Annotated in this window: 109 protein-coding genes, 1 tRNA gene and 1 riboswitch (2 of these 111 running past the window's edge); of the genes, 71 read left to right on the forward strand and 39 right to left on the reverse strand. The window is 62.7% G+C overall.

The window, feature by feature from the left end:
* The 8 genes from CLU92_RS21000 to CLU92_RS21035 all read left to right on the forward strand — a co-directional run.
* A protein-coding gene (locus tag CLU92_RS21000) for a hypothetical protein (RefSeq protein WP_101483467.1) crosses the window boundary here: on the forward strand, positions 1-339 show its 3' portion. It extends 249 nt beyond the left edge of the window; only the last 339 of its 588 coding nucleotides appear in the window; the start codon falls outside the window, past its left edge; its stop codon occupies positions 337-339.
* Between the two features lie 137 nt (positions 340-476).
* Positions 477-1,502 (forward strand): LacI family DNA-binding transcriptional regulator, encoded by a 1,026-nt coding sequence (locus CLU92_RS21005; RefSeq protein WP_180338552.1) that lies wholly within the window; start codon positions 477-479, stop codon positions 1,500-1,502.
* Positions 1,502-2,989, forward strand: a complete 1,488-nt coding sequence (locus CLU92_RS21010; RefSeq protein ID WP_101483469.1) for a sugar ABC transporter ATP-binding protein — start codon at positions 1,502-1,504, stop codon at positions 2,987-2,989. Before CLU92_RS21005 ends, CLU92_RS21010 begins: the two co-directional genes overlap by 1 nt.
* Entirely contained in the window at positions 2,970-3,989 is a 1,020-nt protein-coding gene (locus tag CLU92_RS21015; RefSeq protein ID WP_101483470.1) for an ABC transporter permease, read from the forward strand. Before CLU92_RS21010 ends, CLU92_RS21015 begins: the two co-directional genes overlap by 20 nt.
* Positions 3,990-4,077: 88 nt before the next feature.
* Entirely contained in the window at positions 4,078-5,013 is a 936-nt protein-coding gene (locus CLU92_RS21020; RefSeq protein WP_257562652.1) for a substrate-binding domain-containing protein, read from the forward strand.
* 93 nt (positions 5,014-5,106) lie between these two features.
* A complete protein-coding gene (locus CLU92_RS21025; protein ID WP_101483472.1) occupies positions 5,107-6,159 on the forward strand; it encodes a sugar phosphate isomerase/epimerase in 1,053 nt (350 codons plus the stop codon).
* 9 nt (positions 6,160-6,168) lie between these two features.
* Entirely contained in the window at positions 6,169-7,320 is a 1,152-nt protein-coding gene (locus CLU92_RS21030) for a Gfo/Idh/MocA family protein (protein WP_257561138.1), read from the forward strand.
* 9 nt (positions 7,321-7,329) lie between these two features.
* Positions 7,330-7,623 carry a 2Fe-2S iron-sulfur cluster-binding protein gene (locus CLU92_RS21035; RefSeq protein WP_101483474.1) on the forward strand — a complete coding sequence of 98 codons (294 nt, stop codon included), beginning with the start codon at positions 7,330-7,332 and terminating at the stop codon, positions 7,621-7,623.
* Positions 7,624-7,786: 163 nt separating this feature from the next.
* Here the strand turns inward: CLU92_RS21035 and CLU92_RS21040 are convergent, their stop codons facing one another.
* Entirely contained in the window at positions 7,787-8,098 is a 312-nt protein-coding gene (locus tag CLU92_RS21040; protein ID WP_070258491.1) for a hypothetical protein, read from the reverse strand.
* Between the two features lie 102 nt (positions 8,099-8,200).
* On the opposite strand from CLU92_RS21040, the gene CLU92_RS21045 reads away from it, so the two are divergent.
* Positions 8,201-8,470: a MoaD/ThiS family protein gene (locus CLU92_RS21045; RefSeq protein ID WP_101483475.1), complete on the forward strand. Its 270-nt coding sequence runs from the start codon at positions 8,201-8,203 to the stop codon at positions 8,468-8,470.
* Positions 8,471-8,484: 14 nt separating this feature from the next.
* Complete coding sequence (locus CLU92_RS21050) at positions 8,485-9,582, forward strand: sialidase (RefSeq protein ID WP_101484807.1); 1,098 nt, start codon at positions 8,485-8,487, stop codon at positions 9,580-9,582.
* Here CLU92_RS21050 and CLU92_RS21055 read toward each other — a convergent pair.
* Positions 9,555-10,178 (reverse strand): TetR/AcrR family transcriptional regulator, encoded by a 624-nt coding sequence (locus CLU92_RS21055; protein WP_101483476.1) that lies wholly within the window; start codon positions 10,176-10,178, stop codon positions 9,555-9,557. The two genes, CLU92_RS21050 and CLU92_RS21055, sit on opposite strands and share 28 nt — an antisense overlap.
* A 169-nt stretch (positions 10,179-10,347) precedes the next feature.
* Here CLU92_RS21055 and CLU92_RS21060 point away from each other — a divergent pair, with 169 nt between their 5' ends.
* Positions 10,348-11,394, forward strand: coding sequence for an MBL fold metallo-hydrolase (locus CLU92_RS21060; RefSeq protein ID WP_101483477.1), 1,047 nt, complete (start codon positions 10,348-10,350; stop codon positions 11,392-11,394).
* Between the two features lie 7 nt (positions 11,395-11,401).
* On the opposite strand, the gene CLU92_RS21065 is transcribed toward CLU92_RS21060, so the two are convergent.
* Complete coding sequence (locus CLU92_RS21065) at positions 11,402-11,734, reverse strand: hypothetical protein (RefSeq protein WP_133988893.1); 333 nt, start codon at positions 11,732-11,734, stop codon at positions 11,402-11,404.
* 435 nt (positions 11,735-12,169) lie between these two features.
* On the opposite strand from CLU92_RS21065, the gene CLU92_RS21070 reads away from it, so the two are divergent.
* Positions 12,170-13,180: a substrate-binding domain-containing protein gene (locus CLU92_RS21070; RefSeq protein ID WP_101483479.1), complete on the forward strand. Its 1,011-nt coding sequence runs from the start codon at positions 12,170-12,172 to the stop codon at positions 13,178-13,180.
* A gap of 49 nt (positions 13,181-13,229) precedes the next feature.
* On the opposite strand, the gene CLU92_RS21075 is transcribed toward CLU92_RS21070, so the two are convergent.
* Both CLU92_RS21075 and CLU92_RS21080 read right to left on the reverse strand, forming a co-directional pair.
* Positions 13,230-16,826: an indolepyruvate ferredoxin oxidoreductase family protein gene (locus CLU92_RS21075; RefSeq protein WP_101483480.1), complete on the reverse strand. Its 3,597-nt coding sequence runs from the start codon at positions 16,824-16,826 to the stop codon at positions 13,230-13,232.
* Positions 16,827-17,020: 194 nt separating this feature from the next.
* Complete coding sequence (locus CLU92_RS21080) at positions 17,021-17,962, reverse strand: LysR substrate-binding domain-containing protein (protein ID WP_101484808.1); 942 nt, start codon at positions 17,960-17,962, stop codon at positions 17,021-17,023.
* A 138-nt stretch (positions 17,963-18,100) separates the two neighbouring features.
* Between CLU92_RS21080 and CLU92_RS21085 the strand changes: the two genes are divergently transcribed.
* Positions 18,101-19,327 carry an HD-GYP domain-containing protein gene (locus CLU92_RS21085; RefSeq protein WP_101483481.1) on the forward strand — a complete coding sequence of 409 codons (1,227 nt, stop codon included), beginning with the start codon at positions 18,101-18,103 and terminating at the stop codon, positions 19,325-19,327.
* Here CLU92_RS21085 and CLU92_RS21090 read toward each other — a convergent pair.
* On the reverse strand, positions 19,324-20,370 hold the full coding sequence (locus CLU92_RS21090; RefSeq protein WP_101483482.1) for a GGDEF domain-containing protein: 1,047 nt from the start codon (positions 20,368-20,370) through the stop codon (positions 19,324-19,326). The two genes, CLU92_RS21085 and CLU92_RS21090, sit on opposite strands and share 4 nt — an antisense overlap.
* 481 nt (positions 20,371-20,851) lie before the next feature.
* Between CLU92_RS21090 and CLU92_RS21095 the strand changes: the two genes are divergently transcribed.
* The 14 genes from CLU92_RS21095 (at position 20,852) to CLU92_RS21155 (ending at position 33,847) form a co-directional block, all read left to right on the forward strand.
* Complete coding sequence (locus tag CLU92_RS21095) at positions 20,852-21,034, forward strand: Flp family type IVb pilin (RefSeq protein ID WP_101484809.1); 183 nt, start codon at positions 20,852-20,854, stop codon at positions 21,032-21,034.
* 53 nt (positions 21,035-21,087) lie between these two features.
* Entirely contained in the window at positions 21,088-21,621 is a 534-nt protein-coding gene (locus tag CLU92_RS21100) for a prepilin peptidase (RefSeq protein ID WP_101483483.1), read from the forward strand.
* Between the two features lie 93 nt (positions 21,622-21,714).
* A complete protein-coding gene (locus CLU92_RS21105; RefSeq protein ID WP_101483484.1) occupies positions 21,715-23,079 on the forward strand; it encodes an ATP-binding protein in 1,365 nt (454 codons plus the stop codon).
* Entirely contained in the window at positions 23,076-23,930 is an 855-nt protein-coding gene (cpaB, locus tag CLU92_RS21110; protein ID WP_101483485.1) for a Flp pilus assembly protein CpaB, read from the forward strand. Before CLU92_RS21105 ends, cpaB begins: the two co-directional genes overlap by 4 nt.
* Positions 23,931-23,948: 18 nt before the next feature.
* On the forward strand, positions 23,949-25,385 hold the full coding sequence (locus tag CLU92_RS21115; RefSeq protein ID WP_101483486.1) for a type II and III secretion system protein family protein: 1,437 nt from the start codon (positions 23,949-23,951) through the stop codon (positions 25,383-25,385).
* A 16-nt stretch (positions 25,386-25,401) separates the two neighbouring features.
* A complete protein-coding gene (locus CLU92_RS27865) occupies positions 25,402-25,704 on the forward strand; it encodes a hypothetical protein (RefSeq protein ID WP_180338553.1) in 303 nt (100 codons plus the stop codon).
* Entirely contained in the window at positions 25,694-27,124 is a 1,431-nt protein-coding gene (locus tag CLU92_RS21120) for a pilus assembly protein TadG-related protein (RefSeq protein WP_180338554.1), read from the forward strand. The genes CLU92_RS27865 and CLU92_RS21120 overlap by 11 nt, the downstream gene beginning before the upstream one ends.
* Positions 27,121-27,603 (forward strand): TadE/TadG family type IV pilus assembly protein, encoded by a 483-nt coding sequence (locus CLU92_RS21125; RefSeq protein ID WP_101483488.1) that lies wholly within the window; start codon positions 27,121-27,123, stop codon positions 27,601-27,603. The genes CLU92_RS21120 and CLU92_RS21125 overlap by 4 nt, the downstream gene beginning before the upstream one ends.
* A complete protein-coding gene (locus CLU92_RS21130) occupies positions 27,593-28,201 on the forward strand; it encodes a TadE/TadG family type IV pilus assembly protein (protein ID WP_180338555.1) in 609 nt (202 codons plus the stop codon). The genes CLU92_RS21125 and CLU92_RS21130 overlap by 11 nt, the downstream gene beginning before the upstream one ends.
* A gap of 56 nt (positions 28,202-28,257) precedes the next feature.
* The gene (locus tag CLU92_RS21135) at positions 28,258-29,427 is read left to right on the forward strand and encodes an AAA family ATPase (protein ID WP_101483490.1); all 1,170 of its coding nucleotides are present in this window, start codon (positions 28,258-28,260) and stop codon (positions 29,425-29,427) included.
* A gap of 50 nt (positions 29,428-29,477) precedes the next feature.
* Positions 29,478-30,824, forward strand: coding sequence for a CpaF family protein (locus tag CLU92_RS21140; protein ID WP_101484810.1), 1,347 nt, complete (start codon positions 29,478-29,480; stop codon positions 30,822-30,824).
* Between the two features lie 13 nt (positions 30,825-30,837).
* Positions 30,838-31,815 carry a type II secretion system F family protein gene (locus tag CLU92_RS21145; protein WP_101483491.1) on the forward strand — a complete coding sequence of 326 codons (978 nt, stop codon included), beginning with the start codon at positions 30,838-30,840 and terminating at the stop codon, positions 31,813-31,815.
* Between the two features lie 14 nt (positions 31,816-31,829).
* Positions 31,830-32,768, forward strand: a complete 939-nt coding sequence (locus CLU92_RS21150) for a type II secretion system F family protein (RefSeq protein ID WP_101483492.1) — start codon at positions 31,830-31,832, stop codon at positions 32,766-32,768.
* Between the two features lie 11 nt (positions 32,769-32,779).
* Positions 32,780-33,847 carry a LytR C-terminal domain-containing protein gene (locus CLU92_RS21155; protein WP_101483493.1) on the forward strand — a complete coding sequence of 356 codons (1,068 nt, stop codon included), beginning with the start codon at positions 32,780-32,782 and terminating at the stop codon, positions 33,845-33,847.
* Here the strand turns inward: CLU92_RS21155 and CLU92_RS27870 are convergent.
* Positions 33,844-34,020 carry a hypothetical protein gene (locus CLU92_RS27870; protein ID WP_180338556.1) on the reverse strand — a complete coding sequence of 59 codons (177 nt, stop codon included), beginning with the start codon at positions 34,018-34,020 and terminating at the stop codon, positions 33,844-33,846. The two genes, CLU92_RS21155 and CLU92_RS27870, sit on opposite strands and share 4 nt — an antisense overlap.
* 23 nt (positions 34,021-34,043) lie before the next feature.
* On the reverse strand, positions 34,044-34,340 hold the full coding sequence (locus CLU92_RS21160) for a hypothetical protein (RefSeq protein WP_101483494.1): 297 nt from the start codon (positions 34,338-34,340) through the stop codon (positions 34,044-34,046).
* A 114-nt stretch (positions 34,341-34,454) separates the two neighbouring features.
* On the opposite strand from CLU92_RS21160, the gene CLU92_RS21165 reads away from it, so the two are divergent.
* Positions 34,455-34,766, forward strand: coding sequence for a hypothetical protein (locus tag CLU92_RS21165; RefSeq protein ID WP_101483495.1), 312 nt, complete (start codon positions 34,455-34,457; stop codon positions 34,764-34,766).
* 15 nt (positions 34,767-34,781) lie between these two features.
* Here the strand turns inward: CLU92_RS21165 and CLU92_RS21170 are convergent, their stop codons facing one another.
* From CLU92_RS21170 to petA, 7 genes are all read right to left on the reverse strand, one after another.
* On the reverse strand, positions 34,782-34,988 hold the full coding sequence (locus tag CLU92_RS21170; RefSeq protein ID WP_034753599.1) for a dodecin: 207 nt from the start codon (positions 34,986-34,988) through the stop codon (positions 34,782-34,784).
* A gap of 190 nt (positions 34,989-35,178) precedes the next feature.
* Positions 35,179-35,254, reverse strand: a tRNA-Thr gene (locus CLU92_RS21175).
* A gap of 26 nt (positions 35,255-35,280) precedes the next feature.
* The gene (locus tag CLU92_RS21180; RefSeq protein ID WP_101483496.1) at positions 35,281-35,793 is read right to left on the reverse strand and encodes a ClpXP protease specificity-enhancing factor; all 513 of its coding nucleotides are present in this window, start codon (positions 35,791-35,793) and stop codon (positions 35,281-35,283) included.
* A gap of 152 nt (positions 35,794-35,945) precedes the next feature.
* The gene (locus CLU92_RS21185) at positions 35,946-36,557 is read right to left on the reverse strand and encodes a glutathione S-transferase N-terminal domain-containing protein (RefSeq protein ID WP_010394154.1); all 612 of its coding nucleotides are present in this window, start codon (positions 36,555-36,557) and stop codon (positions 35,946-35,948) included.
* 120 nt (positions 36,558-36,677) lie between these two features.
* Complete coding sequence (locus CLU92_RS21190) at positions 36,678-37,442, reverse strand: cytochrome c1 (RefSeq protein ID WP_101483497.1); 765 nt, start codon at positions 37,440-37,442, stop codon at positions 36,678-36,680.
* Positions 37,443-37,478: 36 nt separating this feature from the next.
* Positions 37,479-38,891, reverse strand: a complete 1,413-nt coding sequence (locus tag CLU92_RS21195) for a cytochrome bc complex cytochrome b subunit (protein WP_101483498.1) — start codon at positions 38,889-38,891, stop codon at positions 37,479-37,481.
* A 2-nt stretch (positions 38,892-38,893) separates the two neighbouring features.
* Positions 38,894-39,502: a ubiquinol-cytochrome c reductase iron-sulfur subunit gene (gene petA, locus CLU92_RS21200; RefSeq protein WP_034753009.1), complete on the reverse strand. Its 609-nt coding sequence runs from the start codon at positions 39,500-39,502 to the stop codon at positions 38,894-38,896.
* Between the two features lie 413 nt (positions 39,503-39,915).
* On the opposite strand from petA, the gene mscL reads away from it, so the two are divergent.
* Genes mscL through CLU92_RS21220 form a run of 4 tightly spaced genes read left to right on the forward strand, consistent with a single transcriptional unit; the run spans position 39,916 to position 42,641 of the window.
* On the forward strand, positions 39,916-40,365 hold the full coding sequence (mscL, locus tag CLU92_RS21205) for a large conductance mechanosensitive channel protein MscL (RefSeq protein ID WP_092609314.1): 450 nt from the start codon (positions 39,916-39,918) through the stop codon (positions 40,363-40,365).
* 41 nt (positions 40,366-40,406) lie between these two features.
* Entirely contained in the window at positions 40,407-41,567 is a 1,161-nt protein-coding gene (locus tag CLU92_RS21210) for a Do family serine endopeptidase (RefSeq protein WP_101483499.1), read from the forward strand.
* Positions 41,568-41,588: 21 nt separating this feature from the next.
* A complete protein-coding gene (locus CLU92_RS21215; protein WP_101483500.1) occupies positions 41,589-42,281 on the forward strand; it encodes a DUF2461 domain-containing protein in 693 nt (230 codons plus the stop codon).
* A gap of 18 nt (positions 42,282-42,299) precedes the next feature.
* Positions 42,300-42,641, forward strand: coding sequence for a cupin domain-containing protein (locus tag CLU92_RS21220; RefSeq protein WP_101483501.1), 342 nt, complete (start codon positions 42,300-42,302; stop codon positions 42,639-42,641).
* A 15-nt stretch (positions 42,642-42,656) separates the two neighbouring features.
* On the opposite strand, the gene CLU92_RS21225 is transcribed toward CLU92_RS21220, so the two are convergent.
* The 5 genes from CLU92_RS21225 to CLU92_RS21245 all read right to left on the reverse strand — a co-directional run bounded on the left by CLU92_RS21225 (position 42,657) and on the right by CLU92_RS21245 (position 45,783).
* Positions 42,657-43,703, reverse strand: coding sequence for an NAD(P)H-dependent glycerol-3-phosphate dehydrogenase (locus tag CLU92_RS21225; protein WP_101483502.1), 1,047 nt, complete (start codon positions 43,701-43,703; stop codon positions 42,657-42,659).
* Between the two features lie 68 nt (positions 43,704-43,771).
* Complete coding sequence (locus tag CLU92_RS21230) at positions 43,772-44,233, reverse strand: SH3 domain-containing protein (protein ID WP_101483503.1); 462 nt, start codon at positions 44,231-44,233, stop codon at positions 43,772-43,774.
* Positions 44,234-44,316: 83 nt separating this feature from the next.
* Complete coding sequence (gene secB, locus CLU92_RS21235; protein ID WP_010394167.1) at positions 44,317-44,790, reverse strand: protein-export chaperone SecB; 474 nt, start codon at positions 44,788-44,790, stop codon at positions 44,317-44,319.
* A 159-nt stretch (positions 44,791-44,949) separates the two neighbouring features.
* Positions 44,950-45,216 carry a glutaredoxin 3 gene (gene grxC / locus CLU92_RS21240; RefSeq protein ID WP_034783579.1) on the reverse strand — a complete coding sequence of 89 codons (267 nt, stop codon included), beginning with the start codon at positions 45,214-45,216 and terminating at the stop codon, positions 44,950-44,952.
* Between the two features lie 150 nt (positions 45,217-45,366).
* Positions 45,367-45,783, reverse strand: coding sequence for a rhodanese-like domain-containing protein (locus tag CLU92_RS21245; RefSeq protein ID WP_101483504.1), 417 nt, complete (start codon positions 45,781-45,783; stop codon positions 45,367-45,369).
* 106 nt (positions 45,784-45,889) lie between these two features.
* On the opposite strand from CLU92_RS21245, the gene gpmA reads away from it, so the two are divergent.
* From gpmA to CLU92_RS21330, 17 genes are all read left to right on the forward strand, one after another.
* Positions 45,890-46,636: a 2,3-diphosphoglycerate-dependent phosphoglycerate mutase gene (gene gpmA, locus CLU92_RS21250; RefSeq protein ID WP_101483505.1), complete on the forward strand. Its 747-nt coding sequence runs from the start codon at positions 45,890-45,892 to the stop codon at positions 46,634-46,636.
* 76 nt (positions 46,637-46,712) lie between these two features.
* Positions 46,713-48,173 carry a murein hydrolase activator EnvC gene (locus tag CLU92_RS21255; RefSeq protein WP_101484811.1) on the forward strand — a complete coding sequence of 487 codons (1,461 nt, stop codon included), beginning with the start codon at positions 46,713-46,715 and terminating at the stop codon, positions 48,171-48,173.
* 47 nt (positions 48,174-48,220) lie between these two features.
* Positions 48,221-49,714 (forward strand): S41 family peptidase, encoded by a 1,494-nt coding sequence (locus CLU92_RS21260; protein ID WP_101483506.1) that lies wholly within the window; start codon positions 48,221-48,223, stop codon positions 49,712-49,714.
* An 8-nt stretch (positions 49,715-49,722) separates the two neighbouring features.
* Entirely contained in the window at positions 49,723-50,484 is a 762-nt protein-coding gene (locus CLU92_RS21265) for a molybdopterin-synthase adenylyltransferase MoeB (protein ID WP_101483507.1), read from the forward strand.
* Positions 50,485-50,577: 93 nt separating this feature from the next.
* Positions 50,578-51,030 carry a type II secretion system major pseudopilin GspG gene (gene gspG, locus CLU92_RS21270; RefSeq protein WP_035823835.1) on the forward strand — a complete coding sequence of 151 codons (453 nt, stop codon included), beginning with the start codon at positions 50,578-50,580 and terminating at the stop codon, positions 51,028-51,030.
* A gap of 12 nt (positions 51,031-51,042) precedes the next feature.
* A complete protein-coding gene (locus tag CLU92_RS21275) occupies positions 51,043-51,537 on the forward strand; it encodes a GspH/FimT family pseudopilin (RefSeq protein ID WP_101483508.1) in 495 nt (164 codons plus the stop codon).
* Positions 51,537-51,917: a type II secretion system minor pseudopilin GspI gene (gspI, locus tag CLU92_RS21280; protein WP_257561141.1), complete on the forward strand. Its 381-nt coding sequence runs from the start codon at positions 51,537-51,539 to the stop codon at positions 51,915-51,917. Before CLU92_RS21275 ends, gspI begins: the two co-directional genes overlap by 1 nt.
* Entirely contained in the window at positions 51,917-52,540 is a 624-nt protein-coding gene (locus CLU92_RS21285; protein ID WP_101483510.1) for a type II secretion system protein J, read from the forward strand. The genes gspI and CLU92_RS21285 overlap by 1 nt, the downstream gene beginning before the upstream one ends.
* Positions 52,537-53,514, forward strand: a complete 978-nt coding sequence (gene gspK / locus CLU92_RS21290) for a type II secretion system minor pseudopilin GspK (RefSeq protein ID WP_101483511.1) — start codon at positions 52,537-52,539, stop codon at positions 53,512-53,514. The genes CLU92_RS21285 and gspK overlap by 4 nt, the downstream gene beginning before the upstream one ends.
* 19 nt (positions 53,515-53,533) lie before the next feature.
* Positions 53,534-54,763: a type II secretion system protein GspL gene (gene gspL, locus CLU92_RS21295; protein WP_257561145.1), complete on the forward strand. Its 1,230-nt coding sequence runs from the start codon at positions 53,534-53,536 to the stop codon at positions 54,761-54,763.
* Complete coding sequence (gene gspM, locus CLU92_RS21300; protein ID WP_101483513.1) at positions 54,760-55,293, forward strand: type II secretion system protein GspM; 534 nt, start codon at positions 54,760-54,762, stop codon at positions 55,291-55,293. Before gspL ends, gspM begins: the two co-directional genes overlap by 4 nt.
* Positions 55,290-56,066 (forward strand): type II secretion system protein N, encoded by a 777-nt coding sequence (locus CLU92_RS21305; RefSeq protein ID WP_101483514.1) that lies wholly within the window; start codon positions 55,290-55,292, stop codon positions 56,064-56,066. The genes gspM and CLU92_RS21305 overlap by 4 nt, the downstream gene beginning before the upstream one ends.
* Entirely contained in the window at positions 56,063-58,309 is a 2,247-nt protein-coding gene (gene gspD / locus CLU92_RS21310) for a type II secretion system secretin GspD (protein ID WP_101483515.1), read from the forward strand. The genes CLU92_RS21305 and gspD overlap by 4 nt, the downstream gene beginning before the upstream one ends.
* A gap of 10 nt (positions 58,310-58,319) precedes the next feature.
* Entirely contained in the window at positions 58,320-59,741 is a 1,422-nt protein-coding gene (gene gspE / locus CLU92_RS21315; protein ID WP_101483516.1) for a type II secretion system ATPase GspE, read from the forward strand.
* A gap of 10 nt (positions 59,742-59,751) precedes the next feature.
* A complete protein-coding gene (gspF, locus tag CLU92_RS21320; RefSeq protein ID WP_101483517.1) occupies positions 59,752-60,972 on the forward strand; it encodes a type II secretion system inner membrane protein GspF in 1,221 nt (406 codons plus the stop codon).
* A gap of 19 nt (positions 60,973-60,991) precedes the next feature.
* Positions 60,992-61,552: a type II secretion system protein N gene (locus CLU92_RS21325; protein WP_101483518.1), complete on the forward strand. Its 561-nt coding sequence runs from the start codon at positions 60,992-60,994 to the stop codon at positions 61,550-61,552.
* Positions 61,553-61,622: 70 nt separating this feature from the next.
* A complete protein-coding gene (locus CLU92_RS21330; RefSeq protein ID WP_101483519.1) occupies positions 61,623-63,893 on the forward strand; it encodes a patatin-like phospholipase family protein in 2,271 nt (756 codons plus the stop codon).
* Here CLU92_RS21330 and CLU92_RS21335 read toward each other — a convergent pair.
* A complete protein-coding gene (locus CLU92_RS21335) occupies positions 63,866-64,648 on the reverse strand; it encodes a helix-turn-helix transcriptional regulator (protein WP_243857882.1) in 783 nt (260 codons plus the stop codon). The genes CLU92_RS21330 and CLU92_RS21335 overlap by 28 nt on opposite strands.
* A 168-nt stretch (positions 64,649-64,816) precedes the next feature.
* On the opposite strand from CLU92_RS21335, the gene CLU92_RS21340 reads away from it, so the two are divergent.
* Positions 64,817-65,431: an outer membrane protein gene (locus tag CLU92_RS21340; protein ID WP_101483520.1), complete on the forward strand. Its 615-nt coding sequence runs from the start codon at positions 64,817-64,819 to the stop codon at positions 65,429-65,431.
* A 67-nt stretch (positions 65,432-65,498) separates the two neighbouring features.
* On the opposite strand, the gene CLU92_RS21345 is transcribed toward CLU92_RS21340, so the two are convergent.
* From CLU92_RS21345 to CLU92_RS21380, 8 genes are all read right to left on the reverse strand, one after another.
* Positions 65,499-65,693, reverse strand: a complete 195-nt coding sequence (locus tag CLU92_RS21345; protein WP_101483521.1) for a hypothetical protein — start codon at positions 65,691-65,693, stop codon at positions 65,499-65,501.
* Positions 65,694-65,709: 16 nt separating this feature from the next.
* Positions 65,710-67,062, reverse strand: a complete 1,353-nt coding sequence (gene hslU, locus CLU92_RS21350) for an ATP-dependent protease ATPase subunit HslU (protein ID WP_101484813.1) — start codon at positions 67,060-67,062, stop codon at positions 65,710-65,712.
* Between the two features lie 39 nt (positions 67,063-67,101).
* Entirely contained in the window at positions 67,102-67,638 is a 537-nt protein-coding gene (gene hslV / locus CLU92_RS21355) for an ATP-dependent protease subunit HslV (RefSeq protein ID WP_096233303.1), read from the reverse strand.
* A gap of 219 nt (positions 67,639-67,857) precedes the next feature.
* Entirely contained in the window at positions 67,858-68,310 is a 453-nt protein-coding gene (gene dksA, locus CLU92_RS21360; protein WP_034753066.1) for an RNA polymerase-binding protein DksA, read from the reverse strand.
* A 482-nt stretch (positions 68,311-68,792) separates the two neighbouring features.
* The gene (locus CLU92_RS21365) at positions 68,793-69,893 is read right to left on the reverse strand and encodes a GTP-binding protein (protein WP_101483522.1); all 1,101 of its coding nucleotides are present in this window, start codon (positions 69,891-69,893) and stop codon (positions 68,793-68,795) included.
* A 139-nt stretch (positions 69,894-70,032) separates the two neighbouring features.
* Positions 70,033-70,980 (reverse strand): tyrosine recombinase XerC, encoded by a 948-nt coding sequence (locus tag CLU92_RS21370; protein ID WP_101483523.1) that lies wholly within the window; start codon positions 70,978-70,980, stop codon positions 70,033-70,035.
* A gap of 7 nt (positions 70,981-70,987) precedes the next feature.
* On the reverse strand, positions 70,988-71,665 hold the full coding sequence (locus CLU92_RS21375) for a DUF484 family protein (RefSeq protein ID WP_101483524.1): 678 nt from the start codon (positions 71,663-71,665) through the stop codon (positions 70,988-70,990).
* A gap of 179 nt (positions 71,666-71,844) precedes the next feature.
* Positions 71,845-72,924 (reverse strand): porin, encoded by a 1,080-nt coding sequence (locus CLU92_RS21380; RefSeq protein WP_101483525.1) that lies wholly within the window; start codon positions 72,922-72,924, stop codon positions 71,845-71,847.
* 414 nt (positions 72,925-73,338) lie between these two features.
* Here CLU92_RS21380 and CLU92_RS21385 point away from each other — a divergent pair, with 414 nt between their 5' ends.
* Positions 73,339-74,841 (forward strand): SEL1-like repeat protein, encoded by a 1,503-nt coding sequence (locus tag CLU92_RS21385; protein ID WP_101483526.1) that lies wholly within the window; start codon positions 73,339-73,341, stop codon positions 74,839-74,841.
* Between the two features lie 35 nt (positions 74,842-74,876).
* On the opposite strand, the gene dapF is transcribed toward CLU92_RS21385, so the two are convergent.
* The 3 genes from dapF to CLU92_RS21400 are packed head-to-tail and all read right to left on the reverse strand — an operon-like array spanning position 74,877 to position 77,493.
* The gene (gene dapF / locus CLU92_RS21390) at positions 74,877-75,740 is read right to left on the reverse strand and encodes a diaminopimelate epimerase (protein ID WP_101483527.1); all 864 of its coding nucleotides are present in this window, start codon (positions 75,738-75,740) and stop codon (positions 74,877-74,879) included.
* Positions 75,741-75,751: 11 nt separating this feature from the next.
* The gene (locus CLU92_RS21395; protein WP_101483528.1) at positions 75,752-76,627 is read right to left on the reverse strand and encodes a lipid A biosynthesis acyltransferase; all 876 of its coding nucleotides are present in this window, start codon (positions 76,625-76,627) and stop codon (positions 75,752-75,754) included.
* Complete coding sequence (locus tag CLU92_RS21400) at positions 76,624-77,493, reverse strand: lysophospholipid acyltransferase family protein (RefSeq protein WP_101483529.1); 870 nt, start codon at positions 77,491-77,493, stop codon at positions 76,624-76,626. The genes CLU92_RS21395 and CLU92_RS21400 overlap by 4 nt, the downstream gene beginning before the upstream one ends.
* Positions 77,494-77,681: 188 nt before the next feature.
* On the opposite strand from CLU92_RS21400, the gene metK reads away from it, so the two are divergent.
* From metK to metF, 5 genes are all read left to right on the forward strand, one after another.
* On the forward strand, positions 77,682-78,848 hold the full coding sequence (metK, locus tag CLU92_RS21405) for a methionine adenosyltransferase (protein WP_101483530.1): 1,167 nt from the start codon (positions 77,682-77,684) through the stop codon (positions 78,846-78,848).
* A 143-nt stretch (positions 78,849-78,991) separates the two neighbouring features.
* On the forward strand, positions 78,992-79,504 hold the full coding sequence (locus CLU92_RS21410) for a hypothetical protein (protein ID WP_101483531.1): 513 nt from the start codon (positions 78,992-78,994) through the stop codon (positions 79,502-79,504).
* A gap of 86 nt (positions 79,505-79,590) precedes the next feature.
* Positions 79,591-79,659: riboswitch (S-adenosyl-L-homocysteine riboswitch) on the forward strand.
* Between the two features lie 24 nt (positions 79,660-79,683).
* Positions 79,684-81,108, forward strand: coding sequence for an adenosylhomocysteinase (gene ahcY / locus CLU92_RS21415; RefSeq protein WP_101483532.1), 1,425 nt, complete (start codon positions 79,684-79,686; stop codon positions 81,106-81,108).
* Positions 81,109-81,221: 113 nt separating this feature from the next.
* Positions 81,222-81,578: a phage holin family protein gene (locus tag CLU92_RS21420; protein WP_034783534.1), complete on the forward strand. Its 357-nt coding sequence runs from the start codon at positions 81,222-81,224 to the stop codon at positions 81,576-81,578.
* Positions 81,565-82,395 (forward strand): methylenetetrahydrofolate reductase [NAD(P)H], encoded by an 831-nt coding sequence (gene metF / locus CLU92_RS21425; protein WP_101483533.1) that lies wholly within the window; start codon positions 81,565-81,567, stop codon positions 82,393-82,395. Before CLU92_RS21420 ends, metF begins: the two co-directional genes overlap by 14 nt.
* Before the next feature lie 135 nt (positions 82,396-82,530).
* Here the strand turns inward: metF and CLU92_RS21430 are convergent, their stop codons facing one another.
* Positions 82,531-83,130, reverse strand: a complete 600-nt coding sequence (locus tag CLU92_RS21430) for a 5-formyltetrahydrofolate cyclo-ligase (RefSeq protein WP_180338558.1) — start codon at positions 83,128-83,130, stop codon at positions 82,531-82,533.
* 65 nt (positions 83,131-83,195) lie between these two features.
* Between CLU92_RS21430 and CLU92_RS21435 the strand changes: the two genes are divergently transcribed.
* The 4 genes from CLU92_RS21435 (at position 83,196) to CLU92_RS21450 (ending at position 87,782) form a co-directional block, all read left to right on the forward strand.
* Positions 83,196-85,142 (forward strand): lytic transglycosylase domain-containing protein, encoded by a 1,947-nt coding sequence (locus CLU92_RS21435; protein WP_257561170.1) that lies wholly within the window; start codon positions 83,196-83,198, stop codon positions 85,140-85,142.
* Positions 85,143-85,164: 22 nt separating this feature from the next.
* Entirely contained in the window at positions 85,165-85,881 is a 717-nt protein-coding gene (locus CLU92_RS21440; RefSeq protein WP_101483536.1) for a glutathione S-transferase family protein, read from the forward strand.
* Between the two features lie 12 nt (positions 85,882-85,893).
* A complete protein-coding gene (locus CLU92_RS21445) occupies positions 85,894-86,991 on the forward strand; it encodes a multifunctional CCA tRNA nucleotidyl transferase/2'3'-cyclic phosphodiesterase/2'nucleotidase/phosphatase (protein WP_101483537.1) in 1,098 nt (365 codons plus the stop codon).
* An 86-nt stretch (positions 86,992-87,077) separates the two neighbouring features.
* Entirely contained in the window at positions 87,078-87,782 is a 705-nt protein-coding gene (locus CLU92_RS21450) for a GNAT family N-acetyltransferase (RefSeq protein WP_101483538.1), read from the forward strand.
* On the opposite strand, the gene CLU92_RS21455 is transcribed toward CLU92_RS21450, so the two are convergent.
* On the reverse strand, positions 87,774-88,298 hold the full coding sequence (locus CLU92_RS21455) for an Lrp/AsnC family transcriptional regulator (protein WP_070220829.1): 525 nt from the start codon (positions 88,296-88,298) through the stop codon (positions 87,774-87,776). The genes CLU92_RS21450 and CLU92_RS21455 overlap by 9 nt on opposite strands.
* Positions 88,299-88,423: 125 nt before the next feature.
* Between CLU92_RS21455 and hppD the strand changes: the two genes are divergently transcribed.
* The 7 genes from hppD (at position 88,424) to kefC (ending at position 103,034) form a co-directional block, all read left to right on the forward strand.
* Positions 88,424-89,551 (forward strand): 4-hydroxyphenylpyruvate dioxygenase, encoded by a 1,128-nt coding sequence (gene hppD / locus CLU92_RS21460; RefSeq protein WP_101483539.1) that lies wholly within the window; start codon positions 88,424-88,426, stop codon positions 89,549-89,551.
* Between the two features lie 207 nt (positions 89,552-89,758).
* On the forward strand, positions 89,759-93,355 hold the full coding sequence (locus tag CLU92_RS21465) for an indolepyruvate ferredoxin oxidoreductase family protein (protein ID WP_101483540.1): 3,597 nt from the start codon (positions 89,759-89,761) through the stop codon (positions 93,353-93,355).
* Between the two features lie 201 nt (positions 93,356-93,556).
* A complete protein-coding gene (locus CLU92_RS21470; RefSeq protein WP_257561176.1) occupies positions 93,557-95,005 on the forward strand; it encodes a S41 family peptidase in 1,449 nt (482 codons plus the stop codon).
* Between the two features lie 163 nt (positions 95,006-95,168).
* The gene (locus CLU92_RS21475; RefSeq protein WP_101483542.1) at positions 95,169-97,889 is read left to right on the forward strand and encodes a TonB-dependent siderophore receptor; all 2,721 of its coding nucleotides are present in this window, start codon (positions 95,169-95,171) and stop codon (positions 97,887-97,889) included.
* 124 nt (positions 97,890-98,013) lie between these two features.
* A complete protein-coding gene (locus CLU92_RS21480) occupies positions 98,014-99,810 on the forward strand; it encodes a M14 family metallopeptidase (RefSeq protein WP_101483543.1) in 1,797 nt (598 codons plus the stop codon).
* Between the two features lie 85 nt (positions 99,811-99,895).
* On the forward strand, positions 99,896-101,062 hold the full coding sequence (locus CLU92_RS21485) for a glycosyltransferase (protein ID WP_257561177.1): 1,167 nt from the start codon (positions 99,896-99,898) through the stop codon (positions 101,060-101,062).
* A gap of 145 nt (positions 101,063-101,207) precedes the next feature.
* Positions 101,208-103,034: a glutathione-regulated potassium-efflux system protein KefC gene (gene kefC, locus CLU92_RS21490; RefSeq protein ID WP_101483544.1), complete on the forward strand. Its 1,827-nt coding sequence runs from the start codon at positions 101,208-101,210 to the stop codon at positions 103,032-103,034.
* 56 nt (positions 103,035-103,090) lie between these two features.
* Here kefC and pepF read toward each other — a convergent pair whose 3' ends face one another.
* Both pepF and CLU92_RS21500 read right to left on the reverse strand, forming a co-directional pair.
* Complete coding sequence (gene pepF / locus CLU92_RS21495) at positions 103,091-104,977, reverse strand: oligoendopeptidase F (RefSeq protein ID WP_257561178.1); 1,887 nt, start codon at positions 104,975-104,977, stop codon at positions 103,091-103,093.
* A 148-nt stretch (positions 104,978-105,125) separates the two neighbouring features.
* Entirely contained in the window at positions 105,126-106,454 is a 1,329-nt protein-coding gene (locus tag CLU92_RS21500; RefSeq protein ID WP_101483545.1) for an amidohydrolase, read from the reverse strand.
* 196 nt (positions 106,455-106,650) lie between these two features.
* On the opposite strand from CLU92_RS21500, the gene CLU92_RS21505 reads away from it, so the two are divergent.
* A complete protein-coding gene (locus CLU92_RS21505; protein WP_101483546.1) occupies positions 106,651-108,348 on the forward strand; it encodes a methyl-accepting chemotaxis protein in 1,698 nt (565 codons plus the stop codon).
* Positions 108,349-108,397: 49 nt separating this feature from the next.
* Here the strand turns inward: CLU92_RS21505 and ttcA are convergent, their stop codons facing one another.
* The 3 genes from ttcA to CLU92_RS21520 are packed head-to-tail and all read right to left on the reverse strand — an operon-like array spanning position 108,398 to position 110,603.
* Entirely contained in the window at positions 108,398-109,360 is a 963-nt protein-coding gene (ttcA, locus tag CLU92_RS21510; RefSeq protein WP_373918505.1) for a tRNA 2-thiocytidine(32) synthetase TtcA, read from the reverse strand.
* Positions 109,361-109,365: 5 nt separating this feature from the next.
* Entirely contained in the window at positions 109,366-109,764 is a 399-nt protein-coding gene (locus CLU92_RS21515; RefSeq protein ID WP_101483547.1) for a dihydroneopterin aldolase, read from the reverse strand.
* A gap of 53 nt (positions 109,765-109,817) precedes the next feature.
* A complete protein-coding gene (locus CLU92_RS21520) occupies positions 109,818-110,603 on the reverse strand; it encodes an SDR family oxidoreductase (protein WP_101483548.1) in 786 nt (261 codons plus the stop codon).
* 90 nt (positions 110,604-110,693) lie between these two features.
* On the opposite strand from CLU92_RS21520, the gene CLU92_RS21525 reads away from it, so the two are divergent.
* The 3 genes from CLU92_RS21525 to CLU92_RS21535 all read left to right on the forward strand — a co-directional run.
* On the forward strand, positions 110,694-111,845 hold the full coding sequence (locus CLU92_RS21525; RefSeq protein ID WP_101483549.1) for a class I SAM-dependent methyltransferase: 1,152 nt from the start codon (positions 110,694-110,696) through the stop codon (positions 111,843-111,845).
* 148 nt (positions 111,846-111,993) lie between these two features.
* Positions 111,994-113,064 (forward strand): J domain-containing protein, encoded by a 1,071-nt coding sequence (locus CLU92_RS21530; protein WP_101483550.1) that lies wholly within the window; start codon positions 111,994-111,996, stop codon positions 113,062-113,064.
* Between the two features lie 63 nt (positions 113,065-113,127).
* On the forward strand, positions 113,128-113,895 hold the 5' portion of the coding sequence (locus CLU92_RS21535) for a DUF3369 domain-containing protein (protein ID WP_101483551.1). Its footprint extends 828 nt past the window's final position; the window shows 768 of its 1,596 coding nt (coding positions 1-768); its start codon is at positions 113,128-113,130; the stop codon falls past the right edge of the window.

Below are 113,895 nucleotides of genomic sequence, written 5' to 3' on the forward strand. Positions count from 1 at the left end.
CGGCTGTTCCATATCGTGAATGCGGGGCAGTGGATTGCCATCTTCATCGTCGGCAACGTCTTGAAAAACCTGGGGCTGCAGGCGTGGTTCATTCCCGCCGTCATTTTGATCGTGGGTCTGCATTTCTTCCCGCTGGCCTGGCTGTTCAAGGCACGCCGCCACCTGGCGATCGGCATGGCGCTGTGCGTGTGGGCCATCGGCTATCCGCTCACCTTGCGCCACGGCCCCATCCATCCCGTCGGCTGCCTGGGCGCCGGCCTGATCCTGTGGGTGGCGGCTCTTTCTGCCGTGCGTGCCGGTTTTGCCGTGCAGCAGAGCGCGGGGCAAGCCCAGAAATAGCAGCTTGCGACGGCCCGCGCAGGGCCGTTTTTGTAGACTTTCCTGCCTGTTTTTTGCGCATTGCAGCATCGATAATGTTTGCATCAGGCGGCGTGCTGGCATATAAATGTAATCGATTACATTTATTTGAAAACCCCATGCCGCCAGTCGCTCCATCCCCTTTGCCGACAGAAACCGTCTCCATCAGCGCCGTTGCCGCGCATGCCGGGGTGTCGGTGGCCACCGTTTCGCGCGTGATGAACGAGCAGGCCGGAGTGCGGGCGCCCACGCGCGACAAGGTGCTCGCTTCCGTGGCCGCGCTGGGCTACCGCATGAACCATCTGGCGCGCAGCCTGCGCACGGCCGAGAGCCGCATGTTGCTGACCATGGTGCCCGACGTGGGCAATCCCTTCTATGCGCAGATCGTGCGCGGCATCGACACGGTGGCGCGCGAACACGGCTACTTCGTGCTGCTGTGCGACACGGGCGCCGATGCGGGCCGCGAGCGCTCGTATTTCGACTTGCTGCGCATGCACCGCGCCGATGGCGCCATCTGCCTGGATCCGGACACGGTGCAGCATGCCCTGTCGCATGAATCCATCAGCCTGCCCTGGGTGGCGTGTTGTGAGTTCGACCCTGCCGTGGCCGTGCCCTATGTCGGCATCGATAACCACCGGGCCGCGTCGGACGCCGTCGCGCATTTGCTGGCGCGCGGCCACACGCGCATCGGCCTGATCAACTCCGATGAACGCTATCTGTACGCCCGGCAACGCCAGCAAGGCTACCTGGACACTCTGGCGGCCGCCAGCCTGACCGTGCAGCCGGACTGGGTGCACACGGTGCAAAGCCTCGATTACGAAGCGGGCACGGCCGCCACCTTGCGGATGATGGCGCAGCCCGACGCGCCCACGGCCATCTTTGCCGTCTCCGACACCCTGGCCATTGGTGTCTTGAGCGCACTGCGCCAGTTGAACAAGCGGGTGCCGGAAGACGTGGCCGTCATCGGCTTCGACGATATTGCCATCGCCGCGCAGATAGCTCCCGGTCTCACCACCATCGCGCAGCCGATGCGCGAACTGGGCGAGACGGCGGCCCGATTATTGCTGCAGCGCCTGGCCAACCCTGTGGCCAGCGTGCCGGGCGTGCTGCTGCAACACCGATTAATTCTGCGAGGGAGTGCATAGTGAGCGTTGCCGTCGGTTTCGAGGGGGTGTGCAAGGATTTCGGCCCCGTGCGCGTCTTGCATGGCGTCAGTTTTACCTTGTCGCCCGGGCGCGTGTATGGCTTGCTGGGCGAAAACGGCGCAGGCAAGTCGACCCTGATGAAAATCCTCGCCGGCTACGAGAGCGTGAGCGAGGGGCAACTGCTGATCGATGGCCAGCCCCGGCGCTTCGCCAGCTCGCGCGCGGCGGAGAGCGCCGGCATCGTGCTGATCCATCAGGAATTCAACCTGGCCGAGCACCTGACGGTGGCGCAAAACATGTTCCTGGGCCACGAAAAGACGCGCGGCTGGTTGCTCGACGAGGCCGCCATGCGCGAAGAAGCGTCGCGCTATCTGAAGCAGGTGGGCCTGGACGTGTCGCCCGACACGAAAATCCGCGACCTGATCGTGGCTGAAAAGCAGCTGGTGGAAATCGCCAAGGCCCTGTCGCGCCGCGCCCGCTTCCTGATCATGGACGAGCCGACCGCCACCCTGACGTCGTCCGAGACGCAGCGCCTGTTCGCCGTGATGGCCCAGCTGAAAGCGGATGGTGTCACGATTTTGTATATTTCCCACAAGCTCGACGAAGTGGAGCGCAACACGGACGAGGTCATCGTCATGCGCGACGGGCGTTTCGTCACGCGCGAGCCGACGGCCAGCCTGACGCGCCAGCAGATGGCGAACCTGATGGTGGGACGCGAATTGTCCGACATGTTCCCCGCCAAGGTGGCGCTGGCGAAAGAAGCTCCTGTGCTCCTGAAAGTGGACGGCCTGTGCGTTCCCGGCTGGTCGAAAGACCTGTCGTTCGAGGTGCGCGCCGGTGAAGTGCTGGGCTTTGCGGGCCTGGTGGGCGCGGGGCGCACGGAATCGTTCGAGGCACTGCTGGGCTTGCGCCCGCGCAGCGCGGGCAAGATCTTTCTCAATGGCCAGCCCGTGGACATCCGCACGCCCAGGCAAGCCATGCAGCATGGTATGACCTACCTGAGCGAAGATCGCAAGGGCAAGGGCTTGCATGTGAACCTGGGTTTGCGCGAAAACCTCACCATGATGACGATGGAGCGCTATGCGCGGCCCTGGCTCGATGTCAAGGCGGAGAAGCAGGCACTGGCCACGGCCGTCGGGGATTTCAATATCCGCACGGGCGACCTCGACAGCCGAGCGCGCATGCTGTCCGGGGGCAACCAGCAAAAGCTGGCACTGGCCAAATACCTGCATTCGGACCCCAGGGTCGTGGTTTTGGACGAGCCGAGCCGTGGCGTGGACGTGGGCGCCAAGCGCGACATTTACTTTCTGATCCACCGCCTGGCCGCCGAAGGGCGCGCCGTGATCGTGATCTCGTCCGAACTGATTGAATTGATCGGCTTGTGCCACCGTGTGGCGGTGATGCGCGCCGGCACCCTGCAAGCCACCCTGGCTGCTGACCACCTGACTGAAGAGGAGTTGATTGCCCATGCAACCGGCACGCACTGACACCACCGTATCCCCGATTGCCGCCGCCGTTGCCAGCTTTGGCGCGCGCATCAAGGGCTTTGGCCCCGTGCTGGGCCTGCTGGCCCTGTGCATCGCGGGCACCCTGCTCAATGGCGACTTCGCCACCCTGGACAACCTGATGAACGTGCTGACGCGCACGGCCTTCATCGGCATCATCGCCGTGGGCATGACCTTTGTCATCATTTCCGGCGGCATCGACCTGTCCGTGGGCTCCATGGCCGCCCTGATCGCCGGCTGCATGATTTATTTCATGAATGCGCTGGCGCAAGGTGCGGGCGGCAACCTGGCGCCCATCACCATGCTGGTGCTGGGCATCGCCATGGCCCTGGTGCTGGGCGCGGGATTCGGCCTGATGCATGGCTTGTTGATCAGCAAGGGCAATATCGAGCCCTTCATCGTCACCTTGGGAACGCTGGGCATTTTCCGCGCCGTGCTCACTTATCTGGCCGATGGCGGCGCGCTGACCCTGGACGCGACCCTGTCCGAGCTGTACAGCCCCGTCTATTACACGAGCGTGCTGGGCGCGCCGATACCGATCTGGATTTTCCTGTTCGTCGCGGCGGCGGGCGCCATGATCCTCAACCGCACGACGTTTGGCCGCCACGTGCAGGCGATTGGTTCCAACGAGCAAGTGGCGCGCTATGCGGCCATCAATGTCGACAGGGTCAAGGTCGCCACCTACATGCTGCTGGGCGTCTGCGTGGGCATCGCCACGGTGCTGTACGTACCGCGCCTGGGCTCGGCCACGCCCACCACGGGCTTGCTGTGGGAACTGGAAGCGATTGCCGCCGTCGTCGTGGGCGGCACGGCCCTGAAAGGGGGAGAAGGGCGCATCGTCGGCACCGTCATCGGCGCCATCCTTTTGTCTGTGATCAGCAATATCCTGAATTTGACCAGCATCATCAGTGTCTACCTGAATGCCGCAGTGCAAGGCGTGGTGATCATCGCCGTCGCCTTCCTGCAGCGAGGCCGCAAATAAAAACACAGCGGCGTTCTGAAAGGGCAGCCAACGGGCGCCCACAACCTTGGAGGAGAGCAGCATGAAGAGCTTTATACGGGTCGCAGGGATGGCAGTACTGGTGATGCAGGCGTGGGCGCTGCCGAGTGCGCAGGCCGCAGAAAAGCTGGTGGTGGGCGTAGCCATACCCACGGCCACGCACAGTTTTACCTCGGGCATCGTGTGGTGGGCCAACCAGGCCAAGGCGGAGCTGGAAAAAGCCCATCCGGGCCTGAAAATTATCGTCAAGACGGCCGCCACGGCGCCCGAGCAGGCGAATCAGTTGCAGGATATGTTGACGGTGAACAAGATCAACACCCTGGTGATCTTCCCCATCGAGTCGGCGTCCCTGACGCAGCCCGTGGCGCAAGTCAAAAACAAGGGCGTCTATGTGACCGTGGTGGACCGTGGCTTGACGAATACGCAGTCGCAGGATGCGTATATTGCGGGCGACAACACGGCGTTCGGCAAGCTGCCGGCCGAATATCTGGCGAAAAGCCTGAACGGCAAGGGCAATATCGTCGTGCTGCGCGGCATGCCAACCACCCTCGATAACGAACGTTACGATGCGTTTTCTGGCGTGATGAAGGGCCATCCCGAGATCAAGGTCCTGGATGCCAAGTATGGCAACTGGAACCGCGACGATGCCTTCAAGGTCATGCAGGATTATCTGACGCGCTTCAAGCACATCGACGCTGTCTGGGCGGCCGATGACGACATGGCCATCGGCGTGCAGAAGGCCATCGCGCAAGCGAAGCGCACGGACATCAAGCAAGTGTTCGGCGGCGCGGGCGCGAAGGGCGCCGTGAAGAAGATCATGGATGGCTCCGACCCGCTGATCGTGGCTGACGTGTCGTACTCGCCCAAGTTCATGTACGACGCCATCAAGCTGACGACGGAAGCGCGCCTGAAAGGTGATAAATTGCCGGCCAACACGATCATTCCCTCGGTGCTGATCACGCGCGAGAACGCCAAGCAGTTTTACTTTCCGAACTCGCCTTTTTAAATTCTGGGGTCAGACCCCCTCGCCCGCTAGCAATGAACTGCGCGTTAGCGGCATTGAGGGTCTGACCCCGGCTTTAGCTAACAGGACATTGATATGAACACCATCCAGGGCCCGGCCATTTTCCTGGCCCAGTTTCTCGGCGATGAAGCACCGTTCGATTCGCTCGAACACCTGGCGCAATGGGCGGCCGGCCTGGGTTACAAGGGCTTGCAGCTGCCCACGGCGCCGCGCTTGTTTGACCTGGAACAAGCGGCCAACAGCCAGCAGTATTGCGACGACGTGGTCGCCTTGCTGGCGCGCCATGGCTTGCAGGTGACGGAATTGTCGACGCACTTGCAGGGCCAGCTGATCGCCGTGCATCCCGCCTACGACGCCCTGTTCGACGGTTTTGCGCCCGAACACGTGCGTGGCGATAGCACGGCCCGCACGGCCTGGGCCACGCAGCAATTGCTGTGGGCGGCCACCGCCTCGCAACGACTGGGTCTCAAGGCGCACGTGACGTTTTCCGGCGCGCTGGCCTGGCCGTATCTGTACCCGTGGCCGCAGCGCCCGCTGGGACTGGTGGAGACGGCATTCGCGGAACTGGCCAAGCGCTGGCTGCCCATCCTCGATGCGTTTGACGCGGCCGGCGTGGACCTGTGCTATGAGCTGCATCCGGGCGAGGATTTGCATGACGGCGTGACTTTCGAGCGCTTTCTTGCCGCCGTCAACGATCACCCGCGTGCATCGATTTTGTACGACCCCAGTCACTTCGTGTTGCAGCAGCTCGACTATCTCGCCTTTATCGACATTTATCATGCGCGCATCAAGGCCTTCCATGTGAAGGATGCGGAATTCCGGCCCAACGGGCGCCAGGGCGTGTATGGCGGCTATGGCGACTGGCAAGACCGGGCCGGGCGCTTCCGCTCGCTCGGTGACGGGCAGATCGATTTCAAGGCGATCTTTTCCAAGATGGCGCAGTACGACTTCCCCGGCTGGGCCGTGCTGGAATGGGAATGCTGTCTGAAACACCCGGAAGATGGGGCGGCCGAAGGGGCGCGCTTCATTCGCGAACACATCATCCATGTGGCTGAACGCGCTTTCGATGATTTTGCGGGCAGTGCGGTGGACCAGGATCAAATTCATCACTTGCTTGGCTTAAAATAAGGAAAAAACATGCAGCGACGCTTACGGCTGGGCATGGTAGGGGGCGGGCAGGGCGCGTTCATCGGCGCCGTGCACCGCATCGCGGCGCGCATCGACGACCAGTACGGGCTGGTGGCGGGCGCCCTGTCGTCCGACCCGGACCGCGCGCGCGACAGCGGCGCCGCGCTGTACCTGGCGCCCGAACGCTGCTACAGCGATTACCGCGCCATGGCGCAGGCGGAGGCTGCCAGGGCGGACGGTATCGAAGCGGTGGCCATCGTCACGCCCAACCATTTACACGCGCCCGTCGCCATGGCGTTCCTGGAAGCGGGCATCCACGTGATCTGCGACAAACCGCTGGGCATTTCGCTGGCGGAAGGCCAGGCGCTGGCGGCGCTGGCGCAGCAGAAAAATCTGCTGTTTGCGCTCACGCATACCTACAGCGGCTACCCGCTGCTGCGCCATGCGAAAGCCATGGTCGAGGCGGGCGACATCGGCGAGCTGCGTCTCGTGCAGGTCGAGTATTCGCAGGACTGGCTGGCCGACGCCATCGCGGCTGGCGGCATGAGCGAGGGCAACTGGCACAACGACCCGCACAAGGCCGGACCCGGCGGCACCTTGCTCGACGTGGGCTTGCACGCCTATCACCTGGCGCAGTTTGTCAGCGGCTTGACGCCGCACTCCGTGCTGGCGGAACTGTCCACCTTCGTTCCGAATCGCACCCTGGACGACCACGTGCAGGTGATGCTGCGCTATGCGAATGGCGCCAGGGGCACCCTGTGGGCCAGCCAGGTGGCGACGGGCTGTGAAAACACGGTGCGGTTGCGCCTGTTCGGCAGCAAGGCGCAGCTGGACTTTGACCAGGAACAACCGAACGCGCTGTGGTTTACGCCGCAGGGCGGCAACCGCCAGCTGCTGCGCCCCGGGCGGGTCGACAGCGCGGCCGCGCGCCACGCCACGCGCGTGCCGGCCGGTCATCCTGAGGGTTATCTGGAAGCATTCGCACAGCTGTATCTGGATGCCGCCTTGAGCATTCGCGCCTTGCAGGCAGGGGCGCCCATACCGGAGGCGGCGCGCTGGCTGCCTACCGTCAATGATGGCGTGGCGGGCCTGGCCTTTGCCGAAGCCGTGCTGCGCAGCCATGCGGCTGGCGCGCAGTGGACGACCTTGGCCGACTGTTAAACTGGGCTCATGAGCGCACCTTTTACTATCACCATCGTCCCCCAGGGCTGGCAGTTCACAGCCGAAGCAGGCACCACCATACAGGCCGCCGCCGAACTGGCCGGCATCCGCCTGCTCAGTTCCTGCCGCAACGGCACTTGCCGCACCTGCATCTGTCACATGCCCGAGGGAAAAGTGCGCTACACGGTGGACTGGCCCGGCATCAGCCCCGATGAACGGCTCGATGGCTACATCCTGCCCTGCGTGGCCGTGGCCGAAAGCGATGTTTCCCTGCAGGCGCGGGCCGTGCGCACGGGCGCCTGACTTTGAGCCTGTCCCGGTAGATGAATACATCTCCTGCTGGCGCGCCTCGGGAGCGGGGAATGCGTTGCTCGTCGTCGCGTGGCTCGCCACGCGTCCTCCTCACGCCTTGTCCGCGCTCCCGAATACACTGCCAGCAGCAGACGCTCCCTACCGGAATAGGCTCTCACGACGGCTTGCCGCCCTTGAGGCGCTGCAGCAGCGCGTCCACGCTGTCGCTCACGGGCAAGCCGTGGCGACGCAGCAACTGCACGTGCAATACCAGGTTTTCCAGCACCAGCTTGGCCGCCACAGCCAACAGGGCAAGGTTGCGGTCTTCCGGGCTGAAACTTTCCATGGCATCGGCCATCTCGCACAGGTGGTTGGCGATCAGTCCGCGCAATTCCTGCTCGTCGAAAGGCAGATCGGCAAAATCGATGGGATCGGCCACTTCCACTTCCTGCATCAGCACCGCTAGTTCTTCCGGGGTAATCGTCATGCCTGGCCTCCTTGTGTGCTTGCCTCTATTTTAGGCCATGCGCCATTGTATCGTCCGCAAAGCGGACTAGAATGAGTCCAGGCCGATGACGTCGAAGGCAGCATGGCGAACTTGCATTTTACCCAACAATTGGCACGTTTTCTCGACGTCCCCACCGTGGTCGTGGCAGCGCCACGCCTACGCGCCGCCCTGGATGCCGCATTTGCGCAGCAGCCGCGCCTGCGCGGCTACGTGCTCGACGAGCAGGGGGGGTTGCGCCCGAATGTGGTGATCTTCATCGATGGCGCGCGCTGCCGCGAACGGCGCGTGCTTGACGATGCTTTGCAGCCCGACAGCCAGGTGTATATCTTGCAGGCACTTTCAGGAGGTTAATCATGGCACCAGGCATGGCTCAACGCGCGTATCTCGGCACCCGCAAGGGCTTGTTCCAGTTCGATGTCGATGCGGCCGGCGCCTGGCAGCTGGTGCTGGTGCAGTTTGCAGGCGACCCCGTCTCCATGCTGCTGCACGATAGCCGCGACGGCAGCTTGTACGCGGCCCTGAACCTGGGGCACTTCGGCGCCAAGCTGCACCGCCTCGATGTGGGCAGTCGCGCGTGGCAAGAGATCGCCGTGCCCGCCTATCCCGCCAAGCCGGAAGACAGCACCGATACGGTGGACTGGACCTTGCGGCAAATCTGGTCGCTGGCGGCCGGTGGCGCGGACCAGCCCGGTGTGTTGTGGGCGGGCACCCTGCCAGGCGGCCTGTTTCGTTCCAGCGACCGTGGCGACAGCTGGCAACTGGTGGAATCCTTGTGGAACGTGCCGCAGCGGGCGCAGTGGTTTGGCGGTGGCTACGACGTGCCCGGCATCCACAGCATTTGCATCGATCCGCGCGACAGCAATAAAGTGTTGGTCGGCGTGTCCTGCGGCGGCGTCTGGCAAACGGTCGATGGCGGCGCCAGCTGGGCCTTGAGCGCGACGGGCATGCGCGCCGAATACATGCCGCCCGAGCTCGATGAAAACGAAGCCGTGCAAGACCCGCACCGCATCGTGCGCAGCGCCGGCATGCCGGACGCGCTGTGGTGCCAGCACCATAACGGCATCTGGCGTTCGCGCGATGCGGGCTGGCACTGGCAGGAAGTGAGCACGGCGCCGCTGTCGCATTTCGGTTTTGCCGTGGCCGTGCATCCGCGCGATGGCGACACGGCCTGGTTCGTGCCGGCGCAGGCGGACGTGCTGCGCATTCCGCTGGACGGCGCGCTGGCCGTGACGCGCACGCGCGATGGCGGCAAGACGTTTGAGGTATTGCGCACGGGATTGCCGCAGCAGCATTGCTACGACCTCGTGTACCGCCATGGGCTGGCGCTGGCCGACGATGGGCGCAGTTTATTGATGGCGTCGACGACGGGCGGGGCCTGGTATTCCAGCGACGAAGGCGAACATTGGCAGACCATCTCTGCCCACTTGCCACCCGTTTATGCCGTCTGTTTTTCCACGCCGTAGTAGCACAGGAAAATATCGACGGCCAGTTCCGTCACTTCGCGTCGGCGTGCCGGGCCCAGCAGGGGTTCACCCATGGTGATCTGCGGCCAGAAGGCAAAGGTCTTCAGTGGCGACATCAGCAGGTGCGCCACTTCCAGCGTCTCGCCCGCCTTGATGCGCCCATCTTGCTGCGCCGCGCGGATCCAGATATTCAGGCCCGTTTCCTTTTCATTCAGGCGCGCCACCATGGCTCGCGCGCGCTCGGGCGAGTGGATGGTTTCGCCAAAGATCACGCGCGCCAGGTCGATGAAGGCCGCGTCGCACAGCAAGTCCATTTTCTGCTCGACCAGGGCCAGCACCTGCGGGCGCAGCGGCTGGTCGGCGACATAGGGTACGGCAGGCTGGGCCATGCTGCTTTCCCACATGCGCTGCAGGATTTCCGCGAACAACTCGTCCTTGCTGGGGAAATGGTTGTACACGGTGCGCTTGGAAACAGCGGCCGTGGCGGCGATCCTGTCCATGCTGGTCGCGTCAAAACCGTGCTCGCGAAACTCGGCGATGGCGGCATCGACGATGGCGACGCGCTTGCGGTCGGTGAGGCGTTGCGGTGCGGCCATGGCGGGAAATCTCCTTTGAAAACAATATTTTACACCTCTTGGTTTACTTTGCCAGAAATAGGAACTACACTGTGTAGTGTAATTTAATCCTTGTTCATTCTTTACCGGGCCGCCTATGCACTTGCACCGAGTCGCACGTCGTCTCTTCTTTCTGGGAGTCCTGATCATCATGAGTTCTTGCACCTTGCGCGCCGCGCCAGTTTCTTCGCCTGTCCCGTCACCACAACGCCTCGAAGGCAAGTTCCGCAATCCCGTGCAGATGCACAAGCTGGGCACGGCAGCAACGCTCAAGCTGATGTGGACATTCTTCTTTGACAAGCCGGACAGCACAGTGCCTGCCGCTGCCGTTCCCGTGCAAGCCTTGAGCCGGGCGCAGCTGCTGGCCGCACCGGACAACAGCCTGTTTCGCCTCGGCCATTCGACCCTGCTGCTGAAACTGAACAATGAATTCTTCCTCACCGACCCTGTGTTTTCCGAGCGCGCCTCGCCCGTACAGTGGGCGGGGCCGAAGCGCTTTCACCAGCCGCCGATCAGCATCGCGGACTTGCCGCCGATCAAGGCCGTTATCCTGTCGCACGACCATTACGATCACCTCGACCATGCCGCCGTGCTGCAGCTGGCCGCCAAGACCGGGCACTTCGTCACGCCGCTGGGCGTGGGTGATACCTTGATTCAATGGGGCGTACCGGCCGCCAAGGTGCAGCAGTTCGACTGGTGGCAGGGCACAACGATTGGCGGCGTAAAACTCGTCGCCACGCCCTCGCAGCACTTCTCGGGACGCGGCTTGTTTGATGGCAATCAAACCCTGTGGGCATCATGGGTGATCGACGCCCCGGACGTGCGCGTGTTTTTCAGCGGAGACTCCGGCTATTTCGACGGTTTCAAGCAGATTGGCGACAAATACGGGCCATTCGATGTGACCATGGTCGAGACGGGCGCATATGACAAGCTGTGGCCGGACGTGCACATGCAGCCGGAGGAAACCCTGCAAGCCCACCTGGACTTGCGCGGCAAGTGGCTGATGCCCGTGCATAACGGCACCTTTGACCTGGGCTTGCACGCCTGGCATGAACCGTTCGACCGCATTACGGGGCTGGCGGCGAAGCAGGGCGTAAACCTGGCCACGCCGCAGATGGGCGAGGCGGTCGACCTGACGCAGCCGCAGAAGGGGGAAAAGTGGTGGCTGGCGATGCTGGAAGAGGAAATGGCCCGGTAAAGCTGGTTCAGGCCGTCACATCGATCAGGCGGCCCAGGGTCTGGCCATAGCTGTTCAGCTGGGGCGTGCTTTTCGGCGCAGCGGGAGCTGCTTGCTGCGGCACGGCCACCTTGATCGCCCGGTCCAGCTGCGGCGCCTTGACGGCGGCCGGGGCATCGGCCTGGGCTTGCTGGCTGCTGCGCTGTGTCTGGCTTAGCGATTCCTGTTCCCGCGCCAGCGACTGGCGACTTTGCGCCAGCTGTTCACTGTCGCGCTGTACCTGGTTCTGGCCTTGTTCGACGCGCCGTTGCGCCGTGGCCAGCGAAGCTTGCAGATTATTGACGGACGTTAGCGTGACCACATTGTTCACCTTTGAAAGTATGCCCAGGCGTGCGCAGAAGGGGAAAGGTCAGGGCGGGGAGGCCGACATGTCTGCAGGAAATCTTTACCTGAATCAAGAGTAGGACAAATTCTCGCATAGTTCCAGTTAATTATGTTTTCTTGATAATTTTATCGTGCGCGCCTTGTATTGCCAAACCGGCATGCCTGAGCCGGTGCGCTACTTGTCAAAGTGAGTACCCGCTGTCGCTTGAAGCTATTGTTTGTATGCCATCGCCGATGCCACGCTGAGGACGCGGCAAAAATGCTTGTCTTCAAAAGCCACTTTCTAGAGTGTCAATATGTTGTTGTTTTTTCACCATTGCGGCGCACGGTAATGCGCGGCCTGCTTGGCGCTCTGGGCTATAATTGACGGTCAGAGTTGGTTTTTTTTGCCATACAGACAGGTAGTTAACACATGAATCTCAAGAGCCTCGCAATTGCCCTCGGCATGTCGAAAACGACAGTCAGCAGGGCGTTGAACGGCTATCCGGAAGTCAATTCCCGCACCCGTGAAATTGTCCTGGCCGCCGCCAAGAAAGTCGGCTACCGGCCCAACCCGCTGGCGCGCAGCCTGGCCGTCGGCCGTACCAATGTGCTGGGCATGATTTATCCCCTGCTGCCCAGCGACCTGGGCGATAGCGTCTTTCTTTCCGTGGTGAATGGCATGTCGGACGCCGTGGAAGCATCGAAGATGAGTCTCATCATCGCCCCCGTGTCGCCGCAGAATGAACAGCCTTCATATGAAACCATGGTGCGCGGACGCCAGGTCGATGGCCTGGTGGTGGGCCGCACCAAGGTGGTCGATGAGCGCATCGCGTATTTGACGAAGGTGGGCTTTCCCTTTGTTGCGAATGGCCGCACGCGCATCGATGCGCCATACGCGTACTTTGACTACGACAATGATACGGGCATCGACTTGGCCGTGTCCTTCCTGGCCGCACACGGCCACCAGCGCATCGCCTTGTTGAGTGCGCCGCTGGATTTGCATTTCGCTTACGAGCGCAAGGAAAGCTTTATCCGCTGCATGGCGCAGGCGGGTTTGCAGCTCGATTCCCGCTATCTGCTCGACAATACCTTCGACCGCCGCAGCGGCTACCAGGCCATGCAGCAATTGCTGGCTTGCTCGCCCCGTCCCACGGCCGTCATCGTCGACAACCATTTGTCCGGCGTGGGCGTGGTGCGCGCGCTGATGGATGCGGGCATCGAGATTGGCAAGGAAATCTCCGTTATCGTCTGGGGCAATGTGGAAGACACCTTGATCGGCATCAACGTCACCACCATCGACCAGCCCGACCTGCGCCGCGCCGGCGCCAAGATGGTCGAAATGCTGCAATCCATGCTGGCCGGCACGCCGCCGGAGCGGCTGCAGGAAATCTGGCAACCGGTGCTGTTGCCGGGGGCGACCGTGGGGCGTTGCCCCGAATGAAAAAAACGCAGAGCCGAGGCTCTGCGTTTTTCATTGCCCTACCGGTCAGCTAGGCCGCGTGTTTCGATCCATCGGCCAGCACAGCCAGCAATCGTGCCTTGTCCTTGCGGTAGGTCGCGACGGCGGCTTCCTTGACGTGGCCGAAGCCGCGGATTTTCTCCGGCAGCGATGCCAGTTCCACGCAGGTGCCGAGATTTTCCGCTGTCAGGTTCACCAGCAGGCCGGCCAGCAGTTCGCGGTACTCGACGATCAGGGCGCGCTCCATCTTGCGTTCAGCCGTATAGCCGAAGAGGTCGAAGGTGCCGCCCCGCAGACCTTTGGCTTTCGCCAGCAGCTTGAAGGCGCGCCACATCCAGGAACCGAATTCCGCTTTCACGAGGTGACCTTTCGCATCTTTCTTGGCGAACAGCGGCGGCGCCAGGTTGAATTTCACGGAGAAATTTCCCTCGAATTGCTGCTGCAGCTGTTCCACGAAACGGCCATCCGTGTACAGGCGCGCCACTTCGTACTCGTCCTTGTAGGCCAGCAATTTGAAGTAGTTCTTCGCCACGGCAGTCGACAGCTTCTGGCCCAGTCCCAGGGTATTCTCGCGGTCGCGCACCTGTTTGACCAAGGTCAGATAACCGTCCGCATACGCGGCGTTCTGGTAGGCGGTGAGGAACTCCACGCGCTTCTTGATGACGCTATCGAGGCTTTGCGGCATTTGCACGATGATCGCTTGCGACGGCGTGGCGATCTGCGTGACACGGCGCACGTCGACGGCGGCGCGGCGGCCCCACAGGAAACTTTTCTTGTTCGATTCGATGCCCACGCCGTTCAGTTCGATGGCGCGCAGCAGCGCCGCTTCGGTCAAGGGAATGCGGCCTTTTTGCCAGGCGTAGCCGAGCATGAACAGGTTGGCGGCGATCGAGTCACCCATCAGCGCGGTAGCCAGTTTGGTGGCGTCGATGAAGTCGGCCGCGTCCGCGCCGCCGACGGATTCCTCGATCAGCTGGCGCACTTCCGCCGTTGGATATTGCCAGTCGGCATTTTGCGCAAACGTGCCTGGCGGCTGCTCGTGCAGGTTGACCACGGCCAGGCTGCGGCCCGGGCGCATTTTCGACACGGCATCCTGCGCGCCGGCCGTCAGCATGTCGCAGCCTAAAATCAGATCCGCTTCGCCCGTGGCGATGCGCTGGGCGCGGATATGCGCCGGGGACTTGGCGATTTTCACGTGCGAAGTGACGGAACCGTTCTTTTGCGACATGCCCGTCATGTCCAGCACGGAGGCGCCCTTGCCTTCCAAATGGGCCGCCATGCCCATCAGCGCGCCCACGGTGATGACGCCCGTGCCGCCGATGCCATTGATGAGGATGTTATACGGCGCGTCGCAGGCTGGCAGGACGGGTTCCGGCAGCGGGCCGAAGTTGTCCGTCTCGCCTGGCTTGCCGGCGCCTGTTTTTGTCTTTTTCAGGGTGCCGCCCTCGACGGTGACGAAGCTGGGACAAAAGCCCTTGGCGCACGAGTAATCCTTGTTGCATGAGGATTGGTCGATGGTGCGCTTGCGGCCAAATTCCGTCTCTTTCGGCAGGATCGACACGCAGTTCGACTGCACGCCGCAGTCGCCGCAGCCTTCGCAGACGGCGTCGTTGATGACCATGCGTTTGGCAATGTCCGGATACTCACCTTTCTTCCGGCGCCGGCGTTTTTCGGCCGCGCAGGTCTGGTCGTAGATCAGCACGGACACGCCTTGCACCTCGCGCAATTCGCGCTGCACGGCATCCATGTCCTTGCGGTCGTGCAAGGTCACGTGGGCGGGCAGGTTGCTGCGGTCGCTGTAGCGCGACAAATCTTCCGTGACCAGAGCGATGCGGGCGATGCCTTCGGCCGCCACTTGCTGCGCCATCATGGGCACGGTGATCAAGCCGTCCACGGGCTGGCCGCCCGTCATGGCGACGGCGTCGTTGTAGAGAATCTTGTAGGTGATATTCACCTTGGCGGCCTGCGCGGCGCGGATGGCCAGGTAGCCGGAATGGAAATACGTGCCGTCGCCCAGGTTCTGGAACACGTGCGGCAGTGTGGAAAACGCGGCTTGGCCGATCCACGGCGCGCCTTCGCCGCCCATGTGCGTGGTCAGCTTGTTCATTTCCGGGTAGATCGACGTGGCCATCACGTGGCAGCCGATGCCGGCCAGCGCCAGGCTGCCCTCCGGCACCTTGGTCGAGGTGTTGTGCGGACAGCCGGAGCAGTAGAACGCGGGGCGGAACGGCGTGTTCACGGCCTTTTTCAGGACCGCATCCTTGGCGTCGAGGAAACTCAGGCGTGCCTTGATCAGGTCGCAGGTGACAGGGTCGGAAATCAGGCGCGCAATGCGGCTGGCGATGACACGTGCCACTTGCGAGACGGAAAAATCCGCCTTGGAAGTCAGCAGCCATTCGCCGCGCGGCGCCACCCATTCGCCTTTTTCGTCGAACTTGCCGATGACACGCGGACGCACGTCGTCGCGCCAGTTGTACAGCTGTTCCTTGAGCTGGTATTCGACGATTTGCCGCTTCTCTTCGACCACGAGGATTTCATCGAGACCTTGCGCAAACTCACGTACGCTGTCCGGCTCCAGCGGCCACGGCATGGCCACCTTGAACAGGCGCATGCCGACGTCGGCCGCCATCTGCTCGTCGATGCCCAGCTCTTCCAGCGCCTCCAATACATCCAGGTAGGACTTGCCGGAAGCGATGATGCCCAGCTTGGCGTTCGGGCTGTCGATGGTGGTGTGGTTGAGCTTGTTTTCGCGCGCGTAGGCGAGGGCCGCATAGATCTTGTAGTCCTGCATCAGCGCTTCCTGGTTGCGCGCCTGCTGGCCCAGCGGAATGCTCGAAAGGCGCGCGTTCAGGCCGCCTTCGGGCATGACGAAATCCTGCGGAATCTTGACTTCCACGCGGAACGGGTCGGCATCGATGGAGGCCGACGATTCGACCGTGTCGGCCAGGGCCTTGAAGGCCACCGTGCAGCCGGAAAAGCGCGACATGGCCCAGCCGTGGATGCCCAGATCCAGGTATTCCTGCACATTGCATGGATACAAGACGGGGATCATCGAGGCCGAGAACAGATGGTCGGACTGGTGCGGCAGGGTTGAGGAATACGCGCCATGGTCGTCGCCGGCCACCAGCAGCACGCCGCCCAGTTTCGCCGTGCCAGCATGGTTCATGTGCTTGAAGACATCGCCGCAGCGGTCCACGCCCGGGCCCTTGCCATACCACATGGCGAACACGCCGTCGTACTTGGCCGGGCCGATCAGGTCCACCTGCTGCGAACCCCAGACGGCCGTGGCGGCCAAGTCTTCGTTGACGCCAGGCACGAATTGCACGTGGTGCGCTTCCAGCTGCTTCTTGGCTTTCCACAGGTTTTCGTCCAGGCCGCCCAGGGGCGAACCGCGGTAGCCGGAAATGAAGCCGGCCGTATTCAATCCGGCAGCCTGGTCGCGCAGGCGCTGCATCATGGGCAGGCGCACGAGGGCCTGGATGCCGGACAGGAAGATGGCGCCGGAAGTGGCGGTGTATTTGTCGTCGAGGCTGACGGTGGTCAAACGGGAAGTGTCGGGGGGCGTAGATGGCGCGGCACCGGCGTTTCTAGCGAACGCTGCGGGGCCGTTTTCCGTGGTCACGGACATGGCTGTCTCCAAAAGGGTGTTTCAGATAGCGGCTGTACAAGGGGCGTGCCCGGTAAGGCGCGCACTGTGCAGACGGGATGGCCGCGTGTGGGCGGCACCTAACTATTTTAAATTTAAAATAGTTAATGTGGTCAGTGTAGAACGAGTCAGGAGCGTGGGCAAATACGCTTTGACGATGGGGGTATAAGAAATACTTATGCCATGGGCGAGAGCACGTGCGCCCCCACCCAGCGTCCGCTGCCGCACAGCTCGGCGGCCACTTGCAGCACGAGGTTTTTGACGGCGTTGCCTGCATTTGTCAGGGGAATGTTCTTCGACGCGCACAGGGCCACCGTGCGCGACAGCACGGGGCTGTGGATGGCGTAGCTGCGCATGGCGCCGCTGTCCAGTTCGGCCAGCAGGGGCGCGGCCGGCAGAATGGTGGCGCCCATGCCGGCCAGGATGGCCGATTTCAGGATGGCGATCGAGTTGATCTCGATCACGTTTGCCGTCTCCAGGCCCAGTTCGCGGGCGCGGCTATCGATGCGCGGACGCACGCCATGCTGCAGGCCCGGCAGGATCAGGGTGGCGCTCAATGCCTGCGGGAACGACAGCGCCAGGCCCGGCGGGGCGAATGGCGAATCGCTGCGGCAGATAAAACGCATCTCTTCTTCCACCAGCGGGCTGCAGGCAAACGGCGTGAGCTGGCCATCGTCGAACAGCACGGCCAGGTTGATGCGGCCCGATTTCAATTGTTCGTTCAGGTTCCCCGTGATTTCTTCCGTCAGCTGCAGGGTGATTTCGGGGTAGCGTTCGCGCGCGGCCAGCAGCAAGGGCAGGGCTAGCGCGCCGGAGATGCTGTGCGGCAAGCCGAGGGTGACATTGCCGGATGGCCGCGCGGCGCTTTGCGTGACGGCCGAGCGGGCGTCGGCCACCTGTTTCAGGATCGCCTGCGCGTGTTCGTAAAATACCTTGCCAGCGTCCGTGCTGAGCACGCCCTGGGCCGAGCGGTGTAGCAGCTGCACCCCCAATTCCTCTTCCAGCTGGCGCAGCTGCTGCGTCAGGGCCGGCTGCGCCACATGCAGGATCAGGGCTGCGCGCGACAGGGAACCGTGGTCGACGATGGCAACAAAGTAGCGTAATTGGCGCAGTTCCATGGGTCCCAGACGCGGTGCGGTGATCGGAAAATACAGGGTGTTGCCCCGCAGCGCCGAACGCGGCCAGCAGAATAACAATTTTGTTATACTCATTCTAGCGCCTTCGGTGCTCCAGACGTGTATTTGTGGGATGACAGCATGCTCAAGAAAGTTGATTCGTCTCAATTAAAAGTGGGCATGTACATCCACGACCTCAGCTGCGACTGGATGACGCATCCATTCGTGCGCAACCGTTTCCTGTTGCGCAGCGACGATGAAATCCGCAAGATCGTGCAAGCCGGCATCCACGACGTGGTGATCGACAGCGGCAAGGGCCTCGACGTGCAGGATGCGCCTACCGTGGCGCAGGCGCGGGCCGAGACGGAACGCGAACTGGTGCAGATAGCCACCCCGCCGCAGGTCGTCACGCGCGTGTCGCTGGGCATGGAACTGGCGCGCGCCACGCAAGTGCGGCGGCAGGCGGCTAGCCTGGTGCGCACGGTGATGGCCGATGTGCGCCTGGGCAAGGCCGTCGAGATCGACCGCGTGCAGCACACGGTGCAAGATATTACCGAATCGATCCTGCGCAATCCCGGCGCCCTCGTTGGCTTGTTGCGCATCAAGAGCAAGGACGATTACACCTTCTTGCATTCCGTCAGCGTGTGCGCGCTGCTGGTGGCGTTCTGCCGCTCGCGGGGCATTGATGGGGCCACCACGCACCAGGCCGGCCTGGGCGGCTTGCTGCATGACACGGGCAAGGCGATGGTGCCCGACAGCGTGCTGAACAAACCCGGCCCCCTGACGCCGGAAGAATTTGCCCTGATCAAGCGCCATCCTCGCGATGGCTACGACATCCTGTGCCGTTCGCCCGAGCTGGGCGCCATTCCCCTCGACATCGCCTTGCACCACCATGAGCGGCGCGACGGCAGCGGCTACCCGGACCAGCTGGCCGGTGACGCCATCAGCGAGCTGGCGCAGATGGCTGCCATCGTCGACGTGTATGACGCGCTGACGTCCGACCGCAGCTATCACAAGGGCATCGCCGCCGCCGAAGCCTTGCGCAAGATCTATGAATGGAGCAAATTCCACTTCAACCCCGTGTTTGCGCAGGATTTCATGCGCTGCGTGGGCATCTATCCGGTTGGCACGATGGTGATGCTGGAATCGGGCCGCCTGGCCGTCGTCATCGAGGCGCACGAGAGCAACCTGCTGGCGCCGAAAGTGAATGTGTTTTTCAGTACGAAGAGCAATGCCTACATCAAGCCCGAGACAGTCGACCTGTCGCGCGGTTTAGGCTTCGGCGGCGGCGACAAGATCGTCGGCCATGAGTCGGCTGCCAAGTGGCAAGTCGATCCCATGCGCTTTCTTTCCCTGGCGGATGCCTAGAAAAACTCCGCCGTATCGTTCGAGGCAATAGTAGTGAGCAAACCCTTGGCGACCAGCTCGTCATAGTGGCAAGCCAGGTTGCGGCCATGGCTTTTCGCGTAGTACAGGGCCTGGTCGGCGCGGCCGAGGATGATGACGGGCGCCTCGTAGGCGTTGATGCTGACGAAACCCACGCTGACGGTGACTCTGCCCACTTGCGGGAAGTCGTGTGCTTCGACATTGGTGCGGAAGCGGTCGATGATTCTCTGCGCATTTTCCAGGGTGATCGAGCGCAGCAGCACGACGAATTCCTCGCCGCCGAAGCGGAAGATGCGGTCTTGCGAGCGGAACGACGATTGCAGCTGGTTGGCGATCAGGATCAGCACTTCATCGCCATACAGGTGGCCGAACTTATCGTTGACCAGTTTGAAATGATCGACGTCGATCACGGCCAGCCATTGCCGTTCCGTGTCCGTATGGTGGCGCCGTTCTTCATCGACGGGACGCGGCTTCTCCGCTTCCGGTTCGCCGCGGCTTTGCAGGATTTTCGCCAGCTGGTCGTCGAAGGTCTTGCGATTTAACAAGCCGGTGAGCGAATCGCGTTCGCTGTAGTCGAGCAGGTTCTGGAAATTACGGTACACGCTGACGATGCCGCCAATCACCTGGATGGTGGCGCCCGTGTAGGGCGTGGGGTTGGTGATTTCCAGGCAGGTGGTGACCTGGTCGCCGATCCAGATGGGTAGCCACAGCAGGTGCCGGCCATCGGCGCACAGGGTATCGGCGCTCGCTTCATGGCGCGCGATGCAGGCGGCCAGCGCCGGATAGTCCGACAGCGGTTCGCCCGGCAGCGACGGGTCGGGATTGTCTTCCATGCGGGCCACGCTGCCGGCCACGATGATGGCCCGCGACCGCACGAACACCTGGCCACGCACGGTGGTCAGTGCCAGCACACGGGTCTGCGACGCGGAAGCGAGTTCCTGAACCGCCGAGATCACGGAGATGTCGAGCATCGTGTGGTCGCGGTGCCCGGTCATGTCCACCATGTGTTTCAGTAGGGAATCCATTGTCGTTCTCTGGAAAGTAGTCACACAAGTGTCGTCATACCAGCATTGCATCAAGCAAGAGCATGTTCGCGTCCGTCTACAAGAAGCCAAGAATTATTTGGTGGCATGACGCTCTTTACCGCAGGGCGAGAGGCCTTTCCAAAGAAGAACTAAGCAGGATAAAGTCTTTTTGCCTAATAGGCAATTAACGTATGCAATATTTCATGTAAATACATGAGATTCACGCACTACGTTGCAAAAAATTTGCCTTGATGAAGGCTTTCAATCCTGATCGCAACATTTGTTTGCGCCAGCCATCATTTCAACAAGCTTTGATAATTTCCATATGGAAACTTGTGGCGCGTCAATTTGCCAAATCGTGGACGCTTTATAGTCAATGCAATGGCGCAGAAATTTACGGCAGGAAACATATTAGCAGGAATGGGCAATGTTTCACACCCGCTTGCGCCAGGGACTTGTGATTCACTTTTGGGAGCTAGTCATGCATACCTTCCTGTCGGCAGTACAGCAGTTTATCAAGGATGAGGATGGCATTACGGCAATCGAATACGGCTTGATTGCGGCCGTGATGGCTACCGCCATCACGGCCGGTTTCTTGCTGATCAAGACCAACCTGCTGGCCGTCCTCACCGACATTTCGTCGAACCTGGTGTTGACGCCCTAAGCGGGTGCCCGCCGCTGGCCGGCCGGTGGCGGGTTTTTTTCAGGAGGTGTGCCATGCCTGCAGCCGCCTTGTGCGACCTGCTGTTGTTGTGTTTTGTGACGGGGGCCGCCGTCAGTGATCTGATCCGCCGCAAGATACCCAATGGTTTGGTGCTATCGGGCATCCTCGCCGCGCTGGCCTTGCACCTGTGGCTGTGGCCGCAAAACGTGCCGTCGTTGTGGCTGGGCGGCATGGCGACGGGCTTCTTCCTGTTCCTGCCTTTATACGTGCATCGCGGCATGGCCGCCGGCGACGTCAAGCTGATCGCCATGGTGGGTGCTTTTGCCGGTCCGTGGCCCGTGCTGCTGATCTGTTTCGCCACCTTTGTGCTGGGCGGCCTGATGGCCGTGCTGATGATTACCTACCAGGGCAAGTGGCGCGTTTGCCTGGGCAATCTGCGCCAGCTGCTGTGGCCGGTAATCGCGCGCATGGCCGGCATTCCCCTGGCGCCTGCAGCGCTGGATAGCGGCGCCAGCGTGGGCAACATGCCTTACGGACTGGCCATTGCCCTGGGCTGCCTGGTGGTGCAGGGGCGCCATTATTTCTGATTGTCATTCATTGCTCTGAATCAATGGGCGACGGTCCCCGCTGGCTAGAATGAATTCTGTTCAATGCAGTCTTAACCGGCTTGGAGGCACAGGATGACCGAGGTCGACTATTCCATGAGCGGCGAGCGTGCGCCGCGCCCCACCGACGCGAACCTGATGCCGCCCTTGCCGCCGCAGCCGAAGAGTTTGCGCGAAACGGGCCTGGAGCGGCCGCTGGTGGTTGAACTGATTGCCAAGCTGATGTTTGTGAGCGGCAAGACGCACCTGTCCGCAATGACGACGCGCTTGCGCCTGTCGATCAATGTCTTGCGGGAAGTGCTCGATTTCATGGTGGCCGAGCAGATGGCCGAAGTGGCCTGGCGCGGCGAATCCGAGATCGACGTGCAATACCAGTTGACGGGTGCCGGCAAGCAGCGCGCCAGCGCCTTCCTTGAGCGCTGCGCATATATCGGCGCCGCCCCCGTCACCCTGGAAGCGTACCGCGCCATGGTGGCGCGCCAGTCGTGGCTGGCGCAGGAACAGCGCGTCGGCAGCGATGACCTGGCGGCCGTGCTGGGCAGCGCCCATGCGGGGCCGGGCATGCTCGACGTGGTGGGTGCGGCCCTGCATTCGGGGCGCTCGCTGCTGCTGTACGGTCCGCCCGGCAGCGGCAAGTCGACCCTGGCGCTGCAGCTGGGACAATTGCTGCACGGGCTGGTGGCCGTGCCGTACGCCATTGTTGTCGGCCAGGACATCATCGAGCTATACGATCCGGCGCAGCACCTGCCGCCCGCGCCACAGCAGGCCAGCCATGCGCGCCAGGCGCTGGAGCGGCGCAGCACCGACATCCGCTGGGTGCTGTGCCAGCGTCCCGTGATCCACGTGGGCGCCGAGCTCGACGCCGGCATGCTGGCGCTGCGCCATGACGCCAGCGGCGGCTGCTACCAGGCGCCGCCCCATGTGCGGGCCAACAACGGCATGCTGATCATCGACGACCTGGGCCGCCAGCGCCTGGGCGCGCAAGAGCTGCTGAGGTGGCTGATGCAGCCGCTGGCACGGGGCAGCGATCAGCTGGGCCTGCCCGGCGGCGTGCAGATCAGCATGCCCTTCGACAACGCCCTGGTGCTGGCCACGAATGTGCCGCCGGGAGAGCTGTTTGACGCCGCCTTGCTGCGCCGCATCGGCTACAAGGTGCAGGTGGGGCCGCTGGCCGAGAGCGCCTATCGCGCCCTGTTCCGCCAGCGATGCCGCCTGGCCGGCATGGCCATCGACGAGCGGGCCCTGAACCACCTGCTGCAGCTGCATGGCGCGCAGGGACGGCCCTTGCTGGCCAGCTATCCTGGTGAATTGCTGGCGCGCATAGGCGACTTTGCCGGCTGCGAAGCGCGCCTGACGGTGGCCGCCCTGGAACAGGCCTGGAGCAGCCTGTTTGCCAGCTGCGACATGCCGGCCGCCAGCCTGTGCGAGCGTATCGCATGAAAAACCGGCGCGCCCTCTTGATGATGGGTCTGGCTGTGGTGCTGGGCCTGCTGGCCGTGCTGCTGGCCTCGCACTGGCTGCTGCGCCAGACGCCGGCCGGCAAGGGCAAGATCGTCGTGGCCGCCAGCGATGTCAACCTGGGCCAGCGTCTGACGCCCGAGATGCTGCGCCTGGCCGAGTGGCCTGCGGAAAGTTTGCCGCAGGGCGCGCTGCAAGACCCGGCAAAACTGGCGGGACGGGTGCTGAAAACCAGCGTGTTGCGCGGCGAACCGCTGAGCGAAGTCAAGCTGGCACCCGTGGGCACCCTGGGCGGCCTGTCGGCGCTGATCACGGAAGGGCGGCGCGCCATCACCGTGCGCGTCAACGACGTGATCGGCGTGGCCGGCTTCGCCTTGCCGGGCAACTATGTCGACATCATCGTGAGCACACAGCAGGATGCCGGCGACCGGGCCTTTCCGCAAAGCCACAATATTTCCAAGATCGTCCTCGAACGCATCCTGGTGCTGGCCGTGGCGCAGGAAGTGGGGCGCGACGAGACCAAGCCGCGTGTGGTCAATGCGGTGACCCTGGAAGTGACGCCGGAACAGGCGGAAAACCTGGACCTGGCGCGCAGCGTGGGCAGCCTGTCGCTGGTGCTGCGCAATCAGGTCGACCCGCAGCCGGGCGTGACGGCGGGCGCCACCAAGCTGACTCTGCTGGGAGGCCCGTACGAAGCCGAGCCCGCGCCTGCCGCCGCACCCTTGCTTGCCATGGCGCCGCGCCCTGTGCGCGTGGCGAAGGCGCTGCTGCCGCCGCCGCGCCAGTGCAGCGGCGTCATCGACGGGACGCGCCAGTCGCGCGAATGTTTTTAGCCAACCATGGACACGCTCATGAACCGCGCCCTGCTGACACTGTGCTGCCTGCTGTCGCCGCTTGCCGGTGCGGCGGCCGATCCTGGGCTGCGCTGCGGCGGGGAAGCGGCTACACCCGGCAACCTGCAGCTACAGGTGGGCAAGTCGAGCATGCTGCGCCTGCCAGAGGCAGTGCTGGCCCGCAGCGTCGGCAATCCGGCCGTGCTGCAAGCCATGCTGGTGGCGCCCGACACGTTGTATGTGGTGGGTGTCGACGTTGGCAGCACGAATATGATCATCCAGGGACGCAGCGGCGTGTGCAGCGTGGTGAACGTCAGCGTCAGCATGGATCCGTCCGGCTTGCAATCGACGCTGGCGGCACTCATGCCGGAAGAAAAAGCCATCCGCGTGGCGGCCGTGGCCGATACCCTGGTGCTGTCGGGCACGGTGCAGGATGCGGGCGCCGTGCTGCGCGCCGTCGAGCTGGCGCACGCCTATGTGCGCCGCGCCACTGCTCCCTTGACGCTGCCCAAGCCCGCCGATGGCGCTGCCGTGCCTGTGGCGGCCACGGCGCCCGCTGGCGGCGCGAACAGCCGCGTCATCAATATGCTCGACGTCAGCGCGCCGCAGCAAGTGATGCTGGCCGTGCAGATCGCCGAAGTGTCGAAGTCGCTGCTGGAGCGCCTGGAAGTGGGCGCCACCTTGCGCTTCGCTTCCGGCAGCTGGGCCACCACTTTGCTGTCAAATTTCTTGAGCGGCACGGCCAACGGCTTGCTCGACGTGCGCAAATCGAATGGCCAGCAGCTGACCATCGAGGCGCAGAAACAGAATGGCCTGGTGCGCATCCTGGCCGAGCCGACGGTGATGGCGATCAGCGGGCAAGAGGGCAGTTTTCTGGCCGGCGGCAAGATTTTCATTCCCGTCGGCCAGGACAACAACAAGATTACCCTGGAAGAGCGCGAGTATGGCGTCGGCCTGCGTTTTACTCCCACCGTGCTGTCGGGCGGGCGCATCAATCTGAAGGTGGCGCCGGAAGTGTCGGAACTGTCGCGCGAAGGAGTGGGCATTTCCGCCGCCGGCGTCAGCGGGCGCTCGATCCTGCCCGTCATCACCACGCGGCGCGCCTCGACCACGGTGCAGCTGTACGACGGCCAGAGCTACGCCATCGGCGGTTTGATCAAGAACAACCAGGTGAGCAACATCACGGGCGTGCCCTGGCTCAGCGAAGTGCCTATCCTCGGTGCGCTGTTTCGCAGCACGGATTTCCAGCATGACCGCACGGAATTGCTGTTCGTCATTACCGCGCACCTGGTGAAACCCTTGCCGGCCGATGCCGTACTGCCGACGGCGCAGCTGGCGCCCCCTTCGCGCACGGACTTGATGTTGGGCGGCAAGATGGAAGGGACGCTGGCGCCGCCGTCCTTGCCGCCGCCTGTGCCGGCACTGCGCGCAGCCAACGGTTTCGAGTTGAAATGAGATGGGGAGACATGCCATGCCGAACTCGCTTTTGATGTCGCTGCGGCGCCTGGCGTCGCTGCTGCCGGCACTGCAGCTGGTCGCCTGCGCGCACGGCAGCACGCCGCAGCTGGACCGGCGCTTCGGCGACGCCGTGCGCCTGGCCATGGCGCAGCAGGTGCGCGATCCCGCCAGCGCCGGCAATCGCACGCCGGCCGATGGCCTTGATGGCCCCAGCGCGCACGCCGTCATGCAGCGCTACCGCGCCTCGTTTGCCGAAGCGAACGGCCAGGCGCCGCAGCCGGTGCAATTCATGCTGGGAGGCGGCAATGGCAAATAGACGCCAGCGCCAGCGCGGGGCGATGCTGCTCGCCTTTTCCATCCTGCTCATTGTGGTGCTGGGCTTTATCGGCCTGGCGCTCGATGTGGGGCAGGTCATCGGCCGCAAGACGGAACTGCAGAACCTGGCCGACAACGCGGCGATGGCGGCGGCGGCCGAACTGGTGGGCACGCCAGAGGGTCTGGCTGCGGCCGTGACGAAAGCCAAGCACAGTGCGGCTGACAGGAGCGTATGGCGGCGCCGCATGGAGGGCGCGATCCTGTCGGATGCCAGCATTCGTTTCGCCAGCACGCCCGACGCGCCCGCCAGCGAGTGGCATGCGGCGGGCGCCGTGCCCGATCCTGCCACGGCGCTGTTCGTGCGCGTCGATACGCAGGCCAATGAGCCGTCGCTGGGGCGGGTAGCGACGGCGTTCCTGGGCGCCTGGTCGCCGGCGCTGCGCACCTTGGACACGGGGGCGCGCGCCGTGGCGGGGCGGACCAGCCTGCACCTGACGCCGCTGGCCATCTGCGCCCTGTCGGGCAGTGCCGCCAGCGCGCGCACGAATGCGGCCCTGCTGCCGGCCGTCGAGCTGCTGGAATATGGCTTTCGCCGCGGTGTGGCGTATAACCTGTTGAAGCTTAATCCGCATGGCCCGACGGCCGAACATTTCGTGCTCAATCCGCTGGGCCGGCCGGGCGTGGTGGGACCGTCGTTGCAGGTCAGCGAATTGAGCGTGTTGCCGTTTGTCTGCGGCGGCAGCGTGCTGTATCCGCGCATCGGGAACGCCCGGGTACATGTGCACCGGCCCTTTCCCGCCGCGTTGTGGCCGGCCTTCAATGCGCGCTTCAACCAGCATGCGGGCAGCGGCTGCCATCCTGTCACGGCGCCGCCCGACACGAACATCCGCGCGTATCCGAATACGGCGGCGAACTGGTGGATGACGAATACGCCCGATGCGCCCAGCGCGCTGAGCATCGGCAACCCGCTGCTGTCGGTAGCCGAGCCGGAATCGAACGCGACGCCGCCCGCCATCGGCAGTTACGGGCCGCTGTGGTCGTTTTCCAGGGCGGCCAGGTACAGCAACCCGAAGCCGGCCGGCGGCTACTTGCCGTTTGCCACCAGCGACTGGCCCAAGCTGTATCCCGCTGCCCCGGCCGCCCCGGCTGCCAAGTCCGGCTACCCCATCGACAGGTCACCCTACCTGACACTGGCTTACCAGACGGCGCCGGCCGGCAACACGGGTGTGGCGCAGCGGCGTTTGCTGCACATTGCGCTGCTGGCTTGCCCCTTGCCGGCCGGCAGTGACGTGCTGGCCCAGGTGCGCGGTATCGGCCGCTTCTTCATGACGGCGCCGGCCAGCAATGGCGTGCTGAGCGCCGAATTTGCCGGCCTGGCGAACGAGGGATCGCTGATCGGCCCGGCGGAGCTGCTGCAATGAAGCCGCTCCGCCGCGCGCCACGTCGCCAAGGCGGTGTCGCTGCCATTGAGCTGGCGCTGATCCTGCTGTTTTTCATGGGACTGCTGCCCTTCGTGCTGCTGTTCGGCCGCGCGCTGCTGGTGTACACGGCCTTGCAAAAAAGCGTGCATGACGCGGCTCGCTACATGGCGACCATGCCGCTGCCGCAGATGGGCAGCATCGGCACGGCAACCCAGGGAGTCGCGTTTTCCCGTCAGATGGTGGTCGATGCGATGGCGGAAAGCTGGCCGCACATGGAGGCCGCCCGGGTCAGCGTGGACTGCGTGTATGTCGACGAGTCCTTTAGCTGCGGTAGCTACCCGACGGCGCCGCTGCAGGTACGCATCAAGGTGACCGTGGACATGCCGGTCGATTTCCTGCCTGAGCTGACGCGCAAGTGGCTGCCGCAGCTGGCGCCGATACCGTTGCGTGCCAATGCGACATTGCGTTATGTCAATTAAGCTGCGCTCCTGCCGGCAGCGCCAGGGCGGCGTCTTCGCCGTCGAATTCGCCATGCTGGCGCTGCTGTTCTTCCTCTTCCTGTTTGCGATGCTGGAAGTGGCGCGCGCCGTGTACGTGTGGAACATGGTGCACGAGATCACCCGGCGCGCGGCGCGCGCTGCCGCCGTCACCGATTTCAGCAATGCCGGCGCGCTGCAGGCCGTGCGCACGCAAGCCGTGCTGCGCACCACGCCGGGCGCGCTGCCGCTGGGTGGCGGCATCAGCGATGCGTATGTGCACATCGATTATTTGTCGGAGAGCAGTGGCGGCGCCGCGCTGGCGGCAGTGCCGGTGACGGAGATGCCAGGCTGTCCGCAACGTAACCGCATCAATTGCCTGGACGATCCGCATGGCCCCAGCTGCATCCGCTTCGTGCGCGCGCGCCTGTGCGTGCCCGGCGATGGCGCGCGCTGCGAGAGGGTGCCGTACCGGCCCGTCCTGCCCCTGCTGGGGATGATGTTGCCCTCCGGCGCTGGGGCCGTGCGTTTGCCCAGCGGGACCACCATGGCGGTGGCCGGGGCCCTGGGCTATCCGGACAACCCGAATTTCTGTCCCTGAGCGCTGCCAGACGGTGGCAGCCGACTGTATTCATCTGAAAGAAGCGAGGAAGTGCGATGAAAGCCTTGATGATTAGCCGTGACGCCAGCTTGCACGATGAAATCGCCGCGCAAGGCGCGGCCCGCATGCCGGTGCTGCGTCTGCTGGAGCGGCGCAGCGGCCTGCGCGACGCCGTCGAGCGCATGCTGCCCGAAGCGCCCGAGCTGGTGATCGTCGACGCCAGCGGCATCGACGCCGAGGAAGCCGATCTGCTCGAGCGCCTGGCGCGCCAGTATCCGCTGGCCGTGCTGATGCTGCTCACGCGTGGCCAGCAGCAGGATGTGCTGATCCGCGCCATGCGCGCCGGCATGCGCGAGGTGCTGCAGCTGCCACTGGTGCACAAGGCCTTTCACGAGGCGATGGACAGGGTCGACATCCAGGCCGGCGTGACGCAGATGCGCGACGGCAAGGTGCTGGCCTTCATCTCGTGCAAGGGTGGCAGCGGCGCCACCTTTTTGTCGACGAATTTTTCCTACGCGCTGGCCAGCCTGGCCGGCTGCAAGGTGCTGCTGATCGATCTGCACGGCCAGTTCGGCGACGCCACTTTGTACGTGTCGGACCAGAAACCGGCCATGACGCTGTCCGATATCTGCGCCCAGATCGCGCGCATGGATGGCGCCTTTCTTGCCTCGTGCCTGGTGCACGTGACGCCGAACTTCGGCGTGCTGGCGGCGGCCGACGATCCCGCGCACAAAGTCGACATGCAGCCCGAGCACATGGACCGCATCCTGGCCGTGGCGCGCCAGCATTACGATTACATCGTGCTCGACGTGGGGCGCCAGATCGATGCGCTGTCGCTGCGCGCGCTCGACAACGCCGACGCCATTTATCCGGTGCTGCAACTGGCCTTGCCCGACATCCGCGACGGACGCCGACTGCTCGATATCTTCCGCTCGCTCGGCTATCCGGGCGAGCGCTTGCGCCTGATCGTCAACCGCTATGAAAAGGGCGGGCGCCTGCGCCTGGTGGACCTGGAGCAGGCGCTGGGCGCGGAAGTGGTGCATACGGTGCCCAACGATTACATCGCCGCCACGGATTCCGTCAACCAGGGCATCCCGCTGCTGCAACTGTCGCGCGCCAGCGCCGTCGCGCGCAGCCTGGCCGAGCTGGTAGAGCTGGTGACGGCGCGCCGCGTGACGGAAAGCCGCGGCCTGTTCGACCGTTTGTTCAGCCGCAGCGAGGCCTAGGACACGGAGATATGTCAAGGCTCCCGCCGGGGGCCATCATGGGAGCCGAGATGACTTTACGCGAACGCCTGGCGGCGAATGAAACGGTGCGCCCCGCCAGCAACGGGCAAGGGGCGCTGGCGTTGCACGCCTACCAGGAACTGAAGAAGAGCATGCACCAGACGATACTCGACCGTATCGACCTGGAACGGTTAAAGCGCCTGACGGCGGAGCAGTTCAAGCACGAGCTGGCGCTGCTGGTGCAGCGCGTGATCGAGGAAGAGCGCATCGTGCTGAATCAGCATGAGCGGCATAGCCTGGTGCTCGACATACAGCACGAGATGCTGGGCTTTGGCCCGCTCGAACCCTTGCTGGCCGACGCCAGCGTGTCCGACATACTGGTCAATACCTGCGACAAGGTGTATGTCGAGCGGGGCGGGCGACTGCAACTGACGGACGTGACCTTCCACGACAATGCGCACCTGATGAAGATCATCGAAAAGATCGTTTCGCGCGTGGGACGGCGCGTCGATGAATCGAGTCCGATGGTCGATGCGCGCCTGCCGGACGGCTCCCGGGTCAACGCCATCATTCCGCCGCTGGCCGTCGATGGCCCGATATTGTCGATCCGGCGCTTTGCCGTGCAGCCTTTGAGCATCGCCAACCTGCTCGACTACAAGAGCCTGACGCCGCCCATGGTGCAGGTGCTGCAGGCGCTGGGCCAGGCCAAGGTCAATATCCTGATCTCGGGCGGTACGGGCAGCGGCAAGACGACCCTGCTCAACGTGCTGTCCGGCTTCATTCCCGGCAGCGAGCGCATCGTCACCATCGAAGATGCGGCCGAACTGGCGCTGCGCCAGCCGCACGTGGTGCGCCTGGAAACGCGCCCGCCGAACATCGAGGGCAAGGGCGAAGTGAGCCAGCGCGCGCTGGTACGCAACGCGCTGCGCATGCGCCCCGACCGCATCATCCTGGGCGAGGTGCGCGGCGCGGAGGCGCTCGACATGCTGCAGGCGATGAACACGGGCCATGAGGGTTCGCTGGCGACCATCCACTCAAACACGGCGCGCGATGCGCTGGCGCGGCTGGAAAACATGGTCGGCATGGCCAACGTGAATCTGACGCCGCGCGCCACGCGCCAGCAGATCTGCTCGGCCGTGACGGTGGTGATGCAAGTGTCGCGCCTGACGGATGGCGCGCGCAAGCTGGTCAGCCTGCAGGAAGTGACGGGCATGGAAGGCGACATCATCGCCATGCATGAAATCTTCCGCTTCGAGCAGACGGGCGTGGACGTCGGTGGCAAGGTGCAGGGCCACTTCTGCGCCACCGGCGTGCGACCCCATTTCACGGAACGCCTGCGCATGTTTGGCGCACCGGTGCCCGACAGCGTCTTCGACCCGGACCGCATCTACGAATAAGGGAGGGCGCATCATGGACCTGGTGTTCTACGGCTTTGCCGTGCTGCTGTTCGCCGCCTGCATCCTGATGGTGGAAGGCGCCTGGCTGTGGTGGGCGGGCACGCATGGCAGCGCGGCACGGCGCATCAACCGGCGCTTGCGGCTGATGGCCGCGCGCGGCGAGGCGGGCGAGGAGCGGGTCTCCATCCTCAAGCAGCGCCGCTATGCGCGTGCGCCCGGCCTGGAGCGTTTGCTGCGGCGCGCGCCGCAGGCGGCGCAGCTCGACCACCTGCTGCTGCAATCGGGCTTGTCCTGGTCGGTGGCGCAATTCATCGGCGTCACCGGCGCCCTGTTGCTGGCGGCCTTGCTGCTGCTGGCGGTCTGGTCCATGCCCTTGCCTGGCGCCTTGCTGCTGCTGTCTGGCGCCGTCAGCGGACCGTGGCTGTTCGTGCTGCGCGCGCGCGCGGCACGGCTGAAAAAGATCGAGGCACAATTGCCGGAAGCGGCCGATTTCCTGGCCCGCGCGCTGCGCGCCGGCCACTCGTTTTCGAATGTGCTGCAGATGGTGGGCGATGAATTGAGCGAGCCGATCAGCGGCGAATTCAAGATGGCGCACGAAGAAATCAATTACGGCGTGCCGATGAACGAGGCGCTGCAAAACCTGGCGGTGCGCATTCCGCTGACGGACTTGCGCTACCTCGTCATCGCCGTGCTGGTGCAGCGCGAATCGGGGGGGAACCTGGCTGAAGTGCTGATCAGCATCGCGCGCATCATCCGCGCCCGATTAAAACTGCTGGGGCAGGTGCGCGTGCTGTCCGCCGAGGGGCGCATGTCGGCCTGGGTGCTGGGACTGATGCCGGTGGTGATGATAGGCGTCATGGCCGTGGTCAACCCGCAATACATCCGCCTGCTGTGGACCGATCCCGCCGGCATCAAATTGCTGTGGTACGCGGCCGGCATGGTGGCGCTGGGCGTGGTCTGGATGCGCAATGTGATACGTATCAGGATATAACAACAGGGGGTGGCATGAACGGTTCGCAACTGCTGTTTCTCGTGATTGTCTTTGTCGTGGTTGTGGCGCTGGCCCTGCTGGCGTGGCTGATCTTCTTTCCCGGCACCTTGCGCCAGCGCCTGTTTGGCGCCATGGTGCCGGCGGCCAGCGACGCGGTGGCCGACCATGGCTGGGTGGAGCGGGTGGCACGCGTGGCGCAGCCATTCAGCAAGCTGTCGCTGCCGGAAGAGGGCTGGGAGCGTTCGCCGTTGCGCACGCGCTTCATGAACGCGGGGTGGCGGCAAGCGAGCGCGCCAGCCCTGTACTTTGCGGCGAAAACCGTGCTGGCCCTGCTGTTTCCCACCGTGCTGGGCCTGTATGCGGCCAGCGCCATGGCGGCACAGTTGCGCAGCGTGCTGCTGTTGCTGCTATGCGTCAGCGCCACCATCGGCTATTACCTGCCGAATCTGGTGCTGGCCGACACGGCCAGGCGGCGTAAGCGCGACATCTTCGAAAACATCCCCGATGCGCTCGACTTGCTGACCGTGTGCGTGGAAGCGGGCCTGAGCCTTGAGCGCGCGCTGGTGAAGGTGTCGGGCGAAATCCACATCAAAAGCGTGGTGCTGGCGCAGGAATTGCAATTGGTGCTGATGGAAATGCGCGCCGGCTTTTCCAAGGAAAAGGCGCTGCGCAACCTGGCCCTGCGCAGCGGCGTGGACGATGTCGATACCCTCGTCGCCATGCTGATCCAATCGGAGCGCTTCGGCACCAGCATGGGCGATTCACTGCGCGTGCATTCGGAAAACCTGCGCAGCAAGCGCAGCCTGCTGGCTGAGGAGGCAGCAGCGAAGATCGCCCTGAAACTGCTGTTCCCGCTGATTTTTTGCGTCTTTCCCACCCTGATGCTGGTGCTCATGGGGCCGGCCGTGATCGAAGTCTATCGCGTGCTCGTGCCGGCCATGGCCAGCCGCTGAAAGGAGTTTCCATGCGCTTGATGCTCTCCCGCCTGGCAGCCGCCTGTGCATGCCTGGGCCTGGCCGCCTGTACCTCGCAACTGGCCCAGATACCGGTACCGCCCTGGCCTGACGCCGATGCCGCTTATGTGGCGGGGCGCCAGCATTTCGAGCGGGGCGACCTGCCCGCCGCGCAAGCGGCCTATGAAGAAGTCCTGCGCCATGCGCCGCGCCACGTGAATGCGCGCAACGGCCTGGCCGTGCTGCACGCGCAGCGTGGCGAATATGACGCGGCCATCGCCCAGTGGCAGGCGCTGATACAGGAAATGGGCATGGCGCGGCCGCAGCATGCCTATCTGTTCAGTAATCTCGGGCATGCCTATTCTCTGAGCGGGCGCGATGCGCAAGCCTTGATTGCGCTGGAACAGGCGTGTCTGCTCGATCCGCTCAATGCGCTGGCCTGGCGGCATCTGGCGCAGGTGCTCGAACGGCTGGGACAGCATGAGCGCGCCGCCATCATGCGGCGCCAGGCGGCCAGTTTGCAGGAACACGACTTGCGGTACGACATGGCCTTGTTGCGCGGCGCGGCGCCGCCGCAGCTGGTGCCCGCGAGCGCGCCGGTACACGATGTGCCCGCCATGGCGCGCGTGGAGATCACGCAGAGCGATGGCATGGCCCAGCTGCGGCGCGTGCGCGGCCTGCCCGCTAGCTCCCTGCTACCGCTGGTGCCGCTGCGGCCCATGCCGTCGGCCGGCGCGCCGCAGCCGCGCCTGGAAATTGTGAATGGCAACGGGGTGCCGGGCATGGCCGCCGCGCTGGCGCGCAGCCTGACCGGCGGCCCCGTGCAGGTGGTGCGCCTGGCCAATGCAACCAGCTTTCAGGTGGCGCGCACGCGCATCGAATACCGGCCCGCGCAGGAGCAGGCGGCGCGCCAGCTGGCCCGCCAGCTGGGCGCCAAGGTGCAGGCCCAGGCCGCCGATTGCCCTGCCAGCGAGCTGCGCCTGGTACTGGGGCGCGACCTGAGTGACCCCGCCATGTTGTACCGCTATTATCTGCAGCAATTGCAGCTGGCGCGCCAGGCACTGGCACGGCTCGGTTAAAACGCCTTTGCTGGCGTGTTTTGAGCATGCCGATTGCTATGTCGGCTGGCGTCGGCCAGCGACAGCGTGCCAGTGCTGGTGGTGATGCGGAAATTGTTCAACTCGTTGACGGCCAGGCCGTAGGCGCCGCAATGATAAGCAGGTGGCCAGCCGAATTGCTTGCGCAACCGCAAACGATGCGCGCCACTTCCCCGGCTTACGTCAATTTCCAGTTGGTAATCGTCGTGCGCTGCCAGTCGATGTCGCTTTTCTTGACAGGTTTTACCGTCAAGGTGCGCTGCCATACATCCGTGTATTCCATCAGCTCCTCGTCGTCGCCGATCTCGACGTGGCGGTGAATCAGGGCAATGCCAAAGCGGTCGCGTGCGCAATCGCGCTGCAGTACGTCGCGCAATGTCCGAAAGCGGGCCGGGGCTACGGCCTGCAGCGGGGCGATGGCGGAAATATCGGCAGGGGCTTGCCATTGCATGGCATGGATGTTCAGGCTGTGCATGAAAGGCGCCCGTGCCCCGTGACGAAAAGGCCCTGGCGGCCGGAGCGGCGCTTGCGCCATATCAAAGCTGCGGTACATCGCATCTCGTCCGATAATTGCCCGGTAAAATAGGCCATGGCAAACAAAACCCCCACCTTCCCCGGCGCACGCACGGGCCGCGGCCAGGTCCTGGCCGTGCTGCTGTCGAACCGCGACCAGTCCGGCACCGAACCCCTGCAAGGCCGCGTCTCCCTGGCCGCCATCGTCAAAGCGCTCAAACGCAAATACCACTGGCCGATTGAAACCCACAGCTTTCCCGCCAACACGCAGGATGGCCGCGCCAGCTGGGCGACCGTCTACAGCTTGCCAGAAAAGGTCATTGAGGCCGCGCTGGAGGCCGGCGGCCGGGAGTGGCTGGAGAGCCGGGGAGCGGCCGGGCGGCGGTGAATGCACCGCAGGGCGCTATTCGAGCCGGAAGCCGACCTTCAGCGTGACCTGGAAGTGCGCCACCTTGCCATCGACGATATGCCCGCGTGACTCTGTCACTTCATACCAGTCCATATGCTTGACCGTGAGCGCCGCCTTGGCGATGGCATCGCGTATCGCCTGATCACTGCTCTCGGTCGATGTGCCGACCAGTTCGATCAGCTTGTAAGTGTGTGCGGACATGATGTTCCCCCAGGTAGGCAAGCCAGACATCGGAGTTAATTCTTCGCTAGCAAGTGCCCATAGTGCGCCTAAACGCGCTGGACGTCATTGCGCGGTGCAGCAAGGCGTTGCGGGAGTGGTTTGCAGAAGGGAAAAAAGAAAAAAGGGCTACAAGCCGAAGCCTGTAACCCTTTGATTTCCTACTGAATTCTGGTGCCGACTGCCGGTTTCGAACTGGCCACCTGATGATTACAAATCAACTGCTCTACCAAATGAGCTAAGTCGGCAAAAACTGTGCGTTGCGAATTATACGCTATTTAATGCGTGTCAGGGTCGGGCGGCCGCCTTTTTTTGGTGGCTCGTCGTCGCCGGGCGTGGCGTTGTCGCGTTGTTCGGAGGAACTGGTCGGCACGGACGACAAGGTCGGGGCGCTGGAAACCGGCGCGATCGCTGGCGGCGGCACGTCGCTGGATGCGGGGCTGTCCGTCGGTTGCGCATCGGGATCATCGTTGCCCAGCACGGGCTCGAAGGCCATGCCCTGGCCGTTTTCGTTGGCGTAGATGGCCATCACGTTGTCGACTGGCACATAGATTTCGCGCGAGACACCACCAAAGCGGGCGTGGAAGCGGACGGCGTCGTTGTCCATCTTCAGGCCACTGGTGGCGCCGAAGCTGATGTTGAGCACGATTTCGCCCTTTTTCACGTATTCCATCGGTACCGTGGTGCGCGAATCGACTTTGACCGCGAGATAAGGCGTGTAGCCGCTGTCGGTGCACCATTCGTAGATGGCGCGCAGCATATAAGGTTTGGTTGAGATTTCAGACATGATAGGCACTGTGAGGCGGGAGCGCCCCCCGTCAAGCATGAGGCGGGCGCACCGGTAGTTCAATGAAACGATGGGACAACTAATTCAATAAAAGAACAAAGAATGACAGTTGGCCCAAGATGCCCCGGCAAGCGTGGCTTGCCGGGAATATCTTAACGGCGCATGACCTTTTCGGAAGGCGTCAGCGCTTCGATGTACGCAGGGCGCGAGAAGATGCGTTCGGCGTATTTCATCAGCGGTGCAGCCGTCTTCGACAGTTCGATGCCGTAGTGGTCCAGGCGCCACAGCAGCGGCGCGACAGCCACGTCGAGCATCGAGAATTCGTCACCCAGCATGTACTTGTTTTTCAGGAACAGCGGCGCCAGGGTCGTCAGGCGGTCGCGGATTTCCGCGCGTGCCTTGTCGTGGGCCTTGTCGTTGCTTTTGGCGCGTTCGCTTTCCAGCACGTGCACGTGCACGAACAGTTCTTTTTCGAAATTGAACAGCATCAGGCGCGCGCGGGCACGCATCAGCGGATCGGCCGGCATCAGTTGCGGATGCGGGAAGCGCTCATCGATGTACTCGTTGATGATGTTCGATTCATACAGGATCAGTTCGCGCTCGACCAGGATAGGCACCTGGCCATACGGGTTCATGGTCGAAATATCTTCCGGTTTGTTGAACAGGTCGACGTCGCGCACTTCGAAGTCCATGCCTTTTTCAAACAGGACCAGGCGGCAGCGTTGCGAAAATGGGCAGGTTGTACCCGAATAGAGAACCATCATTTTTTATAGTTCCTTAGAAACAAAGGGGGTGAAGCCGCGAACGGCTCACCCCAGGTCGCTTGTCCACTCATGCGGACAACGCAGAAACAGGCATAAACCGGCCTATGGCCGGCGCCTCACTTATTTGACTTCCTTCCAGAACGACGCGTTAAGGCGCCATGCCAGCAGAGCAAATACCGACAGGAACAGCAGCACCCAGACGCCCAGGCGCTTGCGTGTTTGCTGTGCCGGTTCGGCCATCCACTCCATGTAACCGACCAGGTCGGCTACCGCATTGTCATACTCGATCTTGTTCAACGTGCCTGGCTTGACCTGCTCGAAGCCGGCAAATTTGTGGATCTTCTTGCCAGCTTCGTGCGGATCATTTTCTTCCACGAACTTGGCAGTCTGGACACCTTGCAATTCCCATAATACATGCGGCATGGCAACATTCGGCAAGACCATGTTGTTCCAGCCGGTCGGCCGAGTGTCGTCTTTATAGAACGTACGCAGGTAAGTATACAGGTAGTCGCCGCCTGTGCCAGCGGAAGATGATTTCGCGCGCGAAATTACCGACAAATCCGGCGGTACGACGCCAAAGAAGGCCTTGGCGTCCTGTGGTGCCAGGCTTGTTGTCATCAGGTCGCCTACTTTATCACCTGAGAACAACAGATTCTGCTTGATCTGGTCTTCCGTCAAGCCCAGGTCGCGCAGGCGGTTGTAACGCATCGACACGGCAGCGTGGCAATTCAGGCAATAATTGACGAACAATTTGGCGCCATGTTGCAGCGCTGCCATGTTCGTCTGGCGGTCAGGTGCCTTGTCCAGCGGAAAGCCGCCTTCGCTGGCGAGAGCCATGGCGGGCACGAAGGCCAGGATGGCGAGCAGTTTTTTTGCAATCTTCATATGATGTATGTCCTTTGAGCGTGGCGTGAGAGCGGCTTAGTGCGGGTGAAACGTCACACGCGACGGCACGGTCTTGAACTTGCCCATTGCACTCCACCATGGCATCAGCAGGAAAAAGCTGAAGTAAATCAGTGTGCACACTTGCGACACGATGGTTTTCGTATCCGTTGGCGCCTGGGTGCCGAGGTAGCCCAGGATCAGGAACGACAGGCCGAAGATGGCGTACACATATTTGTGCCAGTTCGGACGGTAGCGGATCGATTTCACAGGCGAATGGTCGAGCCATGGCAGGAAGGCCAGGATCACGACGGAACCGCCAAAGAACACCACGCCCCAGAATTTCGCGTCCAGCACCTGTGGCAGCATGCCGATGATGGCGACGATGGCGATGCCGGCGATGGCCGACTTGACGGTCGTCGACAGGCGCGACTTGAGCCAGATGAACACCACGTAAGCGGCCACGACACCCATCAGCACATACATGAAGTCGGCCGTGGTGGCACGCAGCACCGAGTAGAACGGCGTGAAGTACCAGGTTGGCGCGATGTGCAGCGGGGTTTTCAGCGAATCGCCGGGCAGGAAGTTGTTGTATTCCAGGAAATATCCACCCATTTCCGGCGCGAAGAACACGACGGCGCTGAAAATGACGAGGAAGATCGACACGCCGAACAGATCATGCACGGTGTAGTACGGATGCGACGGGATGGAATCGACCGGGTGGCCATCGGCGCCCAGGTTTTCCTTCACTTCGATGCCGTCCGGGTTGCTCGAGCCCACTTCATGCAGGGCGATCAAGTGCGCTGCAACCAAGCCCAGCAGTACCAGCGGGATGGCGATCACGTGGAAGGCGAAGAAGCGGTTCAGGGTCGCGTCGGAAACAACGTAGTCGCCGCGTATCCACAACGACAGGTCAGGGCCGATGAACGGGATGGCGCCAAACAGGTTGACGATCACTTGTGCGCCCCAGTACGACATCTGGCCCCATGGCAGCAGGTAGCCGAAGAACGCTTCGGCCATCAGGCACAGGAAGATGGCGAAACCGAACAGCCAGATCAGTTCACGTGGCTTGCGGTACGAGCCGTACAGCAGGGCGCGCGTCATGTGCAGGTAGACGATGATGAAGAAGGCCGAGGCGCCCGTCGAGTGCATGTAGCGCACCAGCCAGCCCCACGGGACCTCGCGCATGATGTACTCGACGGAATTGAAGGCCAGGGCCGCATCCGGTTTGTAGTGCATGGTCAGGAAGATGCCGGTGACGATCTGCAAGACCAGCACCAGCATGGCCAGCGAGCCGAAGATGTACCAGAAATTGAAGTTTTTCGGGGCGTAGTACTTGCCCCATTGGTCATTCCACAGCTTGGTCAGGGGAAAGCGGTCATCTACCCAGCCCAGCGCTTTTTCGGCGACGGGAGCGTCTGCCGGGAATTTCGTTTCTTTAAAAGCAGCCATGATCAAGCCTCGCCTTTCTCGTCTTTACCTATCAGCAATTTGGTGTCGCTCAGGTACATATGGCGCGGCACTTGCAGGTTGTCCGGTGCTGGCTTGTTCTTGAACACGCGGCCTGCCATGTCGAAGGTGGAGCCGTGGCAAGGGCACAGGAAGCCGCCTTCCCAGTCATCGGGCAGCGACGGTTGCGGGCCGGGGGCAAATTTCGAGGAAGGGGAGCAGCCAAGATGGGTGCAGATGCCGACGGCGACGAGAATTTCAGGCTTGATCGAGCGCGCTTCGTTCATGCAGTATTCAGGCGTGAATTCGGCGGGATTGCGTTGCGAATTGGCATCGGCGACTTTGCCATCGGTCTTTTTCAGGGACGCGATCATTTCCGGCGTGCGTTTCAGAATCCAGACCGGCTTGCCACGCCATTCGACGGTGCGCATTTCGCCGGGTTGCAAGGTGGTGATGTCTACTTCGACCGGCGCGCCAGCCGCTTTTGCGCGCTCCGACGGCTGGAAGGTGCTTACCAAGGCTCCCGCGGTTGCCAATCCAACTACACTGCCCGCCGCGCACGTGGCGACGAGCAAGCCGCGACGGCCTGAATCGACCTGCTTTTCGTTACTCATGCAAACCCCAATCAGTCAAAATGCGAATCTTTATTATGAGTGGCAGCCGCGAAAAACCCGTCGCCGAAGCTCTATCCCACTGATTGCCGCAACCCGCATCTTTGTACGGTAAAGTGGCAACATCCCTGCGGAACTTCGGCCAATGGCGCAGCCCGTGCCAGTTTCTTGTTGATTATCCGGAAGTGAAAAAGCCACTACTGGCAACCGCAAATTATAAGTGAAGCAAACAACGAATAGAACAAAAACGTTGCTTGTACCATAATTTATATACTTTTGCAGGAGGTGGCTAGTTCTTTCGAACTAGATGCGCCCGGCTGTGCCCGAATTGGTCCTGCCGACAACCATAAGTTGGTGGCACCGGGAATCAATAGTATGATCGACATGTTTTTTATACATATCCGAAGGAGAAATTCATGGCAATGATGAAGGAATTTAAAGAATTTGCAATGAAAGGCAACGTTGTCGATCTGGCGGTCGGTGTCATCATCGGCGGCGCCTTCGGCAAGATTGTCGATTCCCTGGTGCAAGACGTGATCATGCCGCCCATCGGCCGCATTTTCGGTGGCCTCGATTTCGCCAATTATTACCTGCCCCTGAACGGCCAAGCCACGACGATGACCCTGGTGGAAGCGAAAAAGGCGGGCGCCGTGCTGGCCTACGGTAATTTCCTCACTATTTTGCTCAACTTTGTCATTCTTGCCTTCATCATCTTCCAGATGGTGCGCCTGATGAACAAGGCCCGCCGCAGCGAACCTGTCGCGCCGGCGCCAGCGCCGGCCACGCCGGAAGACATCGTGCTGCTGCGTGAGATCCGCGACTCCCTGCAGAAGAACGGACAGAATAGCAACGATCTGGCAAAATAAGTCGTTCCGGCAATGGCCGGCTGACCTGGGCAGAGAACTCTATGCGACGATTCTGGTTATTGTTTGCGCAAACCGTGACCATCGCGTTGGCGCTGTACTTTGTGTACGGCGCGCTGCGTCCGGCCAGCCGGGTACAGCAGCTGGGCTCTGCCGCCAAGCCGGTCCCCGTGGTGGAAACGGCGTCCAGCAGCCTGGCGCCCGGTTCCTACCGCGACGCGGCGGCGCGCGCCATGCCCGCCGTCGTCAACATCCTCACCCTGCAAGTGCCCAAACGCGGCGCCCATCCGCTGGCGCGCGATCCCTTCTTCAAACGTTTCTTCGGCGAACGCGACCCGGACGGCGAGGATGACGAGGACTTGAAAAACAGCCTGGGCTCGGGCGTCATCGTCAGCCATGAAGGTTACGTGCTGACCAACAACCACGTGGTCGAAGGCGCCGATGAAATCGAAGTGGTGCTCACCGACGGGCGCAAGGCGCCGGCCAAGGTAGTGGGCCTGGATCCCGAAACGGACCTGGCCGTGATCAAGATCGACCTCGACAAGCTGCCCGTCATCGTGCTGGGCCAGTCGGAACTGGCGCGCGTGGGCGACGTGGTGCTGGCCATCGGCAATCCGTTCGGCGTGGGCCAGACGGTGACCATGGGCATCATCTCCGCCCTGGGCCGCAACAACTTGCACATCAACAGCTTTGAAAACTTCATCCAGACGGATGCGGCCATCAACTTCGGCAATTCGGGCGGCGCCCTGGTCGATACGCGCGGCAACTTGATCGGCATCAATACGGCGATTTATTCGCAAAGCGGCGGTTCCGTCGGCATCGGCTTCGCCATTCCTGTCTCGACGGCCAAGACGGTGATGGAAGCCATCATCAAGGATGGCCACGTGGTGCGCGGCTGGATCGGCGTGGAAACGCAGGACATCACGCCAGAGTTGGCGCAAAGCTTCAACTTGCAGCGCTCAAGCGGCGCCATCATTGCCGGCGTGGTGCGCAACGGGCCGGCCGACAAGGCTGGCATCGTGCCCGGCGACATCCTGCTGACGGTGGAAGGCAAGCCCGTGGCCGACACGACGGAAATGCTCAATCTGATCGCCCAACTGCCGCCCGGCGGAAAAGCTAAAATGACGGTGCTGCGCAAGAATCGCGAAGCGGCACTCGACGTGATGGTGGGCAAGCGCCCCCTCCCGAAAGAGCTTTCCAAATAGTTGCTGATCGGAATTTGACACATGCATGTGCGTGATTTGACCCAATTTTTACGTGAACTGAGCGATAACAACAATCGTCCCTGGTTTGTCATGAACAAGCCCCGTTACGACATTTTGCGCGAGGAATTCCTGGCGCTGGTCACTAGCCTGATCGGTGAGCTGGGCAAATTTGACCCGGCCGTGAAGTACTGCAATCCGAAGAAGGCCTTGTTCCGCATCAACCGCGACGTGCGTTTCGCGCACGACAAGAGCCCGTATAAAACGCGCTTTTCGGCCGCCATCGCGCCAAACGACATGCGCCGTCCCAGCAAGGCGGGCGGCCCCACGTATTATCTGCAGATCGATGGCCAGGGCAACTTGCTGTTCGGCGCCGGCGAATACATGCCTCCCCCTGGCCGCCTGAAGGCGCTGCGCGAACACATGGTCAACGACGCGCCAGGTTTTTCCAAAGTGCTGAAAAATAAGCGTTTAAAAGCCCGCTTCGGCACCATCCAGAATGAGGGCAAGTTGCAGCGCCCGCCCAAGGGCTTCGAGGCGGATGCCGAACATATCGAACTCATCAAGCTGAAAAGCTTTTTTGTCTGGACCGAAATACCGCTGCCCGTGAACGAACCGGAAAAACTGCTGCCGACCCTGGCGGAAGGCTTGAAGGATGCGTGGCCGCTGGTCGAGTGGATGCGCGGCGCGAAAGAGCCGGAGGAAGTCACCGAGTAATTGCTGAAGGAGCACCTAATGGCACTGGAGCACGCAAGTTCAGGACAGGTGATTGAGGTGTTGCGCAGGAATGGCGACGACTTGTCGCAGTTTTCCGCCATCGCGCTGGCCAGGACGGACGAACTGGAATTGATCCGCATGTGCATGCCCAAGGGCAAGACCATGCCCGAGCATCATGTGCTCGGTGAAATCACTCTGCTGTGCCTGCAAGGGCAGGTGGCGGTGACGGCGCATGGCGGGGAGCAGTTGCTGGGGCCGGGGCAGATGCTGTATCTGCACGGCGGCCAGGCGCATGCGCTGGCCGCGCGCGAAGACAGTCTGGTGCTGCTGACGATATTGATGGCCAAGGCGGGACGCTAGGTTTCCCCTGGCGCGTCAGGCCGCCTCGGCGCGCGGATCGCGTGACAGCAGCTGCTGCACCATCACGTGCGGCAAATCCCCATCGAACAGTACGCCGGCCACCGCGTTGGTGATCGGCATGTCGACGCCCATGCGGCGCGCCAGTTCGCGCACGGCTTTGGCGCAGGGTACGCCTTCGGCCACATGACCGAGTTCGGCCACGATGGTGGCCAAGGCCTTGCCTTGCGCCAGGCCCAGGCCGACCCGGCGGTTGCGCGACAAGTCGCCCGTGCAGGTCAAAATCAAGTCTCCCATGCCCGTCAAGCCCATGAACGTTTCCGTCTGGCCACCCAGGGCCGTGCCCAGGCGCGTGATTTCCGCCAGACCGCGCGTGATCAGCGCGGCGCGCGCATTCAAGCCCAGGCCCAGGCCGTCGGCCACGCCCGTGGCAATGGCCAGCACGTTCTTCACGGCGCCGCCCACTTCCACGCCCACCAGGTCTTCGCTCGCATACACGCGGATAGTGCCGCCATGCAAGGCCGAGACGACGGCGCCGCGCAAGGCGGCACTGTGCGAGGCGATGGTCAGCGCGCACGGCAGGCCGCGTGCCACTTCCTGTGCGAACGAGGGGCCGGACAGGGCGCCGCCGGCGACTGTGTCGCCCAGCACTTCCCGCACGATCTGGTGCGGCAGCAGGCCCGTGCCGCCTTCAAACCCCTTGCACAGCCACACCAGATTCGGGATGGCCTTGTCTTTCAGTTGCAGCAGCAGAGGCCGCAAGCCCGCCACGGGGCAGGCGGCGATCAAGAGGCCCCGTTCGCCGCTGGCATGCGCGACGGCGGCGTCGAAATCGGCGCTGATGTGCAGTTGCGGCGGTAATGGGAAGCCGGGCAGATAGCTGTTTTCGCCACTGGCAGCCATGGCGGCCATGGCGTCGCCATTGCGGCCCCACAGCAGCACGTCGTGGCGGCCGGCCAGGGCCATGGCCACGGCCGTGCCCCAGGCGCCGGCACCCAGCACGGTGATCTTGCACGGGACGGCCTTGGCGCTGGTATCGGGAGTGTTTTCAGGGGAAACTTGCATGCAACCTCAGTCTGGCAGGGGGAAGGGCACGGCGCGGCTGGCCGCTGCCCCGATGAATCTGGCGGTGCTTACAAGCCCCACACTTCGCTGGTCTTGACGTAGCCGCTCTGGCCATCCTTGTGCCGCACCTTGACCCAGCCGGAGCTGGGCTGCTCGCTCATTTCCAGCAGCACGCCCTTGTCGACGAGGATGATGGGTGAGGCGGTGTCATCGGGGCTGGCGCGTACCTTCAGGTTCGCGGCGCGCGCCACGACGTTGCGCTTGGCCGACAGGCCCTTGGCTTCCGTCCAGGCCATTTCGCCGCTGGCGTCGCGTACCTTGACCCATTCGCCGTAGCTGAGCACGACTTCCAGCGGCATGCCGCGTGGCGCCACGTACAGCTTGCCGCCCTTGGCGGACGGCGCGTCGTACAGGATCACGGGGGCAGCGCCCACCGTTTTGAAATCGACGGCGTGGCTGGCGGCTGTGGCCAGCAGCAGCACGGCGCCGGCCATCCAGCGGAACTTGCTCAAGAGCGCACTATTCAACATGATATTTTTTGAACCTTAACGAAACACGGCGGCCAGGCCGCCGTGTCAGGCCAGCCTTGACGGCCGGCGGGGTCTTGCAAAGCTTAGTGCGTTTCGCTGGCTGCTGGTGCTGCGGCAGCGGCGTCAGCAATAGCTTGCAGACGTTGTTGGTAGAACACTTCGAAGTTGATCTCGGCCAGGTGCACTGGCGGGAAGCCGGCACGGGTGATCACGTCGGCGATGTTGGCGCGCAGGTAAGGGTAGATGATGTTCGGGCAGCCGATTCCCAGCAGCGGATCGAGTTGATCGGCAGGAATGTTGCGTGCTTCGAAGATACCGGCTTGCTTGCCTTCTACCAGGAAAGCGACTTTGTCGCCGACTTTGGCGGTCACGGTGATGGTCACGGTTGCTTCGAAGATGCCGTCGGCCAGAGGCGCAGCGCCCACGTCCAGAGCGACTTCGATGGCTGGTGCTTCTTGTTCCAGGAAAATAGCTGGGGAATTTGGTTGTTCCAGCGACATGTCTTTCAGGTAGACGCGTTGGATTTGGAAGACTGGTTGCAGATTTTCGTCAGACATGGAACGCTTTCGTTGTAAAGGACAAGAACGGCACACCGTTCAAATATGGTGCTTGCGGTATTCAAACCGCGCCGGATAGGCGCGGCCAGATCAGGTGCGAGGCAATTGTATCAAAACAATACGACAAAAAACCAAGCAATTTCTCGAACCCGCTTTATATCAGGCTGCCGTGCCGTTTAACAAGGGGTCGAGCTTGCCAGCTTGATCGAGCGCATACAAATCGTCGAATCCGCCCACGTGGGTGTCGCCCACATAGATTTGCGGCACCGTGCGGCGACCCGTGCGTTCCATCATCTTGATGCGCTCTTCCGGGTCGAGGTCGACGCGGATCTTTTGCACGGTCACGCCCTTGGCTTCCAACAAGCGCTCGGCGCGCACGCAATACGGGCACACGGCGGTGCTATACACAATTACAGGGACGGTCATGATGATTCCTTCAGTTAAAAACACCGAACCAAACCTGCTGCGCGTCGTGATTTGCGGTCTGCGATGCTCACTGTGCCTTCGCACAGTTGCGCTTCTCAACCACAACTCCCATCCGCTCGCTACGGTTTTGTTGGGTGTTGTAATACGGACTTATTTGGCCAGCGACAAGGTTTTCAATGGCAAACCTTGCTTTTTCCATTCGTCGAGGCCGCCTTCCAGGCTCGTTGCCTCAGCGAAACCGGCTTTACCCAGCAGGCCGACGGCCGTTGCCGAACGCGAACCTTTCTGGCAAACCACTACAATGGGGCGCGTTTTGAATTTTTCCAGCTCGCCCAGGCGTTTTGCCAGTTCCGGCAGCGGCATGTTTTTCGCGTCAGGCAAGTGGCCCGTGGCGAATTCTTCCGCGCTGCGCACGTCGACGATGATGGTCTTGCCACGGTTGATCAGTTGCGTGACTTCCAGCACGGTCGCGCGCTTGCCGCGCATGGACAGCAGTGGCCAGAGGAGGGCGCCGCCGGAAATAATGACGATGGCAAACAGAAAAATGTGGTCGATAATGAATTTCACGTAGGGTCCAATGGTTTAAGTCAATCCGCGCATTATAAAATAGAAGCTGGACGAGGTCTTTTTACGTTTTGCTTTTTTGATTTGAACCCCTTGAGAAGATAGAACTATGTACAAAATCGTTTTCATGCGTCACGGCGAGTCCACCTGGAACCTCGATAACCGCTTCACCGGCTGGACCGACGTCGATCTGACGGAAAAGGGCGTCAACGAAGCCAAGGCCGCCGGCCAGATCCTCAAGCAGGAAGGTTTTACGTTCGACGTGGCCTACACTTCGGTCTTGAAGCGCGCCATTCGCACCCTGTGGCTGGCGCTCGACGAGATGGACATGATGTATTTGCCAATCAAGAACGACTGGCGCTTGAACGAACGCCACTACGGCGCCCTGCAAGGTCTGGACAAGGGCGAGACGGCCGCCAAGTATGGCGACGAGCAAGTACTGGTATGGCGCCGCAGCTATGACACGCCGCCGCCGCCGCTGGAAGCTGACGATGACCGCGCCTCGTTCAACGATCCGCGCTATGCCGGCTTGCCGAAAGCGTCGATTCCGCTGACCGAATGCCTGAAAGACACCGTGGCGCGCGTGATGCCGTCCTGGGACGAAGAGATCGCCCCGGCCATCCGCGCTGGCAAGAAGATCATCATTTCGGCCCACGGCAACAGCCTGCGCGCGCTGATCAAGATGCTCGATGGCATCAGCGACAGCGACATCGTGGGCCTGAACATTCCGAACGGCCAGCCGCTCGTGTATGAACTGGACGCCGACCTGAAACCGATTCGTCATTACTACCTGGGCGACCCGGCAGCGATTGCAGCAGCGCAAGCGGCCGTGGCGAACCAAGGGAAGGCCAAGTAACTTGTTGTCTTTCTTCCGCGGCACAGCGATCGCCCCCTCTGCTGAACGACCCCTGCCGGCGTGGCGCGCCGGCGCCATGCTGTGCGCAGCGCTGCTGTTGTCGAGCGGCGCCGTACAGGGTGCCAAGCCCACCGAACGCAGCAAGCAGAAAGCGGCCGCGGAAGCACAACGTGCTGGATTGCAACAAAAGCTGACGGCGCTCAAGCGCGACATCAGCCGCACGGAAAGCGCCAAGGATGACGCGGCCGATACTCTGGCCGAGTCGGAAGAGGCCATTTCCAACGCCAACCGCGCCTTGCGCGACCTGGCACAGGAGCAAAGCGCGACGGGCGTGAAACTCAATGCGCTGGGGCAGGAGCACCAGCAACTGACGGCCACCGTCGAGAAACAAAAGACGCAGCTGTCAAAGTTGCTGCGTGAACAATATGTCGCCGGCAACGAAGACCGCATCAAGCTGCTCTTGTCGGGTGACAACCCGAACCGCATCAACCGCGACTTGCAACTGATGGCGTATGTGTCGCAGGCGCAGGCGCGCCTGCTGGAAGCCTTGCGCGCCAACTTGCTGGCGGTCGAGAAAAACCAGGCGGACGTGCAGAACGCCAAGGATGAACTGGAAGAAATCGCGCAGGAAGAGCGCGACCAGAAGGCTCTGCTGGTGCAGGAAAAGGCGCGCCGCGCCGCCTTGCTGACGAGCTTGTCGCAGCGCCTGGTGGCGCAGCGCAAGGAAGTGGGCAATGTCGAGCGCGACGAACAGCGCATGGGCAACCTGGTCGACAAGCTGGCGAAACTGATCGAAGAGCAGGCCGCCGCCGCCGCGGCCGAAAAGAAACGCCAGCAATTGCTGGCCGAGCAGCGCGCCGCCGCAAAAGCGGCCGCCGACGCCAAGATCGCCGCGGAAAAGCGCGAACGCCTGCTGGCCGCGCGCGCCAAGGCCGCCCAGGCGCAGGCTGAACGCGAACGCATTGCAAAAGAGCAACAAAATAAATCGGGCAAGATCAAGCCGCAGACGCCGCCACCGCCCGTCAAGCTTGAACCGATCGATGACGACGAGCCGCCGCAAGTGGCCAAGGTCACGCCGAAACCCGAGCCGAAACCGGAACCGGAGCCGGAACGCCCGAGCCTGGGCCCGGCTGCACCGGCCGGCGCTTTTGCCAGCATGAAAGGGCAGTTGCGCGCGCCCGTGGCGGGCAAGATTGCCGCCCGCTTCGGCAGCAAGCGCGGTGACGGACCCAGCTGGAAGGGCGTGTTCATCCGCACGGGCGAAGGCAGCGAGATCCACGCCATCGCTGGTGGCCGCGTGGTGTTTTCCGACTGGCTGCGCGGTTTCGGCAATTTGATCATCGTCGACCATGGCGGCCAGTACATGAGTATTTATGGCAATAACCAATCCTTGCTGAAACGGGTGGGCGATGCCGTCAAGGGCGGCGAAGCCATTGCCAGCGCGGGCAACAGCGGCGGCAACGAGGAATCAGGGCTATACTTTGAATTGCGTCATCAGGGCCGCGCCTTCGACCCCGCCACCTGGGTGAAGTTTTAAGTTCCCACCATTGCTGCGGCAGCGAATTTGTAGATTGCGAAGAATAAATGGGTATCAAAGTCAAAAGTATCGGCCTGATCGGTCTGGGCGTACTGGCCGGCATCGGCATGTCGCTGCAATTCCCGGCCGTGGCGCAGAAAATCACGAATGCCCCGCTGCCGCTCGACGAGCTGCGCCAGTTGTCCGATGTCTTCGGCCTGATCAAGTCCGATTATGTCGAGAAGGTGGAAGACAAGAAACTCCTGACGGAAGCCATTTCCGGCATGGTGTCGTCGCTGGACCCGCATTCCGTCTACCTGGATAAAAATGCTTTCAAGGAAATGCGCGAAAGCGTGCAAGGCAAGTTTGTCGGCATCGGCATCGAAGTGAGCATGGAAGACGGCTACGTGAAAGTCGTCTCGCCCATCGAGGACAGCCCGGCCGCCAAGGCGGGCATCCTGGCCGGTGACCTGATCACCCGTCTCGACAATATCCCGCTGAAAGGCTTGCAGCTGGAGGAAGTCATCAAGAAGATGCGCGGCCAGCCCGGCAGCAAGCTGGTGCTGACCATGTCGCGCAAGGGCGAAAGCAAGCCGCTGGTGTTCCCCATCGTGCGCGAGGAAATCCGCGTGCAAAGCGTGAAGGCGAAGATGGTCGCGCCCGGCTACGCCTGGCTGCGTATCGCCCAGTTCCAGGAACCGACCGTCGATGACATGGTCAAAAAAATTAACGCGCTGTATGCGCAAGACCCCAAGCTGAAGGGCCTGGTGCTGGACTTGCGCAACGATCCCGGTGGCGTCGTGCCTGGCGCCATCGGCGTGGCGACAGCATTCCTTCCGGGTAATTCCGTGATCGTTTCCACCAAGGGCCAGTTGCCGGAGTCGAAGCAAGTGTTTTATGGCCGCCGCGAATTTTATGCGCCGCCGGGCGCCAAGGCCGACCCGCTGGCCAAGCTGCCGGCCGCGCTGAAGACCGTGCCGCTAGTGGTATTGGTCAATGCCGGCTCCGCTTCAGCCTCGGAAATCGTCGCCGGCGCCTTGCAGGATTACCAGCGCGCGACCGTCATCGGCACGCAAACGTTCGGCAAGGGTTCCGTGCAAACCTTGCGCCAGATCACGGCCGACACGGCCGTCAAGCTGACGACGGCCCGCTACTACACGCCGAAAGGCCGGGCCATCCAGGCGCGCGGCATCGTGCCCGACTTGCTGGTCGATGAAACGGCCGAGGGCGATGGCTGGAACAGCCTGCGCGTGCGCGAGGCGGACCTGGAAAAACACTTGAGCAGCGATGATGGCAAGCCGGAAGCGGCCAAGCCGACCATGGATACCATGCACGAACAGCTGGAGGAAGAGCAGCGCCTGATCGCCACGGCGAAAAAGCGCAAGCCGCTCGAATACGGCGCCAAGGATGATTTCCAGCTGCAGCAAGCCTTGAACCACTTCCAGGGCTTGCCGGTGCAGCTGGCCAAGGTCGACGCCAAGGGCGAGAAGATCAGCGCCAAGCCGGAAATTGCTTCCGACATCAAGGCGGACGACAAGAAAATTCCTGTGCAAAAACCGTAGTCGTCGCCATGAACGACCATCAGCTGCTGCGCTACTCGCGCCACATCCTGTTAGACGAGATCGGCATCGAAGGCCAGCAAGCCTTGCTTGACGCGCATGTGCTGGTGATCGGCGCGGGCGGGCTGGGCTCGCCGGCCGCCATGTACCTGGCCGCCAGCGGCGTCGGCAAGCTGACCCTGGTCGATGACGATACGGTCGACCTGACCAATCTGCAGCGCCAGATCGCCCACACGACGGCGCGCGTGGGCCAGCCAAAAGTGCTGTCGGCGTGCGAAACATTGACTGGCATCAATCCCGAGATTGAATTAATTGCTTTGCAGGAGCGCCTCGACGGTGCGCGCCTGGCCGAACTGGTCTGCTCCGCCACGGTGGTGCTCGACTGCACCGATAACTTCGCCACGCGCCACGCCGTCAACCGCGCCTGCGTGGCGGCCAGGGTGCCGCTGGTGTCGGGCGCCGTGATCCGCTTCGACGGGCAAGTGAGCGTCTTCGACCCGCGCACGGGTACCCAGCCGTGTTATTCCTGCCTGTTTCCGCAGGAGCAGCAGTTCACGGACGAGGCGTGCTCGACCATGGGCGTGTTTGCGCCGTTGGTGGGCGTGGTGGGCGCCATGCAGGCGGCCGAGGCGCTGAAACTCATCATGGGCGTTGGGGAATCACTGACGGGACGGCTGCTGCTGCTTGATGGCTTGCACATGGAATGGAGCAGCATGCGGGTGGCGCGCGACCCCGGCTGCGCCGTTTGCGGTGTAGTGGTCTTGCCGCTCTGAGTAGCCCCGCACAAATTTTTCCCCATATGACAGGCTTTGTCATATTTCCGCTTTATACTCTGCACTCATTACTTACCTTCTTCTCTCTTTCTTATGCAAAACGCTGCAAACCATCCGATACGCCAGCGCCGCGCGCGCGGCTTCACTTTGATCGAAATCATGGTCGTGGTGGTGATCATGGGCATCCTCGCCTCGCTGGTGGTACCCAAGCTGATCGCCCGCACGGGCGAGTCGAAAGTGGCGGCGGCGAAAGTCGACATCGCTACCGTGATGCAAGCCTTGAAACTGTACCGCCTGGATAACCAGCGCTACCCGACCACCGAGCAGGGCTTGCAGGCGCTGATCGAAAAACCGACCACGGGACCGGCCGCGAATGGCTGGAAGGCGGGCGGTTACCTGGAAAAGATGCCGAAGGACCCATGGGGTAACCCGTACCAGTTCCTGTCGCCGGGCGTGAAGGGCGAAGTCGACATCATTTCGCTGGGCGCCGACGGCCAGCCTGGCGGTAGCGGCGATGACGCCGATATCGGCTCCTGGGAACTGTAAGTTTTCCATTGCATGCCTGCCATGACCACCGGTCGCGCACTGCCCCGGCCACGCGCCAGCGGCTTCACGCTGATCGAATTGCTGGTGGTGATGGTCATCATCGGGGTGACCCTGGGCCTGGTGTCGCTGAACGCCATGCCGAATGGCCAGCAAGCGTTGCAGAAGGAAGCCGAGCGCATCGCCCTGCTGCTGCAGCTGGCGCGCGATGAAGCCATCGTGCGCAGCCGGCAGGTGGCATTCGAGGCTGACGAAAATCAATACCGTTTCCTGGTCCTCAATGAAAAACTGTGGCAACCCGTGACACAGGATGACTTGCTGCGCGAACGCAGCTTCAACAATACGCCCATGCTGCTCAGCGTGCAGCCGTCAAACAGCGTGGCTCAGCCTCTGCGCATCATCTTCGGCCGCGAACCGGTCGACAAGCCTTTCGTGCTGACCCTGGCCAGCGGCGAACGCAGCGTGGCCATCCGCGCCGATGGCATCGGCCATTTCACGGTCGAGCAATGATGGGCATCTCCCGATACTACCGCCAGCGCGGCTTCACTTTACTGGAAGTATTGGTGGCCCTGGTCATCGTCGGCACGGCCCTGGGCGCGTCCTTGCGCGCCGTGGGCAGCCTGACGCAGAACAGCGATGGCTTGCGCAGCGCCATGATGGCCACCTGGTCGGCGGAAAACCACCTGGTGCGCTTGCGCCTGGCAAAAACCTTTCCGCAGACGGGCAAGCGCACGGTCGACTGCCCGCAAGGCGATTTAAAACTTATCTGCGAGGAGGAAGTGGTGGCCACGCCGAATCCCCGCATCCGGCAAGTGCGCGTGAACGTGTACGACGTGCAATACCCGGCCCGGCGCATCGTGCGCCTGGTCTTGCTGGCGTTTAACGACTGATGGCGCGCCGCAATCACTCCGCCGCTGGCTTCACCCTGATCGAGCTGCTCGTGGCGATCGGCATTTTGGCCATGGTCGCCGTGCTGGGCTGGCGCGGCCTGGACAGCATCATGCGTTCGCGTGAAGTGCTGACCAGCCAGCTGGAGCAGGCGCGCGGCATGCAGCTGGCGTTTGCCCAGATGCAAAGCGATTGCGACCATCTGGCCGGCGCCGGCCAAAGCAATACCCTGCTGAATGGCCGCACCAACCTGAGCGCCGAGACCGACCGCCTGACTCTGGTGCGCCTGGCCGCATCGGAACAGGAGCCGCAACAGTTGCAAGTGGTCACTTACCGCCTGCGCGGCGGCGTGCTGACGCGGCGCGAGTCGAACGGCACGCGCGACCTGGCGGTGCTCGATACCCTGTGGCAGGCGGCGCGCGACGATACCGATAGCTCCAGCGCCGACGTGGCCCTGATGCATGGCGTCGACAGCATGGTCATGCGTGGCTGGAACAATGGCGCCTGGAATGTGCTGACGGCGGGCGTCACCATCTCCACGCAAGTGCCGGGCCTGGAAGTGACCTTGCAAATGCCGGGCCAGGACGCTGGCCTGTCCAAAGTCTTTTTATTGGGACCGGGATGAAGCCCGTCAAGCTCCCTGCGCGCCAGCGTGGCGTGGCCGTCATCACGGCCCTGCTGCTGACGGCGCTGGCCATCACGGTCGTCGCCAGCCTGTTCTGGCAGCAGCAAGTGCAAGTGCGTTCGATGGAAAACCAGCGTTTGCGCCTGCAGACACAGTGGGCCATGCGCGGCATGGTTGACTTCGCCCGCTTCTGGTTGCGCCAGGACAATCCCATGCTGACGGCGCTGGACGGCGTGTGGGCGACGCCCATCGAGGAAGCGCGGCTTGACGATTACGTCGACCGTGAAAAGGTCGATACGGAAAAATTCGACGCCACCGTCTCTGGCCGCGCGCTCGACGCGCAGGCGCGGTTTAATATTACCAACCTGGTCGCCGCCACGGGCGGCATCAATCCGAAACAGGTGCTGGCCTACCAGCGATTATTGTCAAATATGAAACTAGACAGCGGCCTGGCGCAGGCCACGGCCGATGCCGTGCTGCGCGCCAAGCCGAAACCACGCACTGGTAGCAGCGGCAGCGATGGCAAGACGCCCGCCGTCCCTGTCGCCTCGGGTGGCAGCAGCGAGCCGGTAGCGTTCACGCAGGTGGAGGATTTGCTGTCCGTGCCCGGCTATACGCCGCAGATGATCGAGCAATTGCGCGATGTCGTTATTATCTTGCCGGAGATCACGGGTGTGAACGTCAATACGGCCCCGGCCGAGGTGCTGGCTGCCGTGACGATGATGTCGCTGTCCGAGGCGAGTGCCCTGACTTTGAGCAATCCGCGTAAAAAGTTTGTTGATTTAACAAACTTCAAGAATAATATTGATAGCAAGCAAGTGATTGAAGATGTGGAACTCGATGTGAAGAGCCGCTACTTTCTCACCGTCATCCGTGTACGGCTGGACCGTGCCGCCCTGGATGCCGTGGCGCTCATCAATCGAAAAACGGATCCGCAGCGCACCACCAGCCTGGTCTGGCTGCGGGAAAATTAACAGCTGAAAGCGAGTCACTTTGACAATATTGTATATCCGTCACCCGGCCAAGGCGTCCACCGACAGCGCACCGGCCTGCCCCTTCGTGCTGGCCGGCGACGGCGGCGCCCTGCTGCAGCAGGGCAGCGCGCCGCTGGGCAGCCTTGGCCAGCTGATCGCTGGTGCGAAGCAGGTGGTGCTGCTGCTGGCGGCGGCCGACGTGACTCTGCTGCGCCTGAAAACCCCGCCGCTGGCCGGCGCCCGTTTGCGCGCGGCCTTGCCCGGCCTGGTGGAAGAACACATCCTCGGCGACACCCAGGATTGCCTGTTGGCCGCCGGCGCGCCCGACGCTGCCGGCATGCGCACGGTGGCCGTGGCGCAGCGCGCCTGGGCCGAGGTACTCGTGAAAGCTTTGCTGGCGCAGGGCGCGCGCAAGGTGGCGCTGCTGCCGTCGCAGCTATGCCTGCCCTTGCAGCCGGGCAGCGTGACGGCATCCTTGCAGGCAAGCGGCGACAGCCTGGAACTGGCCTTGCGCCAGGCGCCGCAAGAGGGCCTGGGCCTGGTCTTGCCGGCGCAGCCGCAGCAGGCGCTGCTGACGACGCGCGCGTTTGCCGGCGATGTGCCACTGACGGTCTACGTGGCGCAGGCCGAGCTGGCGCAATATCAACAGCTCGCTGCCGGCATGGATGGCGTGACGCTGGAGCCTGACCACTGGGCGCACTGGATTGCTGGTGCCAAGAATGCAGGACTGGACCTGGCCGCTGCCTTGGGCACGGCCACGGGATCTGCCACGGAATGGCGCCGCTGGCGCTGGCCGCTGCGCCTGGCGCTGCTGGCAGTGATCGTCAACCTGGCCGGCATGAATATCGAATGGATGCGCCTGAAGCGCGAGGCCGCCACCGTGCGTACCTCGATGCAGCAAACTTTCAAGGCCGCGTATCCGAATGAAGCGCCCGTGTTTGGGCTGGAAGCGGAACAGATGCGGCGCAATATCGCTGCCGCCCGCCTGCAAAGCGGGCAAGCGAGCATGGATGACTTCACCAGCATGAGCGCGGCACTGGGCGAGGCCCTGGGTGGCCTGGCCGGGCGCGGCGTGGTGGCCTCGCTGGAATACCACGAGCGCAGCCTGATCGTCAAGCTGAAACCGGACATGGTCGATGCCAGCGCACAGGCGCAGGTGCGCGATGGCCTGGCCGCGCGCAAGCTGGCCTTGAATGAAACGGCGCCGGGCGTGTGGAAGATCACGCCGGCCACGGGAGCAAAAGCATGAGTGCAGCAGTAAACAAGGCGCGCGCCGCGTTGACGCGGCAGCAGCAGGCCGTGCAAGCCTTCTGGGCGGAACGCACGCAGCAGGAGCGCAAGTTGTTGACCATCGGCGGCGTGGTGGCGGGGCTGGCCCTCGTCTACGCGGTGTTTTTCGAGCCGGCCTGGACGGGACGCATCGCCTTGCAAAAGAGCTTGCCCGAGCTGCGCCAGAACGCGGCCCAGTTGCAGGCACTGGCACGTGAAGCGGGCGAACTGGCGCGCCAGGCGCCCGTGCAGGTCGCTCCCATGGGCCGCGAAAGCCTCGACGCCTCGTTGAAAGCGCGCGGCTTGACGCCACAATCGCTTTCGCTGACGGGCGAATACGCGCGCGTGCAGCTCAATGGCGTGCCGTTTGCCAGCGTCATGCTGTGGCTGGACGGCTTGCGCCGCGAAGGCCGCGTGGCGGTGCAGGACGCGAAGATCACGGCACAGGGCAAGGCGGGGCTGGTCGATGCCAGTCTGACCCTGCACCAGAGTCCGGGCGCGGCACGATGATGCGCTTGCTTGGCTGGCTGCTGGCCATCATCGTCAGCGTGTGCGTCACCCTGCTGGTATTTTTCCCGGCTGGCTGGGTCGCGGGCATCGTGGAAAAGCAGACAGGCGGACGTTTGACCTTGGGCGACGCGCAAGGTACCCTGTGGCGCGGTTCGGCCTTTATTGGCGGGGCGGCCAGCGCGAATGGCGCCGTGACGCCACTGCTGCCGGGGCGCTTCAGCTGGCGTATTTCGCCGTCCGTGCTGTGGGGATCGGTCGACGTGGAATTGCAGAATGCGCAGGCGCTGTCGCAGGCCGTCAATTTGCGCGGCTCGTGGTCGCACTGGCAGGTCAGTCCGGCGGCCCTGCTGCTGCCGGCCGATGGCCTGGGCGGCCTGGGCGCTCCGTTAAATACCGTGGCGCCGACGGGCAGCATGCGCCTGTCGTGGAGCACCCTGGAGCTGGCTTTGGTGCAGCGGCAGTTTTCCGCCGTTGGCCGCACGACCTTGCAGATGACGGACATGGCCTCGCGCCTGTCGTCCTTGCGTCCGCTGGGAAGCTACGAGCTCGATTTCGATTGGCAGGGGCAGCAGGCGACGTTGAACTTGCGCTCCCTCAAGGGACCGCTGCTGCTCGACGGCAGCGGCAGCCTGCAACAGGGGCGCATGCAGTTTTCCGGCCAGGCCCAGGCCGCAGCAGGATATGAAGAGACCTTGGCGAGTTTGTTGAATTTGCTGGGACAGCGCCGTAGCAATAGCGAAAAAAACATCATCGCCTTAGAGTTCAGACAATGAAAAAACCATCCGTGAGCCCCCATACCTTCTCCTTTTCGCTGCGCCGCCTGTCGGCCGCCGCCTTGCTGTGCTGTTCCGTGGCCGGCATGCCGGCACCCGCCTGGGCCGCGCCCGGCGATGAAGCGGCGCTCAATTTCGTCGGCGCCGACATCGAATCGGTGATCAAGGCAGTGGGCCATTACACCAACATCAATTTCGTCATCGATCCCCGCGTCAAGGGCACGATCACGCTGGTGTCGGAAAAATCCATCAGCAAGACGCAAGCCTTCGGGCTGCTGGCCTCCGCGTTGCGCCTGCAGGGCTACGCGGTGGTCTCCGGCGACGGCTATGCGAAAGTGGTGCCGGAAGCGGACGCCAAGCTGCAATCCGTGCCGACCCAGGTGGGCAACGGCGCCAGCCAGGTGAAGGGCGACCAGATCGCCACCCAGGTGTTTTACCTGAACTACGAATCGTCGTCCAATCTGCTGGCCGTGCTGCGCCCCTTGATCTCGCCGAACAACACGATCAACGCCAACCCGGGCAACAACTCCTTGGTGATCACCGATTACGCGGATAACCTCAAGCGGTTGGCGAAGATCATCGCCGCGCTCGACGTGCCCGCCTCGACGGACCTGGACGTGATCCCCGTGCGCTATGCCATCGCTTCCGACCTGGCCTCGATGGTGAACAAGCTGATGGAGGGCGGGAATGCGGGTGCCGGCGCGGCCGCCGACACGGGCAAGGTTTCCGTGCTGGCCGACCCGCGCACCAATTCGCTGGTGCTGCGCGCGCCATCGGCGGCGCGCGCCAACCTGGCCAAGTCGCTGATCTCCAAGCTGGACCAGCCCACCACGCAGCTGGGCAATGTGCACGTGGTGTACCTGAAGAACGCGGACGCCACCAAGCTGGCGCAGACCCTGCGCTCGGTGGTGACGTCGGACGGCACGGCCGCCACGGCGCAGCAGGGCACCAGCAACCAGGGCACGAATAACCAGATTAGCCAGAACAACAGTGGCATGAACAGCACTGGCCTGGGCGGCAATACGCAAAGCGGCACCACGGGTGGCGCTTCGCTGAACAACGGGCCGCAGCAGCTGTCGTCCGGTGGTGCGGCCGGCTTTATTCAGGCCGATGCGTCGACGAATACCCTGATTCTGACCTGCAACGAGGCTGTCTACCGTAACCTGCGCGCCGTAATCGACCAGCTCGACGTGCGCCGCGCCCAGGTCTACATCGAGGCGCTGATCGTCGAAGTGACGTCGTCCAAGGCGTCCGAATTCGGCGTGCAGTGGTTGGGCCTGTCAGGCGACAGCAGCAGCAACTACCGCGTGGGGGCGCTGCAGTCGTTCGCCTCGGGCACCACCAATAATATCGGTGCCATCGCCACGGGCGGCGGCAAGGTCTTGCCGACGGGCGGTCTGACGGTGGGCATCTTCAAGCAGATCAACGGCGCGCTGGGTCTGGGCGCCGTGGCGCATGCGCTGGAATCGGACGGCAACGCCAACATCCTGTCGACCCCGAACCTGATCACCCTGGACAATGAACTGGCGACCATCAAGGTGGGCCAGAACGTGCCTATCCTGACCGGTCAGTACACCAGCACGGCCGGCACCAATACCAATCCCTTCCAGACCATCGACCGCAAGGAAGTGGGCCTGACCCTGAAGGTGCGCCCGCAAATTTCCGAGGGCGGCACGATCAAGCTTGGCATCTATCACGAGACGTCGAGCGTGGACAAATCCACGGCGTCGGCCGTCAGCGGCATTACCATCAACAACCGCGTGATCGAAAACAATGTGCTGGCCGACGATGGCCAGATCATCGTGCTCGGTGGCCTGATCGAGGACAGCACGGGCGACAATGCGGAAAAAGTGCGCGGCCTGGGCGACATCCCCCTGATTGGCAACCTGTTCAAGTACCAGACGCGCGAGCGCAAGAAAACGAATTTGATGATCTTCCTGCGCCCCGTCATCGTGCGCAACAAGGAGCAGAGCGGCAGCCTGGCGGCCGACCGCTACGACTACATGCGCTCGGCCGAGACGGCTGCCGTGCCGGCCACGGGCAATCTGATGCTGAAAGACCTGGGCACGCCCGTCCTGCCGGCCCTGCAGGATGGCCAGCCGGTGGGTGGCAACATGGTGACGCGCCCCGTGCCGCCGGCACCGACGCCGCCGCCAGGCGCGCCGGCCAACGCCGCCACGCCGCCGCTGCTGCAGCAATACCAGCAGCAGTCGCAGTCGCAGCCGCCGCAGCAGCAGAAGTGACGGGACAGCCATGAGCAATCTGCTTCCCTACGCCTACGCGCGCGATTTCGGCCTGCTGGCCCGGCCCGGCGCGGTCGATGGCGCCCCGGTCGACGTGCTGGTGGCGGCATCGACGGCGCCTGCGGCCATTGCCGAAGTGTCGCGCCGTTTCGGCCAGATTCAATTGACGGTGCTGCCGCGCGGCGAACTCGATGCGGCCATCGCCAGCGCCTACGCGGGCGGCGGCGGCGACGCGTCGCAGATGGCCGATGAATTCGACGCCGACCTGGACTTGACCAAGCTGCTGCAGGACGTGCCGGCCATCGAGGACTTGCTCGAATCGTCCGACGACGCGCCCGTCATCCGCATGATCAACGCGCTGCTGACGCAGGCGCTGCGCGAAGGTGCTTCCGATATTCACATCGAGCCCTTCGAGCAGACGTCCGTCGTGCGCTTTCGCATCGACGGCAGCCTGCGCGATGTGGTGCGCCCCCGCAAGGCCATCCACGGTTCGCTGATCTCGCGCATCAAGATCATGGCGCAGCTCGACATTGCCGAAAAGCGCTTGCCGCAGGACGGCCGTATCACCCTGCGCGTGGGCGGAAAACCCGTCGACGTGCGCGTCTCGACCCTGCCGACGGGGCATGGCGAACGGGCCGTATTGCGTTTGCTGGACAAGGAAGCGGGCCGCCTCGACTTGCAGCACCTGGGCATGAGCGCCCCCATGTTGAAACAGTTCGATGGTCTGATCACGCAGCCGCACGGCATCGTGCTCGTCACCGGTCCCACCGGTTCGGGCAAGACGACGACTTTGTACGCGGCGCTGTCGATGCTCAACGCCACCACCACGAACATCCTGACGGTGGAAGACCCGATCGAGTACGACCTGGCGGGAGTGGGGCAAACGCAGGTCAACCCGCGCATCGACATGACTTTTGCCAAGGCGCTGCGGGCGATTCTGCGGCAAGATCCCGATGTGATCATGATCGGCGAGATCCGCGACCTGGAAACGGCGCAGATCGCCGTGCAGGCATCGCTGACGGGTCACCTGGTGCTGGCGACCTTGCACACGAACGATGCGTCGGCGGCCGTCACGCGATTGCTGGACATGGGTATCGAACCGTTCCTGCTGTCGTCATCCTTGCTTGGGGTGCTGGCGCAGCGCCTGGTGCGCAAGTTGTGCGGCTCCTGCAAAACCTTCGATGGCCAGTACTGGCAGGCGGTCGGTTGCGAGCAGTGCGGCCAGACGGGCTACCAGGGCCGCGTGGGCGTGTACGAGCTGCTGCGCACGACGGAGCAGATCCGCGCGCAGATCCACAACCGCGCCTCGGAAGCGGACGTGCGCGCCGTCGCCCTGCAGGACGGCATGACGAGCATGCGCGACGACGGCGAACGCTGGCTGCGCGACGGCACCACCACGCAGGCTGAATTGCTGCGCGTGACCAAAGACTAGGCCCGCCACCATGCCCGCATTCCGTTATGAAGCCGTCGACGCCCAGGGCGCTACCCGCAAGGGCGTGCTCAATGCCGATAGCCCCCGTTCCGCGCGCGCCGAGTTGCGCGTGCAAGGCCTGGTACCGCTGACCGTCGAGCCGATTGCCGCGCAGGTGGACGCCGCCGGCGTCACCAAGCGGCGCGGCTTCGGCGAGCGCCTGTCCAGCACCGAGCTGGCCCTGTTTACGCGCCAGCTGGCCAGCCTGCTGGAAGCGGGCCTGCCGCTGGAGCAAGCCTTTTCCGCCCTGCTGGAACAGGCCGAGCGGCCGTATCTGCGCGACCTGATCGCTTCCATCCGTTCGGAAGTGATAGGCGGCGCCGCGTTTTCCGACGTGCTGGCGCGCCATCCACGCGATTTTGCGGAAATTTATCGTGCGCTGGTGGCGTCGGGCGAGCAGATCGGCCATTTGTCGCGCGTGCTGTCGCGCCTGGCCGACTATATCGAGCGGCGCAATGCGCTGGTGCAGAAGGTCAAGCTGGCGTTTACCTATCCGGCCATCGTCACGGTGGTGGCGTTTTCCATCGTGATTTTCCTGCTCACCTACGTGGTGCCGCAGATCGTTTCCGTGTTCGCCAATACCAAGCAGAAGCTGCCCATGCTGACGGTGATCATGCTGGCGCTGTCGGACTTCGTGCGCCATTACGGCATCATCGTGGCGATTGCCCTCGTCGGCGCCTGGGTGGCCTGGCGCCGCGCGCTGCAGCAGCCTGCATTGAAACGGCGCTGGCATACCTGGCTGCTGACGGCGCCCCTGTACGGCAAGTTCGAGCGCAGCCTGAACACGGCGCGCTTCGCCAGCACGCTGGCCATCACCACGGGGTCCGGCGTGCCGATCCTGCGCGCGCTCGACACCAGCCGCGATACCTTGACCAATGTGGCGATGCAGGAACTGGTGGCCGAGGCCAGCGGCGCCGTGCGCGAGGGCGTCAGCCTGGCGCGCGCGCTGTCGGCGCAAAAGCATTTTCCGCCCATGCTGATCCACATGATACGCGCGGGCGAAATCACGGGCGAGCTGCCGGCCATGCTGGAACGCGCCGCCAGTGCGCAGGAGCAGGACCTGGAACGCCGCACCCTGACCATCGCCGGCTTGCTGGAGCCGGCGCTGATCCTGGCCATGGGCGTGGTGGTGCTGCTGATCGTGCTGGCCGTGCTGATGCCGATTATCGAGATTAATCAGCTGGTGCGTTAAGAGAAATATCAAGGAAACCATGAAGCGTTTGCCACAACTTGTAAGTTTGCTCGCCGTCGTGGCGCTGTCCGTGTCGCTGGCCTACTGGGCCATGCAGCTGTTCAAGGCACCGCAACGCCCCATCAATCCACCCCCCGTGCCGGTGGTGCAGGATGCCAGCGTGGAGGCGGGCGCTTCGCTGTTCGGCGGCCAGGTCAGCGTGGCCACGGCCAGCAACTACCAGCTCAAGGGCGTGGTCGCCGCCGGCAATGGCCGTGGCAGCGTGGCCATCATCTCGACCGATGGCAAGCCTTCTGTGGCACTGCCGGAAGGCGCCGAGGTGGTGCCAGGCGTGACGGTGCTGGAAGTGCATGCGCGCCATGTGCTGCTGCGCGATGGCGGCGTCAGCAAGCGTATCGACCTGGTGGCCGACGACAAGGCGCTGGCTTTGCCGGCGCAAGTGTCCGCCACCCCGGCGCCGGCGCCTGCGCCGACAACGAATTTGGTGCCGCCGCCGCTGCCGATGGAGCAGCAGCGTCCGGCAACCATAATGCCGGCGCCGCCGCAGGTGACCACCACCAGCACGCCGCCGTCGAATTGAGCTGATTTTCGGAACTACCCCATTACCATCATGCTGATGGCGCCGTGTCGCCATCGCGACAGGAGTCCTCATGTTTTCCATCCGTGCCGTCCTGGCAGCAGGCTGCGTGGCGGCGCTGTGCGCCTTGCCACAAGCTGGCGCCGCCGCTGATGTTCCCGCCGTCATTGCCCCTCCCCCTGTTTCCGCTTCTGCGCTGGCCGTTCCTGCACCCGTAGCGGCGCGTCCGCGCATCGCCCTTGTGCTGTCGGGTGGCGGTGCGCGCGGTCTCGCGCATATCGGCGTATTGAAAGTGCTGCAGGAGTTGCATGTGCCGATCGACATGGTGGTCGGCACCAGCATGGGTGGGGTGGTGGGCGGCGCCTATGCGGCGGGCGCGTCCGTGGCGGACCTGGAGAAGATGGCGCGCGAGACCAACTGGGCGCGCGTGGTGGCCGACCGGCCGCCGCGCGACGAGCTGGCTTTCCGCCGCCGCGAGGAAGATTTATTGCTGCCGTCGCGCATCGAATTTGGCGTGAGCCGCAATGGCATTTCCACGCCGCCGGCCGCGGCCAGCAATGCGGCGCTGGAGATGGCCTTGAACCGGCTGCTGCCGGCCGGCATGCGCGACCGTCCCGCCAGCCAGCTGCCGCTGCCTTTCCGCTCGGTGGCGTCGGACCTGGTCAATGGCGAGCTGGTGGAGCTGGTCGACACGCCGCTGTTCCTGTCGATGCGCGCCTCGCTGGCGGTGCCGGGCGTGTTTTCGCCCGTGCGCGTCAACAACCGGCTGGTGGTGGACGGGGGCCTGGTGCGCAACCTGCCCGTCGACATGGCGCGCGCCATGGGCGCCGACATCGTCATCGCCGTTAACGTGGGCACGCCGCTGGCGCCGGAAAAAGACCTGGGCAGCGCCATCGGCGTGGCGCAGCAAATGCTGCAGATTCTCACGGAGCAGAACGTGCAGCGCTCGCTCAAGGAGCTACGCCCGCAGGATATCCTGGTGGCGCCGGACCTGACGGGCGTCAGTTTCCTCGACTTTGAAAATTATGCGCGCGCCATGCGCGCCGGCGAGCAGGCGGCGCAAGCGCTGGCCGCGCGCCTGGCGCCCCTGGCCCTGCCGCCGGAGCAGTATGCGGCGCGCGAGCAGCTGCGCCTGGCCGCGCCGGCCCTGCTGGACGTGGCCTTGCCGCTGACCCGCCTGGTGGTGGAGAGCGAGGGCGATATCAACCCGCGCATCCTGCAAGCCCAATCGGGGCTGGAGGAAGGGCAGGCGGTCAGCCAGGAAGACGTGCTCAAGGCGGCCGGCAAGCTGTATGGCCGGGGCGACGTGGCGCGCGTGGAGACGGAAGTGGTCGATGCCGGTGAGCAGCGCGCGGTGACCATCAAGGCGGTCGAAGCGCCATGGGCCAGCAATCGCCTGCGCTTGGGCCTGGAGCTGTCCAGCGATTTCAGGGACAGCAATAGCTTTGCCCTGAAGCTGCTGCATGTGCGTTCGAACCTGAACAGCTGGGGCGGCGAGTTGCGCAGCATGGCGCAGATCGGCAATGCGCGCGGCTATGGCGTGCAGTTCTGGCAGCCGCTGGGTGCTGGCAACCCGTGGTACATCGCACCGCAGTTGCAATACACCTCGTCGGCGATGGATTTGTTCGACCAGGGCCGGCGCAGCGCGCGCCTGGCCTATAACGGCCAGACGGCGGCGCTGGTACTGGGACGCCAGTTCGGCAACTGGGGCGATTTGCAGTTTGGCGTCACGCGCAGGGAAGTCAAGGGCAAGCTGGCGATTCCGGCCGACCCCGCGCTGCCTGAGTTGCGCGCGCTGGGCAGCACACAGTTTGTGCAGTTCCGCGCCGATACGCTCGATTCGCCCGGCTTCCCCACGCGCGGCGTGCTGTTTGACGCCACCTGGACGCGCGATACGACCACGGGGTCGGGCGAAGCGGCCGTGGGTCAATCGTCCATCACGGGGTTGAAGGCTTTTAGCCGCGGCAACTGGGCTGGCCATGTGTATGGCGAATGGGCGCGCTCGCAGCGTGGCGAGGCACCGCTCAACCTCGGTGGTTTCCTGCGCCTGTCCGGCACGGAATTTCAATCGGTGAGCGGGCGCAGCATCGCCCTGGCGCGCTTCGTGATGGCGCGCCGCATCGGTTCCCTTCCCAGCACTCTGGGCGGCGCCGTGCGGGCCGGCTTTTCGCTGGAAATGGGCGGCGGTTTCGACCAGAACGCGCGCTGGAAGGCCAGCAAGTTCACGCAGGCGAGCAGCGCCTTCATCTCCGTCGATACGCGCTTCGGCCCCGTGTACGTCGCCTCGGGCGCGTCCAAGGGCGGCGAGAGCACCTTCTATCTGTTCCTGGGACCGGTCTGGTAAACGGCGCCCGGCGCGGCGGCCGAGCTGCGGCGCAAAGCCGTGAAGGCGGCAAATTCCCATGAACGGAAACCCAGCAGCAGGGTGAAACCGTCGCGCTCGGCGGGCGCCAGGCGCCGGTCGTTCTGGTGCAGCCGTGCCAGTTCCTCGGCCAGCTGGCGGATTTTCTGCACCAGCTCTTGCGCACTCGACAGCGACAGGCGCGCCGGGATGCACATCAGGGTTTCGCCGGCGCCGTCGAAATGCCCGCTGAAATAATCGGCCACCACATGTTCGCGGAAGTACTGCTGCACCGGGCCGTCGGCCAGCCAGTGGAAGGCGTTCGAGACGCGCAGGCTGTAGCGGTTCAGCGGTTTGAGTTCGATCAGGCCCAGCCGGTCCAGTTCGGCCAGGCAGCCGATGCACTCGGCCTGCGTCAGCGCATACGTTTCCACCACCTGCTCCAGGCTCCAGTGGCCCAGGCAGCAGATCGCCACCAGCAGCAGGCGCGGATGCGCCACCAGCGACTTTTCCTGCACCAGGGTGAGCGTGTCGGCATGCGGCGTGATGTCGGCCGCGCCGCGCAGTACGTCTTCCATGGCGATGCCGGAGGCCTTGCAGATCAGGGCCAGGCGCGACAGCGACATATCGTGCTGGCCAAACATGCGCTTGACGCTCGATTCGCTCATGGCGATGCGCTCGGCCAGCACTTTATACGTGATGCCGGCGGCGCGCAGTTGGGTGCGCAGCACGCGCAAAACCAGTTCAGGTGAACTCACGAGATATCCTTTTTTACAAGTTTGGTAGCGGATGACGGTACCGAATGTAGCCGTTAATGGAACTTTGCACAAGGTGATAGTACTTTTCGGCAAAAGAGATGACACTCCCGCTTGTGGCTCGCGCAGCGCGCTACAACCAGGCAATCCATCCACTTGTAGAGGTTATCCATGTTTCCATCTTTCCGTTTCCCCGCAGCGCTGCTGGCGTTGGCCGCCATCGCTCCCCTGCATGCCGCCGCAGCCGAGCCTGCACCAGGTCCTTTCTATGCGGGCGCCAGCTATGGCTTTCGCGCCAGTAGCGGCCTCGATTGCGTGCCTGGACAAGGCGACTGCGACAAAAGCAGCAAGCGCAATGGCAAGGCCTACCTGGGTTACAGTTTCGACGCGCTGCCGTTTCAGGGCGGCGTGGCCCTGCCTTCGGTTGAGCTGGTGGGGTATCTGGGTGGTGAAGTCAAATCCGGCTTCGACACGGGCGCAGGCAAGGTTGCCGGCCGCGGCAAGTTCACCGGCCTCGGCATGCAAGGCGTGCTCGCCTACCAGTTCGACGCCTTCAGCCTGAGCGGACGCGCCGGTGCTGCCTATACGCAGGGCAAGGTCGATTATCTGGGCGGCGGTTCGGACAAGAAGGACAAGATCGGCTTGATCTATGGCGTTGGCGCGGCGTATGCGCTGAACAAGAACTGGTCGCTGCACCTCGATTGGGACCGCGTGCCCGTCAAGTACAACAGCAAGCAAACGACCAAGGTTGACATGTTTTCGCTGGGCGCGTCCTACCGTTTCTGACGGTAGGTTGCCGGCAATGGTGGCCTGATGGCGGACGCCCCCAGAAACGGGGGTGTCCGCGGGCGGCCTATTTATCCGTTTCTACCTTCAGCAGCAATTTCGCCAGCAGGCGTTTTTCCTGCTGGCGCTGGCCAGACATGGTTTTCACGTGCGCGCCGGCGGCGCGCTGCAGGGCGGCTGTGGCGACGGGGTTGCGTGGTTTTTGCGAGGGTTCGACGCGGAACTGCATTTTCTGCCGCGTCGCCAAGGCCTTGTTTGCCATCGGTTTCCCTCCTTGATTACAGCACGTAGCGCGACAGGTCCTCGTTGACCGACAGCGCCTCCAGGCGTTCATTCACATACGCGGCATCGATCACCAGCACGTTTTCCGTCGTGCTGCTGCCTTCGCTGGCCGTAAACGACACTTCTTCCAGCAGTTTTTCCATCACCGTGTGCAGACGGCGCGCGCCGATGTTTTCCGTGCGCTCGTTGACCGAATAAGCGATCTCCGCCAGGCGCGTGATGCCTTCCGGCGCGAATTGCAGCGTCAGGTTTTCCGTCGCCAGCAAGGCTTCGTACTGCATCGTCAGGCAGGCGTCGGTGCTGGTCAAAATGCGTTCGAAGTCCGAAATCGACAGCGATTCCAGCTCCACGCGGATGGGGAAGCGCCCCTGCAGTTCGGGAATCAGGTCCGACGGTTTCGACAGGTGGAACGCGCCCGAGGCGATGAACAGGATGTGGTCCGTGCGTATCATGCCGTATTTGGTGTTGACGGTCGTGCCCTCGACCAGCGGCAGCAGGTCGCGCTGTACGCCAGCGCGCGAGACGTCAGCGCCGCCCGATTCCGAGCGCGAGGCGATCTTGTCGATTTCATCCAGGAAGACGATGCCGTTCTGCTCGACGTTCTGGATGGCCTTCTGTTTCAGCTCATCTTCGTTGACCAGCTTGGCCGCTTCTTCCTCGACCAGCAGTTTCAATGCTTCGCGGATCTTGACCTTGCGCGCCTTCTTGCGCTGCCCGCCCACGCCCGAGAACATGGACTTGATCTGCTCCGTCATTTCTTCCATGCCCGGCGGCGCCATGATTTCCATCTGCGGACCCGCCTCGGCCAGCTCGATCTCGATTTCCTTGTCATCGAGCTCGCCCTGGCGCAATCGCTTGCGGAAGGTCTGGCGCGTGCTGTCGCCGTTGCCGCTGTCCACGGCCGCAGGCGTATTCGGCGTGAAACCGAAGTCGCGCGCCGGCGGCACCAGGATGTCGATCACGCGGTCTTCTGCCGCATCTTCGGCGCGTGCGCGCACTTTCTTCATTTCCAGCGCGCGCGTCTGCTTGATGCCGATGTCGATCAGGTCGCGGATGATGGTGTCGACATCGCGGCCCACATAGCCCACTTCCGTAAACTTGGTCGCTTCGATCTTGATGAACGGCGCCTCGGCCAGCTTGGCCAGGCGGCGCGCGATCTCCGTCTTGCCGACGCCAGTGGGGCCGATCATGAGGATATTCTTGGGCGTGATTTCATGGCGCAGGGGCTCGGCCACCTGCTGGCGGCGCCAGCGGTTGCGCAGGGCGATGGCGACGGCGCGCTTGGCCTTGGCCTGGCCCACCACGTGCTTGTCGAGTTCGGTAACGATTTCCGACGGGGTCATGTTCATGATCATAGTTGGCTTTCTGTATTCTTTGCTCGGGGACGTTTAGTCCAGCGTCTCGATGATGTGCGACATATTCGTGTAAATGCACAGCTCGGCGGCGATGGTCAGCGATTTCTTGACCACTTCGGCCGGCGACAAGTCCGTGTTTTCCTGCAGCGCCTTGGCGGCGGACTGGGCGAAGGTGCCGCCCGAGCCGATGGCGCCGATGCCGTCTTCCGGTTCCAGCACGTCGCCATTGCCCGTGATGACCAGGGTCGACTCGCTGTCGGCCACCAGCAGCATCGCTTCCAGGCGGCGCAGCACGCGGTCGGTGCGCCAGTCCTTGGCCAGTTCGACGGAGGCGCGCAGCAAATTGCCCTGGTGCTTTTCCAGCTTGCCTTCAAAACGGTCGAGCAGGGTGAAGGCATCGGCGGTGCCGCCGGCAAAGCCGACCAGGACCTTGCCCTGATACAACTTACGCACTTTGCGGGCCGTGCCCTTCATGACGATGTTGCCCAGCGTTACCTGGCCGTCGCCGCCCAGCGCGACTTGCTTGCCGCGCCGGACGCAGAGGATGGTGGTGCCGTGAAATTGTTCCATAGTGACCTCAAAAGATTCGTGCCGATGCGTGCAGCGTCATGCGGTGCGCGCCCATGGCTCAAAAGTGGGGATGGAAAAGGCAATTGCAAGCGGCACTTGCCGCAGCCCTGTCTGCTTTAGTGTAGTCGGCGCGGGACGAAAAAAAAGCACGCAACGCAGGTTGTGTGCTTTTTTTCGCCATCGCGGGGCCGCCGGGGCGGCCGCGCCAGGTGAGGGGGATCAGTCGCCGTACAGCTTTTGCTTCAGTTCGCGCCGTTGCTGTGCTTCCAGCGACAAGGTGGCGGTCGGACGGGCGATCAGGCGCGGGATGCCGATAGGCTCGCCCGTTTCTTCGCACCAGCCATAGTCGCCGGCGTCGATGCTGGCGATCGATTGCTGTACTTTCTTCAGCAATTTGCGTTCGCGGTCGCGCGTGCGCAGTTCCAGCGCATGCTCTTCCTCGATGGTGGCGCGGTCGGCAGGGTCCGGTACGAGCACGGTTTCACGCAAGTGTTCCGTGGTTTCGCCGGCGTTTTTCAGCAAGTCTTTTTCGAGCTGCTGCAGGCGCGCCTTGAAGAATGCCAGTTGTGCCGGATTCATGTAGTCATCTTCGCTCATGGCGCGAATTTGGTCTTCGCTGATGAGAGGGATGTCTTGGTTGGCGGCCGGGGTCGATTTATTAGTTTTGGTCATAACTTCGCTTACCTTCGATACGACAGAGTTTTCAAATTGATCAGTTGATGCGGCGATGCCGAGCAACTGTACAGGTTCCGCTGGGCATTGCTGTCCGGATGTACTGCTTGCGACCTTGGCTTGCCGGCGGCGGCCAGGACTACCGGCCGGCTACATTTGCCATGTTGATAACTTTTTACCGCTCTATGCCAGTCGCGCTATGCGCGCGACAATGGGCGTGTTGGGTGGATCGCTTGCATGCCTGGCATGTGGCCAGTGGCAGTTTGCCAGCATTTCATGACAGGCGAACGACATGGGCCGTTTTCGTCGCTGATTTTGGCATGCTTTGCCTTATATTGCCATCCCGATTTGTTGCCTAGCCGATCAGAGACGGCTACTTGTTGGTTTATACCAGCAAGATGGGTGTCGGACAGCGGGAAAGCATGCTTAACTTTCCCTTTTGTTTCTGCTTTGCAAAGAATACTTTGCAAAACCCGGCTAGTTTATACCAAACATTGTTCGAGTCCGCGAATAAAAATGTCTTTTGGTAGATTCTTGCCAATAAACACCATTTTGCTGCCACGCACCTCATTCTCGCCCCATTTGGCGCCCAGGTCGCTGCCCATCAACTGGTGCACGCCCTGGAATACCACCTTGCGTTCGGCACCCTGCATCAGCAGCACGCCCTTGTAGCGCAACATGCGCGGGCCATACACTTGCACCAGGCCGCCGAGGAACTCATCGAGCTTGGCGCTGTCGAACGGTTGCGTGCTCTTGAAAACAAAGGCGGCGATATCGTCGCTATGCTGCGCATGGTGGTGGTCTGCGTGGCCGCAATCGGTGGCGCAGGCGTCGCTGTGCTCGTGATGATGTGCTTTCTCGCCAGTATGCTCATGGGCGTGCTCGTGCTCGTGCGCGTGGTCATGATCGTGGACGTGCGCCGTTTCGGTGGCCAGGAAATCCGGGTCCAGTTCCAGCTTTTCATTCAGGTTGAAACCGCGGATGTCGAGCACTTCGGCCAGCGGCGCGCGGCCGAAATCGACCTTGGCGATGGGGGCGCGGGGATTGATGCGCTTCAGGCGGCGTGTCAGGGTGGCCACGTCCTCTTCACTGACGAGGTCAGTTTTCGACAGCAGCAGCTTGTCGGCGAAGCCCACTTGCCGCTGGGCTTCCTCATATTCATCGAGTTGTTTCATCGCATGGCGGGCATCGACCACCGTGATAATGGCATCGAGCATGTAGTGGCTGCCCACTTCTTCATCGACAAAAAAGGTTTGCGCCACGGGGCCGGGATTGGCCAGGCCCGTCGTTTCGATGACGACGCGGTCAAATGCCAGCAGGCCGGCGTCGCGCTTGCGCGCCAGTTCCGTCAGGCCCACGATCAGGTCGCCGCGTACGGTGCAGCAGATGCAGCCGTTATTCATCTCGATGATGTGCTCGTTGCTATCCTGCACCAGGATTTCATTGTCGATGTTTTCCTGGCCAAACTCGTTTTCGATCACGGCGATGCGCATGCCATGGTCTTCCTGCAGTATGCGGTTGAGCAAGGTGGTTTTGCCGGCGCCCAGGAAACCGGTAAGGATGGTGGTTGGAATCAGTGCCATGAAGGATGCCTATGCTGTAATCGATGGTGCCGCCGCGCAAGCGGAAGAATGCGGACGATTATGCCGGAATTTTGCAAATGCTTGCAAATGCGCGCCCATCCGCTTGATATGGATCAGGCTGGTCTACTGGCGCGGCTGCCTACTTGAGCTTGGCGCGCGGGTGCGCCTGGTCATACACGTGCGCCAGATGCTGGAAATCGAGGGCCGTGTAGACCTGGGTCGAGGTGATGCTGGAATGGCCCAGCATTTCCTGCACGGCGCGCAAGTCGCCCGACGATTGCAGCACATGCGAGGCGAACGAGTGGCGCAGCACGTGCGGGTGCACGTTGGCGGGGATTTCGGTGGCCAGCGCATGCGCCTTCAGGCGCAGCTGCAATACGCGCGGCGAGATGCGCGTGTTGCGCGTGCTTAAAAACAAGGCAGCGCTGCCATCCCTGGCGGGCGGGCGCACGGCCAGCCAGCTGGCCAGCGCGACGAGCGCTGCCTTGCCAACGGGTACCTTGCGCATCTTGTTGCCCTTGCCCGTGACGATGACTTCGAAGCTGGCCATGTCTAGCCAGCCCAGCGAGGCGTGCTGGCCGCCCTCGGCCTTGCAGTAATGGGTGTCCAGGCTGGTCAGTTCGGAGACGCGCAAGCCGCTCGAATACAGCAGTTCGAACATGGCGCGATTGCACAATTGCTCCGGCTCGGCGCTACCCTGCTGGTGTTGCGCGGGCGCCACGAGGCGCACGGCATCGTCCACCGACAGGGCTTTCGGTAAGGTTTTGGCCTGCTTGGGGGCGCGGATGCCGTCGACGGGATTGGCGTCGAGCTTGGTCTCGCCACTGAGCCAGTTGAAAAAGCCCCGCCACGACGACAGCTTGCGGGCGATCGAACGCGGGTCGAGGCCGCCGCTGTGCAGCTTGGCCGTGTAGCGGCGTATTTCGTTGTGTGCGAGGGCGGTCCAGGGCGTATCGCCGCTCAGTTCCAGCAAGGCGCGCAGGTCGCGCCCGTAGGCGTCGAGCGTGTGCGGCGACAGCTTGCGCTGCGTGGCCAGCTGCGCCAGGTAGCTGGCCAGCCATTCGGCCTTGCCGCGCGCCTCGCCCATGGCTGACTCAGGCAGGCGAGCCGGCGCGCAGCGCGGCCAGGGCGGCGCTGGCCGTGGCGCCGATATGCACGAGGAAGTCGGTGCCCATGCTGGAGGTAAAACGTTCGCTGTCGGGCGAACCGAGCACCAGCAAGCCGAAGGTGCCTGTGGTGCCGGGGGCGCGCAGGGCGATCATGACGGTCGATTCGATTTTATCCGCCTGCAACCAGTGCACGGCCTCGAAATCGCGGTTGCTGCCGCAGTACGGCGCTTGCAAGCTGTTGGCGAACATGCGCACGTCGGCCGTGACATCTTCCGTGAACCAGCCATTGGCGTGTTCCGGCAGCACTTGCCACAGGCGCAGGCTGACATAGGGCACGTCGAAATTGCTTTGCAAGGCATCGACCAGCACGCGCGGCATGGCCGCATCGCTGCGCACTTGCAGCATGGCCTGGTTCCAGCCGTGGAACTTGCTGGCGATGTCGCCATTTTCCTCGGCCAGGCGGCTCAGCTTGGACATGCGCAGTTCCAGCGCCTTGTATTTGTCACGCATCACTTCCATTTGCCGCTCCTGCAGCGAGATGGTGCGTCCCGTCAGCGGGCTGCTCAGCTTGACCTCGCCGAGCAGCGCGGTATGCTCTTCGAAGAAAGTCGGATGCTCGCTCAGGTACTGGGCGACGGTGCTGGAATCGAGTGTGGCGGTCATTGAGAATGTCTGTCAGTGAAGGATGAACGCTTCATTCTAACCGAGAGTACGCCCGCATAGGCGCAAAGGGCAGGGCGCCGATGCATTTTCCGCGCGCACATGAAAAAGGCGGCATGGTTGCCCATGCCGCCTTGCATTCCTTGCTCAGCAATCACCCATTGAGGGTGACGTGCGGGGCATTAGAAGTTGTGATGTACGCCCAGGCCGATGTAGCTGACCGAGGTGGTGTTGTTGTAGTTGGCGGCGCTGGCCGATTTCTTGTTCGAAATATCTGCGTACAGGTAGGTACGTTTCGACAGATTGTAGTCATAGCCCAGCGATGCCTGTTTGGTCTTGGCGACGCCATCCGGCGTTTTCTGACCGTAGCCAGCGCGGATCTTGCCTGGGCCGACGTCGTAGTTGGCGCCCAGCACCCACGATTTGGTGTCGGTGTTGACGATTTTGAAATTGCCGTCATCCTGATGCTGGTACGACGCCATCAGTTTCAATTCCGCGATTGGATTGAACGATGCACCGACCGACCACAGTTTGGCTTGCAGGCCGTTACGCTCGTAGGCAGCCATGGCTGCGAACTGGGCGTAGTTGTACGTTGCCGAAACCGAGTACGGGTTCGATGCTGGCGCCACATTGGCTGCTACGGCGAAATTGCCCGTGGCATTCGTCGTCAGGTTGCGCACGGTGGCTGCAACGGCGGCGTTGTTGTTCGCTTCCTTGGCGGCCACGGTGGCGTTGAACTGGAAACCGCTCATGACTGGCGAGTTATAGAACACGGCATTCGAGAAGCGGTTTTTCGAGTTGCCTGGTGCGCTCAGCGGATCGCTGCTATAGGCGGCCACGGTCAGGTCGGTCTGGAAACCCGCTGGCGTCGGCATGCCGGACCATGGTTCGAAACTGGTGCTCGTTTCCTGGAAGGCGGTCAGGCCACGACCCAGGCGCAAGGTACCGAAGTCGCCTTGCAGGCCGACGCGGCTTTGACCCTGGAACAGCGGACGCGAATTGATGCCCGAGGTGTTTTCTACGGTGCCGGTGTCGGATTCATAGCGAATTTCCAGTTGGAAAATAGCTTTCAAGCCATTGCCCAGATCTTCCGTGCCCTTGAAACCCAGCTTGTTATTGTCGCGTTTGGTGACGCTAGTGGTTCCATTCGATGCTTTACCCAGGCCTGCATCGATCGTGCCGTAGATTTGGACGGACGACTGTGCTTGTGCGGTTGCGGCAAAAGCGCCGAAGAGTGCGAGGGCAACGAGTGTTTTTTTCATGTCTTATTCCCTATTAAAAGTGAGTTCCGTCCGAGATCCGAGCAGATTGAAAGGCGCCAATTGCCGCGTTCCGATGAATGAACCTTAATTCGTCGGCGCGCAAGTCGCGCGGGATTGGTCAAATGTGCGTGAAAAGATTGGTGAAAAGCGTCATAAATCCATGGCCCTGTTGTATTTTTGTAACGCGCGGTTTCTGCTTATCCTGCGCCGATGGCCAGCCTTCTCCCTCTCGCCACGGTGGCAGCGCCTTGCCATATTGGCGTGTTCCGGCCAGGACATTGTTGCGTTGAATCAAGTTCTTAAGCCGGCTTGGTCGGATTTATGTCACAAGGACGTTACACTAAGGGACGGCCTGCACTGATGGGCCCGGAGACGACACTATTATTAGAATCATTGACTCAATATCGAGAATCGATGGCAAATCGCGAAACATTAGGATTGATCAAGGGCGCACGTGCCGGCGATGTGGCGTGCCAGCTGGCGTTGGGACGGGTGTATCTGTTCGGACAGGGTGTGCCGCAGAGCTTGCCGACAGCCTTGCACTGGCTGGCGCGGGCAGCCCAGGAGAATAGCCAGGAAGCATGCTTGCTGATCGGTACGCACGTACCGTTCGAAGTGGCGCAACCGGCAGCCAGGACACTGATTCCGTATTACGCGCAGGCGTTCGATGCGGGCCTGGTGCAGGCGGGCCTGGTGCTGGCACAACTGGTGCTGGGCAACAACGCCAGCAGTTGCGAAACCTTGCGCGCCAAGGCGCGCGTGGCGCTGGACGCCGCCGTGCGTGCCGGCTTGCCCGATGCGCAATGGTTGTTATCCATGCAAGAAGGATCGTCCGCAGCCTCCATGCCGGATAGCGGCGTCGCTGGCGAGCATGCCCTCGACGGCGACGCGCCCCTGTACGCCTGGCTGGAGCAGGCCTGGAGCCAGGGCAACCATGCCGGCTTCCTGTCGCAAGGCTTGCCGCAGGCGCGCGAGCTGTTACAGCGCCAGGCCGCAGCCGGGGCGCGCACGATCGCGCTGGACACGCAGCAGGTGCTGTTGCTGTCGCGTTGTGCCCAGGCACTGGCGCCAGGCGGCGATGTCGAGGGTTGGCAATGTTGCGAGCTGGCCGCGCATGGCGGCGACCGCACGGCACAGCTGGAGCTGGGACTCGGCTATGCGCGCATGGATGCGCATGGCCGGCGGCTGGCCACGCGCAGCGGCGCGGCCAATTTCAAGCGGGCCGTGCGCTGGCTGACGCAGGCTGGCGAGCAGGGACTGGCCGAAGCCTGGTTCGTGCTGTCGCGCATCTATACAAAACCGGAATTTTCCCAGCGCAATGTGGTCGAAGCCCATTCCTGCCTGGAGCGTGCCGCCGACCTGGGACATGGCCCGGCCCAGCTCGAGTGCGGCATGCATGCCTGGCGCAATCGCCGCGACGGTGTCAACAACGATGTGCGTGCCGCCTATTGGCTGCTGCAGGCGCAGGCGCAAGGCAGCAGTGAAGCCGAGGCGGCGCTGGCGAAGATCGCGCCACGCGGCGAGCCCGGCGACTGGGGCCAGTGCGCCGCCCTGCACGCCGATGGACAACTGCGCCAGTTGGGTCAGAGCCACCCTTTGCTGGCGGCGCGGCTGGAGCTGGCGCGCCGCTTTCACCTGTCGCGTGCCGAGGCGCTGCTGCTCGATCTCCATGCGGCCGACCAGGGGCATTGCCTGCTGATCGATATCAGCGCCACGCATGGACGCGGCAAGCGGCGCCTGGCATTGATCCGCACGGCGCAGGAGCGCCAGCTGGTCGACCAGGTAGTACGCCTGTTCGAACGCGTCGATTGCGGCGTGACGGGGCCGGAAGGCAATTACCGGCAACGCCTGTACCGCCTGAAGTGCTACCTGGCCGAGCTGGGTGTCACGCAGGAACAGCAGTTCCTGGCGGCCTGACTTTTACTCCTGATTGTTCGCTGTTTACAGCTCGATTACAGCTCGATCGTGCCTTCGAACACGGTCACGGCCGGGCCCGTCATCAGGACGGGCTGGCCGGGGCCTTGCCAGGCGATCGACAGTTCGCCACCGCGCGCGCTGATGCGCACGGGCGAGTCGAGCAGGCCGCGCATGATGCCGGCCACGGCGGCGGCGCAGGCGCCGGTGCCGCAAGCGAGCGTTTCGCCCGCGCCCCGTTCATACACGCGCAGTTTCACGTGATGGCGGTCGATGACCTGCAGGTAGCCTGCGTTGACCCTGCGGGGAAAGCGCGGATGGTGCTCGATGCGCGGGCCAGATTGCTCCAGATCCTGCGCGTCGACATCGTCGACCACTTGCACGGCATGCGGGTTGCCCATCGACACGACAGATACCAGCACGGGGGTATTGTGGCCCGGCAGCGCCAGGTCCAGCGGCCACAAGGTGTCGTTACCCTCGGCCACGCCATCGAGGCCGCCAGCATCGAACGGCACCAGTTTTGGCTCCAGCACGGGCGCGCCCATGTCGACCGTGATGCTGCCATCGAGCTCCAGGCGCGGCGCAATGATGCCGGCCATGGTTTCCACGCGGATGCTGGTCTTGCTTGACAGGCCTTTTTCGCTGACGAACTTGACGAAGGCGCGCGCGCCGTTGCCGCATTGTTCGACTTCGCCGCCATCGTTGTTATAGATGCGATAGCGGAAGTCGCAGCCGGGCAGGCGCGGCTTTTCCACCACGAGGATCTGGTCGGCGCCGATGCCGAAACGGCGGTCGGCCAGGCGTTGCCACTGGGCCGGCGTGAAGTCGATATCTTGATTGATGGCATCGATGACGATGAAGTCATTGCCGGCGCCATGCATCTTGGTAAATTGGAGTTTCATGTTTTGCCGTATCACTTGTGCTGGTTATAGAACGACGCTTCGCCTTCGGGACGCGTCTTGAAGCGTTTATGCGTCCAGAAGTACTCGGCCGGCGCTTCGCGCACGCGTTCTTCGATAAATGCGTTCATGCGGCGCGTGGCGGCCGTGATGTCGTCGCCCGGATAATCGTCCCAGGCCGGGTAATAGGTCACTTTCCAGCCCTGGTAATTGGGCAAGAAGGTGGCGATGACGGGAATCACCTGCGCCTTGGCGGCCAGCGCCAGGCGCGCCGTAGCCGTCAGGGTGGCGGCGGGGACGCCGAAGAAGGGCACGAATTCCGCATCCTTTTCACCGAAATCCATGTCCGGCAGCATGAAATACGGCAAGCCGTCGCGCAGCGCGCGCAGAATCGTCTTGATGCCGTCCTGGCGCGTAAACAACTTGGGCGGCTTGAAGCGCGAACGGCCGTTGCGCAAGGCCTGGTCGAAGGCGGCGTTCTTTTGCTGCACATACATGGACGAGGCCGAAATTTCCATGGCCGTGGCGGCACCGGCCACGTCGAGGCAGACGAAGTGCGGGCACAGCAAGATGGTGGGCTTGGCCGCGATCTGCTGGCCCGGGAAGGCGGGCACTTTTTTGATCAGGCGATTCAGGCGTTCTTCCGACGACCACCACAGGATGCTGCGTTCCCACACGCTGCGTGAGTACGCCTGGAAATGCTGGCGCGCCAGCGCCACGCGCTGCTGTTCCGTCAACTCCGGCATGCACAGGCGCAAATTCGTCAGGGCGATGGCGCGCCGCGTGGGCATGGCGATGAACAGCACGCTGCCGACGGCCACGCCGAAGCGGCCCAGGATGGGCAGGGGCAGCCAGTGCAGCAGCCACATGAAAGCGATCAGCAGTCTCATGGCTGCTCCTTGGCCGCATCGGGGCTGGCCGGCGTGGGCGGCGCCGCGCCGCGCGGCACCTTGTAGCGGTTGTAGCTCCACAGGTATTGCGCGGGACTACGCGCGATCAACTGTTCCATCGCCGCGTTGATGGTGCGCGCCTGCTCTGCCGAGGTGCTGGCTAGCGACTCGGTGAAGGGTACGAAATGCACGATGTAGCCACGCCCGCCGGGCAGGCGCTCGGCGTAGGTGATGATGACTTCGGCGCCGCCCATTTGCGCCAGCTTGGCCGGCAGGGTCATGGTGTAGGCGGGGCGGCCGAAGAAATCGGCCCACACGCCTTCGCCCTCTTGCGGCACCTGATCGGGCAGCAAGCCGATGGGCTGGCCTTTTTTCAGGCATTTGGCAAAGATGCGCACGCCCGACATGTTGGCCGGCGCCAGCATCAGGTTTTCGCGCGCGCGGGCCCCTTCGATCAGCGGCTTCAGCGCGGCGCGCTTGGGCGGGCGGTACATCACGGTGAGCGGTGTGCGCAGGGCGATTTGCTGGGCGACGATTTCAAAGCAGCCCAGGTGCGGCGTCAGGAAGACGATGCCGCGGCCATGCTGCAGCGCTTTTTCCACCAGTTCCCAGTTTTCCACCGTCGCATGGCGCGCCACGCGTTCGGCTGGGGCGCACCAGATGAAAGGCAGTTCCAGCACGCTCTTGCCCGCTTCGGCCACGGCCGTGTGCAAGTGTTGCGAAAACCCCGCACCCTGCATATTCTCGCGCATGCGGCGCCGGTAGGACGGGGATATGGCGTAAATCACCCAGCCGAGTACAGCGCCAAGGCCATGCAGGACGGGCAGGGGAAAGATGGATAAAAAGCGGAAAATTGGGACTAACATGAATAAGCTGTTTCCAGGAATGGCGTGTTGCCGTGCCAAAATTTTTTAAGAAGCGTAAAATACCACGTATGCAGTAACCGCTGAGTTAATAGACAACTTGCGAAGCGGAATATAAATATCGCTAAAGCGTCGCAGGCAAAATCCTCTTTACTGCGACAGAACATTCACATAGTAATCAGGAGCTTGCAATGTCAAACGACTATCTCTTCACTTCCGAATCCGTCTCGGAAGGCCATCCCGACAAGGTTGCCGATCAAATTTCCGACGCCATCCTTGACGCCATCCTGACCCAGGATCCGACCGCCCGCGTGGCTGCCGAAACCTTGTGCAACACGGGTCTGGTGGTACTGGCTGGCGAGATTACCACTCACGCCAATGTGGATTATATTCAAGTTGCGCGCGAAACCATCAAACGTATCGGCTACGACAACACGGAATACGGCATCGACTACAAGGGTTGCGCCGTGCTGGTGGCCTACGACAAGCAGTCGCCCGACATCGCGCAAGGCGTCGATGAAGGTGCGGGGATTGACCTGGATCAAGGCGCTGGCGATCAGGGCCTGATGTTCGGCTACGCCTGCGATGAAACGGCCGAGCTGATGCCTGCCGCCATCCATTACGCGCACCGCCTGGTCGAGCGCCAGTCGCAACTGCGCAAGGATGGCCGTCTGCCATGGCTGCGTCCGGATGCAAAATCGCAAGTGACCCTGCGCTACGTCGATGGCCGTCCCGTCGGCGTGCACACGGTCGTGCTGTCGACCCAGCATGCGCCGGAAATCTCGCACAAGCAGATCGAAGAAGCGGTCATCGAAGAAATCATCAAGCCCATCCTGCCGCGCGAATGGCTGACGGAGACCAAATTCCTCGTCAACCCGACGGGCCGTTTCGTCATCGGCGGTCCGCAAGGCGATTGCGGCTTGACCGGGCGCAAGATCATCGTCGATACCTACGGTGGCGCAGCCCCGCACGGCGGCGGCGCGTTCTCGGGCAAGGATCCGTCGAAAGTCGACCGTTCGGCAGCCTACGCCGCTCGCTACGTGGCGAAAAACATCGTCGCGGCAGGTCTGGCGCGTCAATGCCAGGTGCAGGTCAGCTACGCCATCGGCGTGGCCAAGCCGATCAACATCACCGTCTACACGGAAGGCACGGGCGTGATTCCCGACGCGGAAATCGCCAAGCTGGTGCTGGCGCACTTCGACCTGCGTCCAAAAGGCATCGTGCAAATGCTGGACTTGCTGCGTCCGATCTACCAGAAGAGCGCCGCTTACGGCCACTTCGGCCGCGAAGAGCCGGAATTCACGTGGGAGCGCACCGACAAGGTCGCCCTGCTGCGCGACGCTGCCGGTCTGAAGTAATCTAGTCCGCTTGCAAGAAAAGCGCCCCGGCCAGCAGGCCGCGGGCGCTTTTTTTATGGGTGCGCACGGGACGGCGCGTACCGAACGGCGCGGTCATGGGGATACACTACAATTCATTGCAAATAAACCAGTTAGAGAATTTCATGATCTTGTTGCGCCCACGCTCGCTGCTTGTTGTTCTGCTGGCTACATTGAGCCTGTCCGTTGTCGCGGCGGCGCCGGCTACGCTGACGGTGGGGCAATGGCTGGACAAGGCAGAAGGGGGCGATGGCCATGCCGTGCTGACCCTGGCGGCGGCCGGCAAATTTGTTTTCCCCGATGGTTCGCTGGCGACGCCGGTCCAGATCCGGCCCGAGCTCACCGAGTTGATGGAGCAAATGTCGGTACGCCAGGCCTTGCATGTGCTCACCATTTATGCGGACAGTGGTTTTCTCGCCACGGATCCCGATGCCTGGCGCTCGAATATCAAGCCCGATCCCGTGATCACCTGCAAATGGGCCATGCGCGCCGCGAATTACCCGACCGACGGCAGCAAGGCCGATAAAGACATGGTGCCCATCCTGCGCGACCTGGCCGATGAAATGGCGCGGCGCCTGGATGCTGACGCGCGCGCCAGCTGTCTCAGCCAGGGCAAGAACTGGCCGCGCAAACCCTAGGGTGCCAGCGCGCGCCGCGGACCTGACAAGCGGCCGGTCCGCTTGACTAATGGTTGCCGCCGGCGCATGGCCAATGTTATGATGCGGGGTCCGAGGAGCGTTGCGACGAAGAAATTCGCCAGGCTCGGAATATCCTGCAACTGCGCTCACGTACCTTTTTCAACTGAAAGGAGGGCGTGATGAACGCCGTACTCAAATCGCAACACGACTACACCATCGCCGATATCACTCTGGCCGCATGGGGCGACAAAGAAATCAAGATTGCTGAAACGGAAATGCCTGGCCTGATGGCCATCCGCGAAGAATTCGCGGCAGCGCAGCCTTTGAAAGGTGCGCGCATCACCGGTTCCATCCACATGACCATCCAGACCGCCGTGCTGATCCAGACTCTGGAAGCACTGGGCGCGCAAGTGCGTTGGGCATCGTGCAACATTTACTCGACGCAAGATCACGCTGCCGCCGCCATCGCTGCCGCCGGCACGCCTGTCTTCGCCATCAAGGGCGAGTCGCTGGACGACTACTGGGAATACACGCACCGCATCTTCGAATGGCCGAGCGTGGATGGCAAGGCTGTCTACTCGAACATGATCCTCGACGATGGCGGCGACGCTACCCTGCTGCTGCACCTGGGCGTGCGCGCGGAAACCGATCTGTCGGTGCTGGCGAATCCGGGTTCGGAAGAAGAAATCTGCATGTTCAACTCGATCAAGAAACACTTGCTGACCGACCCGACCTGGTACTCGAAGCGTCTGCCGGAAATCCTGGGCGTGACGGAAGAAACCACCACCGGCGTGCACCGTTTGTATCAGATGCACAAGGAAGGCAAGCTGGCTTTCCCTGCGATCAACGTCAACGATTCCGTCACGAAGTCGAAATTCGACAACCTGTACGGCTGCCGCGAGTCCCTGGTCGACGGCATCAAGCGCGCCACCGACGTGATGATCGCCGGTAAAGTGGCCGTCATCGCCGGTTACGGTGACGTGGGTAAAGGTTCGGCACAAGCCATGCGCGCCCTGTCGGCGCAAGTGTGGGTGACGGAAGTCGACCCGATCTGCGCACTGCAGGCGGCGATGGAAGGCTACCGCGTGGTGACCATGGATTACGCCTGCGAACACGGCGACATCTTCGTTACCTGCACGGGCAACTACCATATCCTCACGCACGACCACCTGACGCGCATGAAAGACCAGGCCATCGTCTGCAACATTGGTCACTTTGACAATGAAATCGACGTTGCTTCGTTGAAGCAATACGAGTGGGAAAACATCAAGCCGCAAGTCGACCACATCATCTTCCCGTCGGGCCGCCGCATCATCCTGCTGGCCGAAGGCCGCCTGGTCAACCTCGGTTGCGGCACGGGCCACCCGTCGTACGTGATGAGCTCGTCGTTCGCCAACCAGACGATCGCCCAGATCGAGCTGTACGCGAACACGGCCAATTACCCGGTCGGCGTGTACACCCTGCCAAAACACCTGGACGAAAAAGTCGCCCGTTTGCAACTCAAAAAGTTGAACGCGCAGCTGACGGAACTGACGCAAGAGCAAGCCGACTACATCGGCGTGCGCACGGAAGGTCCATACAAACCAGAGCACTACCGTTACTAAGATGGCTGCCTCATGAACCTACTCGCTACGGTTCCTGAGGCAACAATACTGATCGGTGTACTTTGAAAAGGCCGGCTATGCCGGCTTGCCCTCTTTTTTGACAGGCTAGAGAAATGCGCTTGCTACTGATTTGGTTTATCAATGCGGCAGCCCTGTTTGCCGTTCCTTACCTGATGCACTCGGTGACGATGAGCAGCGGCTGGACTGCGCTGCTGGCCGCTGCCGTGCTGGGGCTGGTCAATGCGCTGATCCGCCCATTGCTGATCTTGCTGACCCTGCCCGTGACATTCTTGTCGCTGGGCCTGTTCATCCTGATCATCAACGGCTTCCTGTTCTGGCTGGTGGCGCAGGTGATAGATGGTTTCCATGTCGCCAGTTTCTGGTCTGCCGTGGGCGGTGCCATTCTGTACAGCATCATTTCCTGGGCCTTGTCGACCTTACTTTTGAGTAATGACGATGGAAAAGCATAATTTCAGTATTGAGTTTTTCCCGCCAAAAACCCCGGAAGGGGCGGAAAAGCTGCGCGCCACGCGTATCAAGTTATCTGAATTGCAGCCGAAGTATTTCTCGGTGACGTTTGGCGCCGGTGGCACCACGCAGCAGGGTACCCTGGACACCGTGCGCGAGATCCTGGCGGCCGGCGAACAAGCCGCGCCCCATCTGTCTTGCGTCGGCGGGTCGCGCGAATCGATCCGCGCCGTGCTGGCCGACTTCAAGGCAGCCGGCGTGAGCCGTATCGTGGCTTTGCGGGGCGACTTGCCCAGCGGCTATGGCGCTTCGGGCGAGTTCCGCTACGCCAACGAGCTGGTGGAATTCATCCGCGCCGAGACGGGCGACCATTTCCATATCGAAGTGGCCGCCTATCCGGAAGTGCACCCGCAAGCCCGTTCGCCGCAGGACGACTTGAACGCGTTCGCGCGCAAGGTGCAGGCGGGCGCCGATGCGGCCATCACCCAGTACTTTTACAATGCCGATGCGTATTTCCAGTTTGTCGAGCAGACACAGAAGATGGGGATCAACGTGCCTATCGTGGCCGGCATCATGCCGATCACGAATTACACGCAGCTGATGCGCTTTTCGGACATGTGCGGTGCGGAAATTCCACGCTGGGTGCGTCTGAAACTGGCCAGCTTTGGCGATGACAGCGCGTCCATCAAGGCTTTTGGCCTGGACGTGGTGACGGGCTTGTGCGAGCGTTTGCTGGAAGGCGGCGCGCCAGGCTTGCATTTCTATAGCATGAACCAGGCGGCGCCCACTACCGCCCTGTGGCAGCGCCTGGTCAAGTAATTCCTCGGGGTTATAGCGCCTAACAGAACCGTAGCGAGCGGATGCGAGTTGTGGCTGAGAAGCGGAACTGTGCTATAGCACAGTGAGCATCGGAGGCCGCAAATCGCGACGCGCAGTAGGTTATGTTAGGTGCTATCAGAACAGATCGCCCTCGGTCATTATGTGATCGAGGGCGATGTCGTATTCGCCACTTGCGAAGTGTGCCGCCAGGCAGGCATAGGCGATCCCCAGGGTGCGCGGACGGGGCGCTTGCGCCAGGGTACGGTCGTAATAGCCGCCGCCATAGCCGAGGCGAAAACGTTCCAAACTAAAACCCAGGCAGGGCACCAGCAGGGTGGTGGGCGCCGGGCGCAGGCGTAATTGGGCGGGCACGGCCACGCCCATGCCATCTTTCACCATCGCTTCGCCGGGCCTCCAGTTGCTGAATGCCAGCGGTGCATGCTTTTCCAGCACCACCGGCAGGCATAATTTCACGCCGCGCGCGTCCAGCTGCGCATACGCGCCATGCAGGTCCGGCTCGCCATGCAGGGGCCAGTACACGCCCAGTTCTGTAACATTTTCCTGCGCGCACCAGTCGAGCAGGCGCCGGGCGATGGCAGCGTCCCACCCTGCGCGCGTGGTCTCGGGCAGGGCGCGGCGGGCCGCCAGCAGGGCCTTGCGCAAGCCGGCTTTGTCCTGTGGAGCAATGGGTGGCCGTGCAGCCGGATCGCATGTTATTCTAGGGTCGCTATTCATATCACCATCAAGTTAAGATTGAGAGCCGTACATTGATTCCCCCACTGAAATGGATTGCCGGCACGATGCTGTGTGTTGCATCGGCCTTGTCTCCCCTGGCCGCCCTGGCCCAGGTGCCAGCCACCGTCTCTCCTGCCGCACCGGACACGCGCAGCGAGGACGATGCCTTCCTGCTGCTGCGCGACGCCGCGCGCAAGGATGACGCCGAAAAAGCCGACTTTTATGCGGGTCGCCTGACGAATTACCAGATTCCATCGTATGTTGACTATTATCGGCTGAAACCGCGCATCAAACTGCTGACCGAGGCGCAATTTCGCGATTACCTGAACCGCTACAAGGGCAGTGCCATCGCCGACCGTTTCCGCAACGACTGGCTGCTGGAGCTGGGCCGCAAGCGTGACTGGGTCGTGTTTGACGAGCAATACCCGCAATTCGCCCTCGATGATGACACCCAGCTCAAGTGCTATGCGCTGATGTCGCGCGCCGCCAAGGGGCAGAACGTGGCGCCCGAGGCGCGCAACCTGCTCGTGTCGCCGCCCGGCTATGGCGAAGCGTGCGGCAGCCTGATCGCCATGTTGGCGCAAAATGGTCAATTCGACACGAATGACCTATGGGCGCAGATACGCCTGGCGGGCCAGACGAATGCCACGGGCCCCGCGCGCCGCATCGCGCTGCTGCTGGGTGCGTCCGACGCGAAGATGGCGCAAGCCATCGATTTACCGGCGCTGATGCTGGCCAAGGGACCGGGACCCAGCCGCGCCGACCATGAAATGTACCTGGTGGCCGTCGGCCGCATGGCGAAAAGCACCCTGAAACTGGGCGTGGTGGCGCTGCAAAAAGCCAGTGGGCAGCTGACGCCGCAGGAGCAGGCCATCGGCTGGGCCAACCTGGCCTTGCAGGCATCGTATTCGCTGGCGCCGGAAGCGTTTGAATATTGGCAAAAATCCAATGGCGCACCATTGACCCTGGAGCAGATGCAGTGGAAAACGCGCATAGCCCTGCGCGAAGGCAGCTGGCCCGTGGTGAAGTCGTCCATCCAGGCCATGCCCGCCTCCCTGCGCACGGACCCCACCTGGGTCTACTGGCTGGCGCGCGCACAGCAGGCTGAAACCCCGGGCCGCCCGAATACCCAGGCCGATACCCTGTACCGCACGATTGCCGACCAGTCGAATTTCTATGGCTTGCTGGCCAACGAAGAACTGGGCAACCATTTGGTCTTGCCGCCACCGGGCCAGCCCGTCACGCCGGCGGAAATCGCCGCCATGGCCGCCAATCCGGGCTTGCAGCGGGCGCTGAAATTTTTCAACATGCGCTTGCGCTTCGAAGGCACGCGCGAGTGGAATTGGGAATTGCGTTCGATGACGGATCGCCAGCATCTGGCGGCCGCGGAATTTGCGCGCCAGAACAATGTGCTCGACCGCATGGTCAATACCTCGGACCGCACGCGCCTGGAAGTCGATTACACGCAGCGCTACCCGACGCCGCACGACGACGTCATGCATCCGGCCACGCAAACCCTGGGCCTGGATAAAGCCTGGGTGTATGGCTTGATTCGCCAGGAATCGCGCTTCATCATGGATGCGCAGTCTCATGTGGGCGCGTCCGGCCTGATGCAGGTGATGCCGTCGACGGCCCGCTATGTCGCCAAGAAGATCGGCCTCACCGATTTCGTCACGGAAACATTGAGCGATGTGCGCACCAACGTCTTGCTGGGGACGAATTACCTGAACATGGTGCTCGGTGGCCTCGATGGTTCGCAAGTGCTGGCCAGCGCCGCCTACAACGCGGGACCGGGGCGCTTGCGCATCTGGCGCGCCACCATGACGCGTCCGCTGGAAGGGGCCGTCTTCGCCGAAACGATACCGTATACGGAAACGCGCGGCTACGTGAAAAACGTGATGGCCAACGCCACCTATTACGCGGCCCTGTTCGAGAAGCGCCCGCAATCGCTGAAAGCACGCCTGGGTACCGTGGGGCCGAAAAACAGCGCCATCGCGGCCGATTTGCCTTGAACCATACCTTTGATACCCGACCATGCAAACGACTATCCTTGACCCCAGCCTGACGCAAACCCTGGCCGCCGCGCGCGAACCGGGCCTGACCCTCATCATCGGCAACAAGAATTACTCATCGTGGTCGATGCGCCCGTGGGTGGCCATGACAGCCTTCGGCATCCCGTTCCAGGAAGTGCGCGTGCTGCTCGACCAAAGCGACACGGCCACTAAAATCGCCGAATATTCGGCCTGCGGCCGGGTGCCCGTGCTGCTGGCGGGAGAAATAACCATCTGGGACAGCCTCGCCATCTGCGAATACCTGGCCGAGCAGTTTCCTGACAAACACATGTGGCCGCAAGACGTGGCCGCGCGCGCCATGGCGCGTTGTGTCTGCGCGGAAATGCATTCCGGCTTTGCCGGCTTGCGTACGGATATGTCGATGAATATCAAGGCCAAGTTGCCGGGCCGGGGCCGCACGGCTGCCGCGCAGGCGGACATAGGCCGCATCAGCGAAATCTGGGAAGAGTGTTTGTCGCGCTTTGGCCACCACCAGTTCCTGTTTGGTGAGTTTTCCATCGCTGATGCGTATTTCGCCCCCGTCGTCATGCGTTTCCGCACCTATGGCGTGAGCCTGGCGCCGGCCCTGAACGCGTATTGCGAGCGCGTGCAGGCGCACCCGGCCGTGGCGCGCTGGATCACGGAAGCGCTGGCGGAGACGGAAGTGGCTGCCAAGCACGACGCGGAATTACCTGATTAAGAAAAGAGTGTTATGAAGATTTACACGGTCGGTGGTGCGGTGCGCGACCAACTGCTGGGCTTGCCCGTGAAAGACCACGATCACGTCGTCGTGGGCGCGACGCCCGACGACATGCTGCGCCAGGGCTTCCGGCCTGTCGGCAAGGATTTTCCCGTGTTTTTGCACCCGAAGACGCAGGAAGAATACGCGCTGGCCCGCACGGAACGCAAGACGGCACCCGGCTACCGGGGCTTTGTCTTCCACACGGCGCCCGACGTCACGCTGGAAGAAGACCTGGTGCGGCGCGATCTCACCATCAACGCCATCGCCCGGGCCGAAGATGGCAGCCTGACCGACCCGTTCGGCGGCATCGAGGATATTCGCAACAAGATCTTCCGCCACGTCTCCGATGCGTTCGGCGAAGACCCCGTGCGCATCTTGCGCCTGGCCCGCTTTGCCGCACGTTTTGACGCTTTCACCGTGGCACCGGCCACCATGGCCCTGATGCGCCGGATGGTGGCGGATGGCGAAGTCGATGCCCTGGTGGCCGAGCGCGTCTGGCAGGAAGTGGCCAAGGGGCTGATGGAAAGCCATCCTTCGCGCATGCTGACGGTGTTGCACGAGTGCGGCGCGCTGGCGCGCATCATGGGGGAAATTCAGCTCAGCGAACGCTTGCTGCAGGTCATCGACCATGCCGCTGCGCAAGGTCATGAATTGCCCGTGCGCTTCGCCGCCTTGATGCTGCATGTGAGTAAGGATGCCATCGAGCAACTGAGCGAGCGCCTGCGCGTGCCCAACGAGTGCCGCGAGCTGGCTGTCATGGCGGCGCGCGAGCTGGACAATATCAACGGCGCGCTGAACTTGACCGCCGAAGCCGTGGTGAGCATGTGCGAACGCTGCGATGGCTTGCGCAAGCCGCAGCGCTTTGCGCAGATGCTGCAGGCCGTGGCGTGCGATGGGCTGGTCGCGGGCGATTTTGCGCCGGCGGCACGGCTGCAGGGCGGGCTGGACGCGGCGCGCGCCGTGAATGCGGGCGCTTTGGCGCAGGGCTGCGTGGAGCCGAAACGCATCCCCGAAGTCATCCATGCGGCGCGGGTGGCGGCCGTGCAAGCATTCCTGGCTCAGGCTTGAACGGTGGGAATAGGCTACAATGGCGCCATAATGTTGCACTGCACAATATCGGCCTGACGTGCCGCAGCACCGCCCCAGGAGTCGTCGTGACCTTACCCAAGTTATTTCAAAATCCGTTTCGCCGCTGGCTCAGTCGTAGCGGCGGCGGGCGTCCGACCGTGCTGGTCAAGCAGTTGCATGAGCGTGACCGGCGCCGCATGATGAAGCATTTCCTGTCGCTCGAAAAAAGCGACCGTTTGCTGCGCTTCGGCAGCGCCTTGCCCGATGAACTGGTGGCGCAGTACGTGCAGAAGATGGATTTCTCGCGCGACATGATTTATGGCGTCTACAACAGCCTGTTCAAGCTGGTGGGCGTGGGCCATCTGGCGTTCGCGCCGAAGGACAAGTCGCCGGCGAAAAGTGTCGTGACGGATAAGGAGCAGGTGGCCGAGTTTGGCGTGTCCGTGTCGAAATCCATGCGCGGCATGGGCGTCGGCTCGAAACTGTTCGAACGGGCGGCGATTCACTGCCGTAACAACGATGTCGATACCCTGTACATGCATTGTTTGTCGTCAAACAAGACGATGATGCATATCGCCAAGAAGGCAGGCATGGAAATCCAGCGCGACTATGGCGAAGCTGATGCTTATTTGAAACTATTGCCGCCGAACCCGACCAGCATGCTGCAGGAAGCCGTGCAGGAGCAGTTTGCCATGTTCGACTACACGTTCAAGGCGAACGCGCGCGCCGCATTCAAACTGTGGGATCGCTTGCCAGGACGCAAGAAGAAGCCCGAGCCACCATCACAGTAAGGGCAGGGCCGTCGTATCCTTGATGCGCTGCAAGGCAAAGCTCGATTTCACGTCCAGCACGGCCGGGTGGCGCAGCAATGTCGCCATCATGAAGCGCGAAAAGTGCTCCATGTCTTCCACGTGCACGCGCAGCAGATAATCCATTTCCCCCGTCATCGCATAGCAAGCCACGACTTCGGGCCAATGCGCGACGGCCACGGCGAAGTCGGCGCGCGGCGAGGTATTCGTCACCAGGTTGGGCGCCAGTACCCTTGCCGTGCTGTGGGCGGTGGCGTCGCTGTGCTTTTCCAGCCGCACATTCACATAGGCCAGCAAGCCCAGGCCGATCTTTTCCGGGTCCAGCAGGGCCACGTACTGGCGGATGACGCCCGCTTCTTCCAGCCGTTTGACGCGGCGCAAGCATGGCGACGGCGACAGGCTGACCTGTTCGGCCACGTCCTGATTGGACAGGCGGCCATCGGCCTGCAGGACGGCAAGGATCTTGCGGTCCGTTTTATCCAGCGTAATTTTGCTCATGCTTCCTCCGGTGGTTCTCGTTTCACGCAATATTATTGCGCAAATCATGATTGTTCGGGAGATCTTTGGCATTTAATGCCCGTGACCCACGCCTATACTGTGCGCTACTTCTTGGAGGAGACATCATGCAATTTCAGCCTTGGGATAACCCGATGGGTACCGATGGTTTCGAGTTCGTCGAGTATGCAGCACCAGACCCAAAAGCATTGGGCAAGCTGTTCGAGAACATGGGCTTCACGGCCATCGCGCGCCACCGCCACAAGGATGTGACCCTGTATCGCCAGGGCGACATCAATTTCATCATCAATGCCGAACAAGATTCGTTCGCGCAGCGTTTTGCCCGCCACCACGGCCCATCCGTGTGCGCCATCGCCATCCGCGTCGACGATGCGGCCTTTGTGTACCGCCGCGCGCTGGAACTGGGCGCCTGGGGTTTCGACAATAAAACGGGCCCGATGGAGCTCAATATCCCTGCCATCAAGGGCGTGGGCGATTCCCTGCTGTACTTCGTCGACCGCTGGCGCGGCAAGGGTGCCGACAAGGAAGGCGCTGCCGCGCCGGGCGGCATCGGCGACATCAGCATCTATGACGTCGATTTCGTCGCCATTCCCGGCGCTGTCGCCAACCCCGTCGGCCATGGCCTGACGTATATCGACCACCTGACGCACAATGTGCACCGTGGCCGCATGAAGGAATGGGCGAGCTTCTACGAAAGCCTGTTCAACTTCCGCGAAGTGCGCTATTTCGACATCGAAGGCAAGCTGACGGGCCTCAAGTCGAAGGCTATGACTTCGCCCTGCGGCAAGATCCGCATCCCGATCAACGAATCGTCGGACGACAAGTCGCAGATCGCCGAATACCTGGACCAGTACCATGGCGAAGGCATCCAGCACATCGCCCTGGGCACGGACAATATCTACTCTTCCGTGCAAGGCATGCGCGATACCGGTATCGATTTCCAGGACACGATTGAAACTTACTATGAACTGGTCAACCGCCGCCTGCCGAACCACGGCGAGCAGCTGGAAGAACTGCGCCGCCTGCGCATCCTGATCGATGGCCACAGCACGGAAACGGAACGCGAACTGCTGCTGCAGATTTTTACGCAGACGGTGATCGGTCCGATCTTCTTCGAGATCATCCAGCGCAAGGGCGACCAGGGCTTCGGCGAGGGCAATTTCCGCGCCCTGTTCGAGTCGATCGAGCTGGACCAGATCAAGCGAGGCGTGCTGAAAGATACGAATGCGGCGTAATGTTGCTTTGTAATAAGTAGTAGTAGAAATAGTAGCAAAAAGGCAGCGACGCGGGAGTGCAGTGCAGCAAAGAACTGCGCGCATTCCTGTGGTAGTCTACGACAAACAAGTCATTTTTCCGCACCGGCATTGCTCACAAAGCGCGGCCGGTACGTGTGAGTTCAACCGACTTTGCACGCGTAGCACAGAGAACAATGGAGACAAGTAATGAATGCACCAATCAAGGGCTCGAGTCTTGAGCCGGGCGCGCACGCGTCCGAGATTTCCCTGAACGACAAATACACGCTGGAGCGTGGACGCGCCTTCATGACGGGCACGCAAGCGCTGATCCGCCTGCCCATGCTGCAGCGCGAGCGCGACCTCAAGGCTGGCCTGAACACGGCCGGCTATATCACCGGTTACCGCGGTTCGCCTGTGACGTCCGTCGACATGACGGCGATCAAGGCCAAGAAATACCTCGATGAACACCACGTCAAATTCCACCCGGGCCTGAACGAAGACCTGGCCGCCACGGCTGTCTGGGGCACGCAGCAAACGAATCTGTTCGAAGACGCGAAATACGACGGCGTCTTCGGCATGTGGTACGGCAAGGGCCCTGGCGTCGACCGCTGCGGCGACGTGTTCAAGCACGCCAATAACGCCGGTTCCGCCAAGCACGGCGGCGTGCTGGTGCTGGCCGGCGACGACCATGCGGCCAAATCCTCGTCCACCGCGCACCAGTCCGACCATATCCTGAACGCCTGCGGCATCCCCGTGCTGTACCCGTCGTCGGTGCAGGAATACATCGACTACGGCTTGCATGCCTGGGCCATGAGCCGCTACACGGGCCTGTGGGTATCGATGAAATGCGTGACCGACATCATCGAGTCGGGCGCCGCCGTCGATTTCGACCCGGACCGCGTGCAGATCGTGTTACCGACCGACTTCGAAATGCCGGCAGGTGGCCTGAACATCCGCTGGCCCGACACGGTGCTGGAACAAGAAGTGCGCATGAACAGCTACAAATGGTATGCGGCGCTGGCGTATGCGCGTGCCAACAAGCTCAATAAAATCATCTGGGACAGCCCGAAGGCGCGCATCGGCATCATCACGGCCGGCAAATCCTACCTGGACACGCGCCAGGCGCTGGCCGACCTGGGCATCGACGAGCAGACGGCGTCCGACATCGGCATCCGCCTGTACAAGATCGGCATGACCTGGCCGCTGGAAGCGGACGGCGTGCACGAATTCGCCAAGGGTCTCGATGAAATCCTCGTGGTGGAAGAAAAGCGCCAAATCCTTGAATACGCGCTGAAGGAAGAACTGTACAACCTGAAGGATGGCGAGCGTCCGCGCGTGGTCGGCAAGTTCGACGACACGGGCGAATGGAGCAACCAGAAGGGCACGGGACACGGCGACTGGCTGCTGCCGGCCACGTATGAGCTGAACCCGGCCATGATCGCCCGCGCGATTGCCAGCCGCATTTCGCGCTACTACGCCGGGCATCCCGTCGAGCAGCGCGTGAAGGAACGCATCGCCTACCTGGAAGCCAAAGAGAATGTGCTGAAAGCGATCAGCGCGAAACCCGATCCGCAGAAAGACCGCACGCCGTTCTTCTGCTCCGGCTGCCCGCACAATACCTCGACCAAGGTACCGGAAGGCTCGCGCGCGCTGGCCGGCATCGGCTGCCATTACATGGTGCTGTGGATGGACCGCGAGACGTCGACGTTTACCCATATGGGCGCCGAAGGCGTCACCTGGGTGGGGCAGGCGCCGTTCACGAATGAAAAGCACGTGTTTACCAACCTCGGTGACGGCACGTATTTCCACTCGGGCATCCTGGCCATCCGCGCCGCCGTCTCGGCCAAGGTGAACATCACCTACAAGATTCTGTTCAACGATGCGGTAGCGATGACGGGCGGCCAGGAATTCGACGGCCCTCTGTCTCCGGCCATCATTTCGCGCCAGATCGCCGCCGAAGGCGTCGGTCCCATCATCGTTGTCACGGACGAACCGGAAAAGTACCCGGACGATTACGCCTGGGCCGAAGGCGTCACCGTGCGCCACCGTTCGGAACTGATGGACGTGCAGCGCGAACTGCGCGACATGCCCGGCGTGTCTGCCATGATTTACGACCAGACCTGTGCCTCGGAAAAACGCCGCCGCCGGAAACGCAATGAGTATCCGGACCCGGCCAAGCGCGCCGTCATCAACGAAGCCGTCTGCGAAGGCTGCGGCGACTGCTCCGTGCAATCGAACTGCCTGTCGGTGGAACCGCTGGAAACGGAACTGGGGCGCAAGCGCCAGATCAACCAGTCGTCCTGCAACAAGGATTTCTCGTGCACGACGGGCTTCTGCCCAAGTTTTGTCACGGTGGAAGGCGGCGGCTTGAAGAAGCCGAAGAAGGCGGCTGGCGCCGACAAGGATGCACCGGCGGTGCCGGCCTTGCCGACACCAGTCATTCCCTCGACGGCGGAACCATTCGGCATTTTAGTGACCGGCATCGGCGGCACGGGCGTGGTCACCGTCGGCCAGATCCTGGCCATGGCGGCCCACGTGGAAGGCAAGGGCTGTTCCGTGCTGGACATGAGCGGCCTGGCGCAAAAAGGCGGCCCCGTGATGTCGCACGTGCGCCTGGCCGACCGCCAGGAAGACATCCACTCGACGCGCGTCGGCACCGGTGCGGCCGATCTCGTGATCGGCTGCGACCTGATCGTCACGGCCAGCCGCGATGCCCTGTCGCGCATGGGAGAAGGACGCAGCTGGGCCATGATCAACTCGACCAGCTCGTCGACGGCCGCCTTCGTGAAAAACCCGGACTGGCAATTCCCAGGCGCTTCCGCGCGCATGGAAATCGAAAAGGCCTGCGGCAGCGACCACGTGGACTTCATTGATGCGGGCCAGATCGCCACGGCGCTGATGGGCGACTCCATCGCGACGAACATGTTCATGCTCGGTTATGCCTGGCAAAAGGGCAAGGTACCGCTCACCGAAGCGTCCATCATGAAGGCCATCGACTTGAACAACGTCTCGGTGGCGTTCAACAAGGCCGCCTTCAACTGGGGCCGCGCGGGCGCCCACGATACGGCCAGCCTGGTGCGCATGACAACCCCCGCCAAGGTGGTGGAATTCAAGCGCATTGACACGCTCGACGATGTGATCGAAAAGCGCGTGGCCCTGTTGACTGCCTACCAGGACCGCGCGTATGCGCAGCAGTACCTGGACTTCGTCGGCCAGGTGCGCGCCGCCGAAAGCGCCCTGAATGGCCCGCATCTGCGCCTGACGGAAGCCGTGGCCCGCTACTTCTACAAGCTGATGGCTTACAAGGATGAGTACGAAGTGGCGCGCCTGTACACGGACGGCGCCTTCCAGGCGAAGATCGCCGCCATGTTCGAAGGCGACATCAAGCTCAAGTTCCACCTGGCGCCGCCGATCATGGCGAAAACGGATGCCCAGGGCCATCTGATCAAGAAGGAATATGGCCCGTGGATGCTGAAGGCGTTCGGCGTGCTGGCCAAGTTCAAGGGCTTGCGCGGCACGGCCTTCGACGTGTTCGGCCATACGGCCGAGCGCAAGATGGAACGCGCGCTGATCGCCGAATACCGCGCGACGGTGGGTGGCTTGCTGCCGAAACTGACGACGGCCAAGCTGGCGCAAGCCGTGGCCATTGCCAGCATCCCGGAAGACATCCGCGGCTATGGCCATGTGAAGGAGCGTCATTTGAAGGCGGCGAAAGAGAAGGAAGCGAGTCTGCTGATCGCCTTCAACGCGCCGACGCCGCTGCCGCCCGTCGTGGCAGCGCCCGTGGCGGCCACCGTGGCGTGATGGGGTGAACTTTACGCTGTAATAATGGCGCCTGCGGGCGCCATTTTTTTGTGTCAAAGAAAACAACGCCTGTTTGTAAAACGCATTATAATTTTTCGATAATTTCTTTCTGGAAAGTTTGTCATGCCTTCCTTGCGCTTTTCCGCCCCGGCGGTTCCCCTTGCTCGTCCTCCTGCTCTCGCTCTTGCTCTTGCATTGCTGTTGAGTGCCTGCGGCGGTGGCGGTGGCAGCGATAGTGCGCCCGTCGTCCCGCCCGTGACGCCGACGGGCCCCACGGCGCTGGTCGCTGCATCCACGGTGGTGAACCGTTGCGCGGCGCCGCGCAGCGGCAGCAGCGTAGACAAGCCGGGCACCTTGCTCGATGAACTGACCTGGGTGCGCAGCTGGATCGATGAAACGTATCTGTGGTACCGCGAAGTGCCGACCTCGTACCTGCCGCAAAGCTTTGCCACGCCGAAGGCGTATTTCGATGTGCTCAAAACGACTGCCACGACGGCGTCCGGCAAGCCCAAGGACCAGTTCCATTTCACGTATACGACGGCGGAATGGGAAGCCTCGCTCAACGGCGTGGAACTGGGTTACGGCATGCTGCTGGCCATCACACAGACCACGCCGCCGCGCAAGGCCGTGATCTCCATCGTCGAGCCGGGTTCGCCGGCGGCGCTGGCGGGCTTGCGGCGCGGCGACGTGCTGCAAACGGTCGACGGAACCGATTTCGTCAATGCCCCCGATACGGCCAGCGTGAATATCATCAACGCGGGCCTGTTCCCTGCAGCGCAAGGCACGCACACGCTGGGATTCAGCCGTGGTGGGACGGCGCTGAGCGCCACCCTGCAGGCCGTCGAGGTCAGCACCAGCGCCGTGCAGAACGAGCGCATCATCGACACGCCCACGGGCAAGGTGGGCTACCTGACCTTCAATACGCATAACAACGTGGCCGAGCGCCAGCTGGTCGAGACCATGCGCCGCTTCCAGGCTGCCGGCATCAGCGACCTGGTGCTCGACGTGCGCTACAACGGCGGCGGCTACCTCGATGTCGCCAGCGAGCTCGCTTACATGATTGCCGGTCCGCAAGTCACCACCGGCAAGACCTTCGAGCAGGTGCTCTTCAATGACAAGACCACGCCGGAAGCGCCCATGCCATTCCATGCGCAAAGCCAGGGTTTCGGCGGGCCGAACCCCCTGCCCAAGGGGACGGCGCTGCCTTCGCTGGGTCTCAAGCGGGTGACCTTGCTGACAACGGGCAATACCTGCTCCGCCAGTGAAGCCATCATCAACGGCTTGCGCGGCGTGGATGTGCAAGTCAACTTGATCGGCGGTACGACGTGCGGCAAGCCCTACGGTTTTTACCCTGCACCGAATTGCGGCACCACCTATTTCGCCGTGCAGTTCCAGGGTGTCAACGCCAAGGGCTTTGGCGACTATGCCGATGGCATGGCGCCTACCTGCGACGTGACGGACGATTATCAGCACCAGCTGGGTGACGCGGCGGAAGGCATGCTGGCGGCGGCGCTGCGCTACCGCAGCAGCGGCAGCTGCGTCCCGGCCACGGGCGCGACCAGGCTGTTGAGTTCGATGGAGAGTCCGGTCGACACGGCCACGCGCCTGTTGCGGCCGTCTTACAAGGAAATTGCCATCATGCGCCATTAAAGCGCATGTTTCTGCCATGAGCTAGCCTACGCGCCTGGCGTTTTCCTGCTCATGAATCTTTCTATATAACAATTTTGATATATAGAAAGATGAATCCATTCGTTCTGGAATGACTGGCATTTTGCTATCTTGCCGCTTTTCTCCCACCTTGAGAAGCGCAACGATGTCGAAACAGTTCAAGTTAACACCGCTCAGCCTTGGCGTACTGGCCATCCTGGGCGGCACCGCATGGCAGGCGCACGCGCAAACGCAAGCGCCCACAGCGGATCAGCAGTCGGCGGCCACCCCGCCAGCCGTCGTGGTCACCGGTTCGCGCATTCCCCGCGCCAGCCTGGAAGGCCCGTCCTCCGTCACCATCCTGACCGGCGATGAAATTACCAAGCAGGGCTACAAGAACGTCTTCGACGCGCTGACCAGCCAGGTGCAGAACAGCGGCTTTACGCAAGGCGAAGATTACGGCAATACCTTCACGCCGTCGGCCAATACCATCAGTCTGCGCGGCCTGGGTCCGAACCATACCTTGATCCTGCTGAATGGCCGCCGCCTGGCCGACTTCCCCATCGCCTATGACGGCGCCGTCAACTTCACCAACCTGGCGAACATCCCGTCTAGCATTGTCGATCGCATCGAGATCCTCAACGGCGGCGCCTCGGCCATCTATGGCTCGGATGCGATCGCCGGCGTGGTCAACGTGATCCTGAAAAAACAGGCGGAAGGTTTCGATATCAACGTCAAGCTGGGCGGCACCTCGCGTGGCGGCGCCGGCAACCAGCGTGTGCAGCTGACGGGCGGCGGCAATTTCGACAAGCTGCATACCCTGTTCAGCGTGGAATTGAGCGAGCGCGACCCGTTGTGGAGCATGGACCGCGACTTCATGACCAGCCGCTCAGGCGTGCCGACCACGGTCGCTTCGCGCCGCGTGATGGCGTCAGGCACATCCGGCCGCTATGTGGACCTGGGCGACACTTGCAGCCAGTTTGGCGACATGTTCGGCGGCAGCGTCAGCAAGTACACGGCAAAAAATGGCAGCTATTGCGCCAGCCCGAAAGCCCGTCCCACTTACTGGACCACGCAGACCAAAAATAGCAGCCAGAACGTGTTTGGCAGCGCCAATTACGAGCTCGATGCCGATACGACCTTGTTTGCCGACTTCCTGATCGGCAAGAACAAGACCGTCAACACGACGCGCGGCCCATCGTGGACCTCGGCCTCGCTGGGCAACGGCTACTTCCTGAACCAGAACAGCGGAGCCTACGAAGAGTGGACCCGCTTCATGTCGCCCGAGGAAATCGGCGGCGTGCAGCGCTACAAACGCAGCTGGGACGACATGGCGACCGCCATCTCGCTGGGCGCCAAGGGCCGCATTCCGGGCACCGCATGGCAGTATGAAGCCAACTACAACGCGTCTGTCTACAAGAGCGAAGGCCACACGCCGCGCATATTGTCGAACATCGACAGCTTCTTCCTGGGACCCAAACTGGGCACGGATGCCAAGGGCGTGGCCATCTACGCACCGGATGCGGCGCGCCTGTCTCGCCGCCTCACGCCCGCCGAATTCGACAGCATCAGCGGTTACAGCGATAGCAATGACAAGGCATGGACGAATACGCTGAGCCTGGCCACGAATGGCGACTTGTTCCAGCTGCCTGCCGGCACGGTGAAAATCGCCACGATAGCTGAAGCGAGCAAGCAGGGCTTCAGCAACGAACCCGATGCGCGCATCGATGAAGGCTATTTCAATATCGCCACCGGTTCGGGCACCACTGCCGGCACCCGTTCGCGCTATGCGCTGGGCGCGGAATTGAATGTGCCGCTGCATGAAAAGCTGACGGGTACCCTGGCTGGCCGTTATGACCGCTACAGCTTTGCCGGCCGCAAGGAAGGCAAGTTCACCTACAACGGCGGACTGGAACTGCGCCCGGCGCCCGAGCTGCTGTTCCGCGCCAACTACGCCACCAGCTTCCGCGCGCCGGACATGAATTACATCTACCAGGCCCGCGGCAAAGGCTATTATTCGAGCACCACCGACTACTACCGTTGCGACGCTGCCGGGCAAGCCATCGAAGGCTGCGAATATGCCAATAAATCGCCTGGCGCCGATTACGTGCAGAACGGCAGCCGCGACCTGCAGTCGGAAAAGGGCAAGTCCTTCGGCGTGGGCGCCGTCTGGTCGCCGAGTTCCAATTTCGACGTCTCGGTCGACTACTGGAGCATCAAGATCGATGACCTGGTGACCAACCTGAGCGCCGACAAGCTGCTGCGCGATGAATCCGACTGCCGCCTGGGCAAGGCCGACATCGGCTCGCCGACCTGCGTCGATACCGTGGGCCGCATCGAGCGTTACGCGGCCAATGCCTTGAACAAGGCGGGCGAGATCAAGACCATCACCGTCAACCCGATCAACGCAGCCAAGCAAAGCAGCAGCGGCGTCGACATCAGCCTGAAGTATTTGCTGCGTACGACAGACTATGGCCGTTTTGCCTTCAAGGCCAACTACGCCCGGGTGCTGAGCAAGAAATCGCAGCAATTCGTCGGCGATGAAGAGACCGACGAAACCAAATCGATGACGAACATGGATTGGCCTGACAAGCTGAACCTGAGCGTCAACTGGGCTGCTGGCGACTGGTCGAATACCTTGCTGGTCAGCCGCTACGGCAAGGTGCCGAATGCCGCCGGCACCGGCTACCTGACGCCGACGGCGCTGGCCAACATCAGCACCGTCTACCGCATCAATGACCGCGCCACCGTCTCGCTGATCGTCAACAATGTGTTCGACAAGATCAAGCGCGATACCAGCAATGGCTGGCCGTACTACCCAATCGGCAATTACAGCCCGCAAGGCCGCCAGGGATGGATCGAGTTCAACTACCATTTTGGCTCGTAACTCACGCTTGCCAGAACAAGGCCGGAGCAGCTGACGCTGTTCCGGCTTTTTTATTGGCCGCTGCGTTTTTACCTGACCGCCACTCTATAATTGCCCGCTTGTCCCCCTTGATGGAGCTAGCCCGATGCTACGCCATGTCCTGTTGTCCGCCGCCGTGTTTTCCCTGTTCTCCGTCAACGCGCATGCCGCACGCGATATGCGGCAGTTTTCCCTGAGGACGGTGGCCGAGTACTCGGGTTTCCAGCAGACCGGCCGCTACGAGGAGGTGGAAGCCTTGTGCCAGCGCTTCGAGGAGCACCATCCGAAACAGGTGCGCTGCTTTGAATTTGGCCGCACGCCGGAAGGACGACGCATGCTGGTGCTGGCCGTTTCCAACACGGGAGCGCTGACGCCGGAGGCGGCCAAGCTGCGCAAGTTACCGGTACTGCTGGTACAGGGCGGCATCCATGCAGGCGAAATCGACGGCAAGGATGCCGGTTTCCTGGCCCTGCGCGAAGTCTTGGAAGGCAAGGCGGCCGCCGGCGCGCTGGACAAGCAGGTGCTGCTATTCGTGCCGGTGCTGAATGTCGACGGCCATGAGCGCTTTGCTGCCTGGAACCGCCCGAACCAGCGGGGGCCGCAGGAAATGGGCTGGCGCAGCACGGCGCAGAATTTTAATTTGAACCGTGACTACATGAAGGCCGACTCTCCCGAGATGCAGCACATGCTGGCGCTGGTCAATGCCTGGGATCCTCTGGCTTACGTGGACTTGCACGTGACGGACGGCGCGCAGTTCGAACCCGATATCTCGATCCAGGTCGAACCCGTGCACGCGGGCGATACGGCCTTGCGTGTGGCGGGGACGGCCCTGCGCGACGGCGTGCTTGCCGACCTGGCAAAGCAGGGTTCCGATCCGAAGCCGTTCTACATGTCGTTTGCCGAGGAAGACAATCCCCAGTCGGGTTTTGTCGATTCGACGCCGAATCCGCGCTTTTCGCACGGCTATTTCCTGTTACGTAACCGTTTCGGCGTGCTGGTGGAAACCCACTCGTGGAAGGACTACCCAACCCGTGTGCGCATCACGCGCAACACCATCATTTCCCTGCTGTCGCACATGGCGCAGCACGGTGCCGCATGGCGGCAGACTGCCATGGAAGCGGACATGCGCGCGATGCAGCTGGCCGGCAGCCAGCTTCCCCTCAGCTACAAGACCACGGAGAAAAGCCGCATGATCGCGTTTCGCGGCTATGCCTATACGCGCACGCCGTCCGAGGTCTCGGGCGCGCTGATGACGCGCTATGACGAAAAGACGCCGCAAATCTGGAACGTGCCCTTGCGCGACGAGATCGTGCCCGACCTGCAGGCGGCCGCGCCGAAGGCCGGCTACCTGGTGCCGCGCGCGCAGGCGGCCATGGTGGGTGCCAAACTGCGCCAGCACGGCATCGCCTACCAGGAGATGAGCAGCATCATCGCCAGGCAGAATGTGGAAGTCTTCCGCGCCACACAAGTGAAGTTTGGCGCGCAGTCGTTCGAAGGACGCCAGACGCTGGCGGTACAGGGCGAATGGCAAAAGGAAGAGCGCCTGGTCGATGCGGGCGTGCTGTACGTGCCCGTCAACCAGCCGAAGGCGCGCCTGGTGATGGCGCTGCTCGAACCGCGCGCGCCCGATTCGCTGCTGGCCTGGGGCAGCTTCAACACCGCGTTCGAGCGCAAGGAATACATGGAAGACTATGTGGCCGAGGATGTGGCGCGCGCGCAGATGGCGGCCGACCCGGCGCTGGCGGCACAATTCCGGCAGAAGCTGGCCGACGAGCCCGCGTTTGCAAAGAATCCGCATGCGCGCCTGGAATTTTTCGCCCGCCGCCACGCCTCGTGGGATGAGCGGCTGAACCTGTATCCGGTCATGCGTGTCGACGTGGCGCCCGTCAGTTTCATGGATTGATAAGGCCCGTGATGACGGTGATGCGAAAACGCCAGTCTTCCAATCCTCCGCGTCAGCGACCACCTGTTCCATGCATCGGTTTCCCATGACGGAAAAAAAGCAGAAAAAAATCCTCCTGTTGAGCGTCTCTGCCGGCGCCGGCCACATGCGCGCGGCGCAAGCCATCGAGGCATATGCGGCGCGCGATGACGGCACTGGTCTCGCGGCAAAAGCCCGTCATCTGGATGTGATGGACTTTGTCACGCCCGCATTCCGCAAGCTGTACACGGATTTTTACATCAAGCTGGTCAACAAGGCACCCGCGCTGTGGGGCTATCTCTACCATGCCAGCCATGACGCGCCCAAGGATAGCTCCATGCAGCGCCTGCGCCGTGGCATCGAGCGCCTCAACACGCGCGCCCTGATGGCGCAGATCGCCGCCTTCCAGCCCGACGCCATCATCTGCACGCATTTTCTGCCGGCCGAACTGTTGTCGCGCGCGCTGCGCCAGGAACAGCTGGCCTGCCCCGTCTGGGTACAGGTCACCGACTTCGATTTGCACCGCATGTGGGTGCAAGAACGGATGCAGGGCTATTTTGCCGCCACCGACGAGGTGGCGTTCCGCATGCGGCACGAAGGCATCCCCGCCGACCGCATCCACGTGACGGGCATCCCGATCATGCCCGCGTTCGCGCAAGTGCCCGAGCGCGTGCAGTGCGCGCAGGCATTTGGCCTCGACCCGCAGCGCACGACCATCCTCCTGATGGGCGGCGGGGCCGGCCTGGGCAGCCTGGATACCGTCGCCGCGCGCCTGCTGGCGCTGGACGGCGACTTCCAGCTGATCGTGCGGGCGGGGAAAAATAACGCCGTACTGGCGGCGTTGCGGGACTTGGCCAGCCAGTACCCGGGCCGCTTGCTGGCGCAAGGCTTTACCAGCGACGTCGAGCGCCTGATGGCCTGTGCCGACCTGGTGATCACCAAGCCGGGCGGGCTGACCACCTCGGAATGCCTGGCCCTGGGCTTGCCCATGATCGTCAATGCGCCGATTCCCGGCCAGGAAGAGCGCAACGCCGACTATCTGCTGGAGCAGGGCGTGGCCTTGAAGGCCTTCGATGCCGTGACCCTGGAATATCGCGTGCGCCATTTGCTCGACCATCCGCAGCAGTTGCAATCCATGCGCGCGAAGGCCCTGGCCCTGGGCCGCCCGCGCGCCGCCTGCGACGTGCTGGCGCTGGTACTGAACGACGGGCGCGCTGGCGCCGCTCTTCGATAACAAGGGCATCACGACCGTGATCAGCCTGCGCTCCTTCCAATCTCGACGAGATACGCGCGCGCATCGACTCTCCGCAGCCCTGATCCCCGTGGGCGCGCCACTTCAGGCATGATTGCGATTCCAATCACGTTTTTCCGGAATCCGCATGGAACACCACAGCTTTCTCATCAACATACTGTTTTACCTGGTGGCCGCCATCATCATGGTGCCGCTGGCCAAGCGCCTGGGCATGGGTGCCGTCCTGGGCTACCTGGTGGCCGGCGTCGTTATCGGCCCCTGGGGCCTGGGCCTGATCAAGAATGTGGAGGTGATCCTCAGCTTTTCCGAATTCGGCGTGGTGCTGTTGCTGTTCCTGATCGGGCTGGAGCTCGAACCCAAACGATTGTGGCTGCTGCGCCGGCCGATTTTCGGCTGGGGCGGGGCGCAGGTGGGCGTCGTCAGCGCGGGGCTGTGCGCGGTGGCCATGGCCTGCGGCGTGGACTGGCGCACGGCGCTGGTCGGTGCGCTGGGCCTGTCGCTGTCGTCGACGGCCATCGTGCTGGCCACCCTGGGCGAACGAAAATTGATGAGCACGCCAGCCGGCTCCGCCGGCTTTTCCATCCTGCTGTTCCAGGATATCGCCGCCATTCCCATGATCGCGCTGGTGCCGCTCCTGGGTGGCCTGGTCACGCATAGCGGCGAACCGGGCTGGCTGCGCGTGGCCAAGCTGGCCGCCGTGCTGGCGGCGCTGGTGATCGGCGGGCGCTTCCTCGTCAACCCCATCCTGCGCTTCATCGCCAGGACGGACTTGCGCGAAATCTTCACGGCCTTTGCCCTGCTGCTGGTGATCGCCATCTGCGTGCTGATGGAATCGGTGGGCTTGTCGATGGCGCTGGGCACCTTCATGGCGGGCGTGCTGCTGGCCGATTCCGAATACCGGCATGAACTGATCAGCGACCTGGAACCGTTCAAGGGCTTGCTCCTGGGCCTGTTCTTCATCGCCGTCGGCATGTCCGTCGATTTCGGCGTGCTGCGCGCCCAGCCTTTACTTATTCTGGCCCTGGTCGCGGGGCTGCTGGTGGTCAAGATCGCCTTGCTGTACGTGTTGTCGAAGTTTGTCGACATTCCCCGCGGCCAGCAGCTGTTCTTTGCGCTGCTGCTGTCGCAGGGCGGCGAATTTGCCTTCGTCGTGTTTGCCGCCGCCGAGGCCGCGCATGTCTTTACGCCGCAGACGGCCGCGCTGCTGGTCGTGGTGGTGACCCTGTCGATGGTGGCCACGCCCTTGCTGCTGCTGTTGCACGACAAAATTGTCGCGCCGCGCCTTCAAGGCGAAAGGAAGCGCCGTCCCGACGACCATATCGAGGCGCAGGACAACCCCATCGTCATCGCCGGCTTTGGCCGCTTCGGCCAGATTATCGGCCGCCTGCTGGCGGCGAACAAGATCGGCGTGACGGTGCTCGACCACGACCCGGACCAGATCGAATTGCTGCGCAAGTTCGGCTTTAAAGTGTTTTATGGCGATGCCACGCGTGTGGACCTGCTGGTGGCGGCCGGCATCGAGAAGGCGAAGGCGCTGGTGATCGCCATCGACAATGTTGACGACAGCCTGGCGCTGGTTGACGCCGTGCGCCTGCGCCTGCCCGAACTGACGATTTTGGCGCGCGCGCGCAATGTCACGCACTACTATGAATTGATGAAGCGGGGCGTGACCCTGATCGAGCGCGAGACCTTTGCTGCGGCGCTGCTGCTGGGCGAGCAGACCTTGCAGCAGGTAGGATTCAGCGCGGAGCGGGCGCAGCACGCGGCCGGCATCTTTGGCCGGCATAACCTGAAAACCTTGCTGGAAGTGGCGCCGCACTTCCAGGACCAGCAAAAAGTCATGTCGCTCACGCGCCAGGCGCGCGAGGAACTGGAAGACATGTTCGAGAGCGATGCGGCGGCGTTTGCGGCTGCGGGAGCGGAAAGTCCGGGGTCAGACCCTCAACACCGCTAACGCAGAGGCTTGCGCTAACGTACGTGGGGGTCCGACCCCAGCCTTTGCTTTTGGGGCTACTTCCCCCGCTTCGCTTCAATCGCCTCGATCTGGTCCATGATGCCGTTCATGCGCGCCACCAGCGCCTGGTATGGTTTCGGCGAGGCCAGGTCGACGCCGGCCGCCTTCACCAGATCATATGGATAGGCCGAGCCGCCCGCGCCGAGCATTTTCAGGTAGGCGGTCAGCGCGCCCGGTTCCTTGTCGAGGATGCGCTGCGCGAAATCCTGCGCCGCGGCGATCGAGGTGGCGTACTGGAACACATAGAAGCCGTGATAAAAATGCGGCACATATGCCCATTCCAGCGCGTAGGCGGGATCGATGGTCATGACGCCTTGCGTTTCGCCGTGGTAGCGCTTGAGGATGCCGGCGTAAATGGCCGTGATCTCTTCGCCCGTCAGCGATTCGCCCTTGTCCACTTTGCCGTGGATGGCCGCCTCGAATTCGGCGAACATGGCCTGGCGGAAGAAGGTGCCGCGCAGGTTTTCCAGCGCCGCGCCCAGGTATAGCAGGCGTTCGTCATCGTCCTTGGCCTGCTTCAGGCGCGCGTCGAGCAGCAGCGCCTCGTTGGTGGTCGAGGCGATTTCCGCGACAAAGATGCTGTACGGCGCATAGATCGACGGTTGCGCCTTGTTGGCCAGCACCGAGTGCATGGCATGGCCCCATTCGTGCGTCAGGGTGCTGACGGCTTCGTAGTTGTCCGTGTAGTTGAGCAGCACGAACGGGTGCACGTCGTACGCGTCGCCATTCATGTAGGCGCCCGCCACCTTGCGCGGGCGGGGGTAGACATCCATCCAGCGCGCGTCCACGGCGGCAGTGAGTGCCCTGACATAGTCCGGGCCCAGCGGCGCGACGGACGCCAGCATCATCTGCTTGCCGTCGGCCAGCGGGAAGCTGCGCTCGCTTTTCAGCAGCGGCGCATAGATGTCGTAGTAGGCCAGGTCCTTGACGCCCAGCATGCGCGCGCGCAGCTTGAAGTAGCGGTGCAGGGTGGGCAGGTTGGCGTTGGTTTGCGCGATCAGGGTCTGGTAGACGGCCGGTGGCAGGTGGTCGGCGTCCAGCGCGGCGCTCTGCGAGTCGGCATAACGGCGCACCTTCGCATACGCGGCATCCGTTTTCAGCTGGCCGTACAGGGTTTCGCCGAACGTGCGTTCATACTCTTTCCACTTGCCGAAGAAGGCATCGAACACCAGTTTGCGGTCGGCGCGCTTGTCGTCGCCACGGTATTTGGTATAGGCCGCCTGGTCGAGCCGTACTTGCGTGCCATCCGATAATTTGACTGTCGGCCACGGGATTTCCGCATTGGCCAGGGTACGGTAGACGCTGGCGGCCGAGCTCGTCGCCAGGCCGAATTGCGCTACCAGCTGTTCGCCGGCCGCGTCGAGCGTATGTGGCGCGCTGCGCAGCATGTTGCTCAATTGAAAACGGTACAGCTGCAAACCCTTGTCTTTCGCCAGCATGGCATCGATTTTTTTGGCGCCCAGGGCCAGGATTTCCGGCTGCAAGAAGGTAGAGGCCTGGGTAAATTCATTGCCGAGCAGGGCGGCGCGCTGGTTCAGCTGGTTACCCTTGCTGTCGCCCGTATCCTGGTCGTAGTACTGCGCCGCATAGGTAGTGAGCGTGTTGACGCGCTTGCGCGCATCGGCGTACAGGTCCAGGCAGCTTTTCAGACGGGCCGACGATGCTTTCAACTGCCCCTTGCACGCGCCCAGTTGCTGCAGCTGGGACGACAGCTTTTTCGCGTCCGCGTCGAACGCGGCGTCGTTTTGATACAGCGCCGTCAAATCCCAGCGGTCGGCTTGCCGGTCGGCTGGCATGGGAGCGGGGGCGGCAAAGGCGGTGGAGAGGGCAAAACTGAGGGCCAGCAGGGTCAGTACGGGGCGGTTGAGCGCGGTTGTCGGCATACAGTATCCGTTCATGGTCTGGTTGCAAGGGACGCCAGCACAGGCGTGGCGGCAGACACCGAGCTTAGCGCAGCATGGGGACGAAGGAAAGCACTTCGGGAAGGTAGGGAGGGAGCGGGGAAGGCCAGCTTCCCCGCCTGCTAAGTGATTACTGTTTCTTGCCCAGCAAGTCGAGCAGGATCGACGTTTCCGCCGTGATCGCCGCCTTGATGGTCGGCTGGTACTCGGGCGCCCATTGCGGCGAGTGCGGTCCGGCCAGCGGTTTGCCGCTGGCCTTGGCGGCGGCCAGCTTGCCTGGCTCTACCGCGCCGATATGCAGCAGCACCGCCTTCACGCCGGCCTGGCCGTAGTTGGCGAAGTCTTCCGACGTCATCTTGGCGGGCATTTCCGTTACGTTGGCCGCGCCCAGCGATTTTTGCAAGGTCGACACCATGCGCAGGGTCAGGTCCGGGTCGTTGTAGACGGCGTCGGTACCGGGACGAATTTCCACCAGCGGCTCTTTCGGCGCGCCGGCGGCAAACGCTTCGCCCTTGACTTCACGCGCGATGCTGGCCAGCACGCGCTTGCGCACGGCATCCTTGAAGGTGCGCACCGTCAGCTGCATGGTCACCTGGTCGGGCACGATGTTGGCCTGGGTACCGCCATGGATGCTGCCCACCGTGATGACGACGGGGTCCATCGGATTGTTTTCGCGCGAGACCAGGGTTTGCAGTGCCAGCACGATGCGCGCGGCCATCACGACCGGGTCGCGCGTGTCGTGCGGTGCTGCGCCGTGGCCACCCTGGCCATACACGGTAATGCTGATGGTGTCGGCGGCGGCGCGGAAGTAGCCGGCGTGGTAGCCCACGGTGCCCGATGGCAGTGTCGCTTCATCGTGGAAGGACAGCGCGTAGTCCGGCTTCGGGAAGCGCGTAAACAAGCCGTCCTTCAGCATGGCGGCCGCGCCCAGCAGCGGTTCCTCGGCCGGCTGGCCCACCAGCATCAGCGTGCCGCTCCAGTGCTGGCGGTTGTCGGCCATCAGCTTGGCACTGCCATACCAGGCCGACATGTGCACGTCGTGGCCGCAGGCATGCATCACGGGAACGCTTTCGCCGGCCGCATTTTTCGTTACCGCACTGCTGGCAAACGGCAGGCCGGTTTTTTCCAGCACGGGCAGGGCGTCGATTTCCGTGCGCAGCATGACGACGGGGCCGGGGCCGTTGCGCAGGATGGCGACGACGCCGGTGCCGCCGACGCCGGTGCTCACGTCAAAACCGAGGGCCTTGACTTTTTCGGCCAGTTTTTTTGCCGTCTCGACTTCTTGGAACGCCAGTTCCGGGTGGCGGTGCAGGTCCAGGTACAGGCTTTCCACGGCGGGATAGTTGGCATTCAGTTGCGCGGCGATGGCCGGTGGCAGGGCCGCGCCGTGGGCGAGGCCGGCACAGGCAAGGGCTGCGGCGCAGGTGATTTGTTTCAGGGGCAATGCGGGAAATTTCATAGATTTCTTTGAGAAACAGGCGTGCGGAAATGCGCGGCGCGTCTGTAGTTGCTGAGGAGACTTTTAAATTAACAGAAACATTTCTCAAAATCAATAAACCAGCTGCATATATTTCAATAATGTATAATCTGCAATATAAATAATTCCTTATGGAATTAAAAGTATCTTCAACGCATGATTTTAGAGAAAAGACACCATGGGCTTTATCGCAAATATCAAGATCGGCAAGCGCCTGAGTATCGGCTTTGTCCTGATCCTGGCAATGACCGTTCTGATTGCTACAGTGGGCGTGTGGCGCCTGAATGAGGTGGCGACGTCCACGCGCGCCATGATGGCCGAACCGCTGACCAAGGAACGCCTGATTACTGACTGGTATGGCTTGAACTTTGCCTCGATCCGCCGCACGGCCGCTATCGTCAAGAGCAGCGACCCGGCGCTGGGACCGTATTTCAAGGAAGACTCGGCCGCCTCGGTGAAGAAGGCGGCCGAATTGCTCAAGCAGATCGAGCCGCTGGTCTCGGGCGAGAAGGAAAAAGCCCTGTTCGCCAAGATCCTCGAGCAGCGCAAGGTGTACAGCGCTTCGCGCGATGGTGCCGTCAAGGCCAAGGCCGATGGCGACGTGGAAGGCGCGGCGAAAATCCTCGACACCGCGTTTACGCCGGCCGCCCAGGTTTACCAGGATTTGCTGCAGGAACTGGTGACCTTGCAGCGCGAAAGCATCGATGCGACGGCCAAGCAGATCGACGCCTCCGCCGTGCATGACACCACCGTCATCAGCCTGCTGACCCTGTTCGCCGTGGCCTTCGGCGTGCTGTGCTCGTGGCTGCTGACGACGGGCATCACGCGTCCGCTGCGCCAGGCGCTGGCGCTGGCTGAAACGGTGGCCGCCGGCGACCTGACGCAGACCGTCGCCACGACGGCGAAGGATGAAATGGGGGCGCTGCTCACGGCCCTGGGTAATATGAACAACAACCTGGTCAGCATCGTCAGCCAGGTGCGCAGCGGCACGGACAGCATCGCCACGGCATCATCGGAAATCGCCGCCGGCAACCTGGACCTGTCATCGCGCACGGAACAGCAGGCCGGTTCGCTGGAAGAAACGGCCTCGTCGATGGAAGAACTGACCAGTACCGTCAAGCAGAATGCCGACAATGCGCGCCAGGCCAACCAGCTGGCAATCACGGCGGCCGGCATCGCCAGCCGCGGCGGCTCGGTGGTGGCCGAAGTGGTGGCGACCATGGGCTCGATCAACGAATCGTCGCGCAAGATCGTCGACATTATCAGCGTGATCGACGGCATCGCCTTCCAGACGAATATCCTGGCGCTCAATGCGGCCGTGGAAGCGGCGCGGGCCGGCGAGCAAGGGCGCGGTTTTGCCGTGGTGGCCGGCGAGGTGCGCAACCTGGCGCAGCGTTCGGCAGCGGCGGCCAAGGAAATCAAGGGCTTGATCGACGATTCGGTCAGCAAGGTGGGCGTGGGCGCCAAGCTGGTCGACCAGGCTGGCGCGACCATGGATGAAGTGGTCTCCAGCGTCAAGCGCGTGACCGATATCATCGGCGAGATTTCCAGTGCCAGCCAGGAGCAGACGCATGGCATCGAACAAGTCAATCAGGCCATCACGCAGATGGACCAGGTGACGCAGCAAAATGCGGCGCTGGTGGAAGAGGCGGCGGCCGCCGCCGGTTCTCTGCAAGAGCAGGCGCACGGCCTGGCGCAAGTGGTCAGCGTATTCAAGTTGCGTGAACAGCCAGGTTTGCTGCGCCGCGCGGCGCCACAGCCGGCAGTCGCGCGCCCTGCGCCAGTGCCGCGTGTTGCCGCGCGCAGCATTGCCGTCAAGGCGAAGCCGCCGGCTCCCGCGAAGGCGCTGGCCGGTGACGACTGGGAAGAGTTTTAAATCAAGACAGACGGCGGCGCCATCGCCATGATGGCGCCGTGCGTCGGGGTCAGCCTTGCTGGAGCGGAATGGTGCCGAACGTCGTCGGCGTCGAGCATGGCTCTTCGTCAAAGGCGATGTCGCCCATGGGGTTGGCCATACCGTCCGCCTTCAAATCCTTGAAGCCGAACAGCTTCGGGTCCATCAGGTGCGACGGCGCCACGTTCGACAGGGCCGAGAAGATGCTTTCCACGCGGCCGGGGAATTTCTTGTCCCATTCGCGCATCAGGCCCTTGATCTGCTTGCGCTGCAGGTTTTCCTGCGAGCCGCACAGGTCGCATGGAATGATGGGGAAGCCCTTGACTTCCGCATAGCGCTGCGTGTCTTCTTCTTTGACGTAGGCCATCGGACGGATGACGATGTGCTTGCCGTCGTCCGATTGCAGCTTGGCCGGCATGCCTTTCAGTTTTCCACCGAAGAACATATTCAGGAAGAACGTTTCCAGTATGTCGTCGCGATGGTGGCCCAGGGCGATCTTGTTGGCGCCCAGCTCGTCGGCCACGCGGTACAGGATGCCGCGGCGCAGGCGCGAGCACAGCGAGCAAGTCGTCTTGCCTTCCGGGATCAGGCGCTTGACGATGCTGTAGGTATCCTGGTTTTCGATGTGGAAGGCGACGCCCAGTTCCGTCAGGTAGGCGGGCAGGATTTCCGGCGGGAAGTTCGGCTGTTTCTGGTCCAGGTTGACGGCAACGATGTCGAAGTGAATCGGTGCGCGTTCGCGCAAGGTCATCAGGATGTCCAGCAACGCGTAGCTATCCTTGCCGCCGGACAGGCATACCATCACCTTGTCGCCGTCTTCGATCATATTGAAATCGCCGATGGCTTGCCCCACCAGGCGGCACAAGCGCTTGTGCAGCTTGTTGTTTTCCAGGGCGATCTTTTCCGCCTTCTTGCGCGCCAGTTTCTGCGCTTCCACGTTGGCCGGGAATTCCACGGCCGTTGTCGTCGTTTCCATCACTGCGGCATTGCTCATGTTGCTCATACTTCATCCTTGATCTTGAATACTTCCACGCCCACGCCTTCGCAGTCGGGATACACGTCCGGTTTCATGCTCGACACGCGCGCGGCGCGCACGCGCGGGTGCGCCAGCATGGCGGCGAGCACGTCGTCGACCAGGCTTTCCTGCAGCTGCACATGGCCTTGCGCCATGCGTTTGGCGATGGTTTCGCGCATGAAGTCGTAGTCGACCACTTCGTCCAGCTGGTCATCCTTCGGCGTCGACAGGGCCAGGGGAATGTACAGGTCGACGTTGATGAGGACGCGCTGCTCGCCCTTTTTCTCGAAGTCGTAGACGCCGATATTGATGAGGATTTCATAATTGCGCAGGAACAGGCGGCGGCAATCGGCCAGGCGAGGATGGTACAGGGCGGACGACATAGTTTTACCTTTTAGGGGATGCTGGAATGCTGGTTGTTTGGCAGGACTGCTGATTATTTGGTCAAAAACATGACGTCACGCGGCAAACCGATCAAATGCTGGCCGCCATCGACCAGCAGGGTCGTGCCCGTCAGCGCGCGCGCGCCGGCCACGTAACAGACGCAGTCGGCCACATCCTCGGGCGTGCTGGAGCGGCCCAGCGGCGTGTTTTCATGCGCCTTGGCAAAGTTCGCTTCCGTCTGCTCGCCGGAGACCATGGTGATGCCGGGGGCAATGCCCACCACGCGCACTTTCGGCGCCAGCGCCTGGGCCAGCATGGTGGTCGCCGACAGCAGCGCCGCCTTGGACAGGGTGTACGACAAAAAATCAGGATTGAGATTGTACAGTTTTTGGTCCAGCAAGTTGATGACCACGGCTTGTCCGCCTGTCGGGGTGGCCTGGTACAAGGCTTGCGCCAGCAGGATGGGGGCGGCCAGGTTGGCGTGCATGTGGGCGTCGAGCGCGGTGACGGAAAAATCGCCCGCATTGTCGTATTCAAACAACGATGCGTTGTTGATTACGCAAGTGATCGGGCCCAGCGCTGCCTGCGCCTGCGGCAACAGCTGGCGCACGGCCTCTTCCTGCGCCAGGTCGCAGGGGAACGCTTGCGCGCGGCGTCCCAAGGCGGTGATTTCCGCTACCAGGCTGAGCGCTTCGTCATGCGATGCGCGGTAATGCACGGCGATATCCCAGCCGTCGCGCGCCAGGCCCAGCGCGATGGCGCGGCCGATGCGGCGCGCGGCGCCAGTGACGAGGGCGACGCGGGGTGTGCTGTGTGGCAGTGTCGATGCTGGAGTCATGTCTCTATTTACTGTGCTTGTGTGTGAAGTGCGCATGGCCGCCTCGGCCGGTACTGGCGCCGTGGCCCGCCGATTCGCTACAATGCGGGAATGTCTCTTCCCGCACCCGATAGCGACGCGCTGGCCGCGTCCCATGCCTTGCAGCACCAGATTGCCGCCGAAATCGCGCGCAATGACGGCGCCATTCCCTTTGTCCGCTTCATGGAGCTGGCGCTGTATGCGCCTGACCTCGGCTATTACAGCGGCGGCGCCGCCAAGCTGGGTAAAGATGGCGATTTTACAACCGCGCCGGAGATTTCTCCCCTGTTCGGCGCCACGCTGGCCCATGTGGCAGCCGCTATTATGGCGCAAACGGCTCCGCGCATCCTCGAATTCGGCGCCGGCACGGGCAAGCTGGCCTTCGATATCCTGACAGAAGCGGCCAGCGCCGGTATCCCTATAGAACAGTATGCGATCGTCGAATTGTCCGGCGAATTGCGCGCGCGCCAGGAACTGGCGCTGGCAGCCTTTCCGCAAGTGGTGTGGCTCGACGGCTTTCCCGACAGTTTCGAGGGCGCTGTGTTCGGCAATGAAGTGCTGGACGCCATGCCCGTCAACCTGATCAGCAAGACGCCCGCCGGCTGGTGTGAACTCGATGTCAGCATTGCCGATGGCCAGTTCGTCTTTGTCGAACGCCCGGCCGGTGCCGACGTCGCCGCGCAGATCGCCGCCCAGGTGCCGGACGCCGATGCCTTGCCGGTCGGCTATGTCAGCGAGATCCACGGGGTCGCCTGCGGCTTCATGCGCTCGCTGGCGCGCATGCTGACCAATGGCAAGGGTGGGGCGGCCGTGCTGTTCGACTATGGCTTCCCCGCGCATGAGTATTACCTGGACCTGCGCGCCACGGGCACCCTGATGTGCCATTACCGGCATCATGCCCATGCGGAGCCGTTTTATTTGCCCGGCTTGCAGGACATCACGGCGCACGTCGATTTTACGGCCATGGCGGTGGCGGCGCAGGATGCGGGCCTCGATGTGCTCGCGTACATGAATCAGGCTTCCTTCTTGCTGGGCGCAGGTATCGGCGACTTGCTGCTGCGCACCGATCCGGAGCAGGTCAAGACCTACCTGCCGCAGGCCAGCGCCGTGCAAAAGCTGGTATCGCCGGCCGAGATGGGGGAATTGTTCAAGGTGCTGGCGGTGGGGCACCGCGTGGAGTTGCCGGAAGCCCTGTTGTCCGCTGACCGCAGTCATCGCTTATAAGCGCTGCAATATCAAGGCAGGGCAGTCTTGCCCTGCAATTTCCTGTCCGCCGGTGGTTATTATCTTGTCATATCGTATATGATGACCGACACAGCACGGTTCCATCCTGCAAGAACCCGTCGCCGCGCACCGATTTCAAGATAGAACGATGGGAAAGATACATACACACTATGACAACCTGAAGGTGGCGCGCCTGGCGCCGCAGGAAGTCATACGTGCCGCGTACAAAGCCCTCAGCCAGAAATACCACCCTGACAAGAATCCCGGCGACGAAAAGGCCGCCCGCATCATGGCGATCCTCAACAGCGCCTATGGCACCTTGTCCGATCCGCAACGCCGCAGGGAACACGACGAGTGGATCGCTGCCGAGGAGTGGGAAATCGAATGGCTGGAAAGCACCCACCACGAAGAAGGCAAAAGCCGCGATGGCCGCGCGAAAGGCCATGCCCAGTCGCATGAGCATGCTTGGGCGCAGGATGTGCCACCACCAAAGGGCAAACCGCGACGCGGCCTGCAGCCCATCTGGCGCAACTGGCGCTGGTGGCTGAGCCTGCTTGTCTGCCTGTTGCTGGGCTGGCTGGGCGCCTTGCTGATGCTCGATACCTCCCAGCCCATGCCGACCGCGCTGGCGTCGGCCTGGAGCGGGCTGGCCCGCGATGGCGCCAAGCCCCATGCGCCGACCGCCACGCCAGCGGCATCGAAAGCTGAGGCCGTGGCAGTCGACAGCTGGGCGGTGGGCAAGCCGTATGCACCGGAACCCCGGGAAACGCCGATGCCCGAGATCCGCGTGCTGGCTGTTTCCCAGCTGAGCCTGAAAGCCATCCAGCCCGCCTGCGATGGCGTAGCTAAGGCAGAGTCCGCATCGCTGGTGGCGCCCAATGGCGAACCCTGGCCAGTGCATTCCGGCTATGTCGATGGATTTCCGATCGGGAACAAGGGCGATGAGCTGGCCGTCAGCATCGACAACAGCAACAATACCGCGCCCGTGTTCGTCAAACTGTATGACACGGAGCGGCGCTCGAACGTGCGCTACCTGTACATCCTCGCCAACGACAAGCTGCTGGTGGAACAGCTCAGCGCAGGCAGGTATGAAGTGCGCTACCAGGCAGTCGGGCCGGGCCAGGACAATTGTGGCGGCACCACGCGCGGCGGTGCATCGGCTCCCGCGCCGGCCGTTGGCGAAGATGGTGCGAAGAATCCTGTTGTAAGCAGCATCTAATCTGATTATGCTTGATATGCATCAACGCAGCGTCCACATCGAACTTATCCATTAGGAGTATTCATGACCGACCTCAAAGCCGATGCAGACGATGACTGGCTGCTCGACGAGGATGAGCCGGTGGCCAGTCCTGCCGGGCTGGCCGCGCCCGACCAGCGCCTGTGGCGCGTCCTGATCGTCGATGATGACGTCGATGTGCATGCGGTAACGCGGCTGGCGCTGCGCAATGTCAGCTTCAAGGGCCGCGAACTGGAACTGTTTTCCGCCTATAGTGGCCGCGAAGCGTTTGAGATCTTGCGCGATACGCCCGATATTGCGCTGGTGCTGCTCGATGTGGTGATGGAAACGGATGATGCGGGTCTGATCCTCGCCAAGCGCATTCGCGCCGACCTGAACAACTCCATCGTGCGCGTCGTGCTGCGCACGGGCCAGCCGGGCCAGGCGCCCGAGCAGCGCGTCATCATCGAATACGACATCAACGATTACAAGGCCAAGACGGAACTGACGACGCAGAAGCTGTTTACCACCGTCATCTCGGCTCTGCGTGCCTACGAGAGCCTGATGATGCTCGAGCGCAGCCGCATCGGCCTGGGCAAGATCCTCGCCGGCGCCACCAATCTGTACCAGATCCATTCTCTGCGCGAATTCGCTTCCGGTGTGCTCAACCAGGTGAGCGCCATCCTCGATGTGGGTGCCGACGGAGTGCTGTGCCTGATGCAGGGCGGCGCCGGAGGGCCAGAGGTGGTCGCCGCCACGGGCACCTATGCCACGCTGGCCGAGTCGGAAGCCCTGCCGGCCGACCATGCGCTCGCCCCCACCATCGCCAAGGCG

The organism is Janthinobacterium sp. 61, from assembly GCF_002846335.1.
Lineage (GTDB): Bacteria > Pseudomonadota > Gammaproteobacteria > Burkholderiales > Burkholderiaceae_D > Janthinobacterium.

Coding starts and splice junctions, on each gene's coding strand:
- CLU92_RS21005 (WP_180338552.1), top strand. CDS start 477: ATGCCGCCAGTCGCTCCATCCCCTTTGCCGACAGAAACCGTCTCCATC.
- CLU92_RS21015 (WP_101483470.1), top strand. CDS start 2,970: ATGCAACCGGCACGCACTGACACCACCGTATCCCCGATTGCCGCCGCC.
- CLU92_RS21020 (WP_257562652.1), top strand. CDS start 4,078: ATGGCAGTACTGGTGATGCAGGCGTGGGCGCTGCCGAGTGCGCAGGCC.
- CLU92_RS21025 (WP_101483472.1), top strand. CDS start 5,107: ATGAACACCATCCAGGGCCCGGCCATTTTCCTGGCCCAGTTTCTCGGC.
- CLU92_RS21030 (WP_257561138.1), top strand. CDS start 6,169: ATGCAGCGACGCTTACGGCTGGGCATGGTAGGGGGCGGGCAGGGCGCG.
- CLU92_RS21035 (WP_101483474.1), top strand. CDS start 7,330: ATGAGCGCACCTTTTACTATCACCATCGTCCCCCAGGGCTGGCAGTTC.
- CLU92_RS21040 (WP_070258491.1), bottom strand. CDS start 8,098: ATGACGATTACCCCGGAAGAACTAGCGGTGCTGATGCAGGAAGTGGAA.
- CLU92_RS21045 (WP_101483475.1), top strand. CDS start 8,201: ATGGCGAACTTGCATTTTACCCAACAATTGGCACGTTTTCTCGACGTC.
- CLU92_RS21050 (WP_101484807.1), top strand. CDS start 8,485: ATGGCTCAACGCGCGTATCTCGGCACCCGCAAGGGCTTGTTCCAGTTC.
- CLU92_RS21055 (WP_101483476.1), bottom strand. CDS start 10,178: ATGGCCGCACCGCAACGCCTCACCGACCGCAAGCGCGTCGCCATCGTC.
- CLU92_RS21060 (WP_101483477.1), top strand. CDS start 10,348: ATGAGTTCTTGCACCTTGCGCGCCGCGCCAGTTTCTTCGCCTGTCCCG.
- CLU92_RS21070 (WP_101483479.1), top strand. CDS start 12,170: ATGAATCTCAAGAGCCTCGCAATTGCCCTCGGCATGTCGAAAACGACA.
- CLU92_RS21075 (WP_101483480.1), bottom strand. CDS start 16,826: ATGTCCGTGACCACGGAAAACGGCCCCGCAGCGTTCGCTAGAAACGCC.
- CLU92_RS21080 (WP_101484808.1), bottom strand. CDS start 17,962: ATGGAACTGCGCCAATTACGCTACTTTGTTGCCATCGTCGACCACGGT.
- CLU92_RS21085 (WP_101483481.1), top strand. CDS start 18,101: ATGCTCAAGAAAGTTGATTCGTCTCAATTAAAAGTGGGCATGTACATC.
- CLU92_RS21090 (WP_101483482.1), bottom strand. CDS start 20,370: ATGGATTCCCTACTGAAACACATGGTGGACATGACCGGGCACCGCGAC.
- CLU92_RS21095 (WP_101484809.1), top strand. CDS start 20,852: ATGCATACCTTCCTGTCGGCAGTACAGCAGTTTATCAAGGATGAGGAT.
- CLU92_RS21100 (WP_101483483.1), top strand. CDS start 21,088: ATGCCTGCAGCCGCCTTGTGCGACCTGCTGTTGTTGTGTTTTGTGACG.
- CLU92_RS21105 (WP_101483484.1), top strand. CDS start 21,715: ATGACCGAGGTCGACTATTCCATGAGCGGCGAGCGTGCGCCGCGCCCC.
- cpaB (WP_101483485.1), top strand. CDS start 23,076: ATGAAAAACCGGCGCGCCCTCTTGATGATGGGTCTGGCTGTGGTGCTG.
- CLU92_RS21115 (WP_101483486.1), top strand. CDS start 23,949: ATGAACCGCGCCCTGCTGACACTGTGCTGCCTGCTGTCGCCGCTTGCC.
- CLU92_RS27865 (WP_180338553.1), top strand. CDS start 25,402: ATGCCGAACTCGCTTTTGATGTCGCTGCGGCGCCTGGCGTCGCTGCTG.
- CLU92_RS21120 (WP_180338554.1), top strand. CDS start 25,694: ATGGCAAATAGACGCCAGCGCCAGCGCGGGGCGATGCTGCTCGCCTTT.
- CLU92_RS21125 (WP_101483488.1), top strand. CDS start 27,121: ATGAAGCCGCTCCGCCGCGCGCCACGTCGCCAAGGCGGTGTCGCTGCC.
- CLU92_RS21130 (WP_180338555.1), top strand. CDS start 27,593: ATGTCAATTAAGCTGCGCTCCTGCCGGCAGCGCCAGGGCGGCGTCTTC.
- CLU92_RS21135 (WP_101483490.1), top strand. CDS start 28,258: ATGAAAGCCTTGATGATTAGCCGTGACGCCAGCTTGCACGATGAAATC.
- CLU92_RS21140 (WP_101484810.1), top strand. CDS start 29,478: ATGACTTTACGCGAACGCCTGGCGGCGAATGAAACGGTGCGCCCCGCC.
- CLU92_RS21145 (WP_101483491.1), top strand. CDS start 30,838: ATGGACCTGGTGTTCTACGGCTTTGCCGTGCTGCTGTTCGCCGCCTGC.
- CLU92_RS21150 (WP_101483492.1), top strand. CDS start 31,830: ATGAACGGTTCGCAACTGCTGTTTCTCGTGATTGTCTTTGTCGTGGTT.
- CLU92_RS21155 (WP_101483493.1), top strand. CDS start 32,780: ATGCGCTTGATGCTCTCCCGCCTGGCAGCCGCCTGTGCATGCCTGGGC.
- CLU92_RS21160 (WP_101483494.1), bottom strand. CDS start 34,340: ATGCACAGCCTGAACATCCATGCCATGCAATGGCAAGCCCCTGCCGAT.
- CLU92_RS21165 (WP_101483495.1), top strand. CDS start 34,455: ATGGCAAACAAAACCCCCACCTTCCCCGGCGCACGCACGGGCCGCGGC.
- CLU92_RS21170 (WP_034753599.1), bottom strand. CDS start 34,988: ATGTCCGCACACACTTACAAGCTGATCGAACTGGTCGGCACATCGACC.
- CLU92_RS21180 (WP_101483496.1), bottom strand. CDS start 35,793: ATGTCTGAAATCTCAACCAAACCTTATATGCTGCGCGCCATCTACGAA.
- CLU92_RS21185 (WP_010394154.1), bottom strand. CDS start 36,557: ATGATGGTTCTCTATTCGGGTACAACCTGCCCATTTTCGCAACGCTGC.
- CLU92_RS21190 (WP_101483497.1), bottom strand. CDS start 37,442: ATGAAGATTGCAAAAAAACTGCTCGCCATCCTGGCCTTCGTGCCCGCC.
- CLU92_RS21195 (WP_101483498.1), bottom strand. CDS start 38,891: ATGGCTGCTTTTAAAGAAACGAAATTCCCGGCAGACGCTCCCGTCGCC.
- petA (WP_034753009.1), bottom strand. CDS start 39,502: ATGAGTAACGAAAAGCAGGTCGATTCAGGCCGTCGCGGCTTGCTCGTC.
- mscL (WP_092609314.1), top strand. CDS start 39,916: ATGGCAATGATGAAGGAATTTAAAGAATTTGCAATGAAAGGCAACGTT.
- CLU92_RS21210 (WP_101483499.1), top strand. CDS start 40,407: ATGCGACGATTCTGGTTATTGTTTGCGCAAACCGTGACCATCGCGTTG.
- CLU92_RS21215 (WP_101483500.1), top strand. CDS start 41,589: ATGCATGTGCGTGATTTGACCCAATTTTTACGTGAACTGAGCGATAAC.
- CLU92_RS21220 (WP_101483501.1), top strand. CDS start 42,300: ATGGCACTGGAGCACGCAAGTTCAGGACAGGTGATTGAGGTGTTGCGC.
- CLU92_RS21225 (WP_101483502.1), bottom strand. CDS start 43,703: ATGCAAGTTTCCCCTGAAAACACTCCCGATACCAGCGCCAAGGCCGTC.
- CLU92_RS21230 (WP_101483503.1), bottom strand. CDS start 44,233: ATGTTGAATAGTGCGCTCTTGAGCAAGTTCCGCTGGATGGCCGGCGCC.
- secB (WP_010394167.1), bottom strand. CDS start 44,790: ATGTCTGACGAAAATCTGCAACCAGTCTTCCAAATCCAACGCGTCTAC.
- grxC (WP_034783579.1), bottom strand. CDS start 45,216: ATGACCGTCCCTGTAATTGTGTATAGCACCGCCGTGTGCCCGTATTGC.
- gpmA (WP_101483505.1), top strand. CDS start 45,890: ATGTACAAAATCGTTTTCATGCGTCACGGCGAGTCCACCTGGAACCTC.
- CLU92_RS21255 (WP_101484811.1), top strand. CDS start 46,713: ATGCTGTGCGCAGCGCTGCTGTTGTCGAGCGGCGCCGTACAGGGTGCC.
- CLU92_RS21260 (WP_101483506.1), top strand. CDS start 48,221: ATGGGTATCAAAGTCAAAAGTATCGGCCTGATCGGTCTGGGCGTACTG.
- CLU92_RS21265 (WP_101483507.1), top strand. CDS start 49,723: ATGAACGACCATCAGCTGCTGCGCTACTCGCGCCACATCCTGTTAGAC.
- gspG (WP_035823835.1), top strand. CDS start 50,578: ATGCAAAACGCTGCAAACCATCCGATACGCCAGCGCCGCGCGCGCGGC.
- CLU92_RS21275 (WP_101483508.1), top strand. CDS start 51,043: ATGCCTGCCATGACCACCGGTCGCGCACTGCCCCGGCCACGCGCCAGC.
- gspI (WP_257561141.1), top strand. CDS start 51,537: ATGGGCATCTCCCGATACTACCGCCAGCGCGGCTTCACTTTACTGGAA.
- CLU92_RS21285 (WP_101483510.1), top strand. CDS start 51,917: ATGGCGCGCCGCAATCACTCCGCCGCTGGCTTCACCCTGATCGAGCTG.
- gspK (WP_101483511.1), top strand. CDS start 52,537: ATGAAGCCCGTCAAGCTCCCTGCGCGCCAGCGTGGCGTGGCCGTCATC.
- gspM (WP_101483513.1), top strand. CDS start 54,760: ATGAGTGCAGCAGTAAACAAGGCGCGCGCCGCGTTGACGCGGCAGCAG.
- CLU92_RS21305 (WP_101483514.1), top strand. CDS start 55,290: ATGATGCGCTTGCTTGGCTGGCTGCTGGCCATCATCGTCAGCGTGTGC.
- gspD (WP_101483515.1), top strand. CDS start 56,063: ATGAAAAAACCATCCGTGAGCCCCCATACCTTCTCCTTTTCGCTGCGC.
- gspE (WP_101483516.1), top strand. CDS start 58,320: ATGAGCAATCTGCTTCCCTACGCCTACGCGCGCGATTTCGGCCTGCTG.
- gspF (WP_101483517.1), top strand. CDS start 59,752: ATGCCCGCATTCCGTTATGAAGCCGTCGACGCCCAGGGCGCTACCCGC.
- CLU92_RS21325 (WP_101483518.1), top strand. CDS start 60,992: ATGAAGCGTTTGCCACAACTTGTAAGTTTGCTCGCCGTCGTGGCGCTG.
- CLU92_RS21330 (WP_101483519.1), top strand. CDS start 61,623: ATGTTTTCCATCCGTGCCGTCCTGGCAGCAGGCTGCGTGGCGGCGCTG.
- CLU92_RS21340 (WP_101483520.1), top strand. CDS start 64,817: ATGTTTCCATCTTTCCGTTTCCCCGCAGCGCTGCTGGCGTTGGCCGCC.
- CLU92_RS21345 (WP_101483521.1), bottom strand. CDS start 65,693: ATGGCAAACAAGGCCTTGGCGACGCGGCAGAAAATGCAGTTCCGCGTC.
- hslU (WP_101484813.1), bottom strand. CDS start 67,062: ATGAACATGACCCCGTCGGAAATCGTTACCGAACTCGACAAGCACGTG.
- hslV (WP_096233303.1), bottom strand. CDS start 67,638: ATGGAACAATTTCACGGCACCACCATCCTCTGCGTCCGGCGCGGCAAG.
- dksA (WP_034753066.1), bottom strand. CDS start 68,310: ATGACCAAAACTAATAAATCGACCCCGGCCGCCAACCAAGACATCCCT.
- CLU92_RS21365 (WP_101483522.1), bottom strand. CDS start 69,893: ATGGCACTGATTCCAACCACCATCCTTACCGGTTTCCTGGGCGCCGGC.
- CLU92_RS21370 (WP_101483523.1), bottom strand. CDS start 70,980: ATGGGCGAGGCGCGCGGCAAGGCCGAATGGCTGGCCAGCTACCTGGCG.
- CLU92_RS21375 (WP_101483524.1), bottom strand. CDS start 71,665: ATGACCGCCACACTCGATTCCAGCACCGTCGCCCAGTACCTGAGCGAG.
- CLU92_RS21380 (WP_101483525.1), bottom strand. CDS start 72,924: ATGAAAAAAACACTCGTTGCCCTCGCACTCTTCGGCGCTTTTGCCGCA.
- CLU92_RS21385 (WP_101483526.1), top strand. CDS start 73,339: ATGGCAAATCGCGAAACATTAGGATTGATCAAGGGCGCACGTGCCGGC.
- dapF (WP_101483527.1), bottom strand. CDS start 75,740: ATGAAACTCCAATTTACCAAGATGCATGGCGCCGGCAATGACTTCATC.
- CLU92_RS21395 (WP_101483528.1), bottom strand. CDS start 76,627: ATGAGACTGCTGATCGCTTTCATGTGGCTGCTGCACTGGCTGCCCCTG.
- CLU92_RS21400 (WP_101483529.1), bottom strand. CDS start 77,493: ATGTTAGTCCCAATTTTCCGCTTTTTATCCATCTTTCCCCTGCCCGTC.
- metK (WP_101483530.1), top strand. CDS start 77,682: ATGTCAAACGACTATCTCTTCACTTCCGAATCCGTCTCGGAAGGCCAT.
- CLU92_RS21410 (WP_101483531.1), top strand. CDS start 78,992: ATGATCTTGTTGCGCCCACGCTCGCTGCTTGTTGTTCTGCTGGCTACA.
- ahcY (WP_101483532.1), top strand. CDS start 79,684: ATGAACGCCGTACTCAAATCGCAACACGACTACACCATCGCCGATATC.
- CLU92_RS21420 (WP_034783534.1), top strand. CDS start 81,222: ATGCGCTTGCTACTGATTTGGTTTATCAATGCGGCAGCCCTGTTTGCC.
- metF (WP_101483533.1), top strand. CDS start 81,565: ATGGAAAAGCATAATTTCAGTATTGAGTTTTTCCCGCCAAAAACCCCG.
- CLU92_RS21430 (WP_180338558.1), bottom strand. CDS start 83,130: ATGAATAGCGACCCTAGAATAACATGCGATCCGGCTGCACGGCCACCC.
- CLU92_RS21435 (WP_257561170.1), top strand. CDS start 83,196: ATGCTGTGTGTTGCATCGGCCTTGTCTCCCCTGGCCGCCCTGGCCCAG.
- CLU92_RS21440 (WP_101483536.1), top strand. CDS start 85,165: ATGCAAACGACTATCCTTGACCCCAGCCTGACGCAAACCCTGGCCGCC.
- CLU92_RS21445 (WP_101483537.1), top strand. CDS start 85,894: ATGAAGATTTACACGGTCGGTGGTGCGGTGCGCGACCAACTGCTGGGC.
- CLU92_RS21455 (WP_070220829.1), bottom strand. CDS start 88,298: ATGAGCAAAATTACGCTGGATAAAACGGACCGCAAGATCCTTGCCGTC.
- hppD (WP_101483539.1), top strand. CDS start 88,424: ATGCAATTTCAGCCTTGGGATAACCCGATGGGTACCGATGGTTTCGAG.
- CLU92_RS21465 (WP_101483540.1), top strand. CDS start 89,759: ATGAATGCACCAATCAAGGGCTCGAGTCTTGAGCCGGGCGCGCACGCG.
- CLU92_RS21475 (WP_101483542.1), top strand. CDS start 95,169: ATGTCGAAACAGTTCAAGTTAACACCGCTCAGCCTTGGCGTACTGGCC.
- CLU92_RS21480 (WP_101483543.1), top strand. CDS start 98,014: ATGCTACGCCATGTCCTGTTGTCCGCCGCCGTGTTTTCCCTGTTCTCC.
- CLU92_RS21485 (WP_257561177.1), top strand. CDS start 99,896: ATGACGGAAAAAAAGCAGAAAAAAATCCTCCTGTTGAGCGTCTCTGCC.
- kefC (WP_101483544.1), top strand. CDS start 101,208: ATGGAACACCACAGCTTTCTCATCAACATACTGTTTTACCTGGTGGCC.
- pepF (WP_257561178.1), bottom strand. CDS start 104,977: ATGCCGACAACCGCGCTCAACCGCCCCGTACTGACCCTGCTGGCCCTC.
- CLU92_RS21500 (WP_101483545.1), bottom strand. CDS start 106,454: ATGAAATTTCCCGCATTGCCCCTGAAACAAATCACCTGCGCCGCAGCC.
- CLU92_RS21505 (WP_101483546.1), top strand. CDS start 106,651: ATGGGCTTTATCGCAAATATCAAGATCGGCAAGCGCCTGAGTATCGGC.
- ttcA (WP_373918505.1), bottom strand. CDS start 109,360: ATGAGCAATGCCGCAGTGATGGAAACGACGACAACGGCCGTGGAATTC.
- CLU92_RS21515 (WP_101483547.1), bottom strand. CDS start 109,764: ATGTCGTCCGCCCTGTACCATCCTCGCCTGGCCGATTGCCGCCGCCTG.
- CLU92_RS21520 (WP_101483548.1), bottom strand. CDS start 110,603: ATGACTCCAGCATCGACACTGCCACACAGCACACCCCGCGTCGCCCTC.
- CLU92_RS21525 (WP_101483549.1), top strand. CDS start 110,694: ATGTCTCTTCCCGCACCCGATAGCGACGCGCTGGCCGCGTCCCATGCC.
- CLU92_RS21530 (WP_101483550.1), top strand. CDS start 111,994: ATGGGAAAGATACATACACACTATGACAACCTGAAGGTGGCGCGCCTG.